We start from the raw sequence: 112868 nt of genomic DNA, 5'->3' as shown, positions 1-112868 counted from the left end.
AGATTTATTGTCTGAGCAAAGAGGAAGGGGGGCGTCATACACCGTTTTTCAGCGGCTATCGACCACAGTTTTTTTTCAGGACCACTGATGTTACCGGGGTCTTGTCCCTGCCCGAAGGGGTGGAGATGATCATGCCCGGGGATAATGCAGCCATTACAGCTGAACTCATAGCACCCATTGCCATGGAAAAAGAGTTGCGCTTTGCCATCAGGGAAGGCGGACGAACGGTAGGCGCAGGTGTTATTGGAGAAATAATAGAATAATAATTCAAGGAGTTTCAAGTGCCCAGAGTAAACGTGACTCTTGCATGTACAGAGTGCAAAAGAAGAAACTACACAACGACAAAGAATAAGCGTATAACTCCTGATAAGCTTGAGTTTGAAAAATACTGCAGGTTCTGTAAGAAACACGTGACCCATAAAGAGACGCGCAAGTAAAATCTTACGGGCAGAATCATGCCGATGTAATGTCTGCAGTTTGATGCAGGTCAGTAGCTCTAATTGGTAGAGCGCCGGACTCCAAATCCGGATGCTGGGGGTTCGACTCCCTCCTGACCTGCCATCATTTTTTAAAACGCAGCCTTTAGGCTGACAGGGTAGGCAGATCCAGGAGAGTTATGGCACGGTTGCAAAAGAAGAAGGTGACAACAGATAAAAGCAAAGCCAGGGTACAGGAAGATCAGGATCTGGAACGGGTGAGCGGGGATAAGGGTACTGAGCTTCGTGTGAAACCAGCACCCCAGGTGTTAAAGTCAAAGACACCCCCTCTGACAAACGTTGTAGCCGGACGAGAAAATTTTTACCACCAGGCAGTTCGTTTTTTTCGCGAGGTCCGAGTTGAACTTAAAAAGGTTACCTGGCCAAATCAGAAACAGACTGCCGGTTCAACGGTGGTTGTAATTATCCTCGTGTTTATTCTTGCTGCATTTCTTGGCCTGGTCGATTTTGGTCTTTCAAAGTTGGTGCAGGTTGTTCTTGCATAAATGGGGAGTAGATAGTGTCTCTTAAATGGTATGTGGTTCACGTCTATTCAGGGTTTGAACATAAGGTCAAGCTTGCCTTGGAAGACAAGGTTGCCAACTCCGGATGTGCTGACAGTTTTGATGAGATTCTGGTTCCGACTGAGCACGTTGTGGAACTTGTCAATGGGAAAAAGCGGGAATCCTCACGTAAGTTTTACCCGGGTTATATTCTTGTGCGCATGTCCTTGAACGATGAGACCTGGCATATTGTTAATTCCACGCCAAAAGTGACTGGGTTTCTGGGCGGCAAGAACAAACCGGCTCCCATTTCCGATGCAGAAGCCGCAGCCATTGTTGAGCGAATGGAGCAGGGTAAAAATAAACCCCAGCCCAAATATTATTTTGAACCGGGTGATGATGTACGGGTGACTGACGGGCCGTTTACCAACTTTAACGGAACGGTAGAAGAGTCGAATCCCGACAAGGGAAAGGTTCGGGTCCTTGTCAGTATCTTCGGGCGGGCAACACCTGTTGAACTTGACTTTGTCCAGGTCACAAAGATTTAAATTACGAAACTTTAAAGTGAGTGTCAGGAGTAAATAAGATGGCAAAAAAAGTAATGGCGCTGATCAAACTTCAGGTAGAGGCTGGTAAGGCAAATCCATCACCGCCAATTGGACCTGCACTGGGTCAGCACGGTGTGAACATCATGGATTTCTGCAAGGCCTTTAATGCCAGGACAGCCAATGACGCAGGTTCCATAATTCCTGTTGTTATAACCGTATACCAAGACAGATCGTTTACCTTTATCACAAAGACCCCCCCGGCCTCCATGCTTTTGAAAAGGGCAGCAAAAATCAGCAAGGGTTCTGGTGTCCCTAACCGGGACAAGGTTGGAAAGGTGACCCATGACCAGCTTGTTGAGATCGCGACCTTGAAGATGGAAGATTTGAACGCTGCCGATGTTGATGCAGCTGTAAGTATAATTGCTGGTACGGCCAGAAGTATGGGTATCGAAGTAGTTTAACCGTTAAAGGAGTGAGTGATATAAAATGCCGAAGCACGGTAAAAAATATACGGAAATGTCAAAAAAGATCGATAAGCAGGCTCGCTATGATTTCAATGAAGCTTTAGAGCTCTCACTCGCATCATCCTATGTAAAATTCGATGAAACGGTTGATATTGCTGTGAGACTTGGAGTTGACCCGCGCCACGCAGATCAGATGGTCAGGGGAACCGTAGCCCTTCCCAATGGTCTTGGAAAAGAAGTGAAGGTTCTGGTTTTTGCTAAGGGTGAAAAAGAAAAAGAAGCCCTGGATGCAGGCGCCGACTTTATAGCCGACGAAGAAACCGTTGCTAAGATAAAAGATGGCTGGTTCGGTTTTGACAAGGCAATTGCAACACCTGACATGATGGGAACCGTTGGTAAGCTTGGCAGGGTCCTCGGACCACGTGGATTGATGCCCAATGCAAAGACCGGAACGGTGACCTTTGATGTTGCAAAGGCCGTTGAAGAGCTCAAGGCGGGTAAGATAGATTTCAGGGTTGAGAAAGCCGGTATTATTCATGTGCCCGTTGGTAAGGTTTCCTTTGGTCCTGAAAAACTGGTCGAAAACGTTAAGGCCTTCATCAATATGATCATTGCCCTTAAACCAGCTTCCAGTAAGGGAACTTATCTTAAAACCATAACTGTTTCAACTACCATGGGCCCCGGCGTAAAAATAGATCCCATGTTTACCAAGTAGGGTTCACCAGTCCCCTTCCGGTTGCCGCCATGTCCTTGAACATGGCTTCATATTTATTAATTGTCTGTCAAAGACAGTAGGTGCACATCCTCAAATGTGTATAATCGGCGATGCCGGCCTGCCTAGACAGAAATCTGTTTTGGCACCGTTGGCACCTCTGAAAAAAATGTTGTATTTGGAAAGGAGGTGTAGTTTATTGAATTTATCTAATAAAAAAGAGTTTGTAGCCGATTTTGCGGTTTGCCTAAAGGAAACCCAGATCTCGATTCTTGTGGATTACAAGGGGCTCAATGTTGAATCCATGACCCAGCTCCGGTCAGAGTTGAGAAAAGAGGGTGTTCAGCTGGCTGTTGTGAAGAATACGCTTCTTGGAATGGCGTCCGAGGGTACAGATACCGCTTTGATGAAGGATTTCTTCAAGGGACCCAATGCCATTGCAACCTGCAAGGATGATCCTGTCGCTCCGGCAAGAGTTCTTGTCAAGTTTGCAGAAGATAACGACAAACTTGAGATCAAAGCTGGGACCATGAATGGTAAGGTTCTCTCGGTGGATGATATCAAGGCCCTTGCAAAAATGCCGTCTCGAGAGGTTCTTCTGGCCCAGTTGCTGTCCGCAATGAATGGTGTTCCAACTGGCCTTGTACGGGTTCTTTCCGGTGTCCCAAGGGCATTTATGACGGTTCTTTCTGCTATTTCTGATCAGAAGGAAGCGGCATAGGCTTTAACAACGACCAAACAACGATTAAATCATAGATCTATATAACTCTTCGCAGGGTTATCCAAGGAGAAAGTAATGGCTGATGTCACAAAAGACGATGTAGTTGAATTTATTGCAAACATGAGTGTTCTTGAGCTGTCAGAGCTTGTGAAAGAGCTTGAGGAAAAATTTGGTGTCTCTGCAGCAGCTCCTGTTGCCATGATGGCCGCAGGCGGAGCCGCAGATGCAGGCGCAGCAGCCGAAGAGCAGACCGAGTTTGATGTTATCCTTGAGGCTGCCGGTGATAAAAAGATCGGCGTCATCAAAGAGGTTCGTGCAATTACAGGTCTTGGTCTTAAAGAGGCAAAAGCCCTTGTAGACGAGGCTCCCAAGCCAGTCAAGGAAGGGATTGTAAAGGAAGAAGCAGAAAAGATCAAGGCACAGCTCGAAGCAGCTGGTGCCCAGGTCTCTGTAAAATAGCTGGTGAAGTTTCCAACTATTTGAAAAAATTTGAAGTTATTTACACTCGACGCGGGGGCACGGCCGATACGGCCATGTCTCCGCTTTCACGGTTATAATAAAGCCATATTTGGAGATACCATGACCGGGAGCCTTTTGGCAAGCAAGCGCATACGAAAAGAATTTGGCAGTAAGAGCAGGGTCGTCGACATTCCTGATCTCATAGGGATGCAACGCACCTCTTTTGAACGTTTCCTCCAGAGAAATGTACCGCCTGAAGAAAGGGAAGATATCGGAATTCATCTTGTATTCAAGTCCGTTCTTCCTATTAAAGACTTCACAGGTACCTCATCCCTTGAATATGTCTCGTATTCGTTTGGAGAGACAAAGCATTCCATGAAAGAGTGCATCAGTCGAGGGATGACCTATGAAATTCCCGTTAATATAACCGTAAGGCTCGTTGTTTATGATGTGGACAAGGATGCAGGGGTTACCTCCATTCGGGACATCAAAGAGCAGGAAATTTATTTCGGAACCATTCCTTTGATGACGAAACGTGGTACTTTTATAATTAACGGTACCGAACGCGCTGTTGTCAGCCAGCTTCACAGATCCTCAGGTGTGTTTTTCGACCATGACAAGGGAAAGAGTCATTCCAGCGGAAAGATTATCTATACCGCTCGAATCATCCCTGTCCGGGGATCCTGGATCGATATGGAGATCGACCCCAAGGATATTGTTAATATCCGCATCGACCGACGTCGGAAATTTCCTGTGACCATCCTTTTTAAGGCATTTGGTTACACCAATGAAGACATCTTAAGCTTCTTTTATAAAAAGGAGCAAATTGTAAAAAAAGACGGTATTCTGTTCAAGGAGTTCAACCCCGATAACCTCAAAAGGAACCGGGCAAGTTTTGATATCCTTGATCCTGAAACCGGTGAGGCAGTTGTTAAAAAGGGGCGGTTGTTTACCCTCCGGGCCCTGAAGCAACTCCAGGTTGCCGGTCTCAAGTCCATACCCATCAGTGAGGAGGACATCATCGGCAGGGGGTTTGCCACTTCCGTTGTCCATCCAGAAACAGAGGAGATCCTTGCAAAGGCGGGTTCACTGATTGACCCCGAGGTACTTGAGAAGATTGCTGATGCCGGGATCACTGAGTTCAGCATTCTTTACGTGGACACCTACAGTTCTGACTCCATGCGCAAGACCCTTGCCGTGGACAAGGTTACCAGCCGTGCAGAGGCCCTGATCGAGATTTACAGAAGGCTGAGGCCCGGAAATCCAGCCACCCCCGAGGTTGCCCAGGATTTTATCGATCATCTGTTTTTCAAGCCGGCTTATTACGACCTTTCCAATGTTGGCCGTCTCAAGATGAACCATCGGCTGGGCATGTCAACGGGCATTGACGTGAGAACCCTTCGAAGGGAGGATATTCTGCTTACAGCTGCCACCCTTGTGGAGCTCAAGGATACCCAGGGTGCCGTGGACGACATCGACCATCTCGGAAATCGGCGTGTCCGGGCGGTTGGTGAACTTCTTGAAAACCAGTACAGGATCGGGCTTGTCAGGATGGAGCGGGCCATCAAGGAACGCATGAGCATGCAAGAGGTTGATGCCATGATGCCCCACGACCTTGTCAATCCAAAACCTGTTTCAGCCGTAGTAAGGGAGTTCTTCGGCACAAGTCAGCTCTCCCAGTTCATGGACCAGACCAATCCCTTGTCCGAGACCACCCATAAGCGACGGCTTTCGGCCCTGGGACCGGGTGGCCTTACACGGGAACGTGCAGGCTTTGAAGTCAGGGATGTTCATCCATCCCATTACGGCAGGATCTGTCCAATTGAGACTCCTGAGGGACCCAACATCGGGCTCATTGTATCCCTTTGTACCTACGCAAGGGTCAACGATTTTGGTTTTATTGAAACCCCTTACAGGATTGCAAAAGACGGTGTGGTCTCAAAACAGATTACCCATCTTTCTGCATTTGAGGAAAAAGAACATCCCATCGCCCAGGCAAACGCTGTGCTTGATGATCAAGGTCATCTGATGAACGACCTTGTCACCTCACGGGTGGGTGGAGAGTTTGAGATGGTTGCTAAAAACGACATTGAGTTCATGGATGTCTCTCCGAACCAGCTGGTTTCAGTTTCCGCCTCGTTGATTCCCTTTCTGGAGAACGATGATGCAAACCGTGCACTGATGGGTTCTAACATGCAGCGTCAGGCGGTTCCCCTGATTCGAAGCGAGGCCCCCCTTGTGGGCACTGGCATCGAAGGGGTGGTTGCCCGGGATTCAGGTGTGGCAATTGTGGCTGAGCACGATGGTATTGTTGTTGATGTGGATGCCAAACGGATTGTTGTCAAAAATACTGAAAACGGTAAAGGTTCAGATGACAGGACCGTGACCATATACACGGCTTCCAAGTTTGTTCGATCCAACCAGAATACCTGTTTTAACCATCGACCCATCGTTAAAAAGGGTGACGCCGTAAGAAAAGGCGAGGTCATCGCCGATGGTCCCTCAACTGAAATGGGTGAGCTTGCCCTTGGAAAGAACGTTACTGTGGCTTTCATGCCCTGGGGCGGATACAACTATGAGGATTCCATCCTTGTAAGTGAACGACTGGTCAAGGAAGGGGTATACACTTCAGTTCATGTGGAGGAATTTGAGGTTGTTGCCCGGGACACAAAGCTTGGCAAGGAGGAGATCACCCGTGATATTCCCAATGCCGGGGAAGAGGCATTAAAAGATCTCGACGACAGCGGTATCATCCGCCTGGGTGCCGAGGTCAAGCCCGGTGACATCCTTGTGGGCAAAATCACGCCCAAGGGGGAAACACAGCTGAGTCCCGAGGAAAAACTGCTTCGCGCCATTTTTGGGGAAAAAGCAGGTGACGTTAAAGATACCTCCCTCAGAGTACCCCCCGGGGTTGAGGGGGTTGTGACCGCTGCCAAGGTATTTTCCCGAAGGGGACTTCCAAAGGATGACCGCACAAGACTGATTGAAGATCTTGAGATTGAAAAGCTTGAAAAGGATCGGGACGATGAAGTGCGTATCATCACCGAGACCATCCAGGAGCGTCTTGAAGACATCCTCGCAGGTCAGGCGCTTCAGGCTGTTGTTAAAAAAGGTAAAAAGGTAGTTGTCCCGGCAGGAACGCTGGTAACCCGTGGCCTGTTTGAGGGCATTTCTCTAACCGATTTAATGGGCCTGACTGTTGAGGACTCATCGCTTACGGAAATGGCCCATGTCATCCTTGAAAAGGCTGAGACCCAGATCAAAAAAGCCAGGGAAAACTTCAACAACCAGGCATCCCGGTATGAAAAAGGCGATGATCTGCCTCCAGGTGTGCTCAAGCTGATCAAGATCAACGTTGCCATGAAACGTGTTTTGTCGGTGGGGGATAAAATGGCAGGCCGCCACGGTAACAAGGGCGTAGTCTCCAGGATTCTCCCTGTGGCAGATTTACCTTACTTTGAAGACGGCAGGACCGTCGACATGGTACTCAATCCCCTTGGTGTGCCGTCAAGGATGAACGTTGGGCAGATTCTTGAAATTCACCTGGGGTGTGCTGCCAGGGGCCTTGGTCGCCAGATCGATGATCTCATCTATGAGAAAAAGACCGACGAACTGAGGGCCAGAATTAAGAGAATTTTCACAACTCCTCTTATAAAAACGGGCGAACGGGCAAACAAGGATAAAACACATTATGATTTTTCCTCCCATTACACCGTTGAAAAGAGTATGGCCAAACGGACCAACGAGGAAGAGATTCAATTCGTTGATACCATAGACCATATGGATGACACCGAGTTCCTTGAATTTGCCTCCATGTATAAAAACGGGGTTCACATGGCCACGCCGGTTTTTGATGGTGCGGCCGAGAGCGAGATCAAGTCGCTGATCAGCTATGCCGGTCTTGATCCGTCGGGTCAGTCGACCCTCTACGACGGTCGCACGGGTGAGCCCTTTGACAAGCCCATTACCGTGGGTATCATGTACATGCTCAAGCTCCATCACCTTGTCGATGACAAGATTCATGCCCGGTCGATCGGACCCTACTCCCTTGTGACCCAGCAGCCGTTGGGCGGGAAGGCCCAGTTCGGTGGTCAGCGTCTTGGAGAGATGGAGGTTTGGGCCATGGAAGCCTATGGCGCCGCCCATGCGCTTCAGGAGTTTATTACGGTAAAATCAGATGATATGACGGGAAGGACACGCATGTATGAAAAGATCGTCAAAGGACAGAATGTTCTTGAACCTGGAATGCCTGAATCTTTCAGGGTTCTTACCAAAGAACTCCAGAGTCTGGGTCTGGATATAAACCTTTTAGAAGGGAAAAAATAAGGAGAAGATATTGGAAACCATATACGACTTCTTTGCCAAGCCCAAAGATCCCAAAATTTATACGGGTGTTCAGATAGCGCTTGCCTCTTCAGATCAGATAAGAGAGTGGTCCCACGGTGAAATAAAAAAACCTGAAACCATCAATTACCGGACATTCAAGCCTGAACGTGATGGGCTTTTCTGTGCAAAGGTATTTGGCCCCACAAAGGATTATGAGTGCAACTGCGGCAAGTATAAACGCATGAAGCACCGGGGGGTTATTTGTGAAAAATGCGGTGTTGAGGTTATTCAGTCCAAGGTACGGCGGGAACGCATGGCCCATATTGAGCTTGCCTGTCCTGTTTCCCACATCTGGTTCTTAAAAAGCCTGCCGAGTAAGATCGGAAACATGCTGGACCTTACCCTGAAGAATCTTGAAAAGGTTCTTTACTTTGACTCCTACGTGGTCATTGACCCAAAGGAGACAGGACTGGCCAAGCTTCAGCTTTTGTCCGATGAAAAATACCACGAGGCCATTGAGCTGTATGGTTTTGGCTCCTTTGAGGCTGGTATGGGTGCTGAAGCAGTTTTACAGCTTCTGGAACAGGTTGATCTGGAGGCCGTGTACCAGGAGCTCAGGGAAGAGATCGGGACAACCAAATCCGTTGCCAAACGTCAGAAAATGGCAAAACGGCTTAAGGTGGTTGATGCTTTCCGGACTTCGGGCCAGAGTCCCACCAAGATGATCATGACGGCTCTGCCTGTTTTGCCGCCGGATCTTCGGCCCCTGGTTCCCCTTGAGGGCGGTCGTTTTGCCACAAGTGATCTCAACGATCTTTATAGACGAGTGATCAACCGGAACAATCGGCTCAAACGACTCGTTGACCTCAACGCCCCTGACATCATTGTCAGGAACGAAAAACGTATGCTCCAGGAGGCTGTTGATGTTCTGTTTGACAATGGCCGGCACGGCAGGGTGGTCACCGGAACCAACAAGCGCCCCTTAAAATCCCTGAGTGATACCCTCAAGGGTAAACAGGGGCGTTTTCGACAGAACCTTCTTGGAAAGCGGGTTGATTATTCAGGCCGTACGGTTATTACGGTGGGGCCTGATTTGCGGCTTCACCAGTGTGGACTGCCCAAAAAGATGGCCCTGGAACTGTTTAAACCGTTCATCTACAACTACCTTGAGCAGAAGGGGCTTGTTTCCACAGTCAAGAGCGCCAAAAAAATGGTTGAAAGGGAGGAGGTCGAGGTGTGGGATGCCCTGGATCATGTGGTCAGGGAATACCCCATCATGCTCAACCGTGCCCCCACCCTCCATCGCCTCGGTATTCAGGCCTTTGAGCCGATCCTAATCGAAGGAAAGGCTATCCAGCTTCATCCATTGGTTTGTCCCGCGTTCAATGCCGATTTTGACGGTGACCAGATGGCTGTTCATCTGCCCCTTTCCCTTGAGTCTCAACTTGAGGCAAGGATACTTATGCTGGCCAGCAACAATATTTTGTCACCTGCCAATGGTCAGCCGGTGATTGTTCCCACCCAGGATATTGTTCTGGGTATTTACTACATGACCCGGGAGGTTCCAGGACTTCCCGGTGAGGGTAGCCGTTTTTCAGGTATTGAAGAGGTTCGGTGTGCCTTTGACGCAAACGAACTCCATTTGAACACGAAAATTAATGTCCGCATTGACGGCAAGGTCTACAAGACCACCTGCGGCAGGATTTTGCTTTGGGAGATCATCCCTGGTGATACACTGCTTTCCATGAGCCGTATCCGGGTGGCTGATAAAGAAACGGCCCTTGAGGCCCTGCAGATGCTCAAGAGCGCAAGGACCTTTGACGAGGTGTCTGAGCTTTTTTCCGATGAAGAGACCAAGGCCACCCAGGGAGCTACTGGTGTTCTTACCCGCAAGGAGTTTAAGAACGTATTCCAGGTTTCCGAGATAAAGGCCGAGCAGCTCTTTGGTTTGAGAAAGGGCCAGTTTTCCGATGTGATCGAATCTGGTGGATTTTATAATATTTTTCGGGTGGATCTGAGAGAGACCACGATTCCATTCCACCTGGTGAACCGGCTCATGACAAAATCAGCGGTCAGGGAGCTTGTGGATTATGCCTATCGGAATATCGGCATCAAAGAGACCGTGGTTCTGGCTGACAGGCTCAAGGACATCGGATACAAACACTCGACCCTTGGCGGGCTTTCCATCTGCATCGATGACATGATCATTCCTGACAATAAATGGGATATCATCCATGATGCTGAAAAGAGTGTGATCGACATCAAGGAGCAGTATTCCGAGGGTCTCATTACCCAGGGGGAAAAGTACAACAAGGTGGTTGATATCTGGGCAAAGAGCACTGATGACATTGCCGATGCCATGATGGAAGTGATGAAAAACCCGGCAAGTGCCAAGAGCTATCAGGGGCCTAAGGGGGATATCCTCAACGCCGTTTATATGATGGCCGATTCGGGTGCCAGGGGAAGTAAGGATCAGATGCGTCAGCTGGCCGGCATGAGGGGGCTTATGGCTAAACCCTCGGGTGAAATTATTGAGAACCCCATCACGGCCTGCTTCCGTGAAGGGCTTACTGTCCTTCAGTACTTCATTTCCACCCATGGTGCCAGAAAGGGTCTCGCAGATACGGCCCTTAAAACGGCGAACTCTGGGTATCTTACCCGAAGACTTGCCGATGTTGCACAAGATTGTACCGTGTCCGAAGACGACTGCGGTACCCTCATGGGTGTGGAGGTTGAATCCCTGCTTGAGGGGGGGGAAGTGATCCAGAGTCTTGGAGAACGTATCCTTGGCCGGGTCACCCAGGAGGATGTACGTGATCTTTACAAGGATGAGATCATTGTTGAGAGAAACGTTGAACTCGACGAGGCCATGGTTGAAAAGATTGAGGCTGCAGGTGTCACCAGCGTCAAGATCAGAAGCGTTCTAACCTGCAAGGCTAAAACCGGAGTGTGCGCCCGTTGCTACGGTCGGGATCTTGCCTATGGAAAGACCGTGGATATCGGCCAGGCTGTAGGTATCATGGCTGCTCAGTCCATTGGAGAGCCGGGTACCCAGCTCACCATGAGGACCTTTCATATCGGTGGTACGGCCAGCAGAAAGGTCGAGGTTGCTGAGATCAAGGCAAGGGTTGCGGGAACCATCAATCTGAACGAAAACATTCAGATTGTTACCACCGCAGAGGACAAGCAGATTGTCATGAACCGTAAGGGCGGCGGATTCTCCATTGTCGGCCCTGAGGGAAGGGAGCGGGCCCACGATGATATCATTTATGGTGCCACCCTGCTTGTACGAGAGGGCCAGGAGGTTGAAGTAGGAGACAGGATTGCTGAATGGGATCCCTTCACCACTCCCATCATCACCGAGGTGAGCGGCCGGGTCAGGTATGCCGACATCGAAGCCGGAGCAACGGTCCAGGAGAAGATCGACCAGGTAACGGGTAAGGTGAGCCGGACCATTATCGAAAGCAAGGTTGCAGATGTTCGACCCAGGATCACCTTCAGGGATCAGGAAGGTAAAGGTGTTAAATCGCCAGGTAGTGGTGCGGTTGCCCGTTATTTTCTACCGGTCAACGCCATTCTCATGGTGGACGAGGACGATCAGGTCATGGCTGGTGACATCATTGCAAAGCTTCCCAGGGCCACATCTAAGACCAAGGATATTACCGGTGGTCTGCCCAGGGTTGCAGAGCTTTTTGAGGTTCGAAAACCCAAGGAACCCACGGTTTTGACCGAGATTGACGGGTATGTGACCGTGTCCAAGGGTACCAAGGGAAAACAGAAGGTAACGGTTATGCCCACAGATGTGGGTGAAAAAAGGGAGTATCTCATCCCCAAGGGTCGCCATGTGACCGTCTATGACGGCGACTATGTCAAAGCGGGTGAGCCCCTGATCGGGGGCAGTGCAAATCCCCAGGACATCTTGAATATTAAGGGTGAGGTCGCCCTGGCCCGCTATCTTGTAGATGAGGTTCAGGAGGTTTACCGACTCCAGGGCGTAAGGATCAACGACAAGCACATCGAGGTGGTCATTGGCCAGATGATGCGCAGGGTAAAGGTGATCGATGTCGGGGATACTGATTTCATCCCGGACGAGCAGGTGGACCGGGCACGGTTTGCCGCAGCCAACAGAGCGGTTGTGCAAAAGGGTGGTGAACCAGCAAGGGGAGAGCCCCTCATCCTTGGAATCACCAAGGCATCCCTTGCAACGGACAGCTTTATCTCGGCCGCTTCATTCCAGGAGACGACAAAGGTCCTCACAGAAGCGAGCATGCAGGGTCGTCTGGATGATCTCAAGGGATTAAAGGAAAATGTGGTCATGGGGCGGTTGGTCCCAGCAGGAACGGGCTATGTGGCCTATAAGGACCTTGCAATTGAGACAGCTTCACCGGCTGCGGTCTAGTGTTTCGAGATCCGCATAAACAAAAACCTTGACAAAATCAATGCTTATGTATAATAATCTTACATTTTGTCGTACAGGAAGATTCGAAAATATTCGATAAGGAGTGTTATTACGGTATGCCGACCATTAATCAGCTGGTTAGAAAAGGTAGAAAAAAGGCCGAAAAGAAACAGAGTACGCCTGCTCTTAAGGGCGGCCCGCAGAAACGCGGCGTTTGTACAAGGGTCTATACATCCACACCCAAAAAGCCCAACTCGGCCCTTCGTAAGGTTGCAAGGGTAAGGTTGACAACGGGAATGGAAGTTGCAGCATATATCCCCGGAATGGGTCATAATCTTCAGGAGCATTCGGTCGTCCTTGTCAGGGGCGGTAGGGTAAAGGATCTTCCCGGTGTCCGGTATCACATTGTGAGGGGCACCCTGGATACCCTTGGCGTTGAAGATAGAAAACAGGGAAGGTCCAAGTATGGAGCTAAACGGCCCAAATAATCAAAAAGACCGGCACGTGACGCTGCCTGGATATTTTTGAATCACGATTAGGAATTGGTGGATACATGGCAAGAAAAAAAATAGTATCAGGGCATTTGAAAAATGCCATAAGTAAGGATGAACACATCTCGGTGAAGTTCGTCAACTGCATCATGAGGGACGGCAAGAAAAGTGTTGCAGAAAAGGTGTTTAAAGATGCAATGGAGCTTGTCGAAGAAAAGCTCGGTGAGTCATCCCTTAAGGTCTTTGAAAAGGCCATCGGTAACATTCGGCCTTCGGTCGAGGTTAAATCCAGAAGAGTCGGTGGGTCAACTTACCAGGTGCCGACTGAAATAAAATCCTCAAGGCAGACTGCCCTTGCCTTCAGATGGCTGCTTCGTTTCAGTCGGAGTCGCTCTGAAAAAGGGCTGTCCAACAAACTCGCAGCCGAGCTCCTGGACGCCTACAATGAACGGGGCGGCGCGGTCAAGAAAAAAGAGGATACACACAAGATGGCAGAGGCGAACAAGGCTTTTGCCCACTTTCGTTGGTAAAACAGCAAAAAAAGAACGTCCTGTTGATATGTCAGGGAGGGAGATTTTAAGATGGCTAAAGAAAAATTTGAGCGGAATAAGCCCCACGTTAACATTGGAACCATTGGTCACATTGATCATGGTAAAACCACACTTACTGCTGCAATCACAAAGCATGCAGCCCTTCTCGGTCATGGCAAGTATATCGCCTTTGACGAGATTGACAAGGCCCCTGAAGAAAGAGAAAGGGGTATCACCATTTCCACAGCCCATGTTGAGTATGAGACAGCCAATCGTCACTACGCCCATGTGGACTGCCCTGGCCATGCCGATTATATCAAAAATATGATCACTGGTGCGGCTCAGATGGACGGCGCTATCCTCGTTGTTTCAGCCGATGATGGTCCCATGCCCCAGACCCGTGAGCACATCCTGCTTGCCCGTCAGGTTGGTGTGCCAAGCATCGTCGTGTTCTTGAACAAATGTGATATGGTTGACGATGAGGAACTCCTTGAGCTTGTAGAGATGGAGCTCCAGGAACTTTTGACTAAATATGAGTTCCCCGGAGATGACACACCGATTATACGTGGTTCCGCCCTCAAGGCACTTGAGGCAGATACTTCGGATGACCCTGCAGCAGCTTGTATTCATGAGCTTTTGAAGGTTCTTGATGAGTATGTCCCAGAGCCTGTACGTGACACGGACAAGGATTTCCTCATGCCCATCGAGGATGTTTTCTCGATCTCAGGACGTGGAACCGTTGTTACCGGCAGAATCGACCGTGGTGTCATCAAAACAGGTGAAGAGGTTGAACTTGTGGGTATCCGTGAGACCACCAAAACCATCTGCACCGGTGTTGAGATGTTCAGGAAACTTCTGGACGAGGGAAGGGCAGGCGACAATGTAGGTCTGTTGCTTCGTGGTACTAAACGTGATGCCGTTGAAAGGGGCCAGGTTGTTGCAAAGCCCGGAACCATCACCCCCCATACCAAGTTTAAGGCTGAGATTTACTGCCTGAGCAAGGAAGAAGGCGGGCGCCACACTCCTTTCTTCAGCGGATACAGACCCCAGTTCTTTTTCAGGACAACAGACGTTACAGGTATCCTTACGTTGCCTGAAGGTGTCGAAATGATTATGCCTGGTGATAATGCGACCATCGAAGCAGAATTGATTGCTCCCATTGCAATGGAAAAAGAGCTCAGGTTTGCAATCAGAGAAGGCGGACGTACCGTCGGTGCCGGTGTTGTCGGTGAAATAATCCAATAGGTAAGAGAACGAGATTGATATGATAAAGACCAAAATCAGGATCAGACTAAAAGCATACGATCACAAACTCCTTGACCAGTCGTCCATTGATATTGTTGACACTGCCAGGAAGACGGGTGCAAAGGTTGTGGGGCCGATTCCACTGCCCACACGGATCAACAAGTTTTGTGTTCTGCGATCCCCCCATGTGAATAAAAAATCACGTGAGCAGTTTGAGATCAGAACCCATAAACGTCTGATGGATATTCTGGAACCCACCCAGCAGACCGTCGATGCTCTTATGAAGCTTGATCTTTCACCAGGTGTTGATGTTGAGATAAAACTATAGCGAAGAGAGCAGGAAGTTATCATGTTTAAAGGAATGTTAGGTAAAAAAATCGGCATGACAAGCATCTTTGCCGCAGACGGAACGCTTGTCCCTGTAACCGTCGTAAGGTTCGGCCCCTGTGTGGTTACCCAGGTTAAGGCTGAGAAGACTGACGGTTACAACGCCCTTCAGCTCGGATTTGACGAGCGGGCCCTGGCAAAATGCAATAAACCCAAGGTCGGCCATTTTTCCAAGAGTGGTTCAACCGGGTTCAACGTTGTCCGCGAGTTCAGGGTTGAAAACACTGACGAGTTTGAAGTCGGCCAGAACATTGGTCTTGATGGCTTTGCCATTGGCGACAAGGTCAATGTGTCGGGGACCTCAAAGGGTCGTGGATTTGCCGGAACCATCAAGCGCCACGGTTTCTCACGGGGACCAGAGACCCACGGTTGCAGGAATCATCGAAAACCAGGTTCAATTGGTTGTTCTGCATGGCCTGCAAGGGTTGTGAAGGGTAGAAGAATGCCCGGTCACATGGGTGTTGACAGAAAGACCGTCAAAAATCTTGAGATCATTGACATCAGACCTGATGAAAATTTAGTAATGATCAAAGGACCCGTACCCGGCTGGAAAACCGGACTTCTTGAGATTCGTAAGGCCGTATAGCTGAACGGCAAAAAGACCTGTGACACCATAAAATTCACAGGCAAGTGCTAAGCCGGACAGGGCAGTTGTTCAGGTTCAATCCGGTAGACAAGTTTGTATTGGTTCCCCTTGGGGGTTCAATACGGTTCTTAAATGCGGCCGTGGGTATTGCAATGATTATCGCAGTGAAGCACGGTCGCTAAAGTTTGATGAGGAAGGATATGGCTGCTGTAGATGTATTAAACAGATCAGGTGAAAAGGTCTCTGAGGCCTTTCTCGCTGATGAGGTATTCAGCATTCCTGTAAAGAAGAGCGTACTGCATGATGTGGTTAGAATGCAGCTTGCTAGACGGAGAAGCGGAACTGCCAAGTCCAAGGGCAGATCCGAGGTATCTGGAAGCACTAGAAAGCTTTACAGGCAAAAGGGAACCGGCAACGCACGTTCGGGTTCTGTAAAATCACCCCTTAGAAGGGGCGGCGGGGTTATTTTTGGACCTGCGCCAAGATCCTATGCATACGCAATTCCTAAGAAAGTAAGGGCATTGGCCCTTAAAATGGCATTGAGCTCAAAGCTTGCTGCCAACGAACTTTCGGTGATCGACACCTTTGCTATGGATTCGATCAAGACCAAGGAATTTGATTCTATTATTGATCATCTGGGCCTGAAAAACACCCTGATCGTCATTGACGGAGACGACAGAAATCTTGTTCTTTCCGCCAGAAATATTCCGGATGTGAAGGTAATCCGAACAGAAGGCTTGAACGTATATGACATTCTTAAATACGACAATCTCCTTTTGATAGAATCAGCAATCAAAGAAATTGAGGGGAGGTTTACACGATGAGAGAGTATGACATCATAAGACGCCCCATCAATACTGAGAAGACCAATCTGCAAAAAGAGACTGACAACCAGATCACTTTTGAGGTCGCAAGAGACGCAAACCGGGTAGATATTAAAAACGCAATTGAAAAAATTTTCAATACCAGGGTCCAGGCCGTTAAAACCATGCAGGTTAAGGGCAAGGTGAAACAGCGTGGCCGGATTGTCGGAAAGAGGCGCAATTGGAAAAAAGCCATTGTCAAGCTTATGCCTGGGCAGAGAATTGATTTTTTTGAAGGTGTTTAAAAAGAGGTAAACATGTCAATATTAAAGACAAAACCGACATCACCCGGAAGAAGAGCTCAGGAATACCATTCCTTTGAAGAGATTACAAAGACCCAGCCGGAAAAGGGTCTTCTTTCAAGGCTTAAAAAGACGGGTGGTCGTAATGTAAACGGTAGAATTACCAGTCGCCACAAGGGTGGTGGAGCCAAACGCCACTATCGTATTATCGATTTCAAGCGTGACAAGGACGGAATTCCGGCCAAGGTTTCATCCATAGAGTATGATCCCAACAGAAGTGCACGTATTGCCCTTCTTGTGTATGCCGACGGTGAAAAACGTTATATCCTGGCACCCAGGGAGATCAATGTAGGTGATCTTATCGAGACAGGACCTGAAGCCGATATCAAGCCGGGTAACTGCCTTCCTTTGGAGAACATTCCCCTGGGAACCCGTATCCACAACATCGAACTTAAGGTAGAAAAGGGCGGCCAGGTTGTAAGAAGTGCTGGAGCCTTTGCACGGCTCATGGCTAAAGAGGGAAAATACGCCCAGGTGTTGTTACCGTCGGGTGAAGTTCGCATGATTCATCTTAAGTGCAAGGCAACCATTGGACGGATTGGTAATGAAAAGCACGGCGATCTAAAGCTTGGAAAGGCCGGTCGCGCAAGATGGCTTGGCCGTCGTCCGTCAGTCAGAGGTGTAGCAATGAACCCCGTGGATCATCCCATGGGTGGTGGTGAGGGTAGATCTTCAGGCGGCAGGCATCCTTGCAGCCCGTGGGGAACACCTGCAAAGGGTTACAGAACACGGACAAACAAGAAATCCGATCAGTACATCATTAAAAGAAGAGCTAAAAGGAAATAATAGGTGATCTGATATGCCAAGATCGTTAAAAAAAGGCCCGTACATCGCCCAGGAGCTTTTAAATAAGGTGCTGGTTGCACAGGAAACGAGAAGCAAAAAGGTCATCAAGACCTGGTCAAGGAGATCCACCATATTTCCGGATATGGTTGGCCTTACCCTTGCTGTGCACAATGGCAAAAAATTTGTCCCGGTTTTTGTAACTGAAAACATGGTGGGCCATAAACTCGGAGAATTCTCCCCAACCCGTACCTTCTACGGGCACGCTGGCGACAAAAAAGCCAAGATGAGATAACCCGGCGGGTTTAAAAGCTAAAGGATATTGAGATGGAAGTTAAATCAGTTACAAAATATGTTCGTATATCCCCGCAGAAGTTACGTGGCCCGGTGGATGTCATCAAAGGACAAAAGGTTGAAGACGCATTGAACCTGTTAAAGTTCATGCCCTTAAAGGCCGCAGAAATCATAGCAAAAGCCCTCAGCTCTGCCGTTGCCAATGCTGAGCACAACCATGAGATGGATGTTGACGATCTCAGGGTGAAGAACATTATTGTTGACCAGGGTCCGACGCTCAAACGTTTCAGGGCCAGGGCCAGGGGCAGAGGCGCACGGATTCTGAAAAGATCCAGTCACCTTACTGTCATTGTCGATGCAACGGTCTAATAAAGGGAGGGCGAAGGCTTGGGCCAGAAAGTAAATCCAATCGGATTAAGATTAAACATCGTTAAAACCTGGGATTCCAGGTGGTACGCAGATAAAAACTACGCTGATTTTGTTTTTGAAGACTACAAGCTCAGGGCGTTTCTCAAGAAGAAACTTTTCCATGCCGGTATTTCAAAGATAGAAATTGAGCGTTTCACAAAACGGATCAGGATCAGGGTGTTTGCTGCAAGGCCTGGAATCATTATCGGTAAAAAGGGGAGTGAGATCGCTCTTCTTAAAAAAGAGATCGAGCAAATGATCACCCCTGAGGTGCTCATCGATATCCAGGAAATCCGTCGTCCTGAAATTGATGCCCAGCTTGTTGCTGAGAACATTTCCGCCCAGCTTGAACGAAGAATCGCTTTTAGGCGGGCCATGAAGAGAAGCGTCTCTTCTGCCATGCGTTTTGGAGCCCAGGGCATCAAGATCATCTGTTCCGGACGTCTGGGTGGTGCAGAGATGGCCAGAACCGAGTGGTACAAAGAAGGCCGAATTCCCCTTCACACCCTGAGGGCAGATGTGGATTACGGTTTTACCGAAGCAAAGACCACTTATGGCGCCATCGGTATCAAGACCTTTATCTTCAAGGGTGAAGTCTTGAAGGCGGATCGAAACGTAAAAGCGTAAATGAGTCAGTTAGGAGATGAATAAATGCTGAGTCCTAAAAAAATGAAATACCGTAAACGGATGAGGGGTCGCCTTAAGGGTAAACCCACTGGAGGTACTGATCTCACATTTGGTGATTTCGGGCTCCAGGCTACCGAATGCGGATATATAAATGCACGTCAGATAGAAGCTGCTCGTATTGCCCTGACCCGTAAGATCAAGAGAACAGGAAAGACCTGGATCCGGTTTTTTCCGGACAAACCGGTTACCAAAAAACCTGCTGAAGTCAGGATGGGTAAGGGTAAAGGTCCAACGGATGCATGGGTTGCGGCAATCAGGCCCGGCAGAATCCTTTATGAAATGGAAGGGGTTCCCCGGGAGCTTGCCAAAGAGGCTCTCCGTCTTGCGGCCCATAAACTTTCCGTAAAAACCAGATTTGTGGAAAGGAGCTAGGCCAATGAAGATATCTGAGATAAGAGAGATGAGTGCCCAGGAAATTACTGGGAAACTGACTGAGCTGAAAAAAGAGTTCTTTAATCTGCGCTTTCAGCATGGTGTTGGTCAGCTCGAAAATACAGCCATTCTCCCATCCATCCGTAAGGATATTGCAAGACTGATGACCGTCTGCCGGGAAATGAATTTAAACATTAGCTAATTTGAGAAAAGTTGCTGCCATGAATGAAAGAGGAAGAAAAAGAGTACTTTTAGGTACTGTTGTATCAAATAAAATGGATAAGTCCGTCGTCGTAGAGGTGGAACGTCTTGTTCAGCATAGGGTATACAAAAAGTATATCACGAGCCATAAAAAATATGCAGCCCATGACGAAACCCAGCTGTGCCAGATCGGCGACATGGTCAAGATAACCGAGTCAAGACCTTTGAGCAAAACCAAGAGATTTCGCGTCAGTGAGATTGTCAAAAAGGCAGTTTGATTTGAGAGGAGTTGAAAAATGATTCAGACCGAGACAAGACTAACTGTAGCAGACAACTCCGGTGCCAAGGAGCTCTATTGCATCAAGGTGCTTGGCGGCTCAAAGCGGCGTTATGCTGGTATTGGTGACGTAATTGTCGTCTCTGTTAAAGAGGCGATACCCAATGCCAAGGTGAAAAAGGGCGATGTGGTCAAGGCCGTGATTGTGAGAACCAAGAAAGAGGTTTCAAGACCTGATGGTTCCATGATTCGATTTGACGACAATTCTGCCGTTATCATCAATGCTTCCAACGAGCCCATTGGAACCCGAATATTCGGACCCGTAGCCAGGGAACTTCGTGCCAAGCGGTTCATGAAGATCATCTCCCTTGCTCCCGAGGTGCTTTAACTGCTCGGTTTTTGGAGAAACCTATGGAAAATTTCAAGTTAAAAATTAAAAAAGAAGATAAAGTAAAGGTACTTACCGGTAAGGACAAGGGAAAGATCGGTAAGGTCCTCAAGGTGCTCAGAAAGAAAAACCGAGCCGTTGTGGAAAATATCAATGTGGCAAAAATTCATCAAAGGCCGACTCAAGCAAATCCCCAGGGTGGTATTGTGGATAAACCCATGCCTGTGGACTGTTCGAATCTCATGATCATGTGCAACAGCTGCATCAAACCGGTGAGAGTCGGAATCAAGCAGCTGGAGGACGGGAAAAAGGTGAGAATCTGCAAGAGCTGTAACGAGCAGATTGATGCCTAGGATACCCGGAGGAGCGAAATGACAACGCTTAAAGAGATGTATGAAAAAGAAATAGTACCCGGCCTCAAGGAAACCTTTGGTTATAAGAACCCCATGGAGGTGCCCAAGCTCGATAAGATTGTGCTTAATATCGGATTGGGTGAGGCCATTAATAATGTAAAGTTGCTGGACTCTGCTGTTGAGGACCTTGCTCTGATTGCCGGCCAGCGACCGGTCATTACCAAGGCAAAAAAATCCATTGCCGCATTTAAGCTGCGTGAAGGAATGCCCATCGGTTGTATGGTAACCCTCAGGCGGGAAAAGATGTATGATTTCCTCTTGAAGCTCATCAACATAACCCTTCCCCGTGTTAGGGATTTCAGGGGGATTTCGGGTAAGGCCTTTGACGGTCATGGAAACTACAGCCTTGGCATTAAGGAGCACATCATTTTCCCTGAAATCGATTTTGACCAAACCGACAGTATCAAGGGCCTGAATGTGTCCATTGTTACCACGGCCAAGACCGACAAAGAGGGCAAGGAACTCCTGAAACAGTTTGGGATGCCCTTTAAAAACTGATGGTTTTTTGATTCAATGCAGTGGGGGGTTGGCAGTTTTTGTCCAACCTCGACACTGCGTATTGCAAGCATTTTAAGGAGGGTGATTTGGCTAAAAAAAGTCTTATCGCAAAGGCGGCACGAGCGCCTAAATTTGGGGTACGCGCCTATAATCGGTGTCCCATCTGCGGTCGACCACGGGGATTTATCAGAAAAGCGGGAATTTGTAGAATCTGTTTCCGGGACCTTGCTTCTGCAGGGAAGCTTCCCGGAGTGACTAAATCGAGCTGGTAATAATAGAGACCACCGGCGGGCAGGGCAACACCCTGCAGAACAAAAGGTAACGTTCAGGAGAAAATTATGGCAATGAGTGATCCAGTTGCGGACATGCTTACCAGAATCAGAAATGGTGCTAAAGCAGAGTTTGCCAAGGTGGATATCCCCGGGTCAAAGCTTAAGTTAGAGCTGGCGCGGGTGCTGAAAGAACAAGGATACATCAAGAATTACAAGTTTGTTGAAGATGACAAGCAGGGGATTCTTCGTGTGTACCTTAAGTACGTGGCTGACAAACCAGTGATTTATGGCCTTGAGCGGGTGAGTAAACCCGGTCGCAGGATGTATACAAAATCCAAGGAAATAAAATCAGTTCTAAATGGTTTAGGCATATCGATTCTATCCACATCAAAGGGTTTGATGACGGATAAACAGGCTAAAAAAGAGAACGTGGGCGGCGAAGTCCTCTGCAACATCTGGTAACATTGGAGGGATAAATGTCACGAATAGGTAAAAAGCCGGTCCAGATTCCCGAAAAGGTCGAAGTGAGTGTAAAGGGTGATTTGATTTCCATTAAAGGCCCTAAAGGTTCCCTTGACCGTAGTCTGCATCCGGCTGTAAAATTGGCGATAGAAAATGGTATGGTCAACGTTTCAGTTACCGACGATCAAGATCGAAAGACTGTGGCCCTCCAGGGGCTGTTTCGGTCGTTGGTGGCAAACATGATCACTGGTGTATCTGTCGGGTACGAGAAAAAACTTCTGTTGAACGGTATCGGATACCGGGCCGAGGTTAACGGCAACACAGTTGTGCTCAATGTGGGTTATTCCAATCCTGTGAATTTTGAGCTGCCTAAGGGCATTTCCGCACTCGTTGAAAAAAATACAACCCTTTCTTTGTCGGGTATTGACAAGGAAATCGTGGGTGAGACTGCAGCAAGAATTCGAAGGATCAGACCGCCGGAGCCTTATAAAGGCAAGGGGATCATGTATTCTGACGAACGAATAATCAAAAAGGCCGGAAAGGCTGCAGCTAAATAACGAAATCAGGAATAGACTATTATGGCAAATAAATCCACAAGGCTTGTTTCAAGGCTTAAAAGACAAAAAAGAATCAGGAAGCGGATTACTGGTACCGGGGAGCGACCCAGGCTCTGTGTATTCAGAAGCTCTGCCCATATTTATGCCCAGGTCATCGACGATGTTACAGGGTCTACCCTTGCAGCGGCGTCTACCCTGGACAAAGAGTTCATTGAGAATAAAGATAAGTTGGTGGGAAAGGATGCGGCTACGGCAATCGGACGCCTGGTCGGCGCAAGGGCTCTTGAAAAGGGAATCTCAAAAGTTGTCTTTGACAGAAATGGTTTCCTCTATCACGGACGGGTAAAAGCACTTTCAGACGGAGCTCGGGAAGCCGGGCTGAATTTCTAATAAGGAGGGAGTCCCTTGGCACAAAATCATGCAGAAGATAGCCTGTTGATCGACAAGGTTGTTAAAATCAACAGGGTCGCAAAGGTCGTAAAGGGCGGTAGAAATTTCAGCTTCAGCGCCCTCGTGGTCGTTGGTGACGGTGAAGGCAGTGTCGGCTACGGCTTAGGCAAGGCCGGTGAAGTTCCCGAGGCCATTCGTAAAGGCCTTGAAAAGGCAAAAAAATCCATGACTAAAGTTTCCATACTTGACGGTACCATCCCCTTTGAAATCGTTGGACGGGCAGGTGCAGGTAGGGTTATGTTGAAACCGGCCTCTCCAGGTACGGGTGTCATTGCAGGTGGCGGCGTTCGCGCGGTTCTCGAGGCAGCGGGTGTTACCGATATTTTAACCAAATGTATCGGCACCAACAACACCCATAACGTTGTCAGAGCTACCATGGCCGGGCTGAAGTCACTTGAAACCAAGGATGAGGTTGCCAGACGACGCGGCCTTCGTCCTGAAGATATTTAGGAAGGGGCTTGAGATGTCAGGTAAACTAAAGATTACACAGGTCAGAAGCCTGGTGGGCCGCAATGAAAAACATCGAAGGATCGTACGGGCCCTTGGTTTGAAAAGAATGCATATGACGGTTGAGCATACGAATAACCCTGCAATCATGGGCATGGTTAAGAAGATTCCTCATCTGGTTACCGTGGAGGAGGTTTAAATGAAGCTACATGAACTCTCACCCTCAGAGGGGAGTCGTAAAAAAAGAAAACGTGTTGGAAGAGGCCCGGGATCAGGTATGGGCGGAACCTCAACCCGGGGAAACAAGGGCCACAACCAGCGGTCTGGTGGTGGAACAAGACCTGGTTTTGAAGGTGGTCAGATGCCCCTTCACCGCCGGTTGCCCAAGCGCGGATTTAAAAATATCCTTGCAAAAAGTATCCTTATCGTTAATCTTTCAGACCTTGACCGGTTTGAGGATAAGGCGGTTATTGATGTGGCCGCCCTTAAGCAGACTGGTCTGATCAAGGGCATGTTTGACAAGGTTAAGATCCTGGGTGACGGTGAGGTGTCCAAAGCCTTTACCTTTAAACAGTGTCTTGTCAGTAAAACCGCCAGGCAGAAGATCGAAGCCGCCGGTGGTTCCATAGAATTATAATCGAATCTGAGGCCTTATAAATGATTGAGCGCGGATACCAGAACATACTCAAACTTCCTGAACTGAAACGGAAGCTTTTGATCACATTTGCCTTGCTGTTTGTTTACCGTGTTGGGGTTCATGTTCCCACGCCGGGTATTGACGGAGCAGCACTTGCTTCGTTCTTCGATAATGCCAGGGGGACACTCTTTGCGATGTTCAACATGTTTTCAGGAGGGGCTCTGGACAGGCTCTCTGTGTTCGCACTGGGAATCATGCCCTACATCAGCGCATCAATTATTCTACAGCTGATGACGGTTGTAATCCCCCACCTTGAGCAGTTGTCCAAGGAAGGAGAACAGGGCAGAAAAAAGATCACCCAGTACACCCGGTATGGAACGGTTGTTTTGAGTCTGATCCAGGGATTTGGAATCAGTGTTGGCCTTGAAAGCATGACATCTCCTGCCGGGTCGCCCATTGTCATGTATCCCGGCTGGGAATTCAGGTTAATGACGGTTATCACCCTTACGGCAGGAACGGCCTTTATCATGTGGCTTGGTGAGCAGATCACGGAGCGGGGGATCGGCAACGGTATCTCCCTGATCATTTTTGCCGGTATTGTGGCAAGGATGCCCATAGCCATTGCCAATACCATGAGGCTTGTGTCAACCGGTGAGATGGGGGTGTTCTCCCTGATCATCCTGATTGTCCTGATGGTTGCCGTAGTGGCTGCCATTATCTTTTTTGAAACGGCCCAGCGTAGGATTCCGGTCCAGTATGCAAAACGGGTTGTCGGCAGAAAAATGTACGGAGGGCAGACCTCCCATCTCCCTTTGAAGATCAATACGGCTGGAGTTATCCCGCCTATCTTTGCCTCGTCCATTATCATGTTTCCGGCAACCCTGGCAAACTTCATTGATCTGCCCATGATGAAGACGGTTGCTGCGGCCATGAGTCCTGGAAGCATTGTTTACAATTTGATCTTTGTCGGTTTTATCATCTTTTTCTGTTTCTTTTACACGGCTGTCACCTTTAATCCCGATGATGTGGCTGAGAACATGAAGAAGAACGGTGGATATATCCCGGGCATCCGGCCGGGCAAACGCACGGCCGAGTATATTGACCGGGTGTTGACAAGGATCACTACCGGTGGAGCCGTTTATGTTTCCCTTGTGTGTGTGCTTCCCACCATGCTGATGACAAAATTCAATGTGCCCTTTTATTTTGGTGGGACTGCACTTCTCATTGTTGTCGGTGTATCCATTGATACGGTTTCCCAAATTGAATCCCACCTCATTACACGAAACTACGAAGGGTTTCTTGGAAAATCCGGCAGTGTCAAGTCCAGGCGATAGTACTGGCGTTTATGACATGGCGACAAACAATAGATATGCAAAGGAATTTTAAAAAATGGCAAAGGAAGAACCCATAAAGGTAGAAGGGACAGTGCTTGAAACGCTGCCCAATGCCATGTTCAAGGTTGAGCTTGAAAACAAGCATCAGCTCCTTGCACATATTTCGGGCAAGATGAGAATGCACTTTATCAAGATTCTGCCGGGTGACAAGGTTACTGTTGAAATGTCACCTTACGATCTGAGCCGGGGCAGGATTACATACCGCTATAAATAGACTAGGGTCTCCTAAAACAGTCGGGAGATTACCCAGGAGTATTATAAGATGAAAGTCAGAGCATCTGTTAAAAAAATTTGTAAAGATTGCAAGATCATTCGTAGGAAAGGTGTTATTCGGGTGATTTGTATAACTAAACGTCATAATCAGAGGCAGGGATAGGGGGTAAAAGCGTGGCACGAATTGCAGGCGTAGACTTACCAAGAAATAAACACGTGGAGATCGCTCTAACCTATATCTATGGGATCGGCAGAACACGATCCCAGCAGATACTGGAAAAGGTTGGGATCAATCCCACACTTAAATCCGATGCCCTGACAGAAGAGCAGGTCAATGATATCAGAAAGGTCATTGACAGCGATTTCAAGGTTGAGGGTGAACTAAGAACCCAGATTTCCATGAACATCAAGCGATTGATGGATTTGGGATGCTACCGTGGCCTTCGACATAGAAAATCTTTGCCGTGCCGTGGTCAGAGAACCAGCACCAATGCAAGGACCCGAAAAGGTCCTAAACGAGCTGCTGTCAAGAAGAAGAAGTAGGGATAATTTGGGTTAACTATGGCCCTACCAATCAGGAGGCATTGCGCATAATGGCGAAAAAGTCAAAAAAAACTGTTACCAAGAAACGGGTAAAGAAGAATATATCCACTGGTGTGGTACACATCCAGAGCACATTTAACAACACCATTGTCACCATCACAGATGAGATCGGAAACACCATCTCCTGGTCAAGTTCTGGAATCCAGGGGTTCAAAGGTTCCAGAAAAAGCACTCCTTTTGCGGCAAAACTTGCTGCTGAAGATGCCGGTGCAAAGGCCATGGAGCACGGAATGAAAAATGTCAGTGTCTATGTAAAGGGACCCGGTGCAGGCAGGGAATCAGCTCTTAGAGCCCTCCATGCCCAGGGCTTTAACATCTCTTTTATTAAAGATGTTACCCCTGTTGCTCACAACGGATGCCGACCCCCAAAAAGAAGAAGGGTCTGATCCCGTTTATTGAAGATCCCCAAGACCCTTTTTTCGGTGTTGGGGATTCTGTGAAAAGATTTTTAAAGGAGGAAGACGTTGTCACGTTATAGAGGATCTGTCTGCCGTCAATGCAGACGCGAAAATATGAAACTGTTTTTAAAGGGCGATCGCTGCTTTTCAGACAAATGCAGTTTTGACAGAAGGAGCTATCCCCCGGGGCAGCATGGCCAGAGGCGGATGAAGCATTCAGATTATGGAATTCAGCTCCGTGAAAAGCAGAAGGTGAGACGAATCTATGGAATTGGAGAAAAACAGTTCCGCATCATCTTCAAAAAAGCCGATTCCCTCAAGGGTATTACCGGTGAGACCCTTTTAAGTTTGCTTGAACGTCGCCTGGACAATGTTGTTTTCCGGCTTGGTTTTACAAGTTCCAGAACCCAGGGTCGTCATTTTGTCAGGCATAACCATTTTACCGTTAATGGTAAAAAGGTGAATATTCCCTCATATATCATCAAAGCCGGGGACGTGGTTGAGCTCAAGGAAAAGAGCAAAAAAGTTCAGGCCATTACGGATTCGCTGGACACGGTCGTCCGTCGAGGCGTTCCCCAGTGGCTCGAGCTTGACAAAGATGGTTTTAAAGGTGTGGTGAAGGGGATGCCAGCCAGGGAGGATATCACTCTGCCCATACAGGAACAGCTGATCGTAGAGCTTTACTCCAAATAGCGGTGGATGAAGTTTGTCCGTAAGATTATACCAGGAGATAAACAATGTCATCAGATGAACTTGTATACATGAACTGGCGTGAGATTATCATGCCTGAAAAGGTTGCGGTTACCACAACCTCCACATACGGAAAATTTGTATGTGAGCCCCTGGAAAAGGGGTATGGAATCACAATCGGCAACTCGCTTAGGAGAATTATTCTCTCTTCATTGTACGGAGCCGCCATTGTATCTGTTAAATTCAGTGAAGCCCTCCACGAGTACAGCGTGGTTTCAGATGTCAGGGAAGATGTCTCTGAGATTATCATGAACCTCAAAGAGGTCAAACTTAAGCTTGACGATCCGGGTGACAAGATTCTGACGATCAATGTCAAGGGGGAGAAGTTCGTTACGGCCGCAGATATTATCAGTGGTGACGGCCGTGTCGAGATCCTTAATCCAGAGCAGCATATTGCAACGGTTTCCAAGGGTGGTGAACTGATGATGACCATGCTTGTTAAAACCGGAAAAGGGTATGCCCTGGCCGCTTCCAACAAGGATCCCGAGGCCCCTGTGGGAACGATTCCCATTGACAGTGTTTTTTCTCCCATTAAGCGGGTGAAGTATGTTGTGGGTGCGTCCAGGATTGGTCAAAAAACCGATTACGACAAGCTTACTATGGAAATATGGACCGATGGCAGTGTCACTCCTGAAGATTCTGTTGCATATGCGGCCAAAATTCTGAAAGAGCAGATGAATCCCTTTATAAATTTTGATGAGGATATAGAACCTGAGCTGGTTGAAAAAGAGCATGAGGGGGCAGCTAAAAATTTCAACGAAAACCTGTACAGAAGTGTTGACGAATTGGAACTGTCTGTACGAAGCTCCAACTGCCTTAAAAATGCTCAGATTCTCAAGATCTATCAGCTTGTTCAGAAAACAGACAATGAAATGCTCAAAACCAAAAACTTCGGAAGAAAATCCTTAAACGAGATCAAAGAGGTTCTTACTTCCATGGACTTAAGCTTGGGCATGGATCTGGAAGGATTTGAACCTCCAGAAGAGGATCAAATTAAGGAAGGAGAGTAAAATTCCCCATGAGACATAGAAAATCAGGCGCGAAACTGAACCGTACGTCAAGCCACAGAAAGGCCATGTTTAGAAACATGGTCACTTCTTTATTTAAACACAGTAGCATTAAAACAACCGAGGCCAAAGCCAAAGAGCTCAGGAAACTGGCAGACAAGATGGTTACCCTTGCCAAAAGGGGTGATCTTCATGCACGGCGCCAGGCCTTTTCCATTATCAGGGAAAAGGATGTGGTCCATCAGCTGTTTAACGATGCTCCCTCAAAATTTGCATCACGTCAGGGCGGTTACACGAGAATCACCAAGCTCGGACTGAGATCCGGGGATGCTGCCCCCATGACGACCATCGAACTGATCTGTGATGAAGTCTAATTCCCAGGGCTGATTATTCGTCACGAACGACAAACAAGAGACCCTTTCAGGTTAAATCAGCCTGACAGGGTCTTTTTGTTTTTTTTGGTCACATAGAGCTGCTGGTCGGCATGCCTTAGTAGGTCGGCAGAACGGTTGATCCCCAGATCTGAAATAGAGGCCACACCCCAGGAAAAATTAATTTGGAAACACGATTGATTGACTTTTACCGGTTGCTGTGCCAGGAGCGCATTCAGCCTTGCAAGGTAGCTGTCGGTCTCCTGTCGGGTAGTGGATGGCAGGATCACCACAAATTCGTCTCCGGCAAATCTTGCCACTATATCATTTGCTCTTTTTGCAGCACCAAGGCTTTGGGCAAAACAGACCAGAGCCCGGTCTCCCTGGTCGTGGCCAAAGGTGTCATTGATACGTTTGAAATGGTCAAGGTCAAGGAAAACAACCGATAAGGGGGTGCAATATCGCTTTGCACGCTCGAATTCACGCTCCAGGATGGTTTCCATTACCCGTCGGTTTAACAGGCCTGTAAGGGGGTCGTGGAAGGCCAGGTGCCTGAGTTTTTCATGGGCGGCAACATTGGAAAGGCAAAGGGATATTTTCAGTGATAGACGGGCCAGAAGGTCTGTATCTATCCCCGGCATGAAGCGGTCGCAGACTTGGTCTGCCTGGTTTAAGCTGCCTATTAATTCCCCGTCTATAAAGAGGGGGGCAATGGCAATGGAGCCGATGTCATAGTGTGCCTCGGGAGGAACCAGGGGGGAAAAACGATCCAGGTTCTGATTGGCAAGGAGAGGCTGCCGGTACGAGCCGATCAGCCTCAGGAACGTGCTGTGTGTGATGAAGCTGGTGCTTGACTTCAAGACGGCGGAATCTTCCATTGCCAGGATCTGATCGGCAATGGCGCTTTCCTGGATAATGGATATCCAAACATGGGGAATCTGGAAGGTTTGACCGACCTTAGTAAGAAGCTGTTCGAAAAAATCCTGGAAGTTGAGGATGGTAAGAACACTTATCTCTATGTGATGAAATTTTTTTGCGACCTGTTCGTTTGCTGCAAGCCTTGCAAGAATCGCATCTGGAATTTTCATAAACCTTTCCTGCCGGAAGGTCAGCCGCCAATGGAAAACATCTGGCTGTCGATCCGGGTGAAATTGTCGGTTCCCAGGTTGTGTGACCCCGGTTTGTTCCGGATGCCCTTTTTGATGATTGACGAAAGTTCATCGTCTGTTGCACCGGCTCTCAGGGGTGTCAGGATATCATATTCAAGGTTGTTGAGGAGGCAGGGTCTGATGGCGCCCGATGAAGTGAGTCTCAGGCGGTTGCATTCATGGCAGAAATGGGAACTTACAGGTGAGATAAATCCGATTTCACCCTTGGCACCAGGTATTTTGAAACGCCGTGCAGGGCCGTCATTCAAGTCTCTTTCAACGGGTTGAAGCGGGCCAAAGGTGTGCTCAATCGTGTTCCTGATTTCAGGGATCAACACCTGCTGTCCCAGGTCCATGGCAGCATTCCCCATGGGCATGTACTCGATGAATCGTATATGAAAGGGATACTCAAGGGTCAGGCCTGCCAGGGCATCAATCTCATCATCGTTTGTTCCCTTCATGATGACGGTGTTGAGCTTGATTGGAGAAAATCCCTGGGCCGTAACCTCCATGATGCCCTTCCACACCTGATTAAAGAGGTCTTTGCCTGTGATCTGCTGGAACCGCTCGGGTTTGAGGGTATCCAGGCTGATGTTGATGCGGTTGAGTCCAGCGGCCTTCAGGGCATGGGCATTTTTCTGAAGAAGTACCCCGTTGGTGGTGATGGAGAGATCTTGGATCTCCTCAAGTTTTGCAACTGTTTCGATGAAATCGACGATACCCCTTCGAACAAGGGGCTCTCCTCCGGTGATTCTAACCTTGGTAATGCCAAGTCGGCACGATATCTGGATGATTCTCAGTATCTCTTCGTACCTTGCAATATCCCTATGGGTGAGCAGCGGTAATTGATCTTTTGGCACACAGTAGCAGCAGGCCAGGTTACACCGGTCTGTGACTGAGATACGAAGATAGTTCACCTTGGAATGAAAGCTCATTGGGTGCACCTTTGGTTTTTAACATGGGCAACAATGGCATCCACAAGCCCTGGAATCGTAAACTCGGTTGCGACGATGTCAGGCCTGATTCCCAGGGAGGCTGCCGTTTCGGCAGTAATGGGGCCAATGCAGGCGGCAATGACCTCCGGTCCCATTTCAAGGACTTTTTTGTCCATTACAAGACGCTTGAAGTTTTCGACCGTTGATGAGCTTGTAAAGGTGACTATATCCACCTTTGACTCGGCAACGAGCCTTGCAAGTTCAGCCTCATCCAAATGTTCTGCGATGGTTTCATAGGCCGTTACTTCCGTTACCCGGGCACCTAATTTATCGAGTTCTTCAGGAAGGATGGTTCGTGCCTGTTTTGCCCTTGGCAGAAGCACCCGTTTCCCCTGAATTTCGACATTTGAAAATGCCTCCACAACCGATTCGGCCATGTAGGTTTTGGGAAGGATATCTGAAACAATTCCGTGGACAAAAAGTTCTGCCTTGGTTGCAGGACCGATGCAGGCAAATTTAAGCCCTCCCAGGGCACGCACATCCATCTGCTCGCCATACAGGGTTTTAAAGAACAGTTTTACCCCGTTGACAGAGGTGAATACCACCCAGTCAAAATCGGACAGGTTTTTGACGGCATTGACCAGGGGAGCCGGATCTCTGGGAGGCACCACCTGAATGGTGGGGATCTCTATGCACCTGGCCCCAAGGGCGGACAGGCTTCCCACAAGCTCACTTGCCTGTACCCTTGCCCGGGTAACGACAATGGTTTTGCCAAGCAACGGTCGGGATTCAAACCAGTTCATTTTTTCCCTGAGGGTTACCACGCTGCCCACAACAATGATGGCAGGCGATTTCAATCCAGCTTTTTCAACATCGGCGACAATGGTATCAAGGGTGCCTGTCACGGTCTGCTGAAGGGCTGTTGTTCCCCAGCGGACAAGGGCCACAGGGGTATTGCCGCTCTTGCCGGCCTTGATGAGGTTACCCGTGATGCTGGAGAGGTTCTTGACCCCCATGAGAAAGACCAGGGTGGCATTGCTTCGGGCAAGGCAGTCCCATTGTATGCTGCTCTCCTGCTTCAGGGGGTCCTCATGGCCGGTAATGATCGATACCGACGAGGCGTGTTCCCTGTGGGTCAGGGGGATGCCGGCATAGGCCGGAGCTGCAATGGCAGACGTGACGCCCGGGATGATCTCAAATTCAACCCCTGCATCAATGAGAACCTCTGCCTCTTCACCACCCCGGCCAAAGATGAAGGGATCCCCCCCCTTGAGTCTTGCAACAATTTTTCCCTTTTTGCCCAGGTCTGCAAGCAGATCGCTGATTTTGTCCTGGGTCAGGGTGTGGTCTCCTCCCTTTTTGCCCACGTATATGATCTCAGCGTCGGGTCTTGCGTAGGATAAAAGGGCTGGGGCTGCCAGGTAGTCGTAGACGACCACATCTGCCCGCTGGATGGTTTCCATGCCCTTGATGGTCAGGAGACCAGGATCTCCGGGACCTGCACCGATCAGATATACTTTGCCTTTGTTTGTTTCCATCAGCTGTTTAAATTCTCCAGAATTTTATCGGCACCCTTTGAAAGGAGCGTCTCGGCAAGGGCAATGCCCGCCTTTTGAGGGTCTTCAGGTGTGCCTGCGACCGTCTCTTTGAGTATGGTCCTGCCGTCTTCAGAAGCAACCAGCCCCGTGAGGATCACCCGGTGATCTTCAAGCCTTCCAAAACAGGCAACGGGAATGTGGCAGCTTCCATCAAGGCGTCTTAAAAAGGCGCGTTCACCTGAGACAACGGTGTGGGTTTCCCCATGGTTGAGAAAGGCGAGCACTGGGGCGATGTCCAGGTCTTCCTGCCGTGACTCGATGCACAGGGCTCCCTGGCCCACGGCGGGGATCATGATGGTCTCGTCAAAGTACTGGGTGATGACTGTTTTCATTCCAAGGCGGATCAGTCCTGCTGCGGCAAGCAGGGTGGCGTCGAACTCGCCTGCGGCAAGTTTTTTAAGCCTTGTATCAAGATTACCCCGTATGGAGGCGGTCTCAATATCGGGCCTGGCATGTTTGATCTGGGATGCCCGCCTGAGGCTGCTGGTTCCGATCCTTGCCCCTTTAGGGAGGTCTGCCAGGGAGAGATTGTTGTTGGAGATCAGCACGTCAAAGGGGTTTTCCCTCGCAGGCACGGCACCAATGACAAGACCCGGCGGCAGTTCACCCGGCATGTCTTTCATGCTGTGGACCGCCATGTCGATCGTTGACTCAAGAAGCGCCTTTTCAATCTCCTTGACAAACAGTCCCTTGCCTCCGACCATGGACAGGGGGCGGTCAACGATCATGTCCCCGGTTGTTTTGATGGTCATGATTTCGACTTCAGTCTCGGGAAACTGATCCTCAATCCTGTCCTTAACATGGTTAGCCTGCCACAGGGCAAGTTTGCTTCCACGGGTTCCAATTTTGATTGTTTTTTTCATGGGTCCTATCCGCTGGTGCATGAGGAGCAGTTGGTTGCAGTACATCCACTGCATGCTGATGAGGAGGAAACAGACACGGAAGAATCATCTGACGAGCCGGTGGAGCGTGTGACAAAACCGCATTTGGATATGAGCCGTGACAGATCAGGGCTCTTGCACGACGGGCAAACGGGCTTGTCGCTGCCAAGGACCAGGGTCTCAAAGCAGTGATTGCAATTGTTGCACTTGTATTCGTATATGGGCATTTTTTTCACCTCTGTTGTTTTTAAAATAGAAAACTATACAGGTTTTTACCTGGTTTTGCAAGGGGAGTTCGCCGGGTCCGGGACGTCTTAATTTCATCGATTTCAGATTCATGTCCCCAGATTTTCAATCACCCCTGCGGCAATCAAGGGGATCAGGAGTTCATGGTGGCCGACGATGCTGTAGCCTTTACCTCCCTTGAGTGTGGGCCGATTCACCACATTGGTCATGGGGCGGTAATGGCGGATGAAATCAAGGTTCACCGTGGTGAAATTTTGCGGCCTGTATCCGAGGTTTCTGGCAACGGTCAGGGCCTTGAGGAACACTTCCGGCAGAATCACAGCAGATCCGGCATTGATAAAGACCCCTTTTTCAAGGGTGGCTACCATTGCGGCAAAGATTCTAAAATCAAGGTGGGAGGCAGCCCCGCAGGCAGCAGGATCAAAATCCGGGTGCATGTGAATGATGTCGGTCCCCATTGCCACATGGACGGTGACCGGGATGCCAAGCCGTGCACACGTGGCTGTAAGGCTTTTATCCTTGAATGGCATTCGTTCGTTGTTGATGAAATCCCCAACAGCCTGTCCAAGGCCCTTACCCTGGTCGGCCGCCTCCTTGATGGCCCGACTCAGAAGAATCGATGTCTCTGCTGCCATGCCAAACCCCCCGTCTCCAATGGAGGCAGCAACATCCTCCGAGGTTTTGCCGGTGAGCGCCACCTCCAGGTCGTGGATAATTCCGGCACCGTTCATGGAGAGCATGGACATGAGCCCGCGTTCCATGAGGTCGATGAGGATGGGGTTAAGACCCACTTTGATCACATGGGCGCCCATGGCAAGACAGATCGGCGCATTGTTGATCTTTGCCTGTGAAATTGCCTGGATGACTTCAATAAGGTCGTTTCCGGCAAGGATTGCTGGAAGGGTTGAAAGGAACTGGGAAAAGCTGCCTCCGGCAATCCAGGGTTTTGAAAAATCCCGGGCGTTTACTTTACTCTTTCGGTCTTTTACGCTGTAGGTGGTTATTTTTGTTAGGTCGATGGGCGCTATGGGGCTATCCATTGAAAAGCCTCCTTTCCGTCAGGTCGCAGATAATATGGGCAAGGGTAATATGGGTTTCCTGGATCCTTGCCGTTGCGGTTGCGTCAACGGCAAAGGCGAAATCAGCCAGTTCTTTGAGCTGCCCCCCAGGGCCTGACAGGCCCATGACCGTTACACCCATGGACTTTGCCGCCTTGACGGCCTTGATGACGTTGGGTGAGTTGCCGCTTGTGGTTATGGCCATGGCCACATCCCCGGGTCGCCCCAGGGCCTGGAGCTGCTTGAGGAAGATATCTTCAAACGAGTAGTCATTGCCGATGCTGGTTATGACGGAGGTGTCACAGGTCAGGGCGATGGCTGCAAGGGGCGGTCGTTCCATCTGGAACCGGTTGATAAATTCTGCAGCAATGTGCTGGGCATCGGCCGCAGAGCCCCCGTTGCCGAAAACAAGGAGCTTGTTGCCTCTTTCAAGGGCATCGGAAAGGGCAATGATTGCCTGTTCGATGAGTTCTGTGTGGGTTGAGATAAACCGTTTTTTTACAAGCAGGCTCTCTTCAAGTGTGTCAAGTATGTGTTTTTTCATTGTCCTTTCCAGAATTGTCCGTGATCAGGCGGATCGTTTGTCCTGTTTATCAAGGGGCCGGGAGGTGTCGGTCTTGAACTCTTCCTCTGTTGGGTCAAACACGGCCTTAGCCAGATCCTTCCTGCCTGTTTTAAGATAGAGATTCCCAAGGCGTGAACGATAAAGGGGGGTGGCAGGATCGATCAGTATGCTCTCCCTTGCAAGTGTGATGGCGATTTTGAGGTTCGTTTTTTTAAGATAAAAGGCGTGGGCAAGGCCAGATAGGGAGACGGCATCCTTGGGGTTTAACTTGACGGCCTGTTTGAATTCAGCAATGGCCCTGTCAACTTTCTGTGTCCCAAGAAAGTACTCTCCAAGGCGGCGGTAGGGAAGGCCTGCAGTGGGATTGATTTGTTTGGCTTGGGACAGGTGTACAAGGGCTTCATCGCGCCTTCCCGTCTTCAGGAGCAGGCTTCCTGCCGTCAGTTCTACCTCAAAGATGGAATTGTCCAGCCGGCTGGCTTCTTCCAGGTAAGCGACTGCCTCTTTGGTCAGCCCAAGGATGTTGCAGGCAAGCCCCATGTTGTATACAATCATGACCTCGTTGGGATCTTTTTCAAGGGCTGATGCAAATATTTTTTTTGCCAGCCCGGGATTATTGTTCATGCCGTGGCAGACCCCGAGACTGTTCAGGAGGTTGGTGTTATCCGGGTTGACGTCAAGCCCTTTTTTGTACTCCTCTGCTGCCTTGTCCATGAACCCTAGTTCGTATAGTCTGTCTCCGCTGATGTTGAGGGATATATCACCAAAGCAGACCTTGTTGCCGGGCCCCAGGAAGGCTGCGTGGTCCACGGCTTTTACGGCATTGTGAAAGGTCTCTTTCCTTGAGAAATCCATGAACGGGTAAACAGCAATTCCGGCAATGGGGTCAATGCCGGCCTCTGACGCCAGTGCTGTTTTGATGGTGTCAAAAAGTCGCTCAAGGTCGGCCGTGTTCCACAGCACAATGACCATAAAATGGTCGTCAATCCTTTCCCACAGCCCCTGGGCTGGTTTAACGGCTGCATCAAGAAGGGGTGTGATGCAACAGCTATCCGTGCAAGGGGCTTGATTGACCACAACGCAGACGAATCCGTGTTCTGGAATTTCGGCCTTTTCAAGCCTGTCTGTAAATCCTTGCATCCAAGATTTCCGGAATATAATTCTGTCTGACAGATACTCGTTTGGCTGAAAATCCGCCTTTTTTTCGGGTTCTGAATCAAACTTTAGAAAATTGATCTCCTTGGACAGGTAGGCCGTTTCAGTCTTCATGGAGGGTGTTTTTTTTATCATTTACAGCTCTCTGTCAGGATAACGCAAAGGGTATTAATGATGGTTTGCGCATCACCTGGTTGCAGGGTTCTCGGATCAATGATGAATCTGTCATTGTCAATTCTGCCGATGATGGCGGGTGTGGCCATGCGCATTCGCTTTTGCAGTTGGTCTGCCGACAGGGTAAGGGGGGTTACTGCAATGCACCGGCTTGGAAGGGCAAGTTCAGGAAAGGCACCCCCTCCTGTTCTTGAGGAAAGGTCTGCAAACGCCACAATTGCAGTTTCGTTCAGGCGTTCTTTCAGCTGTTCCAGAATGGGCGTTGCAAGTTCTTTGGTTTTATCAAAGCTCAGGGCAAGCATTCTCAGTGTGGGGATTTTTTCAACGGCCAGGGCTTCATCCCTGTAAAGCGCCAGGGTTGACTCAAGGGCTGCCAGGGTGAGTTTATCAATGCGAAGTGCCCTTGTCAGGGGGTTGGACCGGATCTGTTCAATGGCCGATCGGGTTCCGAGGATGATGCCTGCCTGGGGGCCGCCCAGGAGCTTGTCTCCGCTAAAGGTGACAATGTCCACACCTGCGGCCACGGCATCGGGAACCGTTGGTTCCCTGGTAAGCCCATATTTTGAAAAGTCGATCAAGGAGCCTGATCCAAGGTCTTCCATGACCTTGATTCCCTTCGTTTTCCCCAGGGCAACAAGCTCGGAAATGGAGACGCTTTTGGTAAATCCCTCTATCCTGTAATTGCTCGTGTGGACCTTAAGCAGCAGTCCTGTATTGTCTGTGATTGCCGTTTCATAGTCCTTCATATGGGTTCTGTTGGTGGTTCCGACCTCACGTAAAATGCCGCCGCTTTTGGCCATGACATCGGGGATTCTAAACGATCCGCCAATTTCGACCAGTTCTCCCCTTGAGACAATGACCTCCTTTGCGTTGGCAAGGGTGTCAAGGCAGAGAAGCACAGCACCTGCATTGTTGTTTACGGCCATGGCAGCCTCGGCCCCGGTCAGTTCGCACAGAAGCGCTTCCACAACCGAATAGCGGATGCCCCGCTTGCCTGTGGTAATGTTGAATTCAAGGTTTGAATAACCCGATGCAATGGTTGTTATATTCTTAAGGGCCGCATCACACAGAAGTGCCCTGCCAAGGTTGGTGTGGAGGACGACGCCGGTTGCATTGATGGTGGAGACAAGCTTGGGTTTCAGGGTTCGGGTTGCGATAGCAATGGCCGTGGCAAGGCAATCCTGGGGTGCAAGGGACGGATTATCACCCTTGAGGGTGCTGTTTCTCAGGCTCTCCAGTGTCGCACGTATGGCTGATTTGAGAACTTTTTGCGGGATTTTATGGGTTGCGTGGACGGTTCCTGCAAGTTCCAGAAGGGCGTCAACCCCTGGTAGTTGCCGAAGAAGATCCTGTTTGCTGGCATATGTCATGTTAGGGTCCTTGTTTTGAATGATAGCTGACCCTTTTTGTCAAAGGAAGCCGGGAAAATTGAATCGATGATGCCTGGAAGGTCTGAAAGGGTTAGTCCCAGGTGGTCAATGGTGGGTAAAAGGCTGGTTGGTTCCATTCTCTCAAGCTCAAGTCCTACGTTGAACCTTGACATCAGCAGGTCGGATAGATGGACAATCCCGACAAGATTCCTGTGGTCTGTTGCCTGTTCCGGCGTGTGGTGGAAGCTGATGGCCTCAATCAGGGCTGGAGAGAAGTTCCATTGTCTGGCCAAAAGGGCACCGGTTATGCAGTGGGTGGTCCCAAGGATCTTTTGTTCAAGAATAACGGCGCTTGTACCGTCGTGGTGGATTCCCCTGAAAAAGAGCGGATACACCGCTGCTATCTGCTGGTCGAGTACCACTTTGCCGATATCGTGGAGCAGGCCTGCCGTGTAAGCGGTATTTGGGGGTTCCCGCCCCGTTAGTTCAGCTATTTTTTCCGCCACCATTGCACAGCCCACGGCGTGGAAGAAAAGGCCTCCCCGGCAAAGGGAGTAGCCCGAGTCTCCGACCTGGTTGAAATAATCCTTGAGAACCGCCGTTATGATCATTTTGAGGAGCAGGGACTCACCGAGCAGAAGTACGGCATCCTGGATGCTTTCTATCTTAATCCTGCCGAAAAACATGGCCGAGTTTGTGATCTTGAGAACCCGTGCGCCCAGTACCTGGTCCTTACCCAGTTCCCGGGTGATCTCCTTCATGTTATGATGATCGTCCTGGATCATCCTGAGAATTTTGAGTGCCGTCTGGGGAATGGGTTTTAAATTTTTTATGGTTTTGGTGATATCCTGCTCCGAGAGAGGGGGCAGGCTGACGGTATGTTCATTGACTGGGGTCTCCAGGGCTACGGGTTTAATGGCAAATTGCCCTGTTGCCATGTTAAGCTCAAGGGTGCAGGTGAAGAAACCTCCGGTCTCGGATTTAACGATTTTAATTCCAGACCGGTTAAGGATGTCAATGGCGATATCCGTGGATCTTCCACCGATATCAAGGTGGATGTCAAGCTCACTCAGGGGGGCCACAAGGGCACCGCCTGCAATGGTGGCAGTGAGATTGCAGGGGTCAACACCCAGGGCAAAGAGTTCCTCTAAAAGAAGGGGAAGGCCGGTTGAAGCGTATTTTTCCGGATATTCCGGTGGCATGGTTGAAGGCGGTTCCGGAAGGAGGATATGGATCAGTCCCCCGATTTTTGTAACCTTGTCGTAAAGGGCAACGCCCACACAGGTACCAAGGAATGCCTGGAGCAGTATCTGTCCTTTTTTTTCTACCCGGAAGCTTCCCGCTGGAATATGTTCTCTTCTCAACCACACCATGTGAACCCCTCCCCTGCGCATATGACAATTTTATTGACCACATAAACAATATTTACTAACATTATTAAAGGCAAATTTTCAAGTCTAAAGGAGCTTTGAATGAAAAAAGGAAACAGTCGCATCATCTTTCCCCTTGATGTGGATTCGGCAGCCGAGGCTGAAGATTTAGTGAGAATGCTGGATCAAAAGGTGGGCATGTTTAAGATCGGCCTTGAGCTTTTTATCGACCAGGGGCCCGCCATGGTCAGGAGGGTAAGGGCATTGAGCGATGCCGGAATTTTTCTTGACCTGAAGCTTCATGATATATCTGCAACCGTCAAAAAAGCCATGGAAAGTGCGGTAAAGACAGGGGCGGACCTTGTTACTGTCCATGCCTCATCCTCACAAAAAATGCTTGAGATGGCCGTTCAGGGCGGTCAGGGAAAGACCCGGGTGCTGGGCGTTACCCTGCTGACGGACAATGATGCTTCAGTGGTAGAGGCCTGTGGGTTCAGGCAGGAGTATGTCACCCGGACAGAGCAGCTGGTCCTCAAACGGGCCGGATTTGCCCATGGTGCAGGATGTGCCGGGGTGGTCTGCTCCGGTCTTGAGGCGGCAGCAGTAAAGAAGGTTTTTGGCAGGGATTTTCTCATTGTTACACCGGGTATACGGCCTGCCTGGGGATCGGTTGAAAATGATGACCAGGAACGAATCACGACCCCTGCCATGGCCATCGGGCAGGGGGCGGATTTCATTGTGGTGGGAAGGCCCATCCGAACAGCGGTTGATCCCTGTGCCGCAGCGGATGCCATAGCAGGGGAGGTTGAAGCGGCCCTTGCAGACCGTTATGACTGAGTTGGATTGTCAAGGCCGAATGCCGTGTGAAGGACTCGTACGGCAAGCTCTGCATATTTTGCCTTGATCACGCAGGAGATGCGTATCTCAGAGGTGGCAATCAGTCGGATGTTGATATTTTCCGCGGCAAGGGCTGAAAACATGGTGGCGGCAACGCCTGAATGGCTTTTCATTCCAAGGCCGATCACCGACACCTTGGCAATATCCTCTGCCGTGAGGACCTCCTTTGCGCCAATTTTGTTGCCCACTTGTTCAGAGATTTCCTTTGCCCGCTTAAAATCAACCGTGGGCACGGTAAAGGTTACGTCGGTCTCACCGCCCGACCGGGTGTTCTGGATGATCATGTCCACCATGATCTCAGCCTCGGCAAGGGGGGAGAAAATTTTGGCCGAAATTCCCGGCTGGTCTGGTACTTTTTTAAGGGTGATTCTTGTTTCGTTCATGTCACAGGTGATGCCTGAGACAACAACGCTTTCCATGTCACTGCTTTCATTGACAACCATGGTTCCCTCCTCTTCGCTGAATGATGATCTGACATGGACGGGCACATTATACTTCTTTGCAAATTCAACAGAGCGGATCTGGAGAACCTTGGCGCCAAGCACTGCCATTTCAAGCATCTCTTCATAACTGATTATGTTTATTTTTCTGGCCTTGGCGCAGATTCTTGGGTCGGTTGTGTAGACCCCGTCCACATCCGTGTATATCTCACACACATCGGCCTTCAGGGCCGAGGCAATGGCCACGGCCGAGGTGTCTGATCCTCCCCGGCCAAGGGTGGTGATGTCACCGTTTGTGTCGCTTCCCTGGAATCCTGCAACCACAACGATATGCCCATTGTCCAGAAGGGCCTTGATTCGTTTGGCCTCTATATCAAGAATCCTTGCCCTGCCTGCACTTTTGTCTGTCTTTATTCCGGCCTGGAAGCCAAGCAGGGATTTTGACTTGTAGCCCATGGATTTGAGCATCATGGCAAGCAGGGCAGCCGTTGTCTGCTCGCCAGTGGCCAGCAGTACGTCAAGCTCTCGTTTGTCTGGAATCTCTGACGCCTCTTCAGCCAGGGCGATGAGTTTGTCTGTCATTCCGGACATGGCTGAGAGCACCACTACAAGCTGATCTCCTTTGTCATATGCCCTTGCTACCCGTTGGGCAACGTTTCGTATTCGTTCGATATCGGCAACCGAAGTACCCCCGAATTTTTGCACTTTCAATGCCATAGATGCTCCTGCTTTGAAGGGTTTGATTTTTAAATAAATAGTTTGCTTAGCATCTTTGATGCGTCAAGTCCAGAGGCAAAGAAAGATATTTCCCGGTTGAATGCCTTGTCCGTTGAAATAGTGATGGCAAGGTCAAAATTGATGGTTCCCTGTTCGATGATTTGTGGCCATTCAATGACAGTCACCCGATCCAGAGTTATCATTTCATAAAAACCGATATAGTCCAACTCGTCGCTTGAACCAAGGCGATAGAGATCCATGTGGCACAGATCAAGCCGTCCGGGGTATTCGTTCATGATCGTATAGGTGGGGCTTGTAACGTAAAATGAGGCAGGCACTTCAAGGCCCTTTGCAAGACCCTTTACAAAGGTGGTCTTGCCTGCACCGAGCCCCCCGGTAAGTGAGATGGTGATGCCACGATCCAGTAGTCTGCCTAATTTCTCACCCAGCCCAAGGGTTTGTCTGCCCGAACGGGAGATAATGGTCAGTTCCATGGGCCCTCACCATTAACGGCCGCTGGAATGGTGTGTATCAGATCAGACGCTACAAACCCGGCACCCTTATACTGACGGGCAAGGATGTCTCCGGCAAGGCCATGGAGATAAACACCTGCCACGGCGGCATTCCCAGGGCTAAACCCCTGGGCCAGGAGGGCTGCGATCATACCGGTGAGAACATCGCCCATGCCGGCCGATGCCATGCCGGGATTCCCGGTGGGACACAGGCGGGTTCGACCGTCGGGAAGGGCTATCAGGGTTGATGCTCCCTTGAGAACAACAATAAGCTTAAAGGTTGTGGCAAAATCGGCTGCCGCTTCAAGCCGGTTGGCCTGGATCTGTTTTGTGGTAGTTTTACATAGTCTTGCCATCTCTCCGGGGTGGGGGGTCAGGATAAGCGGTGCCCGGGCCTTTTTAAGAATTCCGGGGTCGTCTGCAATGGCGTTGAGGCCATCGGCATCAACCACCATGGGAAGGGCCAGTTCCTGTATGATTTTTTTGACCAGGCGCTGGGTGGCAGGATCGGTTCCCAAGCCGGGTCCCAGGGCCATGGCGTTTTTTTGCCGTGCAAGACCTGTGAGGACCTCAAAGCAATGGTCGGACAGGTGACCCGGCGTACTCTCTTCCAGGGGAAAGGTCATGGGTTCCGTCACCTTTATTTCCATGACGGGGTTGAGGGTCTCAGCAATCCCCAGGGTGACAAGGCCGGCACCCATGGCCATGGCCGCGTTGGCCGTAAGGGCCGCGGCTCCTGTTTTGCCGGTTGAACCGGCAATTACAAGCAGATGGCCGAAATTACCCTTGTGGGTGTCGTGTTCCCTTTTGGGAAAGAGTTGCGCAACCTCCCGGTGTGCCACAACCTTCAACCCAGGAGCGATGCCATTGCAGATAAACGGGGGGATCCCGATATCGACGATCCTGAGTTTGCCGGTAAGTGCCTTGCCTGGAAAAAGGAAATGGCCTGCCTTGGCAAATGCAAAGGTTGCAGTGGCATGGGCCTGGATTGCTGTGCCGCGGGCCGTGCCGGTGTCGGCGTTAAGACCCGATGGGATGTCAATACTCAAAACCTTACAGGGAAGGGCGTTGACCCTTTCAATGACGGTTTTGAACAATCCCCTGACATCCGAGTTCAGGCCCGTTCCAAGGAGGGCATCAACCATAATGTCGGCCTGGGCCATCTCTGTCCTGATGCTGTCAACGCCTTCCATATCCAGGATCTCGGTTAATGAGCCATGGGAGCTTACCTTGACCAGGGTCTTCAGGAGGGTTAAGTTTGCCAGGGCATCCCCTGTTATTTTTTTTGGAGGGGCAAAAAGAAAGACCTCGGTTTTTACCCCCATCTGGACAAGATATCTTGCCACCACAAAACCGTCGCCCCCGTTGTTGCCAGGGCCTGCAAGCACGCATACTTTTTTTGAACCTAGGTCTGGAAAGAGCTCCTGTAAAAAGGCAAAGGCCCCCCGTCCGGCATTCTCCATGAGAACCCGCCCGGGAATGCCAAAGCCCTCAATGGTTTCTTTGTCCATGGCCTGCATTTGTTTTGCGGTAACAAGGTACATGGTGTCCTCCATTATTTTCCACAGCATTTTTTATACTTTTTCCCGCTGTTGCACGGACAGGGGTCGTTTCTACCAATCTTGGGAGCGCTGTTTTTCATGGGTTTCGGCTTTACCGGATTGCCGTCCAGAAATAGCCAGCGGTCGTTCTCGCGTTTAAAGATTGCCAGTTCATGGTGCTTGTGCTCGACGTCCTTTTGTGTAAAACGGGCAATGAATTCCACACTGCCCTGGGTGTCTTCTGGGCCGCCTGCCTCGGTCGTAAGGATCTCAAGACCCTTCCATAGTGAATTCTCAGACCAGGAGCGGGTTGCCTGTTCGTCAAAATCGGCCATACCGTCCGGGTGGGTCGTTTCCTTGAGATAGCCAATTTCCCCTTGTGCATAGGCTGTATATCTTGACCGCATGACCTGTTCGGCAGTGGTGGCTGAGACGGTTCCGCGGATGATGGGTTCACAGCACTGGCTGTAGGGTAATGTTGAGCAACATGGACATGGTTTCATACGTTTATGCTCCTGCTTGGTTTTTATCTGTGTATTTAATTTGTAATGTTTCAATCCTGCCTGGACTGTCTGGGCAAGTTTATCCCTGACCGTGTCGGGGATGTGCCATCTGATAATATACCCCTTGATGCCCATTTTAGTCAATGGGTCGTAACTGAACCCGCAGTGGTTAAGGGTTATTGGGAAAATTCTTGCAAAATAGTGGACAGGGGCTATATTGTTTTGTGAGCACTATCTTAAAATGTGACGTAAATCAAGACTGTTTATTGGCACTTAATACAATGACTATATTCAACCAGAAGGGGGCCCGGCAAAGGTCTTCGTGAAAAGGAGGGTAAATGTATTTTAAACAAATTGCAGTTGAGGGAATGGGGTGTCTTTCTTACATCATCGGTTGTCCCGGTGCCGGGGTTGCCTGTGTGGTGGATCCCAAACGGGAGGTCAAAGAGTATATTGATCTTGCCCGGAATAACGGCATGAAAATCACCCATATCTTTGAAACCCATATCCATGCCGACCATGTGAGCGGTAACATGGAATTACGTTCTCGCACCGGTGCTGACATCTACCTGCTGGAGGGGACCCCGGCCACCTATAAATTTAAACCGGTCAAGGACGGGGATTCGTTCATGATGGGCAGTGTCAAACTTGATATCCTCAGAACCCCTGGTCACACCCCCCATGGGCTTTCAATCCTTGTGACAGATACCCTGCGCAGTCAGGAACCATGGCTGGTGCTCACCGGTGACTGCATGTTTGTGGGGGATGTGGGGCGGCCTGATCTTGCTGGAGAAGAGCTGATCGACGAACAGGTTGAAAATCTTTACAATTCGCTTTACAACCGGCTTGGCAATCTTGCCGACAGCCTTGAGGTCTTTCCAGCCCATGGTGAGGGGTCCCTGTGCGGCAAGGGGATGAGTTCAAAGCCAAGTTCCACCATTGGGTTTGAACAGCACAATAACCCGTTGTTAAATCTTTCCAGAAAAGATTTCATTGAATCTTTTAAACAGAGTTTTCCTGAACGACCCAAGAGCTTTACCCACATCATTGAAACCAACATCAAGGGCGCACCGTTGCTCGAACGCTGTCCCATGATGATGGATATGTCTCCCCTCCAGGTAAAAAACCACATGGAGCAGGGGGCCGTGGTGCTTGACACAAGGGACACGGCTGCCTTTGGCGGGGCACACATTCCAGGCAGTATCAACATCGGTCTGACCAAGCAGACGGCCAACTGGATCGGTATGGTCATTGACCCTAATGCTGATCTGATTCTTTTGGTGGACAATGAAGCGTCCTATGACGATATGTGCACCCAGCTTCACAGGATTGGGTACGACAATATTTTAGGTTACCTCTACGGCGGTATCAAAAACTGGCAGGAGGAGGGGTATCCCCTTGGCCAGCTATGGCAGTTGTCTGCCGAGCGGCTTCGTCAGAAGCTTGACAAGGGCAGCGTGACCCATTTTTTTGACGTCAGGACCCAGGCTGAAAGAAACGACGGTTATATCGCAGGGGCTGAACATTTTGCCCTGCCCCTGCTGCTCAAGCAGGTCCCCGATATTCCCAGGGACGAAGAGATCATTGTCTACTGCGGCGTAGGGTACCGGGGAAATATTGCGGCAAGTTATCTCCAGAGCCAGGGCTTCAAGCATGTTCACTCCCTGGCCGGTGGAAATAAGGCCTGGCGAAATGCCGGGTTTCCCGTGGAAAGGGCTTGATCCCCATGGATTAAAAGGTGATAACCTCGTACCCCTGTTCCATATAGGTTGCAAGGCTCGGGTGGCCCTTCATTTCCCTGCAAAGGGGTAGCCCCTGGGCCTGGGCCGCATCAACTGATCCCATCTTGGTGGCGCAGGCATAACAGACACAATCAATCATTCCCTTTTCCCTGACCTCAATGTAGGGCTTGGAAAAGGGATGATCTTCGTTGCCAAGCTCCCCAATGAGCTTTGTTGCACTCCCTTCGATCACCACCTTTACCTCATATCCTTTTTTGTTCATATCCAGTGCATTGAGCAGCACATGGACAAAGCACATTGACTCACCGTTGAATGCAACCAGTACCACACGTTTGTTCATGGTTTCCTCCAGTTCTTTTTGTATGAAACATCCACCAACGCATTGTAATCAGAGGCGCTTCATCATTTGTTGTGGCCGAGGGGCATCCCTTGTTCCGGCCGTGTTTGTTATTGGGTTAAGTTCAAAACAGGACCATCATATGGGAGTTTAACCAAAAACAAAAGATTTTCCGGACTTTTCGGGGACGCCTTACTAAATTTAAATTCCCCTGAATCGTGGCAATTCTTTTGTTGGTTCATCCCAGGAGAATTTTGAGATCACTTCCTGGAATCTTTTGTCAAGGGGTGCTGTAATGGTTATAAAAATTCCAGTGTCAGGGTGGACAAAGCAAAGTTCACGTGCGGCAAGCAAAAGTCCTGTACAGTTCAGATGTGTTGCAAAGAATCGGTTGTGGCTGCTTTTTCCATACACGGTATCCCCCACAATGGGGTGGGAGATGTGTTTCATGTGGCGCCTCAACTGGTGACGTCGGCCGGTTTTGGGAATTAGCGCCACAAGGCAGTAGCGGGTGGTGGGGTATCTGTCAACATAAAAGGGCAGTTCCACACTGGCAAGGCAGGCGTAATCGGTGACGGCATCATCAATCTTCAGGGAATGATTGATTCTTTTGTTGTCCTGGGGGTGTTTGATGTTTTTAAGGGGGTGAACGATGGTTCCCCTCTCTTTAACATGGCCCCGGACCACGGCAAGGTATGTCTTTTGAATTTTTCCTGTCTGGAAAAGGTGTGACATTCTGGTTGCCATATTTCGATTGCGTGCAAACAGAAGCACTCCCTGGGTGGGTCTATCCAGCCGATGCACCGGAAAAACATGGCCCTGGGTCTGATCCCTCACCATCTGCAGGGCAAATCGGGTTTCGTGGGTTGCAAGGGCAGTTCTGTGCACCAGGAGACCCGGGGGTTTGTTTACAGCAACAAGATCTTCATCCTGGTAGAGGATTTCAAGGGTGCCAGGGGCACTGGCCTTTGTTTCAAGTTTCAAAATAAGCGCTTGATTCCACGGCTACTATTCTGGATCACAGTGCTCGGATAAGGGCCAGCATGTCCCTTACGGCACGGTCCATGCCCGTGAGAACAGCCCGTGCCACGATGCTGTGCCCGATGCTGAATTCGTCGATTTCATCAAGCCCCTGGAACGCCTTGATGGTGTTGTAGCAGATGCCGTGGCCTGCGTTGACAGAAAGTTTGAGCCTGGTGCCGATCTTTGCGGCATCCACGATCCTTGTGAATTCTCGTTGCCTTTGATGTTCGTTTACTGCATCACAAAAGGCACCCGTGTGGATTTCGATCATGTCGGCGTCTATCCTGTGGGCCATTTTGATCTGGTCAAGATCAGGATCGATGAATATGCTGACCATTATGCCTGCGTTTTTGAGTGCTTCCACCGTCTGTTTGATGGATGAGTGGTGGTTGATCAGGTCAAGGCCGCCTTCTGTTGTGATCTCTTCTCTTTTTTCAGGCACAAGGGTTACGGTGTGGGGCTTCAGGGACAGTGCGATGCCCAGCATTTTGGGTGTTGCGGCCATTTCAAGGATGAGCCTTGTGCGGATCACCTCCTTGATGACTCTGACATCCCTTTCGTTGATGTGGCGCCGGTCCTCCCGAAGGTGAACGACAATGGCGTCTGCTCCGGCGGCTTCTGCGGCAAGGGCTGCAGCGGCGGGTTCCGGGTATGCGGCCCCCCGGGCCTGTCTCAGTGTGGCTACATGGTCTACGTTAACGGCAAGCTTTGCCATATGGGACTCCTTTTAAAATGGGTCAAGGTTTGGGTTGGACTCAATGAATCTGAGGAGTTCAAGGCTCCTTTGTTCCATTTTAACGGCCTCGTCTTCCCCTTGTTCGTGGTCAAATCCCACAAGGTGGAGGACACCGTGGATCATGAGCTGGGAGAGCCGTTCGTCGAGGGTTATGCCTGCTTCGTCTGCCTCACGCATGGCCGTTTCCACGGAAATAACAAGATCCCCCAGGAGTTGGGGTGCAATCGAGGTAAATTCGCTGTCAAGCATGGGAAATGAGAGCACATTAGTGGGTTTTGCCTTGCCCCTGTAAGTTTGGTTCAGCGCCATGATGTGGGCATCGTCGGTGATTACGACGGACAGTTCATGGTTGTCATATCCCAAGGCGTTTAAGATTTTGCTGAGCTTTTGGTTTATCTGGGACTTTGACAGTTTTGGGGTTTTTATCTGAATTTGGGTCAGAATTTTCTGGGGTTCCATTTTTCTCTTTCTGTTTTTCCTGTTGTTTGTTTTCCGGGGGACGTTCTGTGTATTCAATGCGTTGGTGGTAGATGCCCGTGAGGATCTTATTGAAACTCTTGGCGATCTGGTGAAGGTCCTTCAGGGTCAGCTCGCATTCCTCAAGCTGGCCGTCTGAAAAGACTGCATTGGTTAATTCCTGGACACGTCCCTGGATTCTTGCCGGAGTCGGTCGTTCAAGGGTTCTCATGGCCGCCTCAATTACATCGGCCAGCATGACAATGCCCGCCTCCCTTGTCTGGGGTTTGGGACCGGGGTAGCGAAAATCGCTCTCCTTTACAGCATCTTCTCCGTTGAGCTTGACGCTCTTGTTGTAGAAGTAGCGGATCAGGCTGGTGCCGTGGTGCTGGCATATGGTGTCGACAATGTCCATGCCAAGCTTGTACTCCTTGGCAATCTCCGCCCCCTTTTTAATGTGCTGGATGAGGATCAGGGCGCTCATGGACGGTGAAAGTTTATCGTGGCGGTTTTTGCCGTCGGTCTGGTTCTCGATGAAGTAGAGGGGTTGCTGAAGTTTTCCAATGTCGTGGTAAAAGGCGCTCACCTTGGTTTTGAGGATGCTGGCCCCGATGGCTGCTGCTGCAGCTTCGGCAAGACTTGCCACGATGATGCTGTGGTTGTAGGTGCCGGGGGCTTCGATCATAAGGCGCCTCATGATCGGCTGATCAAGGCTTGACAGCTCAAGCAGTTTGATCTCGGTTGTAAAGTCAAACAGGATTTCTATTAAAGGGGCAAGGCCTGCTGTGATGATTCCGGCCAAGAGTCCGCCTGTAAATGCAAGCAGGATTTCTTTGGTGATGATGCCGATGTCTGTCTGGGCCGAATAAATGTTAAGGGTCAGGGCAAGGCCCGCGTTAAAAAGGGCCAGTTTCACCCCTGCCGTGATGAACCGCTTTCTCTGTCTGCACTCCTTTGTCCAGAATGCAGCAGTAATCGAACTCAGAAAAAAGAAAATAAAGACCTCAATGCTGTTTGAAAAAATCATAGCGCTGAGCAGGGCGAGGACCAGGGCAAAGTAGATGGCAATCTCAAAGTTGAGAAACAGACATACGGTCATGGCGCCGGCAGACAGTGGAAGTCCCATGGAAATGGAGATATCCGACAGTGAGACAGGAAGCTCCAGGTTGACCGTGGTGGCAAAGGGGGCTGCAAGACGTGCAATGACAAGAAAGAGGGTCAGAAGGGATGCCAGGAAAATGATGTTCTTGTTGTGGTGGCGCTCCAGGGTTTTTTTCTTCTGAAGAAGTAGTATGTAGACCACAAGCAGGACAAAGAGGATGATCAGGGCGGTACCTGTCTGGGCCATGAGGGAATTTTTTTCCTTGGTCTGGCTCTCCAGGGCCTTAAGCTTTACAAGCCTGATGCCGTCCACCCGTTCGCCTTCCCTCAGGATCATTTCACCAGCCTTGATTTTGTAGAGAACCGGTTTCACCTTTGATTCGGATAACCGCACCCTTGCTTCTGTTTCACTCCTGTTCATGGTGATGTTGGGGAGCAGAAGCTGCTGGCAGAGGTCAACAATGAGGTTGGACAGGTTGTAGTCTATATCCTTCAACAGAGGGTCACCAATGATTCTCACCATTGCCTTTGCCTGGTCCGGTCCGTAAAATGCCTTGAGGTTGTTCAATACCTTTTCATTGTCAGAGCCAAGGGTTCTCAGGACAATGCCCTTCCCCTCTTCTTTGAGTAGGATTTCCTTGTTGGCCACAATGCCGTTGTCCAGGATAGCGGTGAGGATGGTTTGAATTTTTTCCGGGACCATTAGGGAAAAACCGTTGCGGTGGAGCGTTGCAAATGCGCCCTTGTCAATGGTTAATCCCAGTACCTGTTCAAATTTTTCCTTCACGGCCATGACCGTGGAAAGGACAGGGGATGCCTGTTCTTCGGTTGAATAAAATTTTTGGGGGACGGCAAAGGCGTGGTTGACCCGCTCTGAAATTTTTTCGATCAGGGTGGGGTCATAATCATAGACCGTCAGCACAGAGTGGCCGGTTTCTTTTTTGTTGAGCTCAGTTGCCGCTGTATCCTCAATGAAAAAATCCATGGGGGCCTTGATGTCCCTGTCGACAACATCTCCCAGGCGGTAGGCAAAATTGATATGTCGTCTTTCAGGATAGAGAACAAGGGTAAGGATGATGGTGGTTACAATGAGAACAGCCCATAAAACGGATTTTTTGGTGTTGATGTACAGGTTGAACGAACGGAGTTTCTTTTCAGCTGTCATTTTTTTAGATTTTTACCGGTTTTAGTTGAGCGTTCATAGGCCTGGATGATACGAGAAACCAGCCTGTGTCTGACAACATCTTCCCTTGTAAAGTATACAAACTCAAGTCCTTCTATGCCTTGAAGAATATTTTTTGCCTCAACGAGGCCAGACTTTTTTCCCCGGGGAAGATCGATCTGGGTGATATCACCTGTGATGACGGCCCTGGAGCTGTAACCGATGCGGGTGAGAAACATTTTCATCTGTTCGGATGAGGTGTTTTGGGCTTCGTCAAGGATGATGAACGAATTGTTAAGTGTTCGGCCCCGCATGAATGCAAGGGGGGCAATCTCGATGGTTCCCTGTTCGATGAGTTCCCGTGCCCGGTCAAAGGCGAGCATGTCATACAGGGCGTCGTAAAGGGGTCTAAGGTAGGGGTTGATTTTCTCGGCAAGGTCGCCCGGTAAAAATCCCAGGGTTTCGCCGGCTTCAACTGCAGGCCGTGTCAGTACGATTCGGTTTATTTCCCCCCGGGTGAATGCAGCAACAGCCATTGCCATGGCAAGGTAGGTCTTGCCGGTTCCAGCAGGCCCGATTGAGAAGACAATGTCGTTTTTCCTTGCCGCATCAACGTAGCGTTTCTGGGCGGGATTTCTCGGGGTGATGGGGCGGTTCTTGACCGTGGTGAAAATAGTGTCTAAAAAAATGGTGGCAAGTTTGCAGGTGCTGTCAAGGCGAAGGGCCTTTGCTGCGGATTCGATGTCCGTGGGGTTGAGGCTGTAACGCTTTTTGACAAGCTCGTAGAGCTGGTGGATGATGTTTTCGGCAACAAGGACGTCTGTCTCCTTTCCCCTGAGGTGAAGTTCGTTGCCCCTGACGTCGATTTTTGTTTCAGTGGTGTCTGCTATTTTTGAGATGTTATCGTTGTGGCGGCCAAACAGCTCCTGGGCCATATCGATGTTGTTTAAGATTATGGTTTTCATGGTCCCAAGATTGCACTCAATTGACGAAAAGGTCAATAAAAAATCTTGACTGAAAACCTGCCCTGCTGATAGGTAAATCCTTTGAGAATATAAATTTGGGGTAAAATTTTATGAATTTGTTCGATGTTATCATTTTAGTGGTTGTTTCATTCTGTCTTGTGCGCGGACTGTTCAGAGGGTTTATCCGTGAGGTATCTTCCATCGTCGGCGTGCTTGCGGGATTTTATGGCGCCGGCACCTACTACCCCCTTGTGGCACCTTTTTTGAACCAATGGGTGGACAATCCAGGATATCGGAAAATAATTTCATTTTTCGTATTGTTCTGTGGCATTCTGATTGCTGTCAACCTTGTGGCTGCCCTGATCAGATATCTGTTGAACATCGTTTTTCTGGGATGGGTGGACCGTTTGTGCGGCTTGGTTTTTGGGGCGGCAAAGGGGTTGCTCATTGTCTCGATACTGCTGATTGTTGTGACCATATTGTTGCCTAGGAACACAGCCTTTGTTTCTGAATCCCGCCTTTGCCCCCATGTGGTAATGGTTTCAGAAGTCCTGTCCGTTTTTGTGCCACAGGAGATGCAGCACCAATTACATTTAAAGATTGAAGGGATAAAAAAGAGTTGGGAAAAACAGAAAATGACCACGTCAAAAAGGGTCTGAACGGACTTATCGAAATCATCCAGACCCTCAGGGGGGATCAGGGTTGCCCCTGGGATAGGAAACAGACCCCTGAGACCATGTGGAAATGCCTTATAGAGGAGGTATATGAACTCCTTGAGGCCATTGAAAAGGATGATGCCGCCGATGTATGCGATGAACTTGGAGATGTCCTGTTCCAGTTGGTGTTCATTGCCGAACTGTATCGGGAAAGGGGGGCTTTTGACATCTTTGACGCCATCTCTAAGAGTGCTCAAAAGATGATCCGCCGTCACCCCCATGTTTACGCGGATTTAATCCTGGACAGTGAGGAGGCGCTTTTCCAGCGGTGGGAGAAAATCAAGGGGGAGGAAAAAAAACAGGCGGGTAAATTGCCCGCAGCCTCGGCCCTGGATTCGGTCCCTTCTGGAATGACGGCGCTTTTGAGATCCTACAAGATTTCGGAACGGGCTGTCAGATCCGGGTTTGACTGGGACAGCATGGCGGGTGTCATTGAAAAGGTGGAGGAGGAGTGGAAGGAATTTACCCAGGCCCTTGCAACGGGCGATAAGGACGAAATCGCCATGGAGTTTGGGGATATCCTCTTTACCCTTTCCAATGTGGCAAGGTTTGCCGGGATTCATCCTGAAACGGCCCTGGCCCGTTCCACGGAGAAATTTGAGCAACGTTTCAGGCTGATGGAAACCCTTGCCGCTAAAGGACAGGGGGAGATCAAGGATCTTTCAAGAACAGAAAAGGACAGTTTATGGGACGAGGCAAAGAAGGCTTATGATAACAATTGTTGATTATGGTGGAGGGAATCTGACAAGCGTTGCCAGGGCAGTTTCCTTTCTTGGGTTCACCCCGTGTATCACTGGGGATGCAGACGAGATAAGAACGGCCGATCGAATTATTTTTCCGGGTGTCGGTGCTGCCGGTGCTGCCATGACTGCCATGGAACAGGGTGGAATTGATCTTGCCATGAAAGAAGCCTTTAACGCCGGTGTTCCCATGCTTGGCATCTGTGTTGGTTGCCAGATTATCATGGACCAAAGCCAGGAAAATGACGCGGTTTGTCTTGGGCTGATCCCAGGAGAGGTCAGGGCTTTTCCCCAACGAATGCCGTCCCCTGAAGGGGGCCGTCTAAAGGTACCCCACATGGGGTGGAACGGTCTGACTGTGATCCGGGATCATCCCCTTTTGCAGGGGGTTAAAAAGGACGACGAGTTTTACTTTGTTCATTCCTATTTCCCTGTTCCCAAAGATGAAGGAGCTGTGTTTGGCACCACGGATTACGGAGTGTCGTTCACTTCGGCCCTTGGAATGGACAATCTTTTTGCAACGCAGTTTCACCTTGAAAAAAGTGGTGAACCTGGACTTTTAATTTTGAAAAATTTTTGTGTGTGGAAACCATGCTGAGTAAACGAATTATCCCCTGTCTGGACGTAAGGGCGGGAAAAACGACAAAGGGCATAAAATTTCAGAACAACGTTGAGATCGGTGATCCCGTTGAAATGGCAAAATTCTACTATGAAGCGGGTGCCGATGAGCTGGTTTTTTATGATATTACCGCCTCCCATGAACAGCGCGGTATTATGATTGACGTGGTAAAAAAGGTTGCTGAAACCATTTTTATCCCTTTTTCCGTGGGTGGGGGGATCAGTACCCTTGAGGGGATGCGGGCCGTGCTTCTTGCCGGTGCTGAAAAGGTGAGTGTGAACTCGGCTGCCGTGAAAAACCCCGATATCATCCGGCAGGGATCCCGTGCCTTTGGCAACCAGTGTGTGGTGCTTGGTATGGATGTCAAACACGTTGGTGAAAAGCCGGGGATTGCCTCGGGTTATGAGATCGTCATCAATGGCGGAAGGAGTTATACGGGCATGGACGCTATTGCCTGGGCGCTCAAGGCGCAGGATCTCGGTGCAGGAGAGATCTGTCTTAATTCAATTGATGCCGACGGCACGAAAGACGGATACGAGATAAATCTGACCCGCCTTGTTTCAGACGCCGTTGATATCCCCGTCATCGCCTCAGGAGGTGCGGGCACGCCGGCTCACCTTGCCCATGTCCTGGACCAGGGCAGAGCCGATGCTGCCTTGATCGCATCCATGGTTCATTTTGGAACTTATACGGTGAACCAGATCAAGGGCTATCTCCACGACCATGGGGTTAAGGTGAGGAAGACCTGGTAGCACCTGCCCCTTAAAGGTAATCTCCCCGCTGGAATTTAACATATGCGTTGTTTGCCACCAGGGCACTCTGGACGGCGATCTCCTTGAGTTCGGCGTCCGTGTCCGTGGCATTCGTGGTCTTTTCAAGCAGGGTGGCGGCATGGTCTCTGATGGCGTTAAGCATGGGATCAAGGTCCTTGAGACTGGTTTCACCGTTTCCAAGCCGGTCTGTGTATTGGTCAAGCATGTCCAGAAGTTCATCGGTCATTCCCTGAATGGCCGGGGTGTCAGATTCAAGATCAAACCCCGGGGCGGTTATCTCCTGCAGGGCTGATGCCGATTGGGTGGTTTGGGTTCCTGTGGGGTCTGATGTTTCCCGGGTCACAGTCTCCAGAACTTCCTGGAAACCGCTACCTGTTGCCTGTTTTCCATGGTTACTGCTCTCCACCCCCTTTGACGGGGTAAGGGGGGATGAATTCACCGAATGTATCATGGGTTATGCCTCCTCATAGTATTGTCTTAACCCTTCGATAAAGCAAGAACCGGGCCATGGCTTTAAATGGTAGAGGGTATGTGTGTCTGCCCTGTCCAATGGGGCTCTTGCAGGGCAGTGGGCTGAACTCGGCACTTTAAACCGGTTTCTAAACCAGGGGGGTGGGGAAAAAATGTACCCCCTTGGCAACGGCTGCTAGGCAATTTTGTCAATGAAAAAACCTGTCATACGTTCAGCTACCTTTTCAGTGTCAACCGTGTATTGCCCGCTTTCAACCGCCGCTTTCAAGGTTGCGACCCGTTCGGATCTTTCCTGGGGTTCCACCGTCATTGCCTGCTGGATTTTCTGAAGATCCCGGGTGGTTGATGACAGGCTTACGCTGTCAACGTTCCGGGACACTTCGGTTTGATTTTTGTCGGCTGAAGGGGGAGCGACTGCCTGGTTCTTTCCATAGGACTGGTTGACCATGTTACTGTTCTGGCTGGTTATTTTCATTCTTTCCTCACTTTATCGGCTCGGTTTTCAATGTCGTCATATTACCGTCGGCTGCCTCTCTTGCAAGATCGGTAAGCCGACGTATGACAAACTCAGAATCTTCAACCGAAAGGGTCTTGACCGTTTTGATATTATTCTCATCAATGGTTGTAAAGGAGAAATTTTCTTCTTTTCTCTGGGTGAAATTTATTTTTTGCCCAAGCTCTTTTTCCACCTGGTCAGCAATCTGCAGATCCATCTCCTCTTGGGGTCCCATTGTCGTGATTCTGTCGACAATGGAGGCCGTTACCTTTTCAAGTATGGTTGTTCGCTTGGCCTCCGCAGAAATGGTAACATTATCACCAGAGGGCTGGGACCTGCCTGCAGCCTTGTTTCTGGCTATGATTTTTCCCTGGCTCAGCTGCCTGCTGTAGTTCTTTAGAACATTTTGTATCTGGTATGATGGAATCTGCATTTAAATTCTCCTTAACCTGAAAAACCTATCGGCAGCTGTTCCCTGGAACTGAAACTTTTTTTTTAATCATCAAAATTTCCATCAGGCCCCTTGTCTGATTCGATCATGGCACCTTTTTCCATGATCAATTCCCGGGTCCAGTCTTTGGGGTCTTGAATGGGTTTTGCCTTGGGGTCGGGGTTGTGGGATCCTGTTTTCAGAATCTCATCCATGGCAATGGATGCTGTCCCCTGGGCATTGAAAACGGTTGTTAACAGGGTGTATACAAATTCTTCAACCCCTTTGACCATCCTTTCCCTGGTTTTTTTAGGCTGGGCAAGGAGGCTGTTTTCAAAGGGAAGGTTGAGCTTTTTAAAATCTCCTCCACGAATGCCGAGTCTTTCTGCCGTCCCAAGCATCTGCTGCCACACGGCTTCGCTTGCACCCTGATCTTTTTTCTTGATAAAATTGCCATTGTCGTCAAGGATGGCGTTGCCAAAATCGTTGACCTCAACGCCCCAGGAGATCATCTGCAGAGCTGTTGCCACGTTTGCCTTGGTGGTCCGGGTCAGGGAGGCAATCTGACGGAGTCTGTCAGAGCTGTTTCCAGATGTCCCATGCTGGGCGCCCGAGGTGCCATAGGGGGCAAGGGCCTCATGGATTTCTCGGGTAAGGGCGACGTCAATGCCGGTCCCACTTGCCTCGATGCCGTGGGTGGTTCCATTGTTGAGGGCGATCCAGTCGGGAATAATGTTATGGGCGTTGAGGCCCTGGATGAGAAACAAGGCCTCTTCGGGTGTTGAAAGACCGGATGCGCCCTTGATTTCGCCGACCTCGGTTTCAAGGCCTGCCCAGGGGGGGATAAAGGGGTTGAGCTCGAGGTTGGCTAGAAGATTCAGGCTGTCGGGCATGTGGGAGGCGTCAATGGCAATTGAGGTAATGCCCGCATCAAAGAGCGAAGGGATTTCTGTTTTTGCAAGATCCAGATCCTGGGGCTTTTTTAGGCCGAAATGGTCGGCATGGACCGCTACAGGAATGGTGATGTGAAGTTCGTTGCAAATGGCGTCAACCTGGCGGGCCATGTTCCAGAGGTTGACCGCACAATAGGCATTGGTGCCGCCCTCGGATCGGGCGATTTCAATGATGATGGCGGCATCGGCACGCTGGGCCGCCATGAGGGCACCCCTGAGAACAAAGGTGTTCCTTGCATTGGCCGCGATGGTCATGGCCCCACCCTTTTTTATCATGGCCCGGTCAATGTATTTTCCACTCACGATCAGGGCTTTTGAGTTGGGAAAGAGCTGTTTGATGTTAGGCGGTCTTCCCAGGTCAAGGGCTGTGTTGAAATTTTTGGCGCAGGTATCTTTTGCGGTCATGGCAACCTCCATTTGGCTAAGCGTTTGCATATGATGTGTATCTTTTTTTTATTGTTCGAGAGTATACCATAATTACCCTCTGCTTCTACCAAAAAATGGGTAGACGGGAAAATAGGTGCAAAATGAATTGTATCTCATATTTGTTTTCTCAAGGATATTCTGTTGTTAAAAGAATTGGCCATAGGTGCAGTTTTGGTATAACTTATGAAAAATATAGAATATATTAAAAAAAGTTTTTGGCTGATAAATATGATAATCCCCTTGACAGATGAAAATTATCTTTGATACATTGCTGAATTATAATTCATTCGTTCCCTGTATAAAAAGAGAGGTAATCTGCTGTGCAAAAAGAGAAAAAAGAGCGACCCGACAAGTACTACTCGATCTTGAATGCTGCGGGTACTGTGTTTGCCAGATTAGGATTGCACAAGGCAACCATTTCCCAGATCGCCCAGGAGTCCGGGGTGGCAGACGGTACCATTTACCTCTACTTCAAGAATAAGAATGATATCCTTTACCAGTTCATGAGCTTTAAAAGTGACATTTTCTTTGAAGCAATGAGGCGGGCCGTGGAGGGTAATGACAGTGCTGACGTAAAACTCAGGAATTTGATCCTCTGTCATCTGACAGAGTTTCAGCAGGATCGCGATATGGCCATTGTCTTTCAGTCCGAGGTCAGGTATCGCCGTGACATTGCCTCCCAGATCAAGGATATTTCCAAGATTTACCTTGACCTTCTCACCGAGATCATTGAGCAGGGTCAGAACGAAGGCGTTTTGCGCCATGATCTTTTTATGGGGCTTGTAAAACGCTTTGTCCTGGGGGCTGTGGAAGGGGTGATCAACACCTGGGTCGCAGCCGATGGAAAGTATGATCTCGTGTCCATGGCAGACCCCCTGGTGGAGCTTTACCTGAACGGAATCAAGGCCCGGTAAATCCCATATAGATGCTGAATGGTCTTTTTACTTGACGCATTGCAGGTTGTCTATTAATGAATTGAAGTCGCATTCATCATTCCAGGTGGGTGCGTCGCATATATGAACCTTTTTAACGGTTAAGAGGTAAAACATGTCTTCCCTGATTGGCCCTGCAAGTTTTAAGATTTTTGGTTTTTTCCCGACTGCCGTTCTTTCTTTTCTGATTCCGGTGGTGGGCGTTGGTTTGTTCGCTTACATCATTGCAAGGAGGCTTGCACCTTTAGTACGGGCGGCTCCGGACAATCGGCTGAACCGCATTCCGGAACGGATCAAGAATCTTTTGGTCTTTTGGCTTGCCCAGTATCGTCAGCCAAGATACCGGACTGCAGGTATTGTTCACATTGTGATCTTTGCCGGATTTCTGGTCTTGTCCATCCGGTCCACATCCCTGGTTCTCATGGGGATGTTTGATGGGTTTGTTGTCCCCGGGTTTGGTGGGATCATCGGTCATATCTATAATTTCTTGAAGGACTATGCCGCAACAGCGGTTCTTGTGGCCTGTGTGATTGCGGCTGTCCGTCGGGGTATTGTTAAACCCAAGCGGTATGCCGTTCCGGCCAAATACGGCCACGATCACACGGCCGAAGCCATCTTTGTTCTCGGGCTGATCTCTACCCTCATGATTTCCGAGAGTCTGTATGAAGCTTCAAATGCGGCCTTTGAAATGGGCCAGACCGGGCACAGTGATTTTCTGGCTCCCCTCTCCCTTGGCTGGATTTTTCGGGGAATGCTGCTTGGAGCCTCCCAGTCGACCCTCCAGGGTCTGCACATAGTTATGTATTATGTCCATGACCTCACTTTTTTCTTTTTTCTATGTTTTCTGCCCATGGGCAAGCATTTCCATGTGATTACCTCATTTTTCAATGTCCTTTTCATGCGGGTGGACAAGGGAAACATCAAGCCTGTTAAATACGGGATCACCGAAGCCGAGCTTGATGACCTGGAATCCTTTGGCGTGAAAAAGCTTGAGGATTTTACCTGGAAGCACATGCTTGATTTTTACTCGTGTGCAGACTGCGGACGCTGTTCAGACCAGTGCCCTGCCAATGCTGCCGGCCGTCCGCTTTCCCCAAGGTTCATATCAATCAAGGCAAGGGATTTGATTTTTAAAAATTATCCCCTGTCCGGTGAAATTTACAAGAGCAAGATGCTGGTTCAGGATATTTATACCGAGGACGAGATCTGGTCATGCACCACCTGTGGCGCCTGTGAACAAGAGTGTCCCCTTGGCATTGAATACATTGACAAGATAGTTGATTTACGAAGGGGTATGGTAGACGAGGGCATGGTGCCCCAGTCCCTGCAGAAACCCTTGAAGGCCCTTGAAAAGAGGGGTAACCCCTACGGTACCATGGAAAAGAAAAGGGCTGACTGGGCCAAGGAAAAGGAGTTTGCCGCCGAGTGCCCGGTCAAGATCATTGAAAACGGAGATACGGCAGAAACCCTGTTCTTTGTGGACAGCATCACCTCCTTTGACGACAACATCCAGGAGATTGCAAGAAGAACGGCAAAGATTTTGACCCGGGCAGGGGTGGATTTTGCCATTCTTGGCAAAGGGGAAAAGGACAGCGGGAACGAGGTGGTTCGGTTTGGTGAGGAGATGCTGTTTCAGGATTTGAAATCCCACAACACAGAGGAGATTCTGGAATCCAAAGTCAAGAACATTGTCACTGCAGATCCCCATGCCTTTAACGCACTTAAGAATGATTATAAAAATCTTCCCCCGGTTAAGCATATCAGCCAGGTGATCGCCGAAAAGATCCGCGAAGGCTCCTTGACTCTAAAGCATGCCCTTTATCCAGACAAGGTGTATGCCTATCATGATCCCTGCTATCTTGGCCGCCATAATGGAATTTACGAAGCGCCAAGACAGGCCCTTGACGCCATTGAAGGCTTGAACAGGGTTGAACTTGAAAAGAGCCGGGATCGTTCGTTCTGCTGCGGCGGCGGTGGTCTCATGCTCTTTTATGAGCCGGAAGAAGAGACCCGCATGGGCGTGCTGCGGGTGAATATGTTTGCAGAAGCCGGTGCCAATGTGATTGTTACGGCCTGTCCTTTCTGCCTTGTTAATATCCAGGACGCCATCAAGGTGGCGGGCTACGAGGGCAAGATTGAGGCGTTGGATCTCACAGAGCTTATTGAGCAGCATCTCGCCTAAGATTATATGGGATGATATCACCGGCATGGCCGGAGTGGGGTCTCTGTTTCGGTCACAATGAAAATTGAAACGCCTTCATTGACAATGCTTTGGCGAGTGTTTCATATAAAAATGATGGAAAATGAGTAATTAAAGGAGGTACGAATGGAGATTTTAGTATGTGTCAAGCGGGTTCCAGATACTGCTGAGAATGAATTTGAGCTCAACAGTGCCGGCAATGATCTTGATCGTGACGATCTGGTTTTCTCGGTCAACGAGTGGGACAACTATGCCGTTGAAGAAGCCATTCAGATCGTCGATAATGTGGGCGGAAGCGTCACAGTGGTCACAGTGGGTGATGATGAGAGCGAAGAGGTTCTCAGGCGTGAGATGGCCATGGGCGCCAACAACGGCGTACTTTTGAGCGACGATGCCTTTGAAGGGTCAGACGGAAAAGGGATTGCCTCCATCCTCAAGGCCGAAGTTGAAAAGGGCAAGTATGACCTTATCCTCACCGGTGCCCAGGCAGACGAGGGTGCAGGTCAGATTGGCGGAATGCTTGCCGCCATGCTTGACCTTCCCTATGCATCCCTGGTCAACAAGATCGAGGCCGGCGACGGTAAAACTGTTAAGGTCGGAAGGGAGATCGAGGGTGGAAACCAGGAGATGAACGAGATTGATCTTCCCTGCGTACTTTCCATTCAAACGGGTATCAATGAACCCCGCTATGTCGGAATCCGCGGCATCCGAAAGGTTGCCAGTGTGGAGATTCCCGTTCATTCAGCAGCCGACCTTGGCGTTGATGCCAATGTGATCGGTAAGGACAACGCAAAGGTCAAACGGGTGGACTACTTTGTACCTGACCTTGGCGAGGGTGCAGAGATGCTCGAAGGCTCCACCGAGGAGATCATTGATGCACTCATTGAGAAACTCAAAAGCAAGGGAGGACTTTGATCATGACCCAGATTTTTGCATATATACCCCACCAGGGAGGCGTTGCAGCCGACATCGCTCTTGAGTACCCGGCTGCGGCAGCCAAAATTGATGCCAGCTCAACCCTGACTGCAGTTGTAACCGGTTCCGGCCCGGATCTTGACAAGGTTGCCAATGGGTTGACCTCAATATATAAGGAAGTAATCAAGATCGATAATGCCGCCCTTGCCTATCCCAATGCCGAAGTGGTTAGAAAGGCCTTGGTTAACGTCCTTGATGCAAGCGCCATCGTGTTTGCACCCAATGACACCTTTGGCATGGATCTGTGTCCCGGCCTTTCCATCAAAATGGATTCAGCCTATGTGGCAGATGCCGTAGACTTTGAAGGAATGGAGGGTTCCCTCCTCAAGGTTGTTCGCCAGGAGCTTGGTGGGGCTGTCTCCACCCATGTCACCTGCGACACCGCAGCCGGTGCCGTCATCACCCTGCGGCCGGGTGCATTTATTCCGGTTGAGGCAGGTGCTGCCGGCGGTACAATCGTTGACAAGTCTGCAGATGCAGGAGATCTTGCTGCAAAGCGTCGCTTCCTGGAAATTGTCGAGGCTGAGGTGGGGGATGTGGATATCACCAAGTCCGACGTTCTTGTTTCCGTGGGTCGAGGCATTGAAGAAGAGGAGAATATTGAGATCGCCCAGGAGCTTGCAGAGGCCATGAAGGCCGTTGTCTCATGTTCAAGGCCCATCGTGGATGCAAAATGGCTTGAAAAATCCCGTCAGGTGGGAACCTCCGGCCAGACGGTTAAGCCCAAGGTCTACATGGCCATGGGGATCAGTGGTTCGTTCCAGCACATGGGCGGGATCAAGGGTAATCCCTTTATAGTTGCCGTAAACAAAAACCCCAAGGCACCTATTTTCCAGGTTGCCGATGTGGGAATTGTGCAGGATATCCTTGAGTTCATGCCTGAACTTACGGAAAAGGTTAAATCCATGTAATCGGTTTTTACCTCTAGGCAAGTTCAATTACAACGGGGCATCGGGAGCGTTTCTTCTGGTGCCCCTTTTTTGTCCACCTGTTTGTCCCTATCTGACCACCAGAACCGGGCAGGATCCACGCTGGAGAACCTTGTGGGCCACGCTTCCCAGGAACAACCCCTCAAGGTTAGTACACCCCCTGGAGCCCATGACAATGATGTCTGCTTTTTCTATCCGCGCCGCTTCCGGGATCATCCTGCCGGCCGAACCTTCCAGAATTCTTGTTTCAAACCCCACACCATGGTCCTGGATGATTTTAACAAAAGGGGTGATCAGATTTTCCGAATCTCGAATGATCTGGTTGACAGCATCCTGAAAATAGGGTTCCGCAAGAATGACTGGAAATTTTCGGTGGCAGTGCAGCAGAACAATTTCAGCGTTGACAAGGCGGGCAAGTTCACAGGCATAAATGGTGGCACGCCTGCTGTGTTCTGAGCCGTCAACCGGATTCATGATTTTTTTGATTTCCATGATTTCCTCCTTGGTTGTTTGGTCCCTGGTGCTGATGGTTTATGTTATCATGACCAACGGTTTGACAGCAATCGTTTCTGTTTTTCCACAGGAAAAAAACCTTGATCCTTACAGGCGTAGGGATGATAAGGGTAAACACTGTTTTGTGTGTTGGGTGCCGTTGAAAGAAATCCTCAAACCTGAAGGAGTTTTTGCATGAAGAAGGGGATTTTGTTCAAAAGCTTTGGATCCATTGCTGTTCTGCTGGTCGCTTAGTGGGGAGTGCTTTCGGTCATTTACCCATGGGACTTCTGGTCAACATGATCTGTATTTTCGTTATTGTTGCCCTTTCGGGCATTGTGGTGAATGGCGCCCTGATTTTGATTGATTATATCAATTTCAGGGTGGGAACCGTTAGGTTTTGAAATCCAGTCAAGCTGGAGCAGCCAGACTGCTGCAAGGGTCAGGCCGATGCCTGGAAGCACGGACCATTCTGGGGTGGAAATGCCAAGGCTCCACTCAATGACTGCAACGGCAGACGGGGTTAAAAAGGTATAGGCCACAATCTTTGTGGGGTCGAGTCGTGTGGCTGTGTACCTGAGAATCCAGAAGGTTAAAGCCGTTGACGGGCCGGCTAGGTAGGCGATGCCAGGCCAGGTGTGGGACCCTGGAACACAAAGCCCTCCAGTTCTCGCAATTGCCGTTCCCATGAGCACCAGGGTGGCAAAAAAAAGGCTGTAAAAAGTGAAGTGGATTTTGGATTCCCTGCGTTGCAGTTTTTTCATGGAGAGCATATAGACGGCAAGGCAAAAGGTTCCCAGAAAAAAGATCAAATCCCCGCGGTTGAAATCCAGGGAGAGCATCAGGTGGGGGTCTCCCTTGAAAATAACCCAGACGGTCGCCACCATGGAAATGGCAAGCACCCAGAGTCTGCGGAGATGGAACGGTTCACCCACAAGTGTTCCAGCCAGCATGGTAACCAGGGGCAGGGTGGTGTATATGGTACTGGTGTTCAGTGGAGAGGTGGTCTTGAGGGACTGGAACATAAGGACGAAAAAGAGTCCATAACTTCCTCCCACCGTGGCGTAGCGGCCCATGTCCTTCCATCCTGGCATGGCTGTTTTTTGTTTGACAAAGGGGAGCATGATCCCAAAGATCAAGGTTGCAGCGGCAAATCGCCAGAAGGTCAGTAGTACCGAGTCAATTCCTGTTGTGATGGATGCAACCACGGGAAATGACCCTGCAATGATCATGGTGAAGACAAGCATGAGAATATGGGGCCATGCCGTAAATTTGTATAGTTGCATAGTCTCTTACCTGCTGACAGGCGCTTACTCTTTTGGAACGATGAACTCTTCGAGTTTTTTAAACATGGACTCAGGCCACTCCTCCCCGTTCAGGAAAAGATCGGTTTCCTCTTCAGTCAGCTGCTCCCTGATGCTGCGGGGAAGCGCTTTCAGGGCCATGGCCCTTTCACTGTCGGGTCGCTTGTTTTTTTTTGACATGATAGTGCCTCGTTTGATGTAGTAAGGGATAATTCTTGAGCTCATATATCGGTCAAAAGGGGTGGTGTCAACCTTTTTGGGATACCCCTTCCCCGTGCCGGGGATGCCAATGTGTTTTGATCAAAAAATATCGTCTTGATATGTTGCACAATTCACGGATATGGGGTACCATTCAGCCATGTTAAATCAAAGCCAACTCGATGCAATAGACCATGCCATAGAAACCCACCTGATGGCAGCCGGACTGGACCATGTGATTTATATGGACATGGGTGGAAATACCATTGCCAAGCATGACAACGGCAAGTCCCGTCTTGATTCCACTGCTTTTGCAGCCCTTGCTGCAGGTAATTTTGCCGCTGTGGATGCCATGGCCAAACTGGTGGGGGAATCTGAATTCTCCCTGTTGTTTCACAAGGGTGAACGATCAAGCATTCATTTCAGTAAGGTAAACAATGACACCCTGCTTGTTTCCATGTTCAGCAAGGATATTTCACTTGGAATGGTGCGACTGAAGGTGACTGAGGCCATCAAGGCGATTAATCGGGTGCTGACCGACACGACGATTGTATGACAGCTTGAGACCAGGGGGTGGCCAGGGCGGAATCGGTTTGCCAGGCCCCGGTGCAGCAAGGGGGTAAATTTGGCGCTCATCAATGTAAAGACCAAAGAAGTTCAGATTAAAATCGTTTACTATGGTCCGGGAAGGGGGGGGAAAACAACAAACCTCGAATATATCAACCATACCTACCGTGACCAGATCAAGACCGAAATGGTCAGCCTTAAAACCCATGACGACAGGACCCTTTTTTTTGATTTTCTACCTTTTGATGTGGGGCGGATCAAGGGTTTTGATGTTACCATTCAATTGTACACCGTTCCAGGCCAGGTGAAGTACAATGCCACCCGTAGGCTGGTGCTCAGGGGGGTGGACGGTATTGTTTTTGTGGCTGATGTTCAGAAAGCCCAGCGAGCGAAGAATATCGAGTCCCTGAACCAGATGTACGAAAATCTGGAAACCTACAATCTTGATCTGTTTAAAATGCCTGTTGTCATGCAGTACAATAAAGTCGATCTGGGAAAATCCAACACCCCCATTCTCGCCTCAGAAATTTTGCAAAGGGATTTGAACTCGATCCTCAGGGTTCCTGCCTTTGAGGCAAGCGCCATAACCGGTGGGAATGTGATCCCTACCTTGAAAAAAATCATATCCATTACATTGGCATCCATCCAGGACCAGCTATTCTAAGGAGGTTGTTTTGAATTCTCTTGCAACAATCAAACAGATTCTCACTGCCATGGAATCTCAAGTTGGGGGTAATGATGTTAATGAATTAAAGGCACAGATTGCGGGCCTTGGGACCCAGTTCAGGGACAATCACCATGCCGCCTCTCTGGTGAAAATGATTCATGCCGTTGTTGGATATCTGGCTTCCCAGTTAGACAATGCCCACAAAGACAGTGTTCCGGTGCTGCGGTCCCTGGTTGAACAGCTTGAATCCCTTGTTCAGCCCTCCGGGGTCTCTTCCGGGACAGCCGATGGGATTCTGGCCCGTGCCGTTGAATCCTTTAAGGATCTGAAGTCTAAGATCTCAGCAGTGCCCCTGGTGTTGGAAAAAGACATTGAAGAGTTGAAGGCTGTTATCCTTTCCATTGACTGGGAAATTTCAGACACCACCCTGGAAAATTTTGATGCCGTGGTTAACCGGCTCATGGAAAAAGTCAAAAACAATAAGATCCATGCGTCATTTTTGAAAATCATCTACAGCATCGGGGGGTATGTGGCACGGAACAAGGCCGGTGCCCACAGAAATTCCATCGGGCTTCTGCGTTCCGCATTTCAAAATTATGAACGTCTGGTTCAGAATCCGGACATGACGGCTGATGAAAAAAAACAGATGCTGGAGCATGAAATTAGCGAGTTTCATGACTTCAAGCGTAAACTTGGCCGATCATCGGCCCCGACTGCAACTGAAGAAGCGGTGATGCCACCGGCCCTGTCCCATGTTCGGACCTCTCCTTCAACGGCTCCCCTGGCCCCCCTGAGTAAACTTACCGAACTTGTCGTCTCTCCCTGTGATGAAACAGTGGCAGAAGAAGATATCCCACCTGCCCTTGGGGCCAGGAAAAAGGACCCAGGTGATTCAAGGGATATGATGGATGACCTTTTTACGGCCAAGGGGTCGGCTTCAGACGACCTGCTGGATGCCATACACTTGGGCGGCATCCAGGGGGCAGACCAGGGTGCAGACCAGGGCATGGAAATGTTCGGAGTTCCAGGCGGCCAGGAGAAGGAGGAGGGGGTTAAACAATTTATCCCCCACCGGGGGGCACGGGAGCCCATACCAGAAATCGAAAGCCGGCTTGATGAATTTTTCAACCTTGAGCCCACAGAGGGGAAGACAATTCCTGCTGCTCCGGTCACCCAGGCGGTAATGGCTGACGAGACGGATCCAGAGGCTGTTGTGCCATTTCAGTATGAAGATGAAATCTTTATGGAGGATGAAGATGAACAAGACCAGATCCCGGGTATTGTAGAGCGTTTAAAAGTGGCCTTAGCCCCCACCGGCGGGCTTCTGACAGATCAAAATGTTCTCACTGATTTTATGGAGGATGTCTCCCTTTTAAAGTCAGCATGGCAGGATGATTCAGATAAGGTGGCACTCCTTGAAATGGTGGCCTCATTTGTCAGCCATGCCCATGATTTTGAGAAATGCCATGGCCCGGCACCCCTGCATGACCCGGCACCCCCCGTGGAAGATCAGGAAAAAGAAGATGATGTTGACTCGGTTGAACCGCCTGCCAAGGGGATCTGGGCAAGGTTAAAATCAGTGTTCAGCAACGACTAACCGGCATGGCTGGTTAACAAGGTCTGGCTTTCGACCACAATGAATGGAATGATGCACGCCTCTGTTTACAATGCTTCGGTGGGAGAAAAAGTCCCATGATTTTTTTTTGTGAAGACTGTGGTGAAAAAAATGACCTGGACGAACCGCTCTTTTTTGATGGAAAAGTTGTATTTGAATGCAGAGCCTGCGGCTATGGCAATGCCTATGCCTTTGGTCTGCCCAGGGAGGAGGGCTGCACGGCCGGGGACTTGATATTGAACAAAATTTGTTCTTTTCCCGATGTCATCGGCCTGTTTTTATACCATAAAACAAACGGAGTGGTGGATAACCGGATGCCGGTCATGTTAACCCGGGCTGATGTTGAAACCCTTGGCCGGGCGTTTATCCGAACCTATGCCGGGGGCCAGTCGCTCTATTCCGATATTCAGGGGCTCTGTGTTGTGATGGCAGGCAAACACTTTACGATTCACCCTGTCCAGGCTGGCCTGTTGATTGTGATTGTTGCCAGGACTCCTTGCCTTCCCCACGAAGTTCGTAAACTCGTAATTGACCTTGGAAAAAAGAGTCGCTGATTGAAATGGGACACTTTTAATGGACCAATTGTGATGGATCAATTGTGATGGATTGGGTGTTGAGCATCTGCTCAGCCATGGGCCGGGTCAAGGGGGTTGACCAATATATTCTGGTGGACAGCCGTGGGAATATTCTGGCCCATCAGATGGAAAAACCGGAAAGCATCTCCCCGTTGGTGCATAGCTGCGGGCGCAGACTTTCGGCCCTGGGTGGAGAAAATTTTATCCATGCAGTATTTTTAAGAAAAAATAATAGAAATCTTTTAATTTTTCCTGTTGGCATTTACCATCTCGGGGTGATAAAACAGGCGGGTATGGAAAACGCTCAAGTGGCAGACGCTGTAATGGAGTGTCTCAATAGGCATTCTGCTAAGGGCGCTTAAGCGCTTAACTCTGGAGGATTCATGACGGCACAAATGATCATATCTGTTTTCACCCTGGTAATCTATCTGATTATTATTTTTGTCTTTAACAAGGGTCGGCTCAAATATGCCGGGGGAAAAGTGGGAAAGGTCATAAACCTGATCCTGGTTACGGTCTGCCTTTTGTTCGTTGCCGATTATGTTGCGATTTTTGAACCGTTTCTGGACAAGGAGGTTCTGGATATTATCCGTGCACTTTTCCGAACAGCTGCCCTTGGCTTCCTGGCCTATGGGGGCGGGAAGCTGACAGATTCTTGAGAATGAATAGGCCCATATCAGGAGAACAGAGAAAAGATTCCTTTCTTGGATTTGCCTTTGCCAGCGGTGAACTGTGATCGAAGGGTGTCGATGACGGCGTTCATTTCAGTGACGATTTTATCCTTTTCCGTTGATCCTGTTTGATACTTCTGGACGTATTCCAGCACTTTTTCAATATCCTTCAGGGCTTTGAGCAGCGGTTTTGTACCCAGTATGCTTCCCACCCGTTTCAATACCTTTTCAATGTATTCGGCAAAACCTGAGATGACCAGCGCTTTTCTGTTTTGAATTTCGTCCATGGTCTTCAGGGACGTCTCAATGGCCTGAAGGTTCAAATCCTTAGTGCTTTCCAGATCAAAATTTTCAAATAGTTTTTTCACCGACGCCCCAAGATCGGATTTGCTTTCAAGGAAGAGTGAATTGACCCGTTCTCCCAGCTCATGGGCAATGTTTTTTCGAATGGACAGAAGGACGTCTGTGAATACCGTGACAATGGCGGTCAACCCGTTTCCGTCGTCCCCGTTGTTGAGGGGGATCTCTTCCTTTTGCTCGATCAAGCCTGATGAGATCACCGAGAAGAAAATTTTATAAACGGCAAATTCGTCGTACCCGCTTTCCGTGATCACCTGCCGCACGGACCGGGAACCGTCAATCAGGGAAAGGACACGCCATTCATTGGCGTTGAGTTTGATCTCCTCTTTTGACTGGACCTTTCCTGACATTTTAAATACCATCTTGTCGCTGGGGATTACTTTTTTCAGGACAGACAGCTCATCAATTCTCCTCGAGGCTTCAAGGATCAGGCGCATGGGATTGAGCTGGGTGACAATCATATTTTTCAGGTTTAATCGGGCGTCTTTGTATTCGAATTTTCCCTTTTCCCAGAAAAGAAGGTCGTACAGGATGGTCTCCACCTGTTTGGTATTGTAGCGTTTCAGGATGTCCAGGGATATATATCCCTTTTCCACGAGGACTTTTCCCAGATGAACCTTTTCTTCCCGGGCAGCGGATAGACATTTCTGAAGTTGCTGGGCAGAGATGACGCCGTCGGTGCGCATTAAAAAACCCAGTCTTGCCTGTTTAAGGGAGGCAGACGCATATACGATGGTTCCCTGGTCAAAAAACACCCGGCTTTCTTCATCTTTACGGGTAACTGCCAAGATACCGGTTTTCTGATCGTTACACAGTAGTTGTAGAATACTGGCAAGTGTCAACCCTTCAAAATCGCCCTGAAGATTCATGGTCCCCTTTCCTCTGTCTGGTTAGCTTTAAATCCATACCATGCCATAGTAATTTCGGCAATACAATCCTCAAACCAAGATGGGGGTCAGGCAAAGAGCCGGGAGACAAGAAAGGGGATAGCCGTTTCAACCCGGAGGATTCTTGGGCCCAGGGTAACACTGGTGAATCCCAGCTGTTCAAATGTGTCAACCTCCCTCTGGATGAATCCGCCCTCGGGGCCCACTGCCAGGGTAACGCTTTTTTGGGGGTGGCAGGGGCAGACCGCTCTTCCACCCGGGTGGGCCGTGAGTCGAAGGGTATCGCCTGCAATGGTGTCCAGTTCATCTCGGATAAAAGGGGTGAACAGCCGGCGCAGGAATACCTGGGGCATGATCGTATCCTTGGCCTGCTCCAGTCCCAGGATCAGGGCCTGGTTAATCTGCTCTTTTTCCAGAACAGGGGCTGACCAGAAACCCTTTTCCACCCGCCAGGAGTTGATCAGGTAGAGCTGTTTCACCCCAAGGCCCGCCACGGTCTGAAGGATTCTTTTGAGCATCTTGGGTCTTGGCAGCGCCATGACAAGGGTCATATCCAGGGCAGGGGGGGGGGGCTGATCCAGGGTCACCGTCATTTCAACCCGCCCAGGGGTAATGGCCGTGATGGTTCCGGTTCCCATCCTGCCGTTGACCATGCCTGTCGTAAATTCATCACCCACTTCTGCCCGGTGGACCTTTTGTATGTGATCAAACCGTCTGCCGGAGATCTCAACCCTTGAGGGGGCCGTGAAATCTTTCCTGTCCACCAGTATGAGATTCATTAAAAATTAATAACCTCGGCCGTTTTCATCATTGTCTTGAGTTCTTTTTCCCAGTCAGTGCCGGACGCAAGCTCGGCAAGCTCACAGGCAATGTGAACCGGGGTAATGCCAAGGGCCTGGTTACGGCCCAGCCCCTGGAGGCATGAGGGGCAGTTGGTCAACATTTTTATGGGAAGGGTCCGGTGTCTGGTTAGATCCTTAACGGCATTTCCTTTTCTATCGAGCATGGCATTTGAGATGTCAGGTCTGGACATGGCCATGGTTCCAGCTTCAGAGCAGCATTGGGGTACAGTATCAACGTTTCCGGTGGACAAAGACCGCACCAGGGCCTCCCCCCCACCTTCAAGAGAGTCGTGGCAGGGAGGGTGGTAAAGATAGTCCCGGTTGAGGGCTGGCTGGGGGTTCATGGAGAGTACAAATTTTGAGACATCCATTACCGGACAGTCAAAAATGGTTCCGGCATCAAGGGCTTCAAGGGACTCTTTACAGGTTCCGCAGCTGATGGCGCAGGCATCAAAGTCAAGGTCATTGAACATTTCCTTGATCTGGCTGAAGATGATGGTCGCCCTCAGGGTGAGCCGCTGGTGCTCTTCTATCTTGGCATTGACCCTTGCCGGAAAACCGCAGCAAAGGAACGGCGGCGGCAGGATTACCCGCACCCGGTTCTTGACGAGAATAAAGACTGAGGCCTTTCCGATCTGGGAAAACAGCCGTTCAGACCCGCAGCCGGGAAAGTAGAACACCGTTGCCACTGCAGGTTCCTGGGGTTCAATCAAGATCACCTGGCTGGGACCGCATTTGGGCAGAACCGCGCGCAGGGTTTTTCCGGGAGCCCTGGGTATGGGGCTCTTGAGCATCTGAAGAGTTTTTATTTCCTGGAAGGTTTTTATTTCAGGAAGAACCGTCAGAAGTGATGATGCGTTCCTCTGAATTTTGCCGCCTAACCCCACCAGAAGGGGACGAACAACAGTGTTTTTTAATTCGTTCCGGGTGCCGAGGTAGTTGAGACTCATGCGTGTGGCAAGGGGGGTGTGCTTGAAGTTTCGCTCAGCAAGGATTTCACGCTCAAGCACTGACACCTCACCAGAGTCAATGTTCACCGGGCAGTTGGTGAGGCATTTATGGCAGATGGTGCAGTGGTCGGCGATCTCTTCCAAGTACTGAAGGGCACGGAATTTGGTGGACCGGGTGCGCTGGGTTGTGTAGAGCAGTGCTTCGATCAGGGCGCCCACGGCCAGGTTTTTGTTTCTGGGGTGGAAAAAAAGATTTTTCTGGGGGAAAAAGACCGGGCAGCTTGCCTTGCACCGACCGCAGCGGACACAGTTTGCAATGCTTGCGGCAAGAGTGCTGAGGCTTCCATGGCAAAGGATATTTGCCTCAAGTCCCAGAAGATTAAACGAGGGGGTGAAAATCTTTTCCATGACCAGGGGGTCAATGAGTTTTCCGGGATTCATGAGACCCGTGGGGTCCACTTCAGTTCGGTAGACTGCAAATTTTTCCACAACACCGGTATCAAGATGGGTAAATTTGGTAATCCCGATGCCGTGCTCGCCACTTACGGCACCTTCAAGTTCAAGGGCCTTGGCCATGATCCTGTCGGCGGTTTCGCCTGCCCGTTTCATCATCTTACGGTCGTTGGAAAGGACCGGGATGTTCACATGGACATTGCCGTCCCCGGCATGCATGTGGGTGGCGATGACGATGAGTCTTGACAGGGTTTCCTTTCTGATCTTGTGGATGGTCTCGGTGACAAGGGTGTACCCCCTCAAGAGTTCCAGAAGGGCTCCAAAAAATTCTTCGGCATAGGTCTGTCTTTCCAGGCTCTCCCTTGCGGCCTTTGAAATTTTTATCCTGGCCTTTGCGGCAAGGGCTCTTGCATGGCTTACCTTGGCCACGAGCCACTGGGGGTCTTCAAGGGGTTTTGCCCTTTCAAGGTAGGCCATGAGGTCGTCCACAAGGGCCAATTGGGTATGGCGTTTTTCCTCCAGGTTGTACTGGTCCACAAAGTACGCAAAATCGGCAAGGGAGGAGATGGGTAGAACAATATCCTCGTTGAGCTTAAAGGCGTTGGTCCTTTTTGCAATGGCACCCATGCGTTTTCTGTCCCGCCAGAATCGTTCAGCCTCGTCCTCGTTCCTTGCCGGGGTCAATTCTGTTTGGTGGTATCGGTCGAGGATTTGTTCAAGCAGGTTTTCTCCCCTGAGAAGCTGGTCCGGGGTCTGGGCCACCATGTCGATGAGAAGGACGGCCTTGAGGCGGTCTGTGCCTGCTGCCTTTGCCTTGTAGTCGATGGCCTTGATATACTCTTCGTCAAAGTGCTCAAGGGCGATCAGGCATGCTTCTCCGTCCCGGTTTCTGAATCTTTTTGAGATGTCGCTGATCACCTTGCCGGCTTCTGTCATGTCCTGGCCAAAGAATTCCAGGCAAAAGGTCTTTTTAAGCGGGAAACGCGGGTGGAGAATAAAGGTTGCCGAGGTAATCACCCCGTCGCAGCCTTCTTTTTGTATGCCTGGAAGGCCGTTCAACGTCTTGTTGGTCACATCTTTTCCAAGACCCGGTCGTCGTATTTCATCCCCTGTGAGGGTCACCTGCCTGACCAGAGCCCCTTGTTCGTCATTTACCATGAATACCACCTGGGCATCGGGCAGGATTTTTCCCAGTGTATGGTTCTTACGCTCAACGGTCAAAAGGTTGCCGTCAGGCATGGCAATTTTGTAGGACAGAATATTGTCTATGGCTGTTCCCCAGAGAACCGCTGTTTTTCCCCCTGCGTTTTCGGCAAGGTTTCCACCAATGGTTGAGGCCCAGGAGCTTGTGGGGTCGGTGGCAAATACAAGATCAGACGCTTTGGCATGGGCCATGGCATCTTCCGTGATCACACCGGCCTCAAGGTCAATAACGGAAAACGGGTTGCCGGATTTGTCCAATACCTGCCTGATCCCGTGGATGGTGTTGAGCTTTTCCGTGTTGATCATGATGCAGGTTTGGGTGAGGGGGACCCCACCACCGGTCAGTCCTGTACCCCCGCCCCTGGGAATGATGTTGAGACCAAGGGCTTTGATTGCAAGGATAAGGGGGGCGACCTGGGATTCCATGGAGGGTCTGACAACAGCCAGGGGGGGGTATAGTCGCCAGTCTGTGGCATCCGTTGTATGGGAAGTCAGGGTAAAGGGGTCAAAGTAAACGCTGCCCGGGCCTGTAACTGCTTCAATGGCCCTTGTGATCCGCTTGCGCTCCTTTGCCGTTTTTTTGATTCGTTGTACAAGCAACGAGAGGTACCCCCTGAGTTCATCAACCACCCGGGAGACTTTGGGATCGGCTGACCCTTCGTCTATGGTGTCCAGGTCCTTATGGATACCCTTGAAAAAACTGTTTTTGCGTTTTGGGTGGTCCAGCAGTTCCTGGAATATAAAGGGGTTTCTGTCGATGATGAACATATCCCCCATAAATCTGAACAGCAGCCTTGCGGATCGTCCCGTGTCCCGGGATCCTTTGAGGTTTTGAATGCTGTGTACCATTTCCTGTCCAAAAAGGTGGCGGATGACCTGGTCGTCCTCGGCTGATGTGTAGTTGTAGGGTATCTCTCGTTCTTGTTGTTTCATGTTTTCCTAAAGCTCAAATGTGACCATGGAGTTTACAAGCCCCAGGCCGCTGATCTCCTCTGCAATTTCCGCTGAAATGGGGGTATCGGTCTGTAAAAAGATGATGTTACGGTCTCCATCATCTTCCCTTCCCACCATCATTTTGGCGATGTTTATGTCGTGCTTGCCAAGGCAGGTACCGATGTTGCCTATGGAGCCAGGTTTATCAATGTTATGTATCAGGGCAAGGTGGCCGTCTGGAATTACTTCGAGGCGGAATTTGTTGATGCGGATGATTCTTGGGTCATCCTTGCCGAATATGGTTCCTGCAACAAGGTTGGTGCCGGTTTCTGTGACCACGGTCATACGGATGAGGTTGAGATAGTTTTCGGACTCCTGGCTGGTGGTTTCTGTCACCTTGATGCCCATGGTCTTTGCAAGTGCACCTGCATTGACCGAATTGACTTCGTAGCTCACAAGGGGGGTGAGAAATCCCCGCAGTGCGGCAAGGGTGACCGGTTTCAGGTTCAGGTCAAAGAAGTTGCCTGCATACTCAATGACGATTTCCTTGAACGGTCCCTTGACCAGCTGGGACTGCATGAGCCCCATTTTTTCGGCAAGAAAAAGGTAGGGTTTGAGTTTTGTCAGAAGTTCGCCCGTGACCGAAGGCACGTTCACGGCATTGATGATGGTGTCTCGTTTCAGATAGGCAATGATCTGGTTGGCCACGGCCACGGCCACATTGGTCTGGGCCTCTTTGGTGGATGCGCCAAGATGGGGTGTGGCAATAACCTCGTCAAGGGTCAGGAGGGGGTTGTCCTTGGGCGGCTCTTTTTCAAACACGTCAAGGGCTGCCCCTGCCACTTTTTTGGATACGATGGCGTCATAGAGGTCTTTTTCTTCGATGATGCCGCCCCTTGCGCAGTTGATGATCATCACCCCGGTTTTCATCATGGAAAAAGCCTGTTTGTCGAGCAGATGGGTGGTGGCTTCGATTTTTGGCACATGGATGGTGATGTAGTCACTTCGCTGGTAGAGCTCTTCCAGGGTTACGCTTTCAAAGCCGGCTTTTTCAATGTGGTCGGCTGAGATGTTGGGATCAAAGATGACCACCTGCATCTTAAGGCCCTGGGCAAGTCTTGCCACGATGGAGCCGATGTTGCCGAACCCGATGACGCCAAGGGTCTTGTTGAACAGCTCCCGGCCCTGGAGGTTCTTTTTTTCCCACAGGCCCTTTTTAAGGGTGGCCGTGCCCCTGGGAATGTTTCTTGTCAGGGCCATCATCATGGATATGGCGTGCTCAGCCGTTGTGACCGTGTTGCCCCCGGGGGTGTTCATCACGGCAACCCCGTGGCGTGTGGCCTCGGGAATATCCACATTATCAAGGCCGATGCCGGCCCTTCCCACGACCTTGAGGTGGGTTGCTGCATCCAAAATATCCTTTGTCACCTTTGTGGCGCTTCTGATGGCAAGGGCATGGTAATCTCCGATGATCTCCTTGAGTTCCTGGGGGGAGAGCCCCGTGATCACGTCAACGTCAATGCCCTCTTCATTCTTGAAAATATCAATTCCGGCCTGGTCCATTTTGTCGCTGATCAGTACTTTCATCGTTAATTCTCCCGTTCAAAGGTCTGCATGAAATTGACAAGAGCCTCAACTGCCTCCATGGTGGTTGCATTGTAGAGGGATGCCCTGCAGCCACCAACGGACCTATGCCCCTTTAGACCACCAAGACCTCTGGCCGTGGCCTTTTCAACAAACGTTTTTTCAAGCTCTTCCGTGGGCAGGCGGAAGGTGACGTTCATGAGAGACTGGCTGTCAGGGGCAGCCGTTGTCCGGTAAAAGTCGCTGTTGTTGATGAAATCGTAGAGCATTTTTCCCTTGGCAATGTTGTGGGCCTCCATTTTCTCAAGGCCTCCCACAGTCTCTTCCAGCCATTTGAGAACCAGCTGGATGGTATAGATGCCAAAGCAGGGGGGGGTGTTGTACATGGAGTTCTTTGACGCATAGGTGGCATAGCGCAGCATTGTGGGAATCTCATCCGTGGCAAGATCGAGCATCTCCTTTTTGAGAATGACCATGCATACGCCCGACGGGCCGATGTTTTTCTGGGCGCCGGCATAAACCATGCCGAATTTGTCCATGTCAAGGGGCCGGCTCATAAAGTCTGATGACATGTCCGCCACAATGGGCACTCCGTTGGTGTCGGGAAAGGCGTGCCACTGGGTTCCCTTGATGGTGTTGTTGCTGGTGATGTGCACATAGGCGGCATCCTTGTTAAACGAGATATCCTTTGGAATGTAGGAAAAATTTTTGTCTTCCGAGGATGCCACAACGGAATAATTTTTATGGAGAATCTTTGCCTCGTTAATGGCCTTGGTGGACCAGGTGCCGGTGTTGATATAATCGGCGGACCGGCCATTGGTTAAGAAGTTCATGGGAGCCATGGCAAACTGGAGGCTGGCACCGCCCTGGACAAACAGTACATGGAATCCATCGTCAAGGCCAAGAAGTCTTTTTGTCCTTTCAACGGCATCGTTGATCACTGCGTCAAACCAGGAGGATCTATGGCTTATTTCGATGATGGACATGCCTGAACCGTCGAAATTGAGGAACGAGGATTGGATCTCCTGAAGAACCGGAAGGGGAAGGGCTGCGGGTCCTGCATTGAAGTTGAAGATTCGATTGTCGATCATGGTGCTCTCCTTTATTTGCTGGCGTTATTGTTGACTGTCCTAGTTGTATTCACGGGTTTTGTGAAAGTTGATGTCCGGCCACGCTTCAACGGCAAATCCAAGCTGGTACTCGCTTGTGGTAAGAAATGTGGTCCAGCCTTCAGAGTCAATGGCAAGGCTTGACTGGTTTTCCCTTGTAAATCGTTTGAAAATTTCGCTGTCTGTACAGGTGACCCAGCGGGCCACGGAAAGGTCCACGGGTTCGTACCCGGCAGATACGCTGTACTCGGCCTTGAGTCTTGCCATGGTTACGTCAAACTGCAGGGCACCCACGGCGCCAAGGATGTAGTCGTTGCTGATGCTGGGGCGGAATACCTGGATGGTTCCCTCTTCAGCAAGCTGGAGCAATCCTTTTTGAAGGGACTTTGTCTTGAGGGGGTCCTTGAGGATCACCCGCCTGAAGTGCTCCGGGGCAAAGCTTGGAATACCCAGGAACTTTAATGGCTCCTTGTCGGTAAAGGTGTCGCCGATCTTGATGGTGCCGTGGTTGTGAATGCCGATGATGTCTCCGGGAAATGCTTCATCCACATTGTTTCGTTCCTGGGCCATGAAGATGGTGGCGTTGGACAGGATGATTTCCTTGCCGATTCTGTGGTGGCGAACTCGCATGCCCCGGGTGAATTTGCCCGAACAGATTCTGAAAAAGGCGATCCTGTCCCTGTGGGCAGGGTCCATGTTGGCCTGTATTTTAAAGGTGAAACCTGAAAATGCCGTTTCATCCGGGGATACGGTGCGGGTTGCGGTTTTTCTTTTGCCCGGTGGGGGTGCCATCTCAACAAAGGCGTCGAGCATCTCTTTTACCCCGAAGTTGTTGATGGCAGATCCAAAAAAGACCGGGGTCTGGCTTCCCTTGAGGTAGTACTCCCTGTCAAAGGGGTCGGCGGCGCCCTGGATCAGCGCAATGTCATCCCTGAGTTCCCGGGCCTGGGATCCGAGTTGCCGGTCAAGTTCCGGGTCGCCAAGGTCATTGATGACAATGCCGTTTCCGTCCGTGGGGGTGTATCCGGGTGCAAATAACCCCAGTTCTTTTCGTTCAAGGTTGTAGACCCCCTTGAAGCGTTTACCCATGCCGATTGGCCAGGTCATGGGGGTACATTCGATCTGGAGCTTGTTCTCAATGTCGTCAAAAATGTCCAGGGGCTCCATCCCCTCCCGGTCGAGCTTGTTGATAAAGGTAATGATGGGGGTGTTGCGCATGCGGCACACTTCCATGAGTTTCTTGGTCTGGGGCTCCACCCCCTTTGCTGAATCAATGATCATGATGGCGCAGTCAACTGCGGTCAATACCCGGTAGGTGTCTTCGGAAAAATCCTTATGTCCCGGTGTGTCAAGGAGGTTGATCTCATATCCCAGGTAGTTGAATTTCATGACAGACGAGGAGACCGAGATTCCCCTCTCCTGTTCGATGGAGAGAAAATCGCTGGTGGCGGCCTTCGCCACTTTCCTCGATTTGACGGCACCGGCCTGTTTGATGGCCCCGCCAAACAGGAGAAGCTTTTCCGTCAGGGTGGTCTTGCCTGCATCAGGGTGACTTATGATTGCAAAGGTACGACGTTTTGCGATCTCTTTTGCCGTTCGCCTGTCTATGGTATTGGATGTCATGTAACTTGTTGTTTTCCTCATATAATGTCAGTGAAACCTACTTTTATAGAGCAGATTGTTCAATTAAGCAAGATCTTTTGTTGTTTTTCCAGCCATCCTAATCTCCGGCCGTTCCGGTTATTGTGAATGTTTTCGATTAAGGGAGGCAAACAGGGTGCTCAAGACAATGATGGTCCCACCGGCAACCATGCGCAGGCCGGGGATTTCATGCAGGAGAAGGGCGGCAAGGATGATGCCGTAGAGGGGCTCAAGGCAGGTGATGATACTGACTGTGGTTGCCCTCAGTCCTTCCAGGGAAGAGATGAACAGGGTGTGGGCAAGGGCCGTAAAGACGATGCCCAGGGTGGCAATCAGAATGATTTCCCCGGGGGCTGGAACGGTCTGGGGAACAAAGATAAAAATCGGTAAAATGGTTGCCGCGGCAAATAGATTCTGGAAAAATGCCAGGCGCACCGGTGGCTCAAAGGTAAGATTCTTTTTGTTGAAAATGGCCAGAAGGGCAAAGGTGAAACCTGAGACGGTTCCCCAGACGGCTCCCTGGGCTGGCTTTTGTGAAAAATCAAACGAGGGCAGAACAAGGATGAGGCCTGCAAACACAATAAGGGCCATGACCAGGTCTTTTTGCTTGATCTGTTGTTTGAAAAAAAAAGGTTCCAGCAGGGTTGTGAACAAAGGAAAGGTTGAAAAGGTGAGCAGTCCCAGGGCAACGGTGGAAATCTGGATGGAGAGAAAAAAAGTGCACCAGTGAACGGCAAGAAGAACTCCCTGGAGAATATAGACCTTGAGTCGGGGTGTCTTTTCCCCTAACGGGTTGGCCTTGGAGGCAAGTACCAGGGGCAGCAGTGCAAGGGCTGCAAATGCGGTTCTGCCGAACACGATCACAAGGGGGGTGCAGGTGAGAAATTTGCCAAACAGCCCGGCGAAGCCGAACAGAACCACGGCAAGGTGGATGGCGGTAAGGGAGCCCATCCTTGATGGGCCCCCGGGTGGTGAGTCTTGATCTTTAGACAAGGGCTTTGGCGGTCAAAGAAATAGGGTCAACGGGTGAGCTGACGGTATTTGATGGTTTCCACCTGGTCGGCCTTGATGCCGAGTCGTTTTTTTCGGTCTGCCTCGTAATCCGAGTAGGATCCCTCAAAGAAGAGGGTTTCTCCTTTGCCTTCAAAGGCCAGGATGTGTGTGGCAATCCGGTCCAGGAACCACCGGTCATGGCTGATCACAATGGCGCATCCGCCAAAGTTTTCCAGGGCTTCTTCAAGGGCCCGCATGGTGTTGACGTCAAGATCGTTGGTCGGCTCGTCCAAAAGGATGAGGTTGGCCTCTTCCTTGAGTATCAGGGCAAGGTGAACCCGGTTGCGCTCGCCGCCGGACAGGACGCCGACCTTTTTCTGCTGGTCTGACCCTGAAAAGTTAAATTTTGAGACATAGGCCCTGGAGTTGATCTCACGGCCTCCGATGAGGATGTTGTCGCTGCCGCCGCTGATGCTCTCCCATATGGTCTTTTCTGGATCAAGAATGTCCCTTTCCTGATCCACATGGGCGATTTTTACCGTCTCTCCGATTTCAAAGGTGCCTGAATCCGGTGTTTCCTTTTTGGTGATCATCTTAAACAGGGTCGACTTTCCGGCCCCGTTGGGACCGACCACGCCGATGATGCCGCCAGGTGGAATGATGAAGCTCATTTTGTCCACCAGCACCCTTGCGTCAAAGGATTTCTTGACATCCGTTGCCACGATCACCTTGTCTCCCAGCCTGGGCCCGGGTGGAATAAAGATCTCAAGATTTTTTTCCTTTTCTCCTGAGTCCTGGCTCAACAGGGTGTCATAGGCGTTGATCCTTGCCTTGGATTTACTTCGCCGACCCTTGGGCGACATCTTGATCCACTCAAGCTCCCTTTCCAGGGTCTTCTGGCGTTTGCTCTCCTGTTTTTCCTGGGTCTTGAGGCGGTTCTGCTTCTGCTCAAGCCAGGACGAGTAGTTACCCTTCCAGGGAATGCCCTCACCCCGGTCAAGTTCAAGTATCCAGCCTGCAACGTTGTCCAGAAAGTAACGATCATGGGTGACGGCAATTACCGTTCCAGGGTATTGGCTTAAATGCTGCTCAAGCCAGGAGACCGAGGCCGCATCCAGATGGTTGGTGGGCTCGTCCAGGAGCAGGATGTCCGGTTGTTTCAGCAGGAGTCTGCAAAGGGCCACCCGGCGTTTCTCGCCTCCTGAAATAATCGATACTTTTGTATCTCCGTCGGGACAGCCAAGGGCGGCCATGGCCATCTTGAGCCTTGAATCGAGGTCCCAGGCGTCCCGGTGATCCAACTGCTCCTGGAGGTCCCCCTGGCGCTGGATCAGTTTGTCCATCTCATCGTCGGACATGGGTTCGGCAAACTTTTCGCTGATGGCCTCGTACTCGTTCACAAGATCCACCGTTTCCTGGACCCCCTGCTCGACAATCTCACGTACGGTTTTGTCGGATTCCACAAGGGGTTCCTGCTCAAGATAGCCCACGGTAAACCCCTTGGACAGGATGGTTTCGCCGTTGAACTCCTTGTCGATGCCTGCAAGGATTTTGAGTAACGAGCTCTTGCCCGACCCGTTGAGGCCGAGGACCCCGATTTTTGCCCCGTAAAAATATGAAAGGGAAATATCCTTTAATACCGGTTTTTTGTCGTAGAACTTGCTGACCCGGATCATGGAATAAATCACTTTTTTGGTATCTTCTGACATCTTGTTTTGCTCCTGATAAAGTCTGGTTTATGTCACCCCGGTAAAGGGGTGTGCCCATGGGCGTCCGCCTTTTATTGTCTGGGTTGTGTGTTTTCCCCCTGTAGGGATATGGGCTTGTAACCATGCTTTTTTGCATGGTATGGGAAAATCTCAATGGCGTCGTTAAGGGGGATGAATCCTGAAAATGCCCTGATTTTCATCATTTGGTAGTTTTTAAACGCCCGGCCAAGACCCAGGGGAAGGGCGGTTCCAAATACCGACGGATGGCTCGACCACGTTAGGTTGTTCACCCCGAATCGTCGTGTCTTAAAGAGAAGATGAACGATCATCTTCCAGTTTTCAAGGATGTAGCTGATTTTTTTTATCATTTTCAGTCCCAATTTCTTCATCAGTTTCATCAGTTTCTTCATCTTCCACCCCGTCTGTGGCGTTGACTACGGGTTCCCTGAGAATAAGGTCCATTGCCTCAAAGGCGGTTGCCGCAATAACGGGAAAGGCCTGTTTTACTCCGGCAAGCTGTCTTAAGTTCTCTGCGGTTCTCAGGATCAGTCTGGCAAGGTCTCCCTCGGCAAAGGCGGTGCGTTTCAAGGTGGATTCCCAGGGCTCTCCACCGGCCCAGGCAAGCATGACCGATGCCGGTTGAAGATAGAGAAAAGGCGCATTAAACCCCAGCTCCATAAGTTTTGAGGCAAAGGGTTTGAGTCCCTTTCTCAGGGTGAGAAACTGTCGTATCACCCGTTTGGGCAGCATTCGTCGTTCCATGCTTTCGTCTTCAAATTCTTTTTCGCTGACAAAAGAAGCCATGACCGCGGCAAGCATCACAGGGTCCCTTTCCGGAAGAAGACCGAGTCTTAAGCTCTGGGCCACCAGCAGCGGGGCGTCCATGCGAAGCTGTGCCGCCCAGACGCCATCGGGTGTGAGGGTGTCATCCTCGGACACAAACGCCTCCTGCTTGAGGAATTCAAGGTGGGCCATGAAGTGGTCCCAGAGATGTTCAAGTTTGGCGCCAAAGGCTTTTCTGGCGTAGTTGCCCCGTTTTCCCTGGGTGATCATGTGGGAGGCAAATGAATTGTCGAGGAGCAGCCGTATTTTGTCAGGGGTGTGGGAGAGCAGCAGGTTGAGGGTCATGGAAAAATTGATTTTGATCTGGCTTTTTACATCAAGGGGGGGGGCAGTCAGCATTCTTGCCCCATGGTTGAGATCCATGAAGCGTCCGGGAATGACAACGGCAAATCCAATTTTGTCCATTCCCCGTCGTCCGGCCCTGCCTGTCATCTGCTGGAACTCGCTGGCTGTCAGGGGCAGGAACTCGGTGCCGTTGAATCGGTCGGAGTTGAGAATGACAACACTCCTTGCTGGAAAGTTCACCCCCGCAGCCACGGTTGAGGTGGCAAACATGGCGTTGAGCAGCCCTTCGGCCATCAGGGTCTCGACAACCACCTTCCAGCCGGGCAGTTGGCCTGAGTGGTGGGAGGCCGCTGCCGTGTGTTCAAGGATCTGCCGCTGCCCGTGGCGGGCAAGGTGACGGTTTGACGCTGTAAGTTCGTCTATGCGCAGGGCAAGCTGAGTCCTTTTTCGCTTGTCCTTTGCCAGGATTTCGCCCGTGCAGCTTTTGATTGCCTGGTCGCAGTCGGACCTGGATTTAAGAAAAAAGATCGCTGGAAGCAGGTCAAAGTGGTCCAGAACCTTGAGGATTTCGGAAAAATCCGGCAACCGTCCGGGCAGGCTGATCTGGGGTCTTGGTTTGGCCTTGAGATATTCGGCAACGCCCCTGTGGAGGGTGAGTTTTTTTTTGCCGGTAGTCTGTCTGATAAGGGGGGAGATGACCCCCGTGGGGTTCAGGAAAAGTGGAAACAGAGGAACCGGACGTTCGGTTGTCTGGATGACATGGCACTCTTTTCCCCGAATAGTTGTCAGCCATTCGGCAATGAGGCCTGTGTTGCCGATGGTTGCCGAAAGCATGAGAATGGGGATTCTCACCGGCAGATAGATGATGATCTCTTCCCACACGACCCCCCGTTCTGGATCGCCCAGGAAATGGGCCTCGTCAAGGATGATGAAGTCTGCTCCCAGGTCCTCGCCCGTGTGCATGGCATCGTAGAGCTGGTTTCTGAGGATTTCCGTGGTTCCAATGATCAGGGGGGCGTCCGGGTTTTCCTTTACGTCGCCGGTTAAAATGCCCACCTTGTCCCGGCCGAAGCATCGTATGAACTGGGCATAGATGGAGTTGGTCAGGGCTTTGAGGGGGGTAGCGTACCAGATTTTCTGCCCCCTTTCAAGGTATTGCCTGGCTGCAGTTTCTGCGATCCAGGTTTTACCGGCCCCGGTGGGGGCTGTGACCAGGCAGTCTGAAGATTCGATGGCCTCAACGGCCTCAAGCTGGAACGAATCGGGCACAAAGGGGGACGGCTTGGGAAAACCGATTTTTTTGAAGATTTTTGCAAGCTCCGGGTCTGCCCCAGGTGTCATGGTCATGGGCGTTTTTATGCTGGACGTTTTTTTCCCGTTGCCCTGGCGTGAATTTCGGCCGAAGGGTTTGTCCGGCCCTTTATTGGATTGTTTTTTCATACATGATGTAAACCATAAAACAGGGAATATTACAAGGGCTTGCAAAAAAGAAACCAATGGTATATATTATCTTACTTGTCATTCAACAACTTCCGGCCGATTCCGTCGGCTATTTATATTTTTAAGGTAAAAAAAATTATGGCCTCTGAAAGTTCCCGCGAACCCGATTGCAATGAACCCGGTTTCAGCGAATCCGGTTTCAGCGAAATGGGTTTGATCAAACCCGTATTAAAAGCCCTGGACGACCTGGGTTATGAAACGCCCACCACCATCCAGGCCGAAACCATTCCCTATATCCTGGCCGGTCGTGATCTCCTGGGCCAGGCCCAGACAGGAACGGGCAAGACTGCTGCATTCGCCCTTCCGCTTCTGTCCCGCATTGACATTAAACTCAAGAAGCCCCAGGTGCTGGTGCTTGCCCCCACAAGGGAGCTTGCCATCCAGGTGGCTGAATCCTTTAAGGGTTATGCGGCCCGCATCAAGGGGTTTAATGTCTTGCCCGTCTACGGGGGGCAGGCATATGCAGGGCAGCTTAACCAGTTGAAACGAGGGGTTCATGTGATCGTTGGCACCCCGGGACGACTCATGGATTTGATGAAGCGCGGTGTCCTGGACCTGACACAGATCATGACCCTTGTCATTGACGAGGCCGATGAGATGCTCAGAATGGGATTTATTGATGATGTGGAGTGGATTCTCGAGCAGACCCCTCCCGGCCGTCAGGTTGCCCTGTTTTCGGCAACCATGCCAGCACCCATCAAGAAGATAGCAATAAAGTATCTCACGGATCCCAAGGATGTCTTTATCCGGCTGAGAACCGCCACTGCCGACACCATTCGCCAGCGGTTCTGGATGGTCAAGGGAACCCACAAGCTTGACGCCCTGACCCGAATCCTTGAGGCGGAAACCTTTGACGCTATCATTGTTTTTGTCCGTACCAAGACGGCAACGGTGGAACTTGCGGAGAAGCTCGAAGCAAGGGGGTATGCTGCGGTGGCCCTGAACGGGGATATTGCTCAGAAGGCAAGGGAAAGAACCATAGATCGGTTTAAAAAGGGAAAAATCGACATTCTTGTTGCAACGGATGTGGCGGCCCGGGGACTTGATGTGGAAAGGGTGAGCCATGTGATCAACTATGACATACCCAACGGTGCTGAATCCTATGTCCACCGAATCGGCAGAACAGGCCGTGCCGGGCGTGCCGGAGACGCCATACTTTTTGTTTCACCAAGGGAACGCTGGATGCTCAAGGTGATCGAGAAAACCACCCGCCAGCAGATAGAGATGATGAAACTTCCCTCAACCGAAGCGATCAACGATAAACGTATTGCCGATTTTAACCAGAGCATAACAGATACGCTTGCCTCAAAGGAGCTGGATCTCTATCTGGAACTCATGGAGCAGTATCGCCAGGAGCACGACGTGCCGGCCCTGGACATTGCTGCAGCCCTTGCCCTTATGCTCCAGGGGGAGAAACCCCTTCTTCTTTCCTCTCCGAAAAAAGTGTCGGTTGTTTCTGAAAAGCCTTCCCGGACGGAAGATAAATTTAAGGATAAGCCCCTCCGGAAGGATGAGAAATCCAGAGATAAGGCCTTTCGGAAGGACGAGAAGCCTAAGGATAAGCCTTTCCGGAAGGATGACGAGAAGTCCAGGGATAAGCCTTCCCCCAAGGCGGCGAAATTAGCGGACAAACCAGCAGGGAAAAAAAAGGCATCTCCCAAAAAGGCCGCGGCTCTGCCACCTGGAAAGGGGATGGAACGGTTTCGGATCGAAGTGGGTGACGTCCATGGCGCCAAGCCAAAGGATATTGTCGGTGCCATTGCCAATGAGGCCGAGCTTGACGGAAAATTCATAGGTGCCATAACCATTGAACACGATCACTCGTTTGTGGATTTACCCATTGGTATGCCGGCGACTATTTTTGAGCTTTTGAAAAAGGTGAGGGTGGCAGGTCAGCAACTCAAGATTTCCAGGAGTACCAAGGCCTAAATCTGATTCGGTTTTTCGTTTGACAATTAATCTCTGGATATTATATATGCCGGTATTGACCCTTTGATTTGGTTCGATTTGAACGGGCGACCCTGTCATGGCTAATGCTAACCAGGAGGTGTCTTATCGTCGTATTTTATCGAAAGATGAAAATAGGTTGTAATTCCCTGGAAAAACGACAAAAACGATCTTCCCTTGATCGAAGAACAGGTGAGGATCGTCGCCGGGTTTACCACATCGGTTTTATTGAAATCGTTGGGGCTGAGCGTCGAGTTCGTGTCCGTGAAAGAAGGGAAATGGTAGAGGAAAAGAGAGCCGGCTGGGTGAGAGTCAATTCCTGGAGCAGCGTCTGTATTAATTCAAAAGGGTTGTATTATTAAACCTGTCAGTCAATTAGGATTACCCCTGTAAATCATGACAATTCAAAAACCAATCATACTTGCACCTGCAGGGGATGTGGACTCATTCCTTGGGGCCATCGCTGCCGGTGCCGATGCCGTATACTGCGGCCTTAAAATCTTTTCAGCCCGTATGGAAGCGGCAAATTTTGGTGTTGAGGAGCTCGCACGCCTTACCGCCCTTGCCCGATCAAGGGGAGTGGCGGTTCATGTGGCTATCAATTCCATGATCAAGCCCAATGAGATCGAAAAGGTTGAAAAAATTATTGCCAAGCTTGTTGCCTATGTGCAACCCCATGCCCTCATTGTCCAGGACCTGGCAGTGGTGAATATTGCAAAAGCCCATGGTTTTAAGGGGGAAATTCATCTTTCTACCCTTGGGAACGCCTCGTTTTCCCCAGGGCTTGACGCGGTGAAAAGGGCAGGGTTTGACAGGGTGGTGCTGCCAAGGGAGTTGAGCGTGGATGAGATTAAGATCATGGCAGAAAAAACGCCACCAGGACTTGATCTTGAGGTGTTTATCCATGGGGCACTCTGCTATGGTGTTTCCGGACGATGCTACTGGAGTAGCTGGTTCGGGGGAAAGAGTGGCATCAGGGGGAGGTGTGTTCAGCCCTGCAGGCGGATTTACACCCAGAAGGGCCTGCGCCAGCGGTTTTTTTCCTGTGTGGATTTTTCCGCTGATGTGCTTGTCAAGGTGCTGAACAAGATTCCTGAAGTGAGTACCTGGAAAATTGAAGGCCGGAAAAAAAGTCCCCACTACGTTTTCTATACGGTAAAGGCATATCGATTGCTCCGGGACCACGGTAGTGACCCGGATGAAAAGCGCAGGGCCCTTTCGTTCCTCGACTATGCCATGGGCCGTCCTGCCACCCATTACAATTTGCTTGACCAGCGACCCCAGAATCCTTTAAAGGCCGATGTGGAGACAGGTTCCGGCCTGTTCGCCGGAAGGGTGAAGATGGAAAAAACGCCGTTTTTTGTCACCCGGGAGGCGCTTATGAAGGGGGATCTTCTAAGAATAGGTTATGAGGACGGCAAGGGCCATGCCATCCAGCGGGTGACCCGTTCGGTTCCCAAACGGGGACGGTTTACCCTGAAATCAAGGCGGGGGACCTGGCTTCAAAAGGGGGATCCGGTATTTATTGTGGACCGCAGGGAGTCCGAGGTCCAGGACCTGATCCAGGGTCTTAAGGATGAACTTGAAACCATTGAGCCTCTGAGTGTAAAACCGCCAAAGAGGGCGGTGGGAGTGGGGGTCGCTGTTTCACCAAGGCGGAAATTCAGGGGGGAGACAACCACCCATATCACCCTGACCCGAACTCCTGTCCGGGGAAATAAGGTCGGAGACAAGGCCCTGTGGCTCTCTGAACGGGCCATGGCTAAACTTCCCAACCGGGTGGTTCAGGATACCTGGTGGTGGTTGTCGCCTGTGGTCTGGCCAAAAGATGAAGCCGCTTACATGGCCCTGATAAAACAAGTCATAGCAAAGGGTGCACACCGATTTGTGCTCAATGCCGTGTGGCAGACGGGATTGTTTGCCGATCCGGGCAGTCTTGAACTCTGGGCCGGTCCCTTTTGCAATATAGCCAATGCCTCGGCCCTTGAAATGCTTCGAACTTTAGGGTTCTCAGGTGCCTTTGCAAGCCCTGAACTGGGCATGGAGGGTTTCATGACCCTTGGCGTCGGCGCTTGCATTCCCCTTGGGGTGGTGGTCGACGGAAATTGGCCCCTTGCCATATCAAGGATTGTCTCGGATGAGATCAAGCTTGATACGCCGTTTTCAAGCCCCATGAACGAACAGGGGTGGGTGTCACGCAGGGACGGAAACTTCTGGGTGTTTCCTGGATGGCGGCTGGATATTGCGTCCAAGGTCGGTGAATTGAAACGGGCCGGTTATACCCTGTTTGCAACCATGGAGGAACCCGTGCCTAAACAGATGGTCATGAAACAGCGTCCTGGCCTGTGGAACTGGGACCATGATCTTTTATGACGGGTTTAAAAAAACAATTGACCTTTTGCGAAATCTTTACTAAGTCATTCTATAAATTATATTCATTCTCCGGGTGACGGTCCTAACGGACAGCAGGCTTAATATTTTTTAAATATGAGGTTCCGGTCGTGAAAGTATTGAAATGCAAATCGTCATTTTTCATTAGTTTTTTTATCTTGTTCCTTTTCTGGGTTGTCTTTTCCGGTCGATTTGATGGATTTCACCTTGGCCTTGGTGTTATTTCCTGCGCCATTGTCTCCTGGTTTGTCTCGGATCTTTCAACCCCAGACCCCCGGCCTATCAGTATGTTCAGACTCTGGCTGAACTTCATTCTCTATTTCCCCTGGCTCATCTGGCAGATTTTTCTTGCCAACATCCATGTACTCCTGCTGGTGCTCAGTCCCAACATGATGGATCGTATCGATCCCCATATCGTCAAGATCAAAACCAGGATGCGGGATCGACTGGCCCTGGTAACCTTTGCCAACTCGATCACCCTCACCCCGGGAACCATAACGGTTAACGTATCAATATACGGCGATCTTTCTGTTCACGCCATTGACAAGGAATCCGCGGCCGGCCTTCCAGGCGAAATGGAGCGTCGCGTCGCTGGGATATTTGGTGAATAATGGATACTTATATTTTATACTCGGCGATTGTTCTCAGTGTTTTTATGGCCATTCCCCTTTACCGTTCTGTGGTGGGACCGACTGTTCAGGACCGGATCATGGGGGTAAGCGCCATCGGCAGCAAAACAACAGTTTTGCTGATAATGATCGGCTTTATCTTTGAGCGGGTGGACATGTTCATTGATATCGCCCTTGCCTATGCCTTGCTTAATTTTATCGCGGTTCTTGCGGCATCCCGCTATTTTCATAAACGTAAGGGGCTATATCAGGAGATGGATCGATGATTATACTCTCGGCGTTGTTGATCGCAATTGGCCTTTTCTTTTTCCTTGGCGGTTCCATTGGCATTATCCGACTGCCGGATTTTTACTCACGACTCCACGCGGCAGGAATGCTTGACACCATGGGGCTGCTTCTGTCCATGAGCGGGCTGACTCTTTATCTGGTGCACGATTTTACCCTGGCCAATTTCCTGTCGGGAATGAAAATTGTGCTCATCGTTGTTTTCGTCTTTATTACAAGTCCCACAGCGACCCATGCCATTGTTGATGCTGGTATCAGGGCAGTTCGGGAGCCGTGGACAAAAGGAAACGGAGGAGGTAACCGCATATGATCTGGCAACTTGATCTGATTATCATTGTGCTTGTCGTTGTCTGTGCCATAGCCGCCATCAACGTGAAGGATCTGCTGAGTGCGACCATTCTTCTGGGAGCCTACAGTTTTCTTCTCTGTCTTTTATGGGCCATCATGGGTGCTGTGGATGTCGCCTTTACAGAGGCCACAGTGGGAGCCGGTGTGAGCACGGTCTTTTGCGTGGCAGCGGTGTTTCATACCACAAGGAGGACAAAGGATTGAAACTTCTAGGAAAATTGACGGTTTTTCTTTGCGGCCTTCTTTTGATTGTTTTTGCCGGTCAGTTTCCCGATTTTGGTGATCCTGACTCTCCTGCGGCAACCCATCTTTCTCCCTATTTTATCCAGCACACCATGGCCGATACCGCTGTTCCAAACATCGTTACCTCCGTCCTTGCCGATTACAGGGGGTACGACACCATGTTTGAAACAACGGTGATTCTTACGGCAGGACTTGCCTGTTTTTTTCTCTTGAGGCTGCCCGAGGATGACGAAAAGGAGATCTATTTTCGCCACAGACCCACAGGCGTCACCCTGCGCATCGTGGAGTGTGGGGCGGCCCCCGAGGATTCCAAGGTGTTCCAGCGTATCGACAGTCAGTGGGTGCCAAGCGATATCATCATACGAAGCACCAGCCGGTTGCTTATTCCCTTTATCCAGATTTTCGCCTTTTACGTTGTGGCCCATGGTCACCACAGTCCAGGTGGGGGATTCCAGGGCGGGGTTGTGCTTGGTGCAGCGGTGATTCTTTTTGCCATCTCCCAGAACCTCAGGGTGGCCATTGCCAAATTCAGCGAAAAAACAGCCGCTGTTTTAAGTGCTGCCGGGGTGTTCATTTATGCTGGTACAGGCATGCTTTGCCTTATGATCGGTGAAAATTTCCTCAATTACGGCGCCCTGGCTCCCATTCTGGGAACAGACCGGGTCATGGCCCGCTCCTACGGCATTCTTATCGTGGAGATTGGTGTGGCCCTGGCTGTCATGTCGGTGATGATCTGGATCTACTATAACCTGTCTTCGGCAGGCAAACAGGATGAGGGGTTATAATTATGGACCTTTTCGGCTTGATTGTAGGTAAGGCTAATTACTGGGCCTATATCATTTTAATGATGGTCGGTCTCTATGCCATGATTGCAAAGAATAACCTGGTCAAGAAAATTGTCGGCATGACCATTTTCCAGACGGCCGTAATTTTATTTTATGTGTCCATCGGGGCGAAAAGGGGGGCGACCATACCGATTCTTCACCATGGTGAAACAGCCCATGGTGCCGTGGATAGTGTTGTTCACGGAGCTGCTGCCCACGCTCCGGCTGTTGTTAATGCGGCAGACTACATCAACCCTCTTCCCCATGTGCTCATGCTGACCGCCATTGTTGTCGGCGTTGCAACCCTGGGCGTAGCCCTGGCCCTTGCGATTAAAGTTTATAATACGCATGGTACCCTTGAGGAAGATGAGATTAACCAACATCTAAGGAACGGATGGAAGCCATGATAAATACCCTTCCTGCACTCGTCATCATCGTTCCCCTGCTTGCGGCCCTGGTTGTTGCAGGCGCAAGCTTCATCGACAGGCGGCTCTGCTTTCCCATTGGGGTTGCGGCCCTGGCCGTTTCTTTTGTTTCGGCAGTGGCGCTTCTCATCCAGGTGGTCAACACCGGTGTTGCCATGGAGTACAGGTTTGCCGGGTGGGCCGCTCCCATGGGTATTGTTTATGTGATTGATCATTTAAGCGCCCTTGTGCTTGTGGTGATCACAGGAGTGGCCCTGGTCAATCTTGTGTCCAGCAGGCAGACCATCATTTGGGAGTTCCAGGATAAGGAGGGGGTTTTTATCTCCCTGTACGTGCTTTTCACAGCAGGTCTTGTGGGAATGACGGCAACGGGTGACGCCTTCAACCTCTATGTGCTGCTTGAGATCGCATCTCTTTCCGGCTATGCACTGATCGGACTTGGCAAGGAGCAGGCCCCCCTTGCAACACTTAACTATCTCTTTCTCGGCACCATTGGTGCAACTTTTTACCTGCTTGGCGTGGGCTATTTATATATGGCCACGGGGTCCCTCAACATGGCTGACCTTGCGTCCATTCTACCGGGAATAAAAGATTCGGGGATCGTTCTGTTTGCCTATATCATCTGCCTTACCGGACTGTTTGTAAAGATGGCACTCTTCCCAGTCCACGGGTGGCTTCCCGGGGCCTATTCCCAGGCCTCTTCGCCTGCCGCAGGACTGATTGCTCCCCTGACCACCAAAGTGACCGTCTACATCATGGTGAGAATCTGCCTGTCCGTGTTTTCCTTTGATTACATCTTTAATTATCTTGATGCGGGTAAGATCATGGTGTGGCTTGCCATTGCAACCATCGTGTTTGGATCTGTTTCAGCACTTGCCCAGACCAATTACCGACGAATGCTTGCCTACATCATCATTGCCGAGGTCGGGTACATGGTTGGCGGATTCTTCCTTGGCAATCGAATCGGTATGTCCGGCGCCATTCTTCACATTGTCAACGATGCGGTAATGACCCTTTGTCTGTTCATGGCAGCGGCCATTTTTGCCTGGAAGACAAAAACCGATGAACGGGAGGGGCTGAAGGGATTGTTCAACACCATGCCTCTTACCATGGCAGGTTTTGTGCTGGCAGGGCTTTCCATCATCGGGGTGCCGCCCACCTGCGGATTTTTCAGCAAGTGGTATCTGGTTTCGGGCGGCATTGCCGCCGGTCAGTACGGGTTTGTGGCGGCCTTGATCTTTTCTTCCCTTGTCAATGCCGTACTCTTTTTCCGTCTGTTTGAAATCTGCTACTTTGAACCCTTTGTCGACCATCACCATGGTGCCGCCCACAGTGACAGTGAGGCTGGAATACAAGAGGCACCCATGAACATGTTGCTGCCTTTTCTTGCCGTATCTCTGCTACTTTTGGTGCTGGGCGTTTATTCGGGTCGGATTGTTACGAATATCATTTATTTTGCCATACCTGCGGGGGTAATTTAACATGACAATGGAAACCATTCTTTCGGTCAAACCTTTTCTTGCTGTGCTGATTTCCCTTGTGGCTGTTCCCTTTATCATTTTCTCCAAAACCCAGAACCTGAGGGAGACCTGGACCTTTGTGGCAGGGGCGATCAAGTTCCTTCTGGTCCTTTCCATGCTGCCTGCTGTCTTAAAGGGTAAGGCCATTGTCTATACCGTGGCCCAGATTTTTCCCAACCTTGGCATCGCCTTCCGGGTGGATGCCTTTGGTATGCTTTTCGCCCTTGTGGCATCATCGCTTTGGATCATTACCTCCATCTACTCCATGGGGTATATGAGGGGGCTTGATGAGCACAGCCAGACCCGTTATTACTCATTTTTTGCCGTGGCACTTTCAGCAACCATTGGCGTTGCCTTTTCCGCCAATCTTTTGACCCTTTACCTCTTCTATGAAATGCTCTCCCTTGCCACCTATCCCCTGGTTACCCATCACCAGGACAGGGAGGCCAGAAGTTCGGGCCGAAAGTATCTTTTGTACATCCTGGGCGGTTCCATCGGTCTTGCCCTTCCGGCCATGCTGATTACCTACCATTTTACCGGAACCCTTGATTTTGCAGCCCAGGGGGTCATGGCAGGCCATATCAATTCTGGCCTTGCCCTTTTGCTGTCCCTCATGTTTCTCTTTGGATTTGCCAAGGTCGGGATTATGCCCATGCATTCGTGGTTGCCCGCAGCCATGGTGGCGCCAACGCCGGTTTCAGCCCTTCTCCACGCCGTTGCCGTGGTCAAGGTCGGGGCCTTCAGTGTTGTCAGGGTCTTAACCGGCATTGTGGGGGTGGATCTTCTTGCCCAATACCACATTAACTGGATCGTCTGCACTATTGCCTCTATAACCGTTGTGGTGGCTTCTTTGATTGCCCTTTCCCAGGATGAACTCAAGCGCAGGCTTGCCTTTTCCACCATTGGCCAGCTCTCCTACATTGTGCTTGGCGTGGCACTTTTGTCCACCTCGGGCATGACCGGTGGCATGCTCCACATTGCCATGCACGCCTTTGGCAAGATCACCCTGTTCTTCTGTGCAGGCGCCATTTTCTGCACCACCGGCATCAAGCATATCAGCAAGATGAAGGGTATCGGCCGGCAGATGCCCATCACCATGACAGCCTTTTTGATCGGTTCATTGTCCGTTGTGGGGCTTCCCCCCTGTGGGGGATTTATCAGCAAGTGGTATCTTGTGCTCGGCACCATTGAATCAGGTCAGATGCTTTTTCTCCTGGTGTTGCTTCTGAGTTCGTTTCTCAATGCAGCTTACTTCTTCCCGGTGTTTTACAACGCCTTTTTTCTGAGTGATTCAGAGATGCTGTTTGAACCCGGAATCAAAGAGGCCCCCCTGTGGTGTGTGGTGCCCCTGACCATCACCGCTGGCATCTCAATAATTCTGTTCTTTTATCCCCAGCCTTTTTTAAATCTGGCAAAGCTTGCGGTTCAATCAATCAACGGAGGTTAAATGGAGGCAAACAAGATGAACGAGGAGAAACAAGAGCTGTCCCATGATCCTGTTCCCGGATACCGACCGGTGTTCCTGGTGGTGTTTGCAATAAGCGTTATTTATCTTGCCATTGTATTTTTAAGCACACTATAGACTATTAAATAAGGTGCCAGGTTATGGAAAAAGAAAAAACTCACCTGTTTGACAAACCTCAAAATGTGAAACGCCTTTTGATCATTTTTTTCAGTACGGTTATTCTGTTGTTCATTCTTGATTTTTTTGTGCACAAACACGCCCATTTCCCCTTTGAAACCTGGCCTGTATTCTACGCCATATTCGGATTTGTGGCCTGTGTCATTCTGGTGCTGGTGTCACGCTTTGTGCTACGGCCCCTGGTAAAGAGAAGGGAGGATTACTATGAGTAATGTGATGCCGCCGTTTGTGATCTTCATTCTGGGTGCCCTGGTGATTCCTTTTTTAAATGAAAGGGTTCGCTCGGTTTACGTGGTAGCACTTCCCGTGGTTGGTTTCATCAATCTTCTTCTCATTCCGGTCGACACCCTGATGACCGTCAATTTCCTCGACTATCAGCTTACCCTGGTCCGCATCGACCGGTTGAGCCTGGCCTTTGGCTATATCTTCCACATTGCCGCCTTTGTCACGGCCATCTATATTCTCCATGTCCGCAAGAACCTTGAATATGTGGCAGGCTTTATCTATTCCGGCGCAGCCCTTGGGGCGATCTTTGCGGGGGATCTTTTTACTTTTTTTGTGTTCTGGGAAACCCTGACCGTTGGGTCGGTCATGCTCATATGGGCAAGGTGCACTAAACGATCGTCCTCCGCAGGATTCAGATATCTCATGATCCATGTCACAGGAGGGCTTTCGCTGCTTGCCGGCATCGTCATGATGGTCAATGAAACCGGCTCCATCGCCTTTGGTAATATTGGACTGACAGGGCTCTCTTCCTGGCTGATCTTCTTTGGATTTGGCGTCAACTGTGCCTGGCCGTTTCTACACACCTGGCTCACCGACGCCTATCCCGAGGCCACCATTGGCGGCACGGTTTTTTTGAGTGCATTTACCACCAAAACGGCGGTTTATGCCCTGGCCAGGGCCTATCCCGGCACCGAGCTTCTCATCTGGATTGGGGTGGTCATGGCCGCCTTTCCCATCTTTTTTGCCGTGATAGAGAACGATCTTCGGCGGGTACTTGCCTACAGCCTTGTAAACCAGGTTGGGTTCATGGTGGTGGGTATTGGAATCGGTACCGAGCTTGCCATTAACGGGGCCGTGGCCCATGCCTTTAACGACATTCTTTTTAAGGGGCTTTTGTTCATGTCCATGGGGGCCGTGATGTACCGCACTGGCAAGATTAATGCCACGGACCTTGGTGGGCTCTACAAATCCATGCCCTGGACTGCGGGCTTCTGCATTGTAGGTGCCGCATCCATCTCGGCTTTTCCCCTGTTCAGCGGTTTTGTCAGTAAATCCATGGTCATGTCGGCGGCAGGCGAAGGACACATGGTGGGTGTCTGGCTCGTTCTGCTCTTTGCCTCGGCAGGTGTGTTCCACCACGCTGGCATAAAGATTCCTTTTTTTGCATTTTTCGGACACGATGCCGGCCATCGGGTTAAAGAGGCGCCAAAACACATGTTGATTGCCATGGGTATAACGGCCTTTCTCTGTATTTTTAATGGCACCTTTTACAAACCTCTGTACGCTGTTCTGCCCTATCCGGCCCTGTATGAGCCCTATACCCTTTCCCATGTGGTAACCCAGACCGAACTCCTTTTCTATTCGGCACTGGCCTTTACCCTGCTGCTTTTGTCGGGTATCTATCCTGCGGAAATAAGGGCCGTCAATATTGATTTTGACTGGTTCTACCGAAAGCCTCTGAACGCCTTTGTCAATGGCGTTGCTCTTTGTCTCAACGGGTTTAACAGGACCATGGACCGTCTGCTGGTCAGGGAGTTGACCGGTGCCGTAAACGAGGTTGCAACAAATGCCATGGCAATCGTTGCCTGGGCCATAATGTCACCCTTTGTGAAAAAGGGTGTCCCTCTGGGACCAGGCCAGGGTTCTCTCAAGACCCGTGTGGACCTTGCATTTGCAACCGGGACATCTCCCGTGGGACTGTTTGCCGCCTGCGCAGGTCTTTTTATTGTGATGCTCTTTGTGTTTATCTAACGTTCTAACCAGTGGGGGATATCCATGGTAACAAGGGATGAGTTAAGAAAAAATATTATCCTCGAATATCTGACCGACGAAATGCTCGATGAGTTGTCGATCATAACCATTGTCATCAAGGCTAAAAAGGGGACTGTGATCTATACGGAGGGTGATTCTGCCCAGAATGTTTACATGCTCAAGTCCGGAAAGGTTTTGCTTGAGCAGAAAATATCACCGACAATCTCGGTGATGGTTAATTCCATTGATCCGGGAGAATCATTTGGCTGGGCATTCCTTCTTGACAAGGGCTCCAATGCCCTGACCGCCACCTGTAATGAGGATTGCGAAATCTACATGATCAACCGGGATGTAGTCCTTGATCTTATGGACAAGGATCAATCCCTTGGGTTCATGATGATGAAGCAGCTTTCTGCCGTACTCAAGCGCCGACTTGACCAGAGAACGATTCAGTTTCTGAATTCGGTCAAAAGCCATCCTGATATCAAAGGGCTCGAAGAGTGCTGACCGCCCTGGACTGTCCTGTCCTCGAGCGGATAGAGCCATGAAGAATATCCATAAAACGTATAGGCCCACTATCTTTTGATTAAAGATAGTGGGCCTTTGTTTCTTCACTTAACTTTCGGAGTCCCTTGCATAGGGTCAGGATTGTCGGACAATGAAAACAAAAAAAGCTTTCACCGAAATCGATGAAAGCCTTTGATTTTAAATGGTCGGGACGGCAAGATTTGAACTTGCGACCACTTGTCCCCCAGACAAGTGCGCTACCAGACTGCGCTACGCCCCGATAAAACAGGAGACTTATAGCATCGGGTTTCGACCGTGTCAATATATAAATTCATCTTCAGGGTGTATTGGGTTGTTTTTCTCATGGGAGCCGGTCCTGTGGGGCAATCAGGGAAATCAAACTGGGTATTGAAAGGTCCAGGCGAGACAAAGACGGCCCAAAGTTTAAATCTTGGAAAATAAAAAATTGCTTTTTTATTAAAGATCCATTATGTACCTTGACTTAATATTGTTCTGTTTTTATCGGGACTGGATGTCAAATTTGTTTTTTATCAGCCCTTTGGGTTTGGTTTAGTTCGGGATGGGGTTGCATCACGACTGCCATGTCCGGGCAATTGGAATTGTAAAAAAGGAATCAGGAAATGAAGAAATCATTTTTGTTGTGCCTTGCCCTGTTACTCGCCCCGGTTCTGGTATGGGCTTCTGGTGGGGAAGCCGTTCATGCGACAATCGATTTTACCAAAACCATTTATGGCTATCTGGGCGTCGGGCTTTTTGTAGTGGCGTATGCCCTCGTACCCCTTGAGAACACCATCCACCTGAGAAAGAGCAAACCGGTTCTCCTCGCTGCCGGTATTATCTGGGTTCTGGTCGCCCTTGCCTATCTTAACATCGGAGACACCCATACGGCCCACGAGGCCATCAAGGACAGTCTGCTCGAGTATGCAGAACTGTTTCTCTTTCTGCTGGCAGCCATGACCTACATCAACGCCATGGAAGAGAGAAATGTATTTCAATCCCTGCGGGCTTTTCTGGTCTCAAAGGGGTTTACCCTGAGGACTCTTTTCTGGATTACCGGGCTTTTGGCCTTTCTCATCTCACCGGTTGCCGACAACCTCACCACAGCCCTTTTAATGGGGGCTGTCATCATGTCTGTAGGTGGTGACAATAAAAAATTTGTTGCCCTGGCATGTATTAACATCGTTATTGCTGCCAATGCCGGAGGGGCCTTTTCTCCATTTGGAGACATCACCACCCTCATGGTCTGGCAAAAGGGTAAGGTTGCCTTCCACGAGTTCTTTGACATTTTTATACCCTCCCTGGTGAACTGGCTTTTGCCGGCCATCTGCATGAACTTTGCCGTTGAAAAGAGCACTCCCAGGGCCTTGGATGAAAAGGTCGTGATGAAGTACGGAGCCAAGGTGATTATCGGGCTATTCCTTTTTACCATCATAACGGCCGTATGCTTTCATAATTTTCTTCACCTTCCCCCGGCAGCGGGTATGATGCTCGGGCTTGGATACCTTGGTTTCTGGAGCTATCATATCAAACGAAAAGAAGGTCGGATGCTCTTTTACGATAATATTCTGGGCGCCAGAAAAAAGAGTACGGCCCAGACATCCCTTTCAGTTCTACAGGGTAAGACCCATGGTGAAATCACTGAGCTTATTGAGGGACTTCCAACCCCAGCCTTTATCGTCAACAGAGAACATGTCATCACCCACTGGAACAAGGCTCTGGAAGATTTGACCGGTGTTTCTGCTAAGGAAAAGATCGGCACAAACGAACAGTGGAAGCCCTTTTACGCCAAGGAACGGCTCTCCCTTGCCGATATGGTTTTGACCAACGGGTCTGAGGATTTGATCGACAAGTTCTACCATGGTAAGCACATGGTCAACAATTTTCTTGATTCTGCCTATGATGTGTCGAATTTTTTTCCCACCATCGGTGAAAAAGGAGCCTGGCTTTCGTTTACGGCAGCCCCTCTCAAGGATGAGGGCGGACATATCGTGGGGGCCATTGAAACCATTGAGGACATGAACGAGTTCCAGAAGACGACCAAAAATTTCGATATCATGGAGCGAATTTCCCGGGCGGAGTGGGACACCCTGCTCTTCTTTTACGGGGTAACCCTCTGTGTCGGCGGTCTGGGTCAGTTCGGTTATCTTCACCTTGTCTCTGCATTCATGTACGGCGATCTTGGCCCCACGATTGCAAACTCCTCTGTGGGAGTTCTTTCAGCCATTGTTGACAACATTCCTGTGATGTTTGCCGTTCTTAAGATGGACCCTGTGATGTCCCACGGCCAATGGCTGCTTGTCACCCTGACCGCCGGAGTGGGCGGAAGTCTGCTTTCCATCGGGTCTGCGGCAGGTGTTGCCCTCATGGGAACGGCCAGGGGGGTCTATACCTTTGGTGTCCATCTGAAATGGGCCCCGGTCATTGCCCTTGGCTATGTGGCCAGCATCCTGGTGCATCTCCTGGTAAATGCAAGATTGATGTAACCCAATTCCCTTATTTAATTAATTAATTAATTAATCGATTGATTGATTGACAGGGCGGCTGCCCGGCAGAATGCCGGGTTGCCGCTCTTTTTTTTGTATCCTTTACAATTTTATTCAGTTGTGAAAAATAGAGATTAACAAGGTTGCCCTGACAGCAGAAAGGAGGCTTGCCGTTAAATCTGTTTCCCTTAAAGATCTGCCCGTGCAACAGCGGTTGCCTACCCGTCTCAAGCCGGGTGACACCATTGGTGTGTGCGCTCCCTCAGGTGTTTTTGATCCGGCTCTCTTTGAAACGGGACTCTCCCACCTCAGGGGCATGGGGTTTAAAATTGAATTGCCCCCCGGGCTTGGTGAGGCAAAGGGATATCTTGCCGGTGGGGATCTGCACAGGGCCGGCATCGTGAATGCTCTTTTTAAAAGCACGAAGATCAAGGCGATTCTCTGTGCCAGGGGCGGGTTTGGTGCTCTCCGGGTGTTACCCCATCTTGACTTCGCCCCTTTGAGACATGCACCAAAATTTCTGGTCGGGTTCAGCGACATTACGGCAATTTTATCGGAAGGGTTAAAGCAATGTGACTTTCCCATGATCCATGGGCCCGTGGTGACCTCCCTTGCCCGGGCTTCAACCCGGACCCTTGATTCGCTGTTCTGCGCAATGACTGAACCGTTTTCAGGCTTGGTGCTGCAAGGAGGGATAACCCTTCGCAGGGGCAGGGTGGCCGGTACGCTTAAGGGCGGAAATCTTGCCACCCTGGTTTCCATGGTCGGGACCTTATATTCACCTGATTTCACTGATTCGATCCTGTTTCTTGAGGATACGGGAGAACCTGCCTACAAGATCGACAGGATGCTGACCCAGCTCTGCCTGGCCGGGGTTCTGGCCGGGGTCCGGGGTGTTGTGCTTGGCACCTTTGACAGGTGTGGGGACGTGTCAAAGATCTATGACATTGTGACTGAACGGTTTGATGATCCCATGGTTCCCATTCTGGCAGGTCTTGATGCGGGCCATGGTGAGCCCAATCTTTCTCTCCCCCTTGGTGTTCGTCTCATCCTTGATGCCGATCGGCACACCCTTGGGGTTGCACCGGCAGGCAAGCTCTGATGAAGGTAAGACGGGCAATGGAAGACGCCGTTGGGAAGTCGGTTTTTCCGGGAGCGGTTCTGCTTGTGTCAAAGGGGGCTGATGTCCTGTTTTATAAGGCCTTTGGCGTTGCTGATCTTCGTTCCAGAGAACCTGTATCCCTGAACACCCTGTTTGACCTTGCTTCGCTTACAAAACCCCTTGCCACGACTGTGGCCCTGATTCACCTGGTTCAGACGAACCAGCTCTGCCTCAACCAGACTTTAGGTGATCTTTTGCCGGGGGGTGTCGGCCATGACAAGGCAGATATAACCGTTGAGGATCTGCTGCGTCACAGATCCGGGCTTCCAGCACACCGGCCCTATTATGTACAGGTTGTAGGAAGTCCCGAAAAAGAGAGGCAGGATCGCCTCAGACGGCTGATTCTGAACGAGCCCCTTGTCTATCAGCCAAAGCAGGGGGAGCTATACAGTGATCTTGGTTTCATCCTCCTTGCCTGGATTGTTGAACGTACCGCAGGAAAGCGTCTCGATCGATATGTGAGGGACAACATCTATCTGCCCCTGGGTGTCAAGGGGTTACGTTTCATGCCGCCCGGTTATCCCCTGAATTGCAGTGTCGCAGCAACAGAACATTGCCCCTGGCGGGGTCGGGTGTTAAAGGGGGAGGTTCATGACGATAATGCCTGGGTTGCAGGCGGGATTGAAGGTCACGCAGGACTGTTCGGGACTGCCTTGGATATCCAGACGCTTCTTGGAGAGATTATGGGGGGGGTTATGGGAAAAAAGACAGGGGTTCTTGAAGGGAGATGGATCAGGCAGTTTGCCGTTAAGAAGGATGGGTTTGAGCGTGTGGCAGGGTTTGACACCCCCTCGGCCAGTAATTCTTCCGCAGGTCGTTTTTTTTCTCCCGCTTCACTTGGCCATCTTGGCTTTACAGGGACCTCTTTCTGGATGGATCCCCTGGAACAGGCCATGGTGATTCTTTTGACCAACAGGGTTCATCCCGTGAGGAGTAATGAAAAAATTCGTCAATTCAGACCATATATCCATGATTTGATCATGAAAACTATTTTCAACCGTGGATGAATCATTGTTCAGTTGATACTTTTTCTCCTTGTAAAAAAGTGGTATTTCTGTTAGCTGATATCTTTTAGTCGACAAAATTTTTATGCAATAATTTATGAAAGAGGTGGTATGAACCTTATAATAGATTCTCTCCTTGGTATCTTTTCAAGTGATCTTGCCCTTGATCTGGGAACCGCCAACACCCTTGTGTATGTGAAGGGAAAGGGGATTGTGCTCAGCGAACCCTCTGTGGTTGCCGTTCGGACCGATAAACGGGCCAAAAACAGGGTGCTTGCCGTTGGGGCTGAAGCAAAGCGGATGCTTGGAAGAACCCCGGGGAATATCCAGGCCATCCGTCCCATGCGTGATGGGGTTATTGCTGATTTTGAAGTAACCGAGGCAATGCTCAAGCACTTTATCAGAAAGGTTCACAACAACAGACGAACCCTGGTTCGTCCACGGATTGTTATTGCGGTTCCTTCGGGAATTACCCAGGTGGAAAAAAGAGCTGTCAGGGAATCTGCCGAGCTTGCAGGAGCAAGGGAGGTGTTTCTCATTGAAGAGCCTATGGCCGCGGCAATCGGAGCAGGTCTCCCCATTACCGAACCCACCTGCAATATGGTGGTGGATATTGGCGGTGGTACCACGGAAGTTGCCGTTATCTCCCTATCCGGAATTGTTTACAGTCGATCCATCCGGGTTGCAGGCGACAAAATGGATGCTTCCATCAGCCAGCACATCAAACGCAAATACAACCTTCTCATTGGCGAGAGAACGGCCGAAATTATTAAAACCACAATTGGAAATGCCTATCCAGACCCGGAAAATCTCGAAACCATAGAGGTTAAGGGCCGTGATCTGGTTTCCGGGATTCCCAAGATTCTTACCATTGACAGTGAAGAGATCTGTCTGGCAATTTCTGAACAGATCGATGCCATTGTTGAGTGCGTTAAAATTGCTCTTGAACAGACCCCCCCGGAACTTGCTGCCGATATTGTTGATTCCGGCATCGTTCTCACCGGCGGTGGTGCGCTTCTCAAAAACCTCGATAAATTGCTCAGGGAAAAGAGCGGCCTTCCGATTATTGTGGCTGAAGATCCACTTTCAACGGTTGCCCTTGGGTGCGGTAAGGTTCTTGACAATATCGATATACTCAGAGAGGTTGTGATTACCTGATTTCATGTTTTCAAGAAAAATGATCCTGTTGATCGGAATTGTTTTCTTTATCACGGTCAATTTTATAATCTTGACTGTGAGCAGCAAAGGAGTGTTGCCTGAAACAGGCATTGAACGGATAGCCACCTCTTTTGTTGCTCCGTTCCAGATGGTTTTTTCCCGAAGCATTACTCTTATTGGGGGGGTCTGGCAGGATTATTTTGCCACGGTCAGGGCGGCCAAAGAGCTCCCCAGGGTTAAAAATGAACTGGCAAAGGCCATGGAAAAGGTTAACCTCTGCATAGAGCTTGAGCAGGAGAACATCCGTTTCAGAAAATTTATTCGTTTCCAGGATCTTGAAAAAGAGACCCTTGTTGCAGCAAAGGTTATTGGAAGGGATCCCTCTCCCTGGTTCAGAACCCTGATGATAGATAAAGGCGCAAAGGCAGGCCTGACCAAGGGTTTGCCAGTGCTTGTCTCCGAGGGCGTTGTCGGTCAGGTCGTGGCGGTTGCCGGCCACTATTCCCGGGTCCTTCTTATGACGGATAGAAATTCTGCCGTGGATGCCCTAGTCCAGACATCGCGGGCCAGGGGAATTGTCAAGGGTAATGATTCCGAACTGTGCTCTTTCAGGTATGTGCTCAGGAAAAACAAAATTCAGCCCGGAGAGATGATTGTATCTTCCGGTCTTGACGGGGTTTTCCCAAAAGGGTTGAGGATCGGCTGGGTGGTCGATATCGAGGAAAATACCTCCCAGCTTTTCCAGGAAATCACCATCAAGACCTGCGTGGATTTTGATACTCTTGAAGAGGTCCTTGTCTCTGTCAAGGATCCCATGTCCCAGGACGCTGCCTCCCCACCGATGGATGATGTTTCCAGATGATACGGGTCGTTTTTTACCTTTGTCTGTTTCTTGCCTTTTTTATTGTCCAGACATCAACTTTGCGCGGTTTCTCAATATTCAGCCAGGCGTTTGACCTGATTCTTGTCATTGTGCTCTCCCTGAGCCTGAAGTTTTCGCATATTGGAACAGCAGCAGCAGTCTTCCTGATGGGGTGTGTCATGGACAGCGTTTCAGGTGGGCCGTTTGGCCTCTATGTCTCAGTCTATGTCTGGATTTTTATTCTGGTTCGAAGCCTTAAGTCACTTGTTCACATGGAGAATATCGTGTTCCTTGTGTGCATGAGTGCCGTTGCCGTGGTCGTGGAAAACGCGTTCCTTGTTTTTGTTCTTGTCATGGGAGGTCGGGTTGATGTTGTTTATTTTACGGACCTGGAAATTATGGCAAAGCAGGTGGCATGGGGCCTGGTGTTTGTTCCCCTTTTGCTTTTGGTTGTTGACGAATTTGAAAGAATAATTCTGGTGGCTGCAAAAAAAATAACCCAGCAACACTTTGATCGTGGGTAACGGGGTAGGTTTAATTTGATCATGAAGGGGTGTGACAGGGACTGGTTGAAACGAAGGCTCATGGGTGGCGCGCTTTTTATGCTCATTGCCTTTGCCGTTCTTGGGGCAAGACTTTTTTACCTCCAGGTTATCCAGGGTGAAGATTTTCGCAGGCTGTCCAAAAACAACTGCATCCGTTTGAAAAGCGTTGAAGCGTCAAGGGGGCTTATTTATGACCGGAACGGGGTTTTACTCGTGGACAATCGCCCCTCGTTTGACCTATCCATTGTACCCAAAGATGCCGTTCCCGTAGACCAGACCCTTGAGATACTTTCCGATTTTACCCAGATTCCCGTTGTAGAGATGAAGGCAAGGATTGACGCAAGCAAAGGGCTGTCAAAGTATACGCCGATTCTTCTTGAAAAGGGCATCACCCGGGATCAGTTAGCCGTTGTCGAGGCCCACAGCTTTGACCTTCCCGGAGTCCTGGTTTCTGTTGAACCCAGGAGAAACTATATTTTCAACAAGAGTTCAGCCCATTTGCTGGGCTACCTGGGCCAGATCAATTGTGATGAACTTGAAACCGGAAAATACCCAGGTGTCAGGGGAGGGGACAGTATTGGCCGTTCTGGCGCTGAAAAGGTTTTTGAAGATCACCTGAGGGGGCAAAGGGGTGGACGCCAGGTTGAGGTGGACGCCAGCGGACGCCTGGTGAGGGTCATCAATACCGTTGATTCGGTTCCAGGAAAAAATATCTTTCTTACCATTGACAACAAACTTCAGCAGATCGCAGAAAACATGCTTCAGGACAAGGCCGGAGCCGTTGTGGCAATGGATCCTTCCAATGGGGATATTCTTGTCATGGCCAGTAGCCCTTCGTTTGACCAGAATGACTTCATTGGCGGGATATCGAGTAAAAAATGGAAAAAACTCCTGGCTGACCCGGACCGACCCATGTCCAACAAGTGTATTCAGGGAGAGTATCCGCCTGCCTCAACCTATAAGATTCTCACAGCCATAGCCGGTCTTGAGGAGGGTGTGGTTGATCTCAATACCCGACATTATTGTTCGGGTCAGTACAAATTCGGCAACCGGATTTATCGCTGCTGGAAACGGTGGGGCCATGGTGAGCTCGATCTGCTTGGCGCCATTGAAAAATCCTGCGATATCTATTTCTATAAAGTTGGTGAGGCCCTTGGGGTGGATACACTGGCCCAGTATGCCAACGGTTGCGGCCTTGGAAAAGTCACCGGGATTGAGCTTGAACATGAACGCCCCGGTCTGATTCCCACATCCGTCTGGAAAAAACGACGGTACGGGGTGGCGTGGCAGCCGGGGGAGACCCTGTCCATAGCCATCGGCCAGGGGTTTGATCTGGTTACTCCCCTGCAGATGGCCGTGTTTACAGCAGCCATCGGCAATGGGGGAACCCTTTATCGACCCAGGATTCTAAAGGCGATCAAGACAACCGATAACGAAATAATTGAGATAAAGAAACCAGAGATAACCGGCGGACTTCCCGCTGGAAAAAAGACCCTGGATATTGTAAGAAAGGGCCTGCTTGATGTGGTTCAAGGCGATCGCGGAACGGCCAGGGGGATTCGGATAAAAGGGGTTGAAATTGCAGGAAAAACCGGTACAGCCCAGGTGTTCAGCCTGAAGAAAAAAGACAGGGATAATGACGGGCAACTGGATTACCGTTTAAGGGACCATGCCTGGTTTGTCTGCTACGCGCCTGCTGAAAATCCAATGATTGCCCTTTCCATCCTCATCGAACATGGTGAGCATGGATCATCAACTGCGGCTCCTGTGGCTGGGGCCATTGTCAGGGCATATCTTGAAGAAAAAGGCATAATCGAGACGACAAAACAGGCTGGGGAGGAGGATCATGTTTGACCGGCGGTTGGTGGAGTGCTTTGACTGGGGGCTGCTGATTCTTACGCTTCTGGTCTCAGCGGTTGGTCTTATTGTGCTTTACAGTGCCGTCACCGCAGGAGGGGTGGGCGAAACCCATGTGCTTTTTAAAAAGCAGGTCGTCTGGATGGGGGCCGGGTTCGCCATCATGTTTGCCTCACTTCTGGTGCATTACAAATATCTGGACAAGGCAAGTGTTGCCATTTACTGCGTCTGCGTGCTCCTTCTTGTCATGGTCCTTTTCTTTGGAAAAAATGTGGGTGGATCACGCAGGTGGTTGGCCCTTGGACCTTTTACCATGCAGCCGTCCGAGCTCATGAAGGTTTCTCTTATTATCATGATTTCGTCCGTATATTCGGGTATTGTTACCGAGCAAGGGCTGGGCTTTCGTGACCTTGTGAAACCGTTGTTTGTTTTATCACTTCCTTTTCTTCTTATCGTAAAACAACCCGATCTTGGAACAGCCCTGCTGCTGCTTTTTCTGGTTGCCTGTCTTACCCTGTTCGTAAGGGTTCAAAAAAGGGTGTTTCTGACCTGTGCGCTCCTTGGTGCCGCAGCTGTCCCCCTGGTGTGGTTTGTGTTAAAGGACTACCAGAAAGCCAGAATTCTTACTTTTTTGAATCCGGATCGGGATCCCCTTGGTGCCGGCTACCATATTATTCAATCAAAAATAGCCATTGGTTCAGGCATGATTTTTGGAAAGGGATTTCTCCATGGAACCCAGAATGCTCTTGCTTTTCTGCCTGAGCAGCACACTGATTTTATTCTATCCGTGCTTGCAGAAGAATGGGGCCTTGCAGGGTGTCTGTTCCTGCTGTTTCTCTATTTTTTTCTGCTTCTCTGGGGGCTTAATATTTCTTACTCCTGCCGGAATACGTTTGGTTCCATTCTTGCGTTTGGCGTCACAATCATGATTTTCTGGCAGATCTTCATCAATGTCGGCATGGTCATGGGGCTGATGCCGGTGGTTGGCGTTCCTCTCCCTTTGATCAGCTATGGGGGGTCATCTGTGATAACCAATATGGCCGGCATTGGAATTTTGATGAACATTAGCATGCGAAGGTTTGCTTCGACCTGAGACTGGATCCCCCATTTGGATGTTGACAAAAAAATATCTTGATGATACTCAATTTGCGATTCAGAAGGTTTATTGTGTGCGTATTTTAATTACCCGTTTGTAGCACGGGTAAGGATGGTATATAGGTAGTTGGTATATTAATTATTAACTGGTGGAGGGAAGTTTATGGTTAGTGTTGATGGATCCCTGTTTATCCAGATCATCAATTTCCTTTTTCTCTTGTTTGTGCTTAACCTCATCCTTTTTAAGCCGATCCGCAAGGTTCTCCTGGAACGAAAGGAGAAGATTAATGGTTTGGAGCAGGGGATAGAATCCCTTGAAAACCAGGCTGTTAGTCAGGATCAGGCGTATAAGGACGGCCTCAAAGAGGCCAGAACAATAGGCTTGAAAAAGAAAGAAGCCTTTGTTGGGGAAGCATCGCAGGAAGAAAAAGAAATTATTGACCGGATCAACAAAACGGCTCAGTCCAACCTTGCTCAGATACGCACGCAGGTGGCTGAAGAGACCGAAAAGGCAAGAGTTGCTCTTGAAGCAGAAGTGGAGCTGTTTTCCAAGGCAATTGGTGAAAAAATCCTGGGGAGGGCATGCTGATGAAATTTGCAAGTAGATGGGAGGGTAAAGGTTCTGCAATTTTTTCTTTTGCGGCAATTATACTCCTTGGCTTTGCAGGCGCGGCACTTGCATCCTCGGGCGGAGGCCATGAGGCTGCTGCTCCAAAGGGGTGGGTCATTACAGATACCTACAAGGTTATGAACTTTGTGGTGCTTGCAGCTGCGCTGTTCTACATTGCCAAAAAACCCGTTAAGGAGTTTTTCTCATCCCGGACAGCGGGCATTAAGGAAGAGCTGAAAACCCTTGAGCAGAAAAAGACTGAGTCTGAACGAATCCTTGCAGAATATGCTCAGAAAATCTCTGCCCTTGACCAGGAGGCCGGTCAGATTGTTGCCGATTACGTGGCCCAGGGTGAAGCGGCAAAGAAACGTATTCTTGCCGAGGCCGAGGCCCAGGCGATAAAGCTTGAGGAAATGGCCAAACGCAATATCGAGCAGGAGTTCAAAAACGCAAAAGAGGGACTCAGGCAGGAGATTGTTGAAAAAGCCCTTGCAAAGGCTGAGGTCCTCGTCAAGGAGTCCATCTCAAAAGAAGATCAGGACAGGCTTGTTGACGACTATCTTACAAAGGTGGTGGCATAATGAAAAGTGTATCTGTTTCCAGACGTTATGCAACGGCATTGATGCTTATTGGTAAGGAAGATGGCAATACCGATCAGTATCGCAAGGAGCTTGACGACATCGTTCAATTCTTTGATGCGAATCCCGAGCTTGAACAAACCATTTCAAATCCGCTGTATGATAAAAACGATCGAAAAAACGTCCTGATTGCAGTGCTTGACAAGGGCGGACTCTCCAAGGTAATGAAGTCATTTCTTATCCTGCTTTTTGCCAAGGCCAGGATCAGCTTCATCCGGGAGGTCTGTGAGTTCTACTACTCCCTGGCCGATGAGCTCAAGGGCGTTGTGCATGCCACCCTTGTGTCGGCTACAGAGCTCTCTTCGGATGCCGTTGAAAAGATAAGGGCCGGCCTTGCAACAAGAATCGGCAAAGATATTGTTCTGGATGTTGAGCAGGATCCAAGCCTTCTTGGAGGAGTGGTTACCAAGATAGGCGACCTTGTGCTGGACGGCAGCGTTAAAACTCAACTGTTCAATATGCGGGAAACATTAAAAAGGGGTGAGAGTGCCTAATGAAAATTAAAGCTGAAGAAATAAGCCAAATCATAAAAGAGCAGATCAAGGATTTTGACAAAGAGGTCGAGCTGAGCGAGACCGGTGTTGTCTTGAGCGTTGGTGATGGTATTGCCAGGGTTTACGGTCTTGAAAAGGTAAAAGCCATGGAACTTGTTGAGTTCCCCGGTAACATTCTTGGTCTTGCCCTGAACCTTGAAGAAGACAACGTGGGTGTGGCCATCCTTGGTGAGGATAGAAATATCAAGGAAGGCGATATCGTCAAACGTACCGACCGTATCGCATCCGTTCCCGTTGGTGAGGCCGTTCTTGGTCGTGTTGTTTCAACCACGGGTGAGCCGATTGACGGCAAGGGACCCATTGATACAACCGAGTTCAAGAACATGGAGCTTATTGCTCCCGGTGTTATTGCAAGAAAGTCCGTTCACGAGCCCTGCTACACCGGTTCCAAGGCTGTCGATGGCATGACCCCAGTCGGAAGGGGCCAGCGTGAGCTCATCATCGGCGATCGCCAGATCGGCAAGACAGCCATAGCTGTTGACGCCATCATTGCCCAGAAAAACACGGATGTGAAATGCATCTACGTTGCCTGTGGCCAGAAAAAATCCACGGTTGCCCAGGTGGTTGCGGCCCTTGAAGAGCACGGTGCCATGGAGTACACCACCGTTGTCGTTGCAAGTGCAAGTGAGCCCGCTGCCATGCAGTACCTTGCTCCGTTTGCAGGATGCGCCATGGGCGAGTACTTCCGCGACAAGGGCGAGCATGCCCTGATCATCTATGATGATCTTTCCAAACAGGCTGTTGCCTACCGTCAGGTATCCCTTCTTCTCAGGCGTCCGCCAGGACGTGAGGCCTTTCCGGGAGATATTTTTTACAACCATTCCAGGCTTCTCGAGCGCTCAGCTAAACTCAACGATGAATTGGGCGCAGGTTCCCTCACAGCCCTTCCCATCATTGAGACCCAGGAGGGTGATGTCTCCGCCTTTATCCCCACCAATGTTATCTCCATCACCGACGGTCAGATATACCTTGACAAGTCGTTGTTCTTTGCCGGTGTACGGCCCGCCATTGACGTTGGACTTTCCGTATCCAGGGTTGGTGGTGCTGCACAGTGCAAGGCCATGAAACAGGTTGCAGGTACCCTGCGGCTCGATCTTGCCCAGTACAGAGAGCTCGAGGCCTTTGCCGCATTTGGTAGTGACCTTGATGCCGCAACCCAGCGACAGCTTACCCGTGGGGAACGTCTGGTCGAGCTTCTGAAACAGCCCCAGTTCAGGCCGCTTGCCATGGAGCGCCAGGTGCTTGCCCTGTATGCCGGAACCAAGGGTTACATTGATAAGTACCCCAAGGATGCCGTAGGCAAGTACGAAACAGGTCTCTACGCCTTTGTAGAGGCACGTTTTCCCGAGGTTTTTTCAGGCCTTGTTGAGAAACAGGCCATCACGGAAGATCTCGAAGTTACTATCAAAAAAGCACTTGACGCCTATGACGAGGAGTTCAAGGCAACTGTATAGTTAAAGTTGATTCTTGCAGGATTTTTTCAGGAATTTATCTAATAACATACAGGCTAAAAAGGTAGAACTTATGGCAACGTTAAAGGAAGTACAACTAAAGATAGGCAGTGTAAAAAAGACCAGGCAGATTACCTCTGCCATGAAAATGGTCGCTACTTCCCGTTTGCGTGGTTCCCAGGAAAAGATGGACAGATTCAAGCCCTATGCGTCCAAATTTTCAGAAGTGTTGGGAAGTATAGCAGGAAAGGCCGGGGAAGAGGCAAGTCCCCTTCTTGTGCCAAGGGAAGAGCCAAAAAAGGTGAATGTGATTCTCTGTACATCAGACAGAGGACTTTGCGGTGGCTTCAATGTCAACCTCATTGATAAAGCCGATAAATTTATCAAGTCAAAACTCCAGGACAAAGAGGTTACGTTTACCTGCTTTGGGAAAAAAGGCAGGGATTGGGCTAAAAAAATGTCCATGACAATTGACGACCAGTACCTTGGGGTTGTTGGTGGAAAATTTGATTTCAGCGTGGCATCCACTTCGGGTCAGAAACTGATCAACCGGTTTCTTGAAGCGGATGTTGACGAGGTATATCTTGTATATTCCGAGTTTAAGAATCTGGCCAGGCAGGAGCCGGTGGTAAAACAGCTTCTTCCCATCCCTTCCCTTGAGGCGATGGAGAAGCCTGATGAGGCAGGAGCCAAAGAAGAAACGGCCTATTTGGCCGAACATATCTGCGAACCATCATCCGATGCATTGCTCGGGGAGATGCTTCCCAAAAACATTTTTATTCAGATCTATGATGCGCTACTTCAGACATCAACCAGTGAAAATGCACAGCGAATGAAGGCCATGGAAAATGCAACCAAGGCGTGCAAGGATATGATCGATGAACTGCAGACCATTTTTAACAAGACGCGTCAGGCAGGAATCACTGCGGATCTAATGGACATTGTTGGCGGCGCCGAGGCCCTGAACTGATCTACAGATTTTTAGACTAAGAATATAAAAAGAGTTTACAGGAGGAATAATGGCTGAAAATATAGGTAAAATAGCGCAGGTCCTTGGTGCTGTTGTTGACGTAAGGTTTGAACCGGGAAAACTACCTCCCCTTCTTAACGCCCTCACCGTAACCAACACGGTCATCAACGATCAGGAGGACAACCTTGTCATTGAGGTTGCCCAGCACCTGGGTGATAATGTGGTTCGCTGCATTGGAATGGATGTCACCGACGGTCTCCAGAGGGGCATGCTGGTAAAGGATACAGGGGCTCCCATCATGATGCCCGTTGGTGCAGCTTCACTGGGTCGTGTTCTCAACGTTGTTGGAAAGCCCGTTGACGGTCTTGGACCCATCAGTCAGGAAAACATGATGCCCATTCACAGGCTTGCACCCTCGTTCACAAGCCAGGATACTACCGTTCGAGTGCTTGAGACCGGTGTAAAGGTGGTGGATCTTCTGGTTCCCTTTCCCCGTGGCGGTAAGATGGGTATGTTCGGCGGCGCAGGCGTTGGAAAGACCGTTATCATGATGGAGATGGTTAACAACATCGCCATGCAGCATGGTGGTATCTCCGTATTCGGCGGCGTTGGTGAGAGAACCCGTGAGGGAAATGACCTTTACCATGAGATGAAAGATTCAGGCGTTCTGCCCAAATGCTCCCTGGTTTACGGTCAGATGACAGAGCCTCCCGGAGCAAGGGCAAGGGTTGCACTTTCCGCCTTGACCTGTGCCGAGTACTTCCGTGATATTGAAGGCCAGGATGTGCTTCTCTTTATCGATAACATTTTCCGTTTTACCCAGGCCGGTTCCGAGGTGTCAGCTACCCTGGGCCGTATGCCTTCAGCCGTTGGATATCAGCCCACACTTGCCGTTGACATGGGTGCCCTCCAGGAGAGGATCACTTCAACGGACAAAGGTTCCATTACGGCAGTTCAGTGCGTTTACGTACCTGCCGATGACTTGACTGACCCTGCACCTGCCACAACTTTTGCCCATCTTGACGGAACCGTTGTTCTTTCCCGTCAGATTGCAGAGCTTGGTATCTACCCGGCTGTGGATCCCCTGGATTCAACCTCCAGGATTCTGGATGCGGCCTATGTTGGCGAAGAACATTACAATGTGGCCCGGGTGGTTCAGCAGACCCTTCAAAAGTACAAGGAACTCCAGGATATTATTGCCATTCTGGGTATGGACGAGCTTTCCGATGAGGATAAGCTTACTGTTCAGCGTGCCAGAAAACTCCAGAGATTCCTTTCCCAGCCCTTCCACGTGGCTGAGACTTTTACGGGCATGCCCGGTAAGTTTGTCAAGGTGGAAGATACGGTTCGTTCATTTAAGGAGATCATTGAAGGAAAGCACGATGATCTTCCCGAAGGTGCCTTTTACATGGTCGGCTCCATTGAAGAGGCCAGGGAAAAGGCCGGTAAGATGTCTGAGGCTCAATAAACCAGGGGGATATAATGGCTGAGAATATTTTTCTTGAAGTGGTCACCCCAGGGGCATCTGTTGTCAGTGAAGAGGCCCAGATCGTTATGGCGCCAGGCTCAGAGGGTGAATTTGGTGTACTAAGGGGGCATACTACTTTTCTGACCTCTCTCAAGATTGGAAGTCTGCGCTACAAGGACGCCGCCGGCAAAGAGAGGGTTCTCTTTGTCAACGGTGGATTTGCTGAGGTGCTGCCAACCAAGGTGACGGTTTTGGCCGAGTCTGCGGAACGTAGAAGCCAGATTGAGGTTGAAAGGGTCAGGGCTGCAAAGGCCAGGGCTGAAAAACGTATTTCCGAGCGTTCTGTCGGAATCGATATCCTTCGGGCTGAAGCTGCCCTGAGAAGGGCAATTCAAAGATTGTCCGTGATCGAGACGCGATAGTTCAGCTGATTCTGATCTGACAACGTTGGATTGGTTGGATCTGACAAAGCAAAGGGGGGGTGCATGTATTATATGCGCCCCCTTTCTTTTAGGGGAGAGTCAAGGAGGTTTGGTATGGCATTGGGTATCGAGGTCGGGGTGGTCGTCCTGGCTGCAGGAAAGGGAACCCGTATGAAGTCGGATCGGGCAAAGGTTCTCCATCCGGTGAACGGGCAGAGTATGATCATCCATGTGGTTGACTGTGCCGTCAAGGTTTCAGGGTC

The 112868-nt window shown here is 50.1% G+C and carries 126 protein-coding genes and 2 tRNA genes (2 of these 128 only partly in view); 90 read left to right on the top strand and 38 right to left on the bottom strand.

Features of this window, described 5'->3' with window-relative positions:
- The 43 genes from tuf (HRM2_RS17970) to rplQ all read left to right on the top strand — a co-directional run.
- A protein-coding gene (gene tuf / locus HRM2_RS17970; protein ID WP_015905455.1) for an elongation factor Tu crosses the window boundary here: on the top strand, positions 1–263 show its end. 931 nt of this gene lie to the left of the window's left edge; the window shows 263 of its 1194 coding nt (coding positions 932–1194); the start codon falls outside the window, past its left edge; the stop codon is at positions 261–263.
- An 18-nt stretch (positions 264–281) separates the two neighbouring features.
- A complete protein-coding gene (gene rpmG, locus HRM2_RS26185; RefSeq protein WP_015905454.1) occupies positions 282–437 on the top strand; it encodes a 50S ribosomal protein L33 in 156 nt (51 codons plus the stop codon).
- Between the two features lie 47 nt (positions 438–484).
- A tRNA-Trp gene (locus HRM2_RS17965) sits at positions 485–561 on the top strand.
- Positions 562–616: 55 nt separating this feature from the next.
- Complete coding sequence (gene secE / locus HRM2_RS26180; RefSeq protein WP_041273362.1) at positions 617–982, top strand: preprotein translocase subunit SecE; 366 nt, start codon at positions 617–619, stop codon at positions 980–982.
- Between the two features lie 14 nt (positions 983–996).
- On the top strand, positions 997–1527 hold the full coding sequence (nusG, locus tag HRM2_RS17955) for a transcription termination/antitermination protein NusG (protein ID WP_015905452.1): 531 nt from the start codon (positions 997–999) through the stop codon (positions 1525–1527).
- Positions 1528–1565: 38 nt separating this feature from the next.
- Positions 1566–1988, top strand: coding sequence for a 50S ribosomal protein L11 (rplK, locus tag HRM2_RS17950; RefSeq protein ID WP_015905451.1), 423 nt, complete (start codon positions 1566–1568; stop codon positions 1986–1988).
- Between the two features lie 25 nt (positions 1989–2013).
- Positions 2014–2706 carry a 50S ribosomal protein L1 gene (gene rplA / locus HRM2_RS17945; protein ID WP_015905450.1) on the top strand — a complete coding sequence of 231 codons (693 nt, stop codon included), beginning with the start codon at positions 2014–2016 and terminating at the stop codon, positions 2704–2706.
- 196 nt (positions 2707–2902) lie between these two features.
- The gene (rplJ, locus tag HRM2_RS17940) at positions 2903–3424 is read left to right on the top strand and encodes a 50S ribosomal protein L10 (protein ID WP_041273361.1); all 522 of its coding nucleotides are present in this window, start codon (positions 2903–2905) and stop codon (positions 3422–3424) included.
- Between the two features lie 75 nt (positions 3425–3499).
- On the top strand, positions 3500–3883 hold the full coding sequence (rplL, locus tag HRM2_RS17935) for a 50S ribosomal protein L7/L12 (RefSeq protein ID WP_015905448.1): 384 nt from the start codon (positions 3500–3502) through the stop codon (positions 3881–3883).
- A gap of 120 nt (positions 3884–4003) precedes the next feature.
- On the top strand, positions 4004–8209 hold the full coding sequence (gene rpoB, locus HRM2_RS17930; protein WP_015905447.1) for a DNA-directed RNA polymerase subunit beta: 4206 nt from the start codon (positions 4004–4006) through the stop codon (positions 8207–8209).
- Between the two features lie 10 nt (positions 8210–8219).
- Positions 8220–12608: a DNA-directed RNA polymerase subunit beta' gene (rpoC, locus tag HRM2_RS17925; protein ID WP_041273360.1), complete on the top strand. Its 4389-nt coding sequence runs from the start codon at positions 8220–8222 to the stop codon at positions 12606–12608.
- A 116-nt stretch (positions 12609–12724) separates the two neighbouring features.
- Complete coding sequence (gene rpsL, locus HRM2_RS17920; protein ID WP_015905445.1) at positions 12725–13096, top strand: 30S ribosomal protein S12; 372 nt, start codon at positions 12725–12727, stop codon at positions 13094–13096.
- A 65-nt stretch (positions 13097–13161) separates the two neighbouring features.
- Positions 13162–13629 carry a 30S ribosomal protein S7 gene (gene rpsG / locus HRM2_RS17915; protein WP_015905444.1) on the top strand — a complete coding sequence of 156 codons (468 nt, stop codon included), beginning with the start codon at positions 13162–13164 and terminating at the stop codon, positions 13627–13629.
- 51 nt (positions 13630–13680) lie between these two features.
- Positions 13681–14874, top strand: a complete 1194-nt coding sequence (tuf, locus tag HRM2_RS17910) for an elongation factor Tu (protein ID WP_041273359.1) — start codon at positions 13681–13683, stop codon at positions 14872–14874.
- Positions 14875–14893: 19 nt separating this feature from the next.
- Positions 14894–15202 (top strand): 30S ribosomal protein S10, encoded by a 309-nt coding sequence (rpsJ, locus tag HRM2_RS17905; protein WP_015905442.1) that lies wholly within the window; start codon positions 14894–14896, stop codon positions 15200–15202.
- Between the two features lie 21 nt (positions 15203–15223).
- On the top strand, positions 15224–15847 hold the full coding sequence (gene rplC, locus HRM2_RS17900) for a 50S ribosomal protein L3 (protein ID WP_015905441.1): 624 nt from the start codon (positions 15224–15226) through the stop codon (positions 15845–15847).
- 200 nt (positions 15848–16047) lie between these two features.
- Positions 16048–16671 (top strand): 50S ribosomal protein L4, encoded by a 624-nt coding sequence (rplD, locus tag HRM2_RS17895; protein WP_015905440.1) that lies wholly within the window; start codon positions 16048–16050, stop codon positions 16669–16671.
- Complete coding sequence (rplW, locus tag HRM2_RS17890; protein WP_015905439.1) at positions 16668–16955, top strand: 50S ribosomal protein L23; 288 nt, start codon at positions 16668–16670, stop codon at positions 16953–16955. The genes rplD and rplW overlap by 4 nt, the downstream gene beginning before the upstream one ends.
- 12 nt (positions 16956–16967) lie before the next feature.
- Positions 16968–17798: a 50S ribosomal protein L2 gene (rplB, locus tag HRM2_RS17885; protein WP_015905438.1), complete on the top strand. Its 831-nt coding sequence runs from the start codon at positions 16968–16970 to the stop codon at positions 17796–17798.
- Between the two features lie 13 nt (positions 17799–17811).
- Positions 17812–18090 (top strand): 30S ribosomal protein S19, encoded by a 279-nt coding sequence (gene rpsS / locus HRM2_RS17880; protein WP_015905437.1) that lies wholly within the window; start codon positions 17812–17814, stop codon positions 18088–18090.
- A 32-nt stretch (positions 18091–18122) separates the two neighbouring features.
- On the top strand, positions 18123–18458 hold the full coding sequence (gene rplV, locus HRM2_RS17875) for a 50S ribosomal protein L22 (protein ID WP_015905436.1): 336 nt from the start codon (positions 18123–18125) through the stop codon (positions 18456–18458).
- An 18-nt stretch (positions 18459–18476) separates the two neighbouring features.
- Positions 18477–19124, top strand: coding sequence for a 30S ribosomal protein S3 (gene rpsC / locus HRM2_RS17870; RefSeq protein WP_015905435.1), 648 nt, complete (start codon positions 18477–18479; stop codon positions 19122–19124).
- Positions 19125–19148: 24 nt separating this feature from the next.
- The gene (gene rplP, locus HRM2_RS17865; RefSeq protein WP_015905434.1) at positions 19149–19556 is read left to right on the top strand and encodes a 50S ribosomal protein L16; all 408 of its coding nucleotides are present in this window, start codon (positions 19149–19151) and stop codon (positions 19554–19556) included.
- A 4-nt stretch (positions 19557–19560) separates the two neighbouring features.
- A complete protein-coding gene (gene rpmC / locus HRM2_RS17860; protein WP_015905433.1) occupies positions 19561–19758 on the top strand; it encodes a 50S ribosomal protein L29 in 198 nt (65 codons plus the stop codon).
- A gap of 19 nt (positions 19759–19777) precedes the next feature.
- Positions 19778–20035 (top strand): 30S ribosomal protein S17, encoded by a 258-nt coding sequence (rpsQ, locus tag HRM2_RS17855; RefSeq protein ID WP_015905432.1) that lies wholly within the window; start codon positions 19778–19780, stop codon positions 20033–20035.
- An 18-nt stretch (positions 20036–20053) separates the two neighbouring features.
- Positions 20054–20422, top strand: coding sequence for a 50S ribosomal protein L14 (gene rplN, locus HRM2_RS17850; protein ID WP_015905431.1), 369 nt, complete (start codon positions 20054–20056; stop codon positions 20420–20422).
- Positions 20423–20445: 23 nt separating this feature from the next.
- Positions 20446–20775, top strand: a complete 330-nt coding sequence (gene rplX, locus HRM2_RS17845; protein ID WP_015905430.1) for a 50S ribosomal protein L24 — start codon at positions 20446–20448, stop codon at positions 20773–20775.
- A gap of 18 nt (positions 20776–20793) precedes the next feature.
- A complete protein-coding gene (gene rplE, locus HRM2_RS17840) occupies positions 20794–21333 on the top strand; it encodes a 50S ribosomal protein L5 (RefSeq protein ID WP_015905429.1) in 540 nt (179 codons plus the stop codon).
- A gap of 20 nt (positions 21334–21353) precedes the next feature.
- The gene (locus tag HRM2_RS26175; RefSeq protein ID WP_456297559.1) at positions 21354–21605 is read left to right on the top strand and encodes a type Z 30S ribosomal protein S14; all 252 of its coding nucleotides are present in this window, start codon (positions 21354–21356) and stop codon (positions 21603–21605) included.
- A 66-nt stretch (positions 21606–21671) separates the two neighbouring features.
- Positions 21672–22067 carry a 30S ribosomal protein S8 gene (rpsH, locus tag HRM2_RS17835; RefSeq protein WP_015905427.1) on the top strand — a complete coding sequence of 132 codons (396 nt, stop codon included), beginning with the start codon at positions 21672–21674 and terminating at the stop codon, positions 22065–22067.
- Positions 22068–22081: 14 nt separating this feature from the next.
- Positions 22082–22624, top strand: a complete 543-nt coding sequence (gene rplF, locus HRM2_RS17830; protein WP_015905426.1) for a 50S ribosomal protein L6 — start codon at positions 22082–22084, stop codon at positions 22622–22624.
- A gap of 21 nt (positions 22625–22645) precedes the next feature.
- On the top strand, positions 22646–23014 hold the full coding sequence (gene rplR, locus HRM2_RS17825; RefSeq protein ID WP_015905425.1) for a 50S ribosomal protein L18: 369 nt from the start codon (positions 22646–22648) through the stop codon (positions 23012–23014).
- Positions 23015–23029: 15 nt separating this feature from the next.
- Positions 23030–23524 (top strand): 30S ribosomal protein S5, encoded by a 495-nt coding sequence (rpsE, locus tag HRM2_RS17820; RefSeq protein ID WP_015905424.1) that lies wholly within the window; start codon positions 23030–23032, stop codon positions 23522–23524.
- Between the two features lie 13 nt (positions 23525–23537).
- A complete protein-coding gene (rpmD, locus tag HRM2_RS17815) occupies positions 23538–23720 on the top strand; it encodes a 50S ribosomal protein L30 (RefSeq protein WP_015905423.1) in 183 nt (60 codons plus the stop codon).
- Positions 23721–24158 (top strand): 50S ribosomal protein L15, encoded by a 438-nt coding sequence (gene rplO, locus HRM2_RS17810; RefSeq protein WP_015905422.1) that lies wholly within the window; start codon positions 23721–23723, stop codon positions 24156–24158.
- Positions 24159–24178: 20 nt separating this feature from the next.
- Positions 24179–25492: a preprotein translocase subunit SecY gene (gene secY / locus HRM2_RS17805; RefSeq protein ID WP_015905421.1), complete on the top strand. Its 1314-nt coding sequence runs from the start codon at positions 24179–24181 to the stop codon at positions 25490–25492.
- 55 nt (positions 25493–25547) lie between these two features.
- Entirely contained in the window at positions 25548–25766 is a 219-nt protein-coding gene (gene infA / locus HRM2_RS17800; protein WP_015905420.1) for a translation initiation factor IF-1, read from the top strand.
- A 48-nt stretch (positions 25767–25814) separates the two neighbouring features.
- A complete protein-coding gene (gene rpmJ / locus HRM2_RS26170; protein WP_015905419.1) occupies positions 25815–25928 on the top strand; it encodes a 50S ribosomal protein L36 in 114 nt (37 codons plus the stop codon).
- An 11-nt stretch (positions 25929–25939) separates the two neighbouring features.
- Complete coding sequence (gene rpsM, locus HRM2_RS17795) at positions 25940–26308, top strand: 30S ribosomal protein S13 (RefSeq protein ID WP_015905418.1); 369 nt, start codon at positions 25940–25942, stop codon at positions 26306–26308.
- Positions 26309–26358: 50 nt separating this feature from the next.
- Positions 26359–26754 carry a 30S ribosomal protein S11 gene (gene rpsK / locus HRM2_RS17790; protein ID WP_015905417.1) on the top strand — a complete coding sequence of 132 codons (396 nt, stop codon included), beginning with the start codon at positions 26359–26361 and terminating at the stop codon, positions 26752–26754.
- Between the two features lie 78 nt (positions 26755–26832).
- Complete coding sequence (rpsD, locus tag HRM2_RS17785) at positions 26833–27459, top strand: 30S ribosomal protein S4 (protein WP_015905416.1); 627 nt, start codon at positions 26833–26835, stop codon at positions 27457–27459.
- A 44-nt stretch (positions 27460–27503) separates the two neighbouring features.
- On the top strand, positions 27504–28526 hold the full coding sequence (locus HRM2_RS17780; protein WP_015905415.1) for a DNA-directed RNA polymerase subunit alpha: 1023 nt from the start codon (positions 27504–27506) through the stop codon (positions 28524–28526).
- Between the two features lie 8 nt (positions 28527–28534).
- Positions 28535–28897 (top strand): 50S ribosomal protein L17, encoded by a 363-nt coding sequence (gene rplQ, locus HRM2_RS17775; RefSeq protein ID WP_015905414.1) that lies wholly within the window; start codon positions 28535–28537, stop codon positions 28895–28897.
- A gap of 56 nt (positions 28898–28953) precedes the next feature.
- Here the strand turns inward: rplQ and HRM2_RS17770 are convergent, their stop codons facing one another.
- From HRM2_RS17770 to HRM2_RS17730, 10 genes are all read right to left on the bottom strand, one after another.
- A complete protein-coding gene (locus HRM2_RS17770; RefSeq protein ID WP_015905413.1) occupies positions 28954–29982 on the bottom strand; it encodes a sensor domain-containing diguanylate cyclase in 1029 nt (342 codons plus the stop codon).
- Between the two features lie 20 nt (positions 29983–30002).
- Positions 30003–30977 (bottom strand): GTP 3',8-cyclase MoaA, encoded by a 975-nt coding sequence (gene moaA, locus HRM2_RS17765; protein ID WP_015905412.1) that lies wholly within the window; start codon positions 30975–30977, stop codon positions 30003–30005.
- A complete protein-coding gene (gene cobA, locus HRM2_RS17760; RefSeq protein WP_015905411.1) occupies positions 30974–32515 on the bottom strand; it encodes a uroporphyrinogen-III C-methyltransferase in 1542 nt (513 codons plus the stop codon). Before cobA ends, moaA begins: the two co-directional genes overlap by 4 nt.
- Positions 32515–33438, bottom strand: coding sequence for a hydroxymethylbilane synthase (gene hemC / locus HRM2_RS17755; RefSeq protein WP_041273358.1), 924 nt, complete (start codon positions 33436–33438; stop codon positions 32515–32517). Before hemC ends, cobA begins: the two co-directional genes overlap by 1 nt.
- A gap of 5 nt (positions 33439–33443) precedes the next feature.
- On the bottom strand, positions 33444–33683 hold the full coding sequence (locus HRM2_RS26165; protein WP_083776612.1) for an FmdB family zinc ribbon protein: 240 nt from the start codon (positions 33681–33683) through the stop codon (positions 33444–33446).
- A gap of 108 nt (positions 33684–33791) precedes the next feature.
- Positions 33792–34742, bottom strand: a complete 951-nt coding sequence (locus HRM2_RS17750; protein WP_015905408.1) for a hypothetical protein — start codon at positions 34740–34742, stop codon at positions 33792–33794.
- The gene (locus tag HRM2_RS17745) at positions 34735–35304 is read right to left on the bottom strand and encodes a D-sedoheptulose-7-phosphate isomerase (protein WP_015905407.1); all 570 of its coding nucleotides are present in this window, start codon (positions 35302–35304) and stop codon (positions 34735–34737) included. Before HRM2_RS17745 ends, HRM2_RS17750 begins: the two co-directional genes overlap by 8 nt.
- Positions 35305–35328: 24 nt before the next feature.
- Entirely contained in the window at positions 35329–36615 is a 1287-nt protein-coding gene (locus tag HRM2_RS25470; protein WP_015905406.1) for a tetratricopeptide repeat protein, read from the bottom strand.
- A complete protein-coding gene (gene selA / locus HRM2_RS17735; protein ID WP_015905405.1) occupies positions 36612–38024 on the bottom strand; it encodes an L-seryl-tRNA(Sec) selenium transferase in 1413 nt (470 codons plus the stop codon). The genes HRM2_RS25470 and selA overlap by 4 nt, the downstream gene beginning before the upstream one ends.
- A complete protein-coding gene (locus HRM2_RS17730) occupies positions 38021–39397 on the bottom strand; it encodes an HDOD domain-containing protein (RefSeq protein ID WP_015905404.1) in 1377 nt (458 codons plus the stop codon). The genes selA and HRM2_RS17730 overlap by 4 nt, the downstream gene beginning before the upstream one ends.
- Before the next feature lie 99 nt (positions 39398–39496).
- On the opposite strand from HRM2_RS17730, the gene pyrF reads away from it, so the two are divergent.
- Positions 39497–40231, top strand: coding sequence for an orotidine-5'-phosphate decarboxylase (gene pyrF, locus HRM2_RS17725; RefSeq protein WP_015905403.1), 735 nt, complete (start codon positions 39497–39499; stop codon positions 40229–40231).
- Here pyrF and HRM2_RS17720 read toward each other — a convergent pair.
- Genes HRM2_RS17720 through HRM2_RS17705 form a run of 4 tightly spaced genes read right to left on the bottom strand, consistent with a single transcriptional unit; the run spans position 40222 to position 44004 of the window.
- Positions 40222–41448: an aspartate kinase gene (locus HRM2_RS17720; protein WP_015905402.1), complete on the bottom strand. Its 1227-nt coding sequence runs from the start codon at positions 41446–41448 to the stop codon at positions 40222–40224. The genes pyrF and HRM2_RS17720 overlap by 10 nt on opposite strands.
- Before the next feature lie 29 nt (positions 41449–41477).
- Positions 41478–41942 (bottom strand): tRNA (adenosine(37)-N6)-threonylcarbamoyltransferase complex ATPase subunit type 1 TsaE, encoded by a 465-nt coding sequence (tsaE, locus tag HRM2_RS17715; RefSeq protein WP_015905401.1) that lies wholly within the window; start codon positions 41940–41942, stop codon positions 41478–41480.
- Entirely contained in the window at positions 41933–43504 is a 1572-nt protein-coding gene (locus tag HRM2_RS17710) for an NAD(P)H-hydrate dehydratase (RefSeq protein WP_015905400.1), read from the bottom strand. The genes tsaE and HRM2_RS17710 overlap by 10 nt, the downstream gene beginning before the upstream one ends.
- 11 nt (positions 43505–43515) lie before the next feature.
- A complete protein-coding gene (locus HRM2_RS17705; protein WP_015905399.1) occupies positions 43516–44004 on the bottom strand; it encodes a YchJ family protein in 489 nt (162 codons plus the stop codon).
- A gap of 338 nt (positions 44005–44342) precedes the next feature.
- Between HRM2_RS17705 and HRM2_RS17700 the strand changes: the two genes are divergently transcribed.
- Entirely contained in the window at positions 44343–45725 is a 1383-nt protein-coding gene (locus HRM2_RS17700; RefSeq protein WP_015905398.1) for an MBL fold metallo-hydrolase, read from the top strand.
- Positions 45726–45735: 10 nt separating this feature from the next.
- On the opposite strand, the gene HRM2_RS17695 is transcribed toward HRM2_RS17700, so the two are convergent.
- The 6 genes from HRM2_RS17695 to HRM2_RS17670 form a co-directional block, all read right to left on the bottom strand.
- A complete protein-coding gene (locus HRM2_RS17695; protein ID WP_015905397.1) occupies positions 45736–46086 on the bottom strand; it encodes a DsrE family protein in 351 nt (116 codons plus the stop codon).
- A gap of 198 nt (positions 46087–46284) precedes the next feature.
- Positions 46285–47067 carry a pseudouridine synthase gene (locus HRM2_RS17690; RefSeq protein WP_015905396.1) on the bottom strand — a complete coding sequence of 261 codons (783 nt, stop codon included), beginning with the start codon at positions 47065–47067 and terminating at the stop codon, positions 46285–46287.
- Positions 47068–47101: 34 nt separating this feature from the next.
- Positions 47102–47821, bottom strand: a complete 720-nt coding sequence (locus HRM2_RS17685; RefSeq protein ID WP_015905395.1) for a pyridoxine 5'-phosphate synthase — start codon at positions 47819–47821, stop codon at positions 47102–47104.
- A 12-nt stretch (positions 47822–47833) separates the two neighbouring features.
- A complete protein-coding gene (gene ybeY / locus HRM2_RS17680; RefSeq protein ID WP_041274091.1) occupies positions 47834–48205 on the bottom strand; it encodes an rRNA maturation RNase YbeY in 372 nt (123 codons plus the stop codon).
- Positions 48195–50564, bottom strand: coding sequence for an HD family phosphohydrolase (locus tag HRM2_RS17675; RefSeq protein WP_015905393.1), 2370 nt, complete (start codon positions 50562–50564; stop codon positions 48195–48197). Before HRM2_RS17675 ends, ybeY begins: the two co-directional genes overlap by 11 nt.
- Positions 50561–51526, bottom strand: a complete 966-nt coding sequence (locus HRM2_RS17670) for a PhoH family protein (protein ID WP_015905392.1) — start codon at positions 51524–51526, stop codon at positions 50561–50563. The genes HRM2_RS17675 and HRM2_RS17670 overlap by 4 nt, the downstream gene beginning before the upstream one ends.
- Positions 51527–51636: 110 nt before the next feature.
- Between HRM2_RS17670 and HRM2_RS17665 the strand changes: the two genes are divergently transcribed.
- Genes HRM2_RS17665 through hisF form a run of 4 tightly spaced genes read left to right on the top strand, consistent with a single transcriptional unit; the run spans position 51637 to position 54353 of the window.
- Entirely contained in the window at positions 51637–52185 is a 549-nt protein-coding gene (locus tag HRM2_RS17665; RefSeq protein WP_015905391.1) for a CvpA family protein, read from the top strand.
- The gene (gene mazG / locus HRM2_RS17660) at positions 52146–52967 is read left to right on the top strand and encodes a nucleoside triphosphate pyrophosphohydrolase (RefSeq protein WP_015905390.1); all 822 of its coding nucleotides are present in this window, start codon (positions 52146–52148) and stop codon (positions 52965–52967) included. The genes HRM2_RS17665 and mazG overlap by 40 nt, the downstream gene beginning before the upstream one ends.
- A complete protein-coding gene (gene hisH, locus HRM2_RS17655; protein WP_015905389.1) occupies positions 52951–53580 on the top strand; it encodes an imidazole glycerol phosphate synthase subunit HisH in 630 nt (209 codons plus the stop codon). The genes mazG and hisH overlap by 17 nt, the downstream gene beginning before the upstream one ends.
- On the top strand, positions 53574–54353 hold the full coding sequence (hisF, locus tag HRM2_RS17650) for an imidazole glycerol phosphate synthase subunit HisF (RefSeq protein WP_015905388.1): 780 nt from the start codon (positions 53574–53576) through the stop codon (positions 54351–54353). The genes hisH and hisF overlap by 7 nt, the downstream gene beginning before the upstream one ends.
- Positions 54354–54363: 10 nt before the next feature.
- Here hisF and HRM2_RS17645 read toward each other — a convergent pair whose 3' ends face one another.
- From HRM2_RS17645 to HRM2_RS17630, 4 genes are all read right to left on the bottom strand, one after another.
- Positions 54364–54825: a methyl-accepting chemotaxis protein gene (locus tag HRM2_RS17645; protein WP_015905387.1), complete on the bottom strand. Its 462-nt coding sequence runs from the start codon at positions 54823–54825 to the stop codon at positions 54364–54366.
- Positions 54826–55020: 195 nt separating this feature from the next.
- Complete coding sequence (flgM, locus tag HRM2_RS17640; protein ID WP_015905386.1) at positions 55021–55320, bottom strand: flagellar biosynthesis anti-sigma factor FlgM; 300 nt, start codon at positions 55318–55320, stop codon at positions 55021–55023.
- A gap of 7 nt (positions 55321–55327) precedes the next feature.
- Positions 55328–55774 (bottom strand): DVU0524 family FlgM-associated protein, encoded by a 447-nt coding sequence (locus tag HRM2_RS17635; protein WP_015905385.1) that lies wholly within the window; start codon positions 55772–55774, stop codon positions 55328–55330.
- A gap of 62 nt (positions 55775–55836) precedes the next feature.
- Positions 55837–57129, bottom strand: a complete 1293-nt coding sequence (locus tag HRM2_RS17630) for a class II fructose-bisphosphate aldolase (protein WP_015905384.1) — start codon at positions 57127–57129, stop codon at positions 55837–55839.
- Between the two features lie 341 nt (positions 57130–57470).
- On the opposite strand from HRM2_RS17630, the gene HRM2_RS17625 reads away from it, so the two are divergent.
- The 4 genes from HRM2_RS17625 to HRM2_RS17610 all read left to right on the top strand — a co-directional run bounded on the left by HRM2_RS17625 (position 57471) and on the right by HRM2_RS17610 (position 62168).
- Positions 57471–58064: a TetR/AcrR family transcriptional regulator gene (locus tag HRM2_RS17625; RefSeq protein WP_015905383.1), complete on the top strand. Its 594-nt coding sequence runs from the start codon at positions 57471–57473 to the stop codon at positions 58062–58064.
- 133 nt (positions 58065–58197) lie between these two features.
- Positions 58198–60264 carry a (Fe-S)-binding protein gene (locus HRM2_RS17620; protein ID WP_015905382.1) on the top strand — a complete coding sequence of 689 codons (2067 nt, stop codon included), beginning with the start codon at positions 58198–58200 and terminating at the stop codon, positions 60262–60264.
- Positions 60265–60408: 144 nt separating this feature from the next.
- Positions 60409–61197 (top strand): electron transfer flavoprotein subunit beta/FixA family protein, encoded by a 789-nt coding sequence (locus HRM2_RS17615; RefSeq protein WP_015905381.1) that lies wholly within the window; start codon positions 60409–60411, stop codon positions 61195–61197.
- Positions 61198–61199: 2 nt separating this feature from the next.
- Positions 61200–62168, top strand: a complete 969-nt coding sequence (locus HRM2_RS17610; RefSeq protein WP_015905380.1) for an electron transfer flavoprotein subunit alpha/FixB family protein — start codon at positions 61200–61202, stop codon at positions 62166–62168.
- Between the two features lie 87 nt (positions 62169–62255).
- On the opposite strand, the gene HRM2_RS17605 is transcribed toward HRM2_RS17610, so the two are convergent.
- The 3 genes from HRM2_RS17605 to HRM2_RS27165 all read right to left on the bottom strand — a co-directional run bounded on the left by HRM2_RS17605 (position 62256) and on the right by HRM2_RS27165 (position 64162).
- Positions 62256–62678 carry a universal stress protein gene (locus tag HRM2_RS17605; protein ID WP_015905379.1) on the bottom strand — a complete coding sequence of 141 codons (423 nt, stop codon included), beginning with the start codon at positions 62676–62678 and terminating at the stop codon, positions 62256–62258.
- Between the two features lie 275 nt (positions 62679–62953).
- Positions 62954–63964, bottom strand: a complete 1011-nt coding sequence (locus HRM2_RS17595; protein WP_015905376.1) for a DMT family transporter — start codon at positions 63962–63964, stop codon at positions 62954–62956.
- Positions 63965–63988: 24 nt separating this feature from the next.
- Positions 63989–64162, bottom strand: coding sequence for a hypothetical protein (locus tag HRM2_RS27165; RefSeq protein WP_015905375.1), 174 nt, complete (start codon positions 64160–64162; stop codon positions 63989–63991).
- A 178-nt stretch (positions 64163–64340) separates the two neighbouring features.
- Here HRM2_RS27165 and HRM2_RS17590 point away from each other — a divergent pair, with 178 nt between their 5' ends.
- From HRM2_RS17590 to HRM2_RS17565, 6 genes are all read left to right on the top strand, one after another.
- A complete protein-coding gene (locus HRM2_RS17590; RefSeq protein ID WP_015905374.1) occupies positions 64341–64736 on the top strand; it encodes a roadblock/LC7 domain-containing protein in 396 nt (131 codons plus the stop codon).
- 69 nt (positions 64737–64805) lie between these two features.
- Positions 64806–65411: a GTP-binding protein gene (locus HRM2_RS17585; protein ID WP_015905373.1), complete on the top strand. Its 606-nt coding sequence runs from the start codon at positions 64806–64808 to the stop codon at positions 65409–65411.
- Between the two features lie 10 nt (positions 65412–65421).
- Positions 65422–67011, top strand: coding sequence for a hypothetical protein (locus HRM2_RS17580; RefSeq protein WP_015905372.1), 1590 nt, complete (start codon positions 65422–65424; stop codon positions 67009–67011).
- Positions 67012–67106: 95 nt separating this feature from the next.
- Entirely contained in the window at positions 67107–67583 is a 477-nt protein-coding gene (locus tag HRM2_RS17575; protein ID WP_015905371.1) for a hypothetical protein, read from the top strand.
- A 47-nt stretch (positions 67584–67630) separates the two neighbouring features.
- On the top strand, positions 67631–67966 hold the full coding sequence (locus HRM2_RS17570; RefSeq protein WP_041273355.1) for a roadblock/LC7 domain-containing protein: 336 nt from the start codon (positions 67631–67633) through the stop codon (positions 67964–67966).
- Positions 67967–67987: 21 nt separating this feature from the next.
- The gene (locus HRM2_RS17565) at positions 67988–68263 is read left to right on the top strand and encodes a hypothetical protein (RefSeq protein WP_015905369.1); all 276 of its coding nucleotides are present in this window, start codon (positions 67988–67990) and stop codon (positions 68261–68263) included.
- Positions 68264–68280: 17 nt separating this feature from the next.
- On the opposite strand, the gene HRM2_RS17560 is transcribed toward HRM2_RS17565, so the two are convergent.
- The 10 genes from HRM2_RS17560 to HRM2_RS17515 all read right to left on the bottom strand — a co-directional run bounded on the left by HRM2_RS17560 (position 68281) and on the right by HRM2_RS17515 (position 83507).
- Positions 68281–69504 (bottom strand): DUF4388 domain-containing protein, encoded by a 1224-nt coding sequence (locus HRM2_RS17560; protein ID WP_015905368.1) that lies wholly within the window; start codon positions 69502–69504, stop codon positions 68281–68283.
- Positions 69505–69590: 86 nt separating this feature from the next.
- Positions 69591–70301, bottom strand: coding sequence for a 16S rRNA (uracil(1498)-N(3))-methyltransferase (locus tag HRM2_RS17555; RefSeq protein WP_015905367.1), 711 nt, complete (start codon positions 70299–70301; stop codon positions 69591–69593).
- On the bottom strand, positions 70301–73903 hold the full coding sequence (locus tag HRM2_RS17550; protein ID WP_015905366.1) for a DUF3683 domain-containing protein: 3603 nt from the start codon (positions 73901–73903) through the stop codon (positions 70301–70303). Before HRM2_RS17550 ends, HRM2_RS17555 begins: the two co-directional genes overlap by 1 nt.
- A 6-nt stretch (positions 73904–73909) precedes the next feature.
- Positions 73910–75490: a phosphoglycerate dehydrogenase gene (serA, locus tag HRM2_RS17545; RefSeq protein WP_015905365.1), complete on the bottom strand. Its 1581-nt coding sequence runs from the start codon at positions 75488–75490 to the stop codon at positions 73910–73912.
- 2 nt (positions 75491–75492) lie between these two features.
- Positions 75493–76578, bottom strand: coding sequence for a 3-phosphoserine/phosphohydroxythreonine transaminase (gene serC / locus HRM2_RS17540; protein ID WP_015905364.1), 1086 nt, complete (start codon positions 76576–76578; stop codon positions 75493–75495).
- Between the two features lie 39 nt (positions 76579–76617).
- Positions 76618–78219: a peptide chain release factor 3 gene (locus tag HRM2_RS17535; RefSeq protein WP_041273354.1), complete on the bottom strand. Its 1602-nt coding sequence runs from the start codon at positions 78217–78219 to the stop codon at positions 76618–76620.
- Between the two features lie 117 nt (positions 78220–78336).
- Positions 78337–79188, bottom strand: coding sequence for a DMT family transporter (locus tag HRM2_RS17530; RefSeq protein WP_015905362.1), 852 nt, complete (start codon positions 79186–79188; stop codon positions 78337–78339).
- A gap of 68 nt (positions 79189–79256) precedes the next feature.
- A complete protein-coding gene (gene ettA, locus HRM2_RS17525) occupies positions 79257–80939 on the bottom strand; it encodes an energy-dependent translational throttle protein EttA (RefSeq protein WP_015905361.1) in 1683 nt (560 codons plus the stop codon).
- 71 nt (positions 80940–81010) lie between these two features.
- Positions 81011–81307, bottom strand: coding sequence for a hypothetical protein (locus HRM2_RS17520; RefSeq protein WP_041273353.1), 297 nt, complete (start codon positions 81305–81307; stop codon positions 81011–81013).
- The gene (locus tag HRM2_RS17515) at positions 81279–83507 is read right to left on the bottom strand and encodes a DEAD/DEAH box helicase (protein ID WP_015905360.1); all 2229 of its coding nucleotides are present in this window, start codon (positions 83505–83507) and stop codon (positions 81279–81281) included. The genes HRM2_RS17520 and HRM2_RS17515 overlap by 29 nt, the downstream gene beginning before the upstream one ends.
- Positions 83508–83645: 138 nt before the next feature.
- Here HRM2_RS17515 and HRM2_RS17510 point away from each other — a divergent pair, with 138 nt between their 5' ends.
- From HRM2_RS17510 to HRM2_RS17445, 15 genes are all read left to right on the top strand, one after another.
- The gene (locus HRM2_RS17510) at positions 83646–85496 is read left to right on the top strand and encodes a DEAD/DEAH box helicase (protein WP_015905359.1); all 1851 of its coding nucleotides are present in this window, start codon (positions 83646–83648) and stop codon (positions 85494–85496) included.
- 146 nt (positions 85497–85642) lie between these two features.
- Complete coding sequence (locus tag HRM2_RS27770; protein WP_041273352.1) at positions 85643–85876, top strand: hypothetical protein; 234 nt, start codon at positions 85643–85645, stop codon at positions 85874–85876.
- 34 nt (positions 85877–85910) lie between these two features.
- Entirely contained in the window at positions 85911–87887 is a 1977-nt protein-coding gene (locus tag HRM2_RS17500; RefSeq protein WP_015905357.1) for a peptidase U32 family protein, read from the top strand.
- Positions 87888–88063: 176 nt separating this feature from the next.
- On the top strand, positions 88064–88516 hold the full coding sequence (locus HRM2_RS17495) for a Na+/H+ antiporter subunit E (protein ID WP_232364069.1): 453 nt from the start codon (positions 88064–88066) through the stop codon (positions 88514–88516).
- A complete protein-coding gene (locus HRM2_RS17490) occupies positions 88516–88800 on the top strand; it encodes a monovalent cation/H+ antiporter complex subunit F (protein ID WP_015905355.1) in 285 nt (94 codons plus the stop codon). The genes HRM2_RS17495 and HRM2_RS17490 overlap by 1 nt, the downstream gene beginning before the upstream one ends.
- Positions 88797–89129, top strand: coding sequence for a monovalent cation/H(+) antiporter subunit G (gene mnhG, locus HRM2_RS17485; protein WP_015905354.1), 333 nt, complete (start codon positions 88797–88799; stop codon positions 89127–89129). The genes HRM2_RS17490 and mnhG overlap by 4 nt, the downstream gene beginning before the upstream one ends.
- Positions 89126–89371 carry a Na(+)/H(+) antiporter subunit B gene (locus tag HRM2_RS17480; RefSeq protein WP_041273351.1) on the top strand — a complete coding sequence of 82 codons (246 nt, stop codon included), beginning with the start codon at positions 89126–89128 and terminating at the stop codon, positions 89369–89371. The genes mnhG and HRM2_RS17480 overlap by 4 nt, the downstream gene beginning before the upstream one ends.
- Complete coding sequence (locus HRM2_RS17475) at positions 89368–90195, top strand: Na(+)/H(+) antiporter subunit B (protein WP_041273350.1); 828 nt, start codon at positions 89368–89370, stop codon at positions 90193–90195. Before HRM2_RS17480 ends, HRM2_RS17475 begins: the two co-directional genes overlap by 4 nt.
- A 2-nt stretch (positions 90196–90197) precedes the next feature.
- Positions 90198–90641, top strand: a complete 444-nt coding sequence (locus HRM2_RS17470) for a cation:proton antiporter subunit C (protein ID WP_015905352.1) — start codon at positions 90198–90200, stop codon at positions 90639–90641.
- A complete protein-coding gene (locus HRM2_RS17465) occupies positions 90638–92140 on the top strand; it encodes a complex I subunit 5 family protein (RefSeq protein WP_041274089.1) in 1503 nt (500 codons plus the stop codon). Before HRM2_RS17470 ends, HRM2_RS17465 begins: the two co-directional genes overlap by 4 nt.
- 7 nt (positions 92141–92147) lie before the next feature.
- Complete coding sequence (locus HRM2_RS17460; protein WP_041274088.1) at positions 92148–93626, top strand: monovalent cation/H+ antiporter subunit D family protein; 1479 nt, start codon at positions 92148–92150, stop codon at positions 93624–93626.
- Positions 93627–93761: a hypothetical protein gene (locus HRM2_RS28080; RefSeq protein WP_269719587.1), complete on the top strand. Its 135-nt coding sequence runs from the start codon at positions 93627–93629 to the stop codon at positions 93759–93761.
- Positions 93762–93784: 23 nt separating this feature from the next.
- The gene (locus tag HRM2_RS17455; RefSeq protein ID WP_015905349.1) at positions 93785–94033 is read left to right on the top strand and encodes a hypothetical protein; all 249 of its coding nucleotides are present in this window, start codon (positions 93785–93787) and stop codon (positions 94031–94033) included.
- On the top strand, positions 94026–95798 hold the full coding sequence (locus HRM2_RS17450; protein ID WP_015905348.1) for a Na(+)/H(+) antiporter subunit D: 1773 nt from the start codon (positions 94026–94028) through the stop codon (positions 95796–95798). Before HRM2_RS17455 ends, HRM2_RS17450 begins: the two co-directional genes overlap by 8 nt.
- A 24-nt stretch (positions 95799–95822) precedes the next feature.
- Positions 95823–96305 carry a Crp/Fnr family transcriptional regulator gene (locus HRM2_RS17445; protein WP_015905347.1) on the top strand — a complete coding sequence of 161 codons (483 nt, stop codon included), beginning with the start codon at positions 95823–95825 and terminating at the stop codon, positions 96303–96305.
- 203 nt (positions 96306–96508) lie between these two features.
- On the opposite strand, the gene HRM2_RS17440 is transcribed toward HRM2_RS17445, so the two are convergent.
- Positions 96509–96585 (bottom strand) — tRNA-Pro (locus HRM2_RS17440).
- A 361-nt stretch (positions 96586–96946) separates the two neighbouring features.
- Here HRM2_RS17440 and nhaD point away from each other — a divergent pair.
- The 16 genes from nhaD to HRM2_RS17355 all read left to right on the top strand — a co-directional run.
- Positions 96947–98809 carry a sodium:proton antiporter NhaD gene (gene nhaD / locus HRM2_RS17435; RefSeq protein WP_015905346.1) on the top strand — a complete coding sequence of 621 codons (1863 nt, stop codon included), beginning with the start codon at positions 96947–96949 and terminating at the stop codon, positions 98807–98809.
- A 202-nt stretch (positions 98810–99011) separates the two neighbouring features.
- The gene (locus HRM2_RS17425) at positions 99012–99911 is read left to right on the top strand and encodes a S66 peptidase family protein (protein WP_015905345.1); all 900 of its coding nucleotides are present in this window, start codon (positions 99012–99014) and stop codon (positions 99909–99911) included.
- The gene (locus HRM2_RS17420) at positions 99911–100978 is read left to right on the top strand and encodes a serine hydrolase domain-containing protein (RefSeq protein ID WP_015905344.1); all 1068 of its coding nucleotides are present in this window, start codon (positions 99911–99913) and stop codon (positions 100976–100978) included. Before HRM2_RS17425 ends, HRM2_RS17420 begins: the two co-directional genes overlap by 1 nt.
- Before the next feature lie 108 nt (positions 100979–101086).
- A complete protein-coding gene (locus tag HRM2_RS17415) occupies positions 101087–102133 on the top strand; it encodes a rod shape-determining protein (RefSeq protein ID WP_015905343.1) in 1047 nt (348 codons plus the stop codon).
- 4 nt (positions 102134–102137) lie between these two features.
- Positions 102138–102995, top strand: coding sequence for a rod shape-determining protein MreC (gene mreC, locus HRM2_RS17410; RefSeq protein ID WP_015905342.1), 858 nt, complete (start codon positions 102138–102140; stop codon positions 102993–102995).
- Positions 102992–103519 (top strand): hypothetical protein, encoded by a 528-nt coding sequence (locus HRM2_RS17405; RefSeq protein ID WP_015905341.1) that lies wholly within the window; start codon positions 102992–102994, stop codon positions 103517–103519. Before mreC ends, HRM2_RS17405 begins: the two co-directional genes overlap by 4 nt.
- 21 nt (positions 103520–103540) lie before the next feature.
- On the top strand, positions 103541–105394 hold the full coding sequence (gene mrdA / locus HRM2_RS17400; protein WP_015905340.1) for a penicillin-binding protein 2: 1854 nt from the start codon (positions 103541–103543) through the stop codon (positions 105392–105394).
- On the top strand, positions 105387–106490 hold the full coding sequence (rodA, locus tag HRM2_RS17395) for a rod shape-determining protein RodA (RefSeq protein ID WP_015905339.1): 1104 nt from the start codon (positions 105387–105389) through the stop codon (positions 106488–106490). The genes mrdA and rodA overlap by 8 nt, the downstream gene beginning before the upstream one ends.
- A 165-nt stretch (positions 106491–106655) precedes the next feature.
- Entirely contained in the window at positions 106656–107081 is a 426-nt protein-coding gene (locus tag HRM2_RS17390) for a F0F1 ATP synthase subunit B family protein (RefSeq protein ID WP_015905338.1), read from the top strand.
- The gene (locus HRM2_RS17385; protein WP_015905337.1) at positions 107081–107683 is read left to right on the top strand and encodes a F0F1 ATP synthase subunit B family protein; all 603 of its coding nucleotides are present in this window, start codon (positions 107081–107083) and stop codon (positions 107681–107683) included. The genes HRM2_RS17390 and HRM2_RS17385 overlap by 1 nt, the downstream gene beginning before the upstream one ends.
- Entirely contained in the window at positions 107683–108234 is a 552-nt protein-coding gene (gene atpH / locus HRM2_RS17380) for an ATP synthase F1 subunit delta (protein WP_015905336.1), read from the top strand. Before HRM2_RS17385 ends, atpH begins: the two co-directional genes overlap by 1 nt.
- Entirely contained in the window at positions 108234–109748 is a 1515-nt protein-coding gene (gene atpA, locus HRM2_RS17375) for a F0F1 ATP synthase subunit alpha (protein ID WP_015905335.1), read from the top strand. Before atpH ends, atpA begins: the two co-directional genes overlap by 1 nt.
- 70 nt (positions 109749–109818) lie before the next feature.
- Complete coding sequence (gene atpG / locus HRM2_RS17370; protein ID WP_015905334.1) at positions 109819–110715, top strand: ATP synthase F1 subunit gamma; 897 nt, start codon at positions 109819–109821, stop codon at positions 110713–110715.
- A gap of 49 nt (positions 110716–110764) precedes the next feature.
- Positions 110765–112183: a F0F1 ATP synthase subunit beta gene (atpD, locus tag HRM2_RS17365; protein WP_015905333.1), complete on the top strand. Its 1419-nt coding sequence runs from the start codon at positions 110765–110767 to the stop codon at positions 112181–112183.
- A gap of 14 nt (positions 112184–112197) precedes the next feature.
- A complete protein-coding gene (locus HRM2_RS17360) occupies positions 112198–112605 on the top strand; it encodes a F0F1 ATP synthase subunit epsilon (protein WP_015905332.1) in 408 nt (135 codons plus the stop codon).
- Between the two features lie 114 nt (positions 112606–112719).
- Positions 112720–112868, top strand: the start of a protein-coding gene (locus HRM2_RS17355) for a sugar phosphate nucleotidyltransferase (protein WP_148214662.1). 607 nt of this gene lie beyond the right edge of the window; only the first 149 of its 756 coding nucleotides appear in the window; it begins with the start codon at positions 112720–112722; its stop codon lies off the right edge, out of view.

Origin of the sequence: Desulforapulum autotrophicum HRM2 (genome assembly GCF_000020365.1) — a bacterium.
In the GTDB taxonomy this organism is placed as follows: domain Bacteria; phylum Desulfobacterota; class Desulfobacteria; order Desulfobacterales; family Desulfobacteraceae; genus Desulforapulum; species Desulforapulum autotrophicum.
The sequence above is the reverse complement of the archived record's forward strand: the minus strand, read 5'-3'. Positions and strand labels throughout refer to the sequence as shown.

Coding starts and splice junctions, on each gene's coding strand:
- secE (WP_041273362.1), top strand. CDS start 617: ATGGCACGGTTGCAAAAGAAGAAGGTGACAACAGATAAAAGCAAAGCC.
- rplK (WP_015905451.1), top strand. CDS start 1,566: ATGGCAAAAAAAGTAATGGCGCTGATCAAACTTCAGGTAGAGGCTGGT.
- rplA (WP_015905450.1), top strand. CDS start 2,014: ATGCCGAAGCACGGTAAAAAATATACGGAAATGTCAAAAAAGATCGAT.
- rplL (WP_015905448.1), top strand. CDS start 3,500: ATGGCTGATGTCACAAAAGACGATGTAGTTGAATTTATTGCAAACATG.
- rpoB (WP_015905447.1), top strand. CDS start 4,004: ATGACCGGGAGCCTTTTGGCAAGCAAGCGCATACGAAAAGAATTTGGC.
- rpsL (WP_015905445.1), top strand. CDS start 12,725: ATGCCGACCATTAATCAGCTGGTTAGAAAAGGTAGAAAAAAGGCCGAA.
- rpsG (WP_015905444.1), top strand. CDS start 13,162: ATGGCAAGAAAAAAAATAGTATCAGGGCATTTGAAAAATGCCATAAGT.
- tuf (WP_041273359.1), top strand. CDS start 13,681: ATGGCTAAAGAAAAATTTGAGCGGAATAAGCCCCACGTTAACATTGGA.
- rpsJ (WP_015905442.1), top strand. CDS start 14,894: ATGATAAAGACCAAAATCAGGATCAGACTAAAAGCATACGATCACAAA.
- rplC (WP_015905441.1), top strand. CDS start 15,224: ATGTTTAAAGGAATGTTAGGTAAAAAAATCGGCATGACAAGCATCTTT.
- rplD (WP_015905440.1), top strand. CDS start 16,048: ATGGCTGCTGTAGATGTATTAAACAGATCAGGTGAAAAGGTCTCTGAG.
- rplW (WP_015905439.1), top strand. CDS start 16,668: ATGAGAGAGTATGACATCATAAGACGCCCCATCAATACTGAGAAGACC.
- rplB (WP_015905438.1), top strand. CDS start 16,968: ATGTCAATATTAAAGACAAAACCGACATCACCCGGAAGAAGAGCTCAG.
- rpsS (WP_015905437.1), top strand. CDS start 17,812: ATGCCAAGATCGTTAAAAAAAGGCCCGTACATCGCCCAGGAGCTTTTA.
- rplV (WP_015905436.1), top strand. CDS start 18,123: ATGGAAGTTAAATCAGTTACAAAATATGTTCGTATATCCCCGCAGAAG.
- rplP (WP_015905434.1), top strand. CDS start 19,149: ATGCTGAGTCCTAAAAAAATGAAATACCGTAAACGGATGAGGGGTCGC.
- rpmC (WP_015905433.1), top strand. CDS start 19,561: ATGAAGATATCTGAGATAAGAGAGATGAGTGCCCAGGAAATTACTGGG.
- rpsQ (WP_015905432.1), top strand. CDS start 19,778: ATGAATGAAAGAGGAAGAAAAAGAGTACTTTTAGGTACTGTTGTATCA.
- rplN (WP_015905431.1), top strand. CDS start 20,054: ATGATTCAGACCGAGACAAGACTAACTGTAGCAGACAACTCCGGTGCC.
- rplX (WP_015905430.1), top strand. CDS start 20,446: ATGGAAAATTTCAAGTTAAAAATTAAAAAAGAAGATAAAGTAAAGGTA.
- rplE (WP_015905429.1), top strand. CDS start 20,794: ATGACAACGCTTAAAGAGATGTATGAAAAAGAAATAGTACCCGGCCTC.
- rpsH (WP_015905427.1), top strand. CDS start 21,672: ATGGCAATGAGTGATCCAGTTGCGGACATGCTTACCAGAATCAGAAAT.
- rplF (WP_015905426.1), top strand. CDS start 22,082: ATGTCACGAATAGGTAAAAAGCCGGTCCAGATTCCCGAAAAGGTCGAA.
- rplR (WP_015905425.1), top strand. CDS start 22,646: ATGGCAAATAAATCCACAAGGCTTGTTTCAAGGCTTAAAAGACAAAAA.
- rpmD (WP_015905423.1), top strand. CDS start 23,538: ATGTCAGGTAAACTAAAGATTACACAGGTCAGAAGCCTGGTGGGCCGC.
- rplO (WP_015905422.1), top strand. CDS start 23,721: ATGAAGCTACATGAACTCTCACCCTCAGAGGGGAGTCGTAAAAAAAGA.
- secY (WP_015905421.1), top strand. CDS start 24,179: ATGATTGAGCGCGGATACCAGAACATACTCAAACTTCCTGAACTGAAA.
- infA (WP_015905420.1), top strand. CDS start 25,548: ATGGCAAAGGAAGAACCCATAAAGGTAGAAGGGACAGTGCTTGAAACG.
- rpmJ (WP_015905419.1), top strand. CDS start 25,815: ATGAAAGTCAGAGCATCTGTTAAAAAAATTTGTAAAGATTGCAAGATC.
- rpsK (WP_015905417.1), top strand. CDS start 26,359: ATGGCGAAAAAGTCAAAAAAAACTGTTACCAAGAAACGGGTAAAGAAG.
- HRM2_RS17780 (WP_015905415.1), top strand. CDS start 27,504: ATGTCATCAGATGAACTTGTATACATGAACTGGCGTGAGATTATCATG.
- rplQ (WP_015905414.1), top strand. CDS start 28,535: ATGAGACATAGAAAATCAGGCGCGAAACTGAACCGTACGTCAAGCCAC.
- HRM2_RS17770 (WP_015905413.1), bottom strand. CDS start 29,982: ATGAAAATTCCAGATGCGATTCTTGCAAGGCTTGCAGCAAACGAACAG.
- moaA (WP_015905412.1), bottom strand. CDS start 30,977: ATGAGCTTTCATTCCAAGGTGAACTATCTTCGTATCTCAGTCACAGAC.
- cobA (WP_015905411.1), bottom strand. CDS start 32,515: ATGGAAACAAACAAAGGCAAAGTATATCTGATCGGTGCAGGTCCCGGA.
- hemC (WP_041273358.1), bottom strand. CDS start 33,438: ATGAAAAAAACAATCAAAATTGGAACCCGTGGAAGCAAACTTGCCCTG.
- HRM2_RS26165 (WP_083776612.1), bottom strand. CDS start 33,683: ATGCCCATATACGAATACAAGTGCAACAATTGCAATCACTGCTTTGAG.
- HRM2_RS17750 (WP_015905408.1), bottom strand. CDS start 34,742: ATGGATAGCCCCATAGCGCCCATCGACCTAACAAAAATAACCACCTAC.
- HRM2_RS17745 (WP_015905407.1), bottom strand. CDS start 35,304: ATGAAAAAACACATACTTGACACACTTGAAGAGAGCCTGCTTGTAAAA.
- HRM2_RS25470 (WP_015905406.1), bottom strand. CDS start 36,615: ATGATAAAAAAAACACCCTCCATGAAGACTGAAACGGCCTACCTGTCC.
- selA (WP_015905405.1), bottom strand. CDS start 38,024: ATGACATATGCCAGCAAACAGGATCTTCTTCGGCAACTACCAGGGGTT.
- HRM2_RS17730 (WP_015905404.1), bottom strand. CDS start 39,397: ATGGTGTGGTTGAGAAGAGAACATATTCCAGCGGGAAGCTTCCGGGTA.
- pyrF (WP_015905403.1), top strand. CDS start 39,497: ATGAAAAAAGGAAACAGTCGCATCATCTTTCCCCTTGATGTGGATTCG.
- HRM2_RS17720 (WP_015905402.1), bottom strand. CDS start 41,448: ATGGCATTGAAAGTGCAAAAATTCGGGGGTACTTCGGTTGCCGATATC.
- tsaE (WP_015905401.1), bottom strand. CDS start 41,942: ATGGAACTGACCATTATCTCCCGTTCGGGCAGACAAACCCTTGGGCTG.
- HRM2_RS17710 (WP_015905400.1), bottom strand. CDS start 43,504: ATGTACCTTGTTACCGCAAAACAAATGCAGGCCATGGACAAAGAAACC.
- HRM2_RS17705 (WP_015905399.1), bottom strand. CDS start 44,004: ATGAAACCATGTCCATGTTGCTCAACATTACCCTACAGCCAGTGCTGT.
- HRM2_RS17700 (WP_015905398.1), top strand. CDS start 44,343: ATGTATTTTAAACAAATTGCAGTTGAGGGAATGGGGTGTCTTTCTTAC.
- HRM2_RS17695 (WP_015905397.1), bottom strand. CDS start 46,086: ATGAACAAACGTGTGGTACTGGTTGCATTCAACGGTGAGTCAATGTGC.
- HRM2_RS17685 (WP_015905395.1), bottom strand. CDS start 47,821: ATGGCAAAGCTTGCCGTTAACGTAGACCATGTAGCCACACTGAGACAG.
- HRM2_RS17675 (WP_015905393.1), bottom strand. CDS start 50,564: ATGACAGCTGAAAAGAAACTCCGTTCGTTCAACCTGTACATCAACACC.
- HRM2_RS17670 (WP_015905392.1), bottom strand. CDS start 51,526: ATGAAAACCATAATCTTAAACAACATCGATATGGCCCAGGAGCTGTTT.
- HRM2_RS17665 (WP_015905391.1), top strand. CDS start 51,637: ATGAATTTGTTCGATGTTATCATTTTAGTGGTTGTTTCATTCTGTCTT.
- hisH (WP_015905389.1), top strand. CDS start 52,951: ATGATAACAATTGTTGATTATGGTGGAGGGAATCTGACAAGCGTTGCC.
- hisF (WP_015905388.1), top strand. CDS start 53,574: ATGCTGAGTAAACGAATTATCCCCTGTCTGGACGTAAGGGCGGGAAAA.
- HRM2_RS17645 (WP_015905387.1), bottom strand. CDS start 54,825: ATGATACATTCGGTGAATTCATCCCCCCTTACCCCGTCAAAGGGGGTG.
- flgM (WP_015905386.1), bottom strand. CDS start 55,320: ATGAAAATAACCAGCCAGAACAGTAACATGGTCAACCAGTCCTATGGA.
- HRM2_RS17635 (WP_015905385.1), bottom strand. CDS start 55,774: ATGCAGATTCCATCATACCAGATACAAAATGTTCTAAAGAACTACAGC.
- HRM2_RS17630 (WP_015905384.1), bottom strand. CDS start 57,129: ATGACCGCAAAAGATACCTGCGCCAAAAATTTCAACACAGCCCTTGAC.
- HRM2_RS17620 (WP_015905382.1), top strand. CDS start 58,198: ATGTCTTCCCTGATTGGCCCTGCAAGTTTTAAGATTTTTGGTTTTTTC.
- HRM2_RS17615 (WP_015905381.1), top strand. CDS start 60,409: ATGGAGATTTTAGTATGTGTCAAGCGGGTTCCAGATACTGCTGAGAAT.
- HRM2_RS17610 (WP_015905380.1), top strand. CDS start 61,200: ATGACCCAGATTTTTGCATATATACCCCACCAGGGAGGCGTTGCAGCC.
- HRM2_RS17605 (WP_015905379.1), bottom strand. CDS start 62,678: ATGGAAATCAAAAAAATCATGAATCCGGTTGACGGCTCAGAACACAGC.
- HRM2_RS17595 (WP_015905376.1), bottom strand. CDS start 63,964: ATGCAACTATACAAATTTACGGCATGGCCCCATATTCTCATGCTTGTC.
- HRM2_RS27165 (WP_015905375.1), bottom strand. CDS start 64,162: ATGTCAAAAAAAAACAAGCGACCCGACAGTGAAAGGGCCATGGCCCTG.
- HRM2_RS17590 (WP_015905374.1), top strand. CDS start 64,341: ATGTTAAATCAAAGCCAACTCGATGCAATAGACCATGCCATAGAAACC.
- HRM2_RS17575 (WP_015905371.1), top strand. CDS start 67,107: ATGATTTTTTTTTGTGAAGACTGTGGTGAAAAAAATGACCTGGACGAA.
- HRM2_RS17570 (WP_041273355.1), top strand. CDS start 67,631: ATGGATTGGGTGTTGAGCATCTGCTCAGCCATGGGCCGGGTCAAGGGG.
- HRM2_RS17565 (WP_015905369.1), top strand. CDS start 67,988: ATGACGGCACAAATGATCATATCTGTTTTCACCCTGGTAATCTATCTG.
- HRM2_RS17560 (WP_015905368.1), bottom strand. CDS start 69,504: ATGAATCTTCAGGGCGATTTTGAAGGGTTGACACTTGCCAGTATTCTA.
- HRM2_RS17555 (WP_015905367.1), bottom strand. CDS start 70,301: ATGAATCTCATACTGGTGGACAGGAAAGATTTCACGGCCCCCTCAAGG.
- HRM2_RS17550 (WP_015905366.1), bottom strand. CDS start 73,903: ATGAAACAACAAGAACGAGAGATACCCTACAACTACACATCAGCCGAG.
- serA (WP_015905365.1), bottom strand. CDS start 75,490: ATGAAAGTACTGATCAGCGACAAAATGGACCAGGCCGGAATTGATATT.
- serC (WP_015905364.1), bottom strand. CDS start 76,578: ATGATCGACAATCGAATCTTCAACTTCAATGCAGGACCCGCAGCCCTT.
- HRM2_RS17535 (WP_041273354.1), bottom strand. CDS start 78,219: ATGACATCCAATACCATAGACAGGCGAACGGCAAAAGAGATCGCAAAA.
- HRM2_RS17530 (WP_015905362.1), bottom strand. CDS start 79,188: ATGGGCTCCCTTACCGCCATCCACCTTGCCGTGGTTCTGTTCGGCTTC.
- ettA (WP_015905361.1), bottom strand. CDS start 80,939: ATGTCAGAAGATACCAAAAAAGTGATTTATTCCATGATCCGGGTCAGC.
- HRM2_RS17520 (WP_041273353.1), bottom strand. CDS start 81,307: ATGATAAAAAAAATCAGCTACATCCTTGAAAACTGGAAGATGATCGTT.
- HRM2_RS17515 (WP_015905360.1), bottom strand. CDS start 83,507: ATGAAAAAACAATCCAATAAAGGGCCGGACAAACCCTTCGGCCGAAAT.
- HRM2_RS17510 (WP_015905359.1), top strand. CDS start 83,646: ATGGCCTCTGAAAGTTCCCGCGAACCCGATTGCAATGAACCCGGTTTC.
- HRM2_RS27770 (WP_041273352.1), top strand. CDS start 85,643: ATGAAAATAGGTTGTAATTCCCTGGAAAAACGACAAAAACGATCTTCC.
- HRM2_RS17500 (WP_015905357.1), top strand. CDS start 85,911: ATGACAATTCAAAAACCAATCATACTTGCACCTGCAGGGGATGTGGAC.
- HRM2_RS17490 (WP_015905355.1), top strand. CDS start 88,516: ATGGATACTTATATTTTATACTCGGCGATTGTTCTCAGTGTTTTTATG.
- mnhG (WP_015905354.1), top strand. CDS start 88,797: ATGATTATACTCTCGGCGTTGTTGATCGCAATTGGCCTTTTCTTTTTC.
- HRM2_RS17480 (WP_041273351.1), top strand. CDS start 89,126: ATGATCTGGCAACTTGATCTGATTATCATTGTGCTTGTCGTTGTCTGT.
- HRM2_RS17470 (WP_015905352.1), top strand. CDS start 90,198: ATGGACCTTTTCGGCTTGATTGTAGGTAAGGCTAATTACTGGGCCTAT.
- HRM2_RS17465 (WP_041274089.1), top strand. CDS start 90,638: ATGATAAATACCCTTCCTGCACTCGTCATCATCGTTCCCCTGCTTGCG.
- HRM2_RS17460 (WP_041274088.1), top strand. CDS start 92,148: ATGGAAACCATTCTTTCGGTCAAACCTTTTCTTGCTGTGCTGATTTCC.
- HRM2_RS28080 (WP_269719587.1), top strand. CDS start 93,627: ATGGAGGCAAACAAGATGAACGAGGAGAAACAAGAGCTGTCCCATGAT.
- HRM2_RS17455 (WP_015905349.1), top strand. CDS start 93,785: ATGGAAAAAGAAAAAACTCACCTGTTTGACAAACCTCAAAATGTGAAA.
- HRM2_RS17450 (WP_015905348.1), top strand. CDS start 94,026: ATGAGTAATGTGATGCCGCCGTTTGTGATCTTCATTCTGGGTGCCCTG.
- HRM2_RS17445 (WP_015905347.1), top strand. CDS start 95,823: ATGGTAACAAGGGATGAGTTAAGAAAAAATATTATCCTCGAATATCTG.
- nhaD (WP_015905346.1), top strand. CDS start 96,947: ATGAAGAAATCATTTTTGTTGTGCCTTGCCCTGTTACTCGCCCCGGTT.
- HRM2_RS17420 (WP_015905344.1), top strand. CDS start 99,911: ATGAAGGTAAGACGGGCAATGGAAGACGCCGTTGGGAAGTCGGTTTTT.
- HRM2_RS17415 (WP_015905343.1), top strand. CDS start 101,087: ATGAACCTTATAATAGATTCTCTCCTTGGTATCTTTTCAAGTGATCTT.
- mreC (WP_015905342.1), top strand. CDS start 102,138: ATGTTTTCAAGAAAAATGATCCTGTTGATCGGAATTGTTTTCTTTATC.
- HRM2_RS17405 (WP_015905341.1), top strand. CDS start 102,992: ATGATACGGGTCGTTTTTTACCTTTGTCTGTTTCTTGCCTTTTTTATT.
- mrdA (WP_015905340.1), top strand. CDS start 103,541: ATGAAGGGGTGTGACAGGGACTGGTTGAAACGAAGGCTCATGGGTGGC.
- rodA (WP_015905339.1), top strand. CDS start 105,387: ATGTTTGACCGGCGGTTGGTGGAGTGCTTTGACTGGGGGCTGCTGATT.
- HRM2_RS17390 (WP_015905338.1), top strand. CDS start 106,656: ATGGTTAGTGTTGATGGATCCCTGTTTATCCAGATCATCAATTTCCTT.
- HRM2_RS17385 (WP_015905337.1), top strand. CDS start 107,081: ATGAAATTTGCAAGTAGATGGGAGGGTAAAGGTTCTGCAATTTTTTCT.
- atpH (WP_015905336.1), top strand. CDS start 107,683: ATGAAAAGTGTATCTGTTTCCAGACGTTATGCAACGGCATTGATGCTT.
- atpA (WP_015905335.1), top strand. CDS start 108,234: ATGAAAATTAAAGCTGAAGAAATAAGCCAAATCATAAAAGAGCAGATC.
- atpG (WP_015905334.1), top strand. CDS start 109,819: ATGGCAACGTTAAAGGAAGTACAACTAAAGATAGGCAGTGTAAAAAAG.
- atpD (WP_015905333.1), top strand. CDS start 110,765: ATGGCTGAAAATATAGGTAAAATAGCGCAGGTCCTTGGTGCTGTTGTT.
- HRM2_RS17360 (WP_015905332.1), top strand. CDS start 112,198: ATGGCTGAGAATATTTTTCTTGAAGTGGTCACCCCAGGGGCATCTGTT.